This window comes from Seramator thermalis (genome assembly GCF_004138125.1).
In the GTDB taxonomy this organism is placed as follows: domain Bacteria; phylum Bacteroidota; class Bacteroidia; order Bacteroidales; family Dysgonomonadaceae; genus Seramator; species Seramator thermalis.
In genome coordinates this window covers 57,672-173,014 of record NZ_RXHS01000007.1, presented here as the reverse complement: position 1 = coordinate 173,014, position 115,343 = coordinate 57,672, and the positions used below count along the sequence as shown (strand labels likewise).

Here is a 115,343-nt window from a genome sequence, read left to right as displayed (position 1 = left end):
TGGATCGGGATTGTGTGCAATAGCACCGGAAAACACCCAGGGATGGAATCGCAACAGAGAATCTTCTTTTTTGGGTTTTAAAACGATCGTCTGCATATATTATTTAATAAGATGTTGTGAATTGACCAAATGTTTGTAGATTCGAACACAAGCCCAAGCATCAATGGCCGCATACATTTGTTGAGCAGGGGTTAGCTGATCGGCCTCCCAATTGGTCAAACGTTGGCTCTTCGAAATTCTTTTTCCGAAAACGAGGGCATAGATTTTTTGAAGACTATTGTCGTCTATTCCGAATTCGTGCACAAACTGCTGCAAATCGACAAAATTGACAGGCACTTTGTCGCTTCGCTTGCGAATGGCAGCAAAATCATCGCGAAGCGACAATCCAATCTTTTTGATATCAGGATTACAAATGATTTCGTCAAGTGCATCGGGATAGTCAATTTTATTGAGGCGAAACAGATAACATTCGTCTTCGGAGGCAAGCTGCATCAGCGCCACTTTATTAACTTTCCCTTTCATAAAAGAAGGTCGGGTTTCGGTATCGAAGCCCAGTAGCGAAAAGTTTCTTAGTCTTTGCACCGCTTTCATGGCGGCAGCTTCGTTATCTATAACGAATATTTTCCCCTTAAATGTCTCTGCGGGGAGTTGGTTGAGCTGTTCCTTAGTGATACTTAATCCCACGAGTCATATAAATTGATATCCTCTTCTTCATCGTCCAATTGTTCGGAATTGGTGTATAACAACGAATGAAGTGGTCGTAATACATTCACTAATTTTTGGCCCCAATACGTTCTGAAATTATCTCGACAAACACACAATGCATCGTTCATCTGCTCGGTAAGTTCATATTGATAGACCGAAACAAAATTTCTTACATCCTGATAAATATCGGCTATATTCTCCGAAATAAATGCCGAGATGGGAGTATCGCTGTATTTCATATCTTCCACAAATACATCGAGATAAGTATCGTCCTCGCCCAAAAGCAAAGTAATTTTTTCGGCAACACGCGCATAATCTTCTTCACGTACGAAGGGCTGCAAACTTTCCTCATTTATCGAAACAACTTCAGGAAGCAATGTCGCTTTTAAGTAGATAAGCGGGAGGAGACGAACGATTGTCTCTAACCATTCTTGACGAGGTCGTTCCTCTTCATTTTCGAGAAAAGCACAAAACTCTACAGCTACCGTAACAAAGTCAATTACGGGAGGAGAATAAATTATTTCATTGGTTTTTTTTCGAGCCATTTTGTATATCTTAAATTGCACACGCAAAAATACTTAATATTTTGCTATCAGCGCACACTTGTGCGGTTGTATCCGATAAAAAAACATGAGATTGAGTGCATATATTACTCAAAAATCGTCCCACATTTCAATCGAAAAGCAGATCACTTAACAATAAGAATAGAAGTATCCGTGCATAAAACATGACAAGCAAAAAACAATATTCCACACCCGGAATGCGGAAAAGATTAGAAAAAAGTTGTATTTTTACGCACTTTAACAATCTCGCCCTACAATGCAACGACATAAAATGCCATTACTTGCTCGCGTAGCCATAGCTATTGTTTGTGGAATTCTTTTCGGGCAATTTATGCCAATCCGGGCAACTCGAATTTTCATAACTTTCAATGGGCTTTTCGGCAATTTTTTGACCTTCATTATTCCTCTTATCATCATAGGGCTAGTTGCCCCGGCTATAGGAGAGCTGGGGAAAGGAGCAGGAAAACTACTCCTCGTCAGTACACTAATTGCTTATGGATCGACTCTCTTCTCGGGCTTTTTCACCTATTTTTCATGTCAGGCAATATACCCATCCATCATTGGTTTTGAAGCTATACCTCAAACACATAACGAAAGTTTGAGCGTCGTCCTCGAGCCTTATTTCACGATCAACATGCCGGCGATCGTCGATGTGATGTCAGCACTCATTCTTTCTTTTTGTATCGGTATCGGATTATCTCTTATCAAAGGACAAACCCTTCAAAACACCTTTAATGATTTTCGCCAAATCATTATGCTCATCATTTCATCGGTTATAATACCCTTACTGCCTGTTTATATTTTCGGTATGTTTCTCAGCATGTCCGTAAGCGGTCAGGTTTATTCAGTAATTTTGCTTTTCTTGAAAGTGATTGTCGTGGTAGTTGCATTACACATCATTATCCCACTTATACTATTTTCGATAGCCGGAGCAATTGCAAAGAGAAATCCGCTAAAACTACTCAAAAACATGCTCCCCGCTTATGCAACGGCCTTGGGAACATCCTCTTCTGCCGCAACCATTCCGGTTACACTTCAATGCACAATATCCAATAAAGTCAGGGAATCCATAGCATCCTTTTCTGTGCCACTGTTTGCCACCATTCACCTACCCGGTAGCACGATGAAAATCGTTGCATTCTCTCTCGCATTTATGTACTTTGGTCATTTGCCGATTGAATTTGGAATCTTCATCCAATTCATCTTCATTCTGGGCATTACGATGATTGCGGCTCCCGGAGTCCCCGGAGGTGCAATAATGGCTGCAGTAGGAGTAATACAAAGCATATTGGGATTCGACGAAGAGCTTATCGGGTTAATGATCACGATATATCTGGCCGTAGATAGCTTTGGAACTGCTTGCAACGTGACTTGCGACGGAGCACTTGCTGTGATTATAGACAAAATCGCGAAAAAGGGGAAGAAAACAATTTATCAGTCGAACATACAAGAAGATTTTCCCATTGTATAAAGTAAACACAATCGTTCTTTCTTCATTCGTTCGATCGTAATTGAAAAGACAAAATCCTTTTAGACAAAAAAAGTTGCAAATATTTGGTCAATTCGATTGAAAATTATATCTTTGCAGCGTAATTAGGAGGGAAGCAGAAACACGGCTTCCTTTTTTATTCATATAGGTAGGCCAAAAATGATTAATAGGGACGTGATAAGGGAATTGGTTGAAGCATTTTTGAAAGAAAGCAACAACTATTTGGTTGACATAATCGTCAATCCGGGAAACTCTATCATGGTAGAAATAGACAATGACGAGGGTGTTGCTATCAACGATTGTGAAGCTCTGAGTCGTTATATCGAATCAAATCTGGACCGAGAGATTGAAGATTTCGATTTGACGATTTCCTCTGCAGGATTAACGTCACCCTTTAAAACCACTCGACAATACAAAAAATATATCGGAAAAGAAATAGAAACTCTCACCAAGAAAGGCGAAAAACTAAAAGGCACACTCAAAGAGGCTGATGATACAGGATTCATACTCACGACAACGAAAAGAATAAGAAATGAAGGTGAAAAGCGCAAAATTGAAGTTAGTGAAAATATCCGCCTTTCGTATGAGGAAACAAAATACACAAAATACTTAATCAGTTTTAAATAAACAATGGGCAAGAAAAAAGAATCCATAAGCCTGACAGACACCTTTTCAGAATTCAACGAACTGAAAAATATAGACAAAGCTACGATGATCAGTGTGCTCGAAGAGTCTTTTCGCAGCGTGATTGCAAAAATGAACGGAACCGACGAAAACTTCGACATCATCATCAATCCCGACAAAGGCGACCTTGAAATTTGGCGTAATCGCACTGTAGTTGAAGACGACCAACTAGAAGATCCCAACATGGAAATCACCTTGTCGGAGGCTCGCAAAATTGACGAAGACTTTGAAGTTGGCGAAGAAGTTACAGACGAGATGCATCTCGAGGATTTTGGTCGTCGCACGATATTGAATCTGCGTCAAACCCTCGCTTCCAAAATTCTTGAACTCGAAAAAGATAATCTTTACAACAAATACAAAGAAAAAGTTGGACAAATCGTTTCCGGCGAAGTTTATCAAATTTGGAAAAAAGAATTATTGCTGCTCGATGACGAGCACAATGAACTGATTTTGCCCAAGACAGAACAAATCCCCAGCGACTTTTTCCGCAAGGGCGAACAGGTTCGTGCGGTAGTGGCCCGCGTAGAAAACAAAAACAACAATCCCCGCATTATTCTTTCCCGCACTTCTACGGTTTTCCTCGAAAGACTTTTCGAACAGGAAATCCCCGAAATTGCAGACGGGCTCATCACCATCAAAGGCATTGCCCGCATACCGGGTGAGCGCGCCAAAGTTGCAGTGGAAGCCTACGATGACCGTATCGATCCGGTGGGAGCATGCGTTGGAATGAAAGGTTTTCGAATACATGGTATCGTGCGCGAATTGCGAAACGAAAATATTGATGTGATCAATTATACCAACAATATCAGTCTGTATATACAGCGTGCGCTCAGTCCCGCCAAAATCAACTCAATCGTAGTTAAGGAAGAAGAACATCGTGCAGAGGTTTTTCTTAATCCGGAAGAAGTATCACTTGCCATCGGCAAAGGGGGCGCCAACATCAAACTGGCCTCCATGCTCACCGGGTACAACATAGAAGTGTTCCGCGACATTGAGGGAGTTGACGAAGAAGACATATATTTGGATGAATTCCGTGACGAAATCGACGGATGGGTGATTGACCAGCTCAAACGAATTGGCTGTTCAACTGCCAAAAATGTGCTTTCTATGGATCGCGAACGGCTGATCAAAGAGGCCGATCTGGAAGAGAATACCGTTGATGAAGTATTGAAAATACTGGCAGCCGAATTCGAATAAAAAAATCGCCCGCTCATTTCAAAAACGGAATAATACTGTTCATAATAAATAATAAAAGAAAGGACTCGTAAAATTATATGGCAATAAGGTTAAGTAAAGTAGCTACAACGTTAAACGTAGGGATCAGCAGCCTGGTCGACTTTCTCGAAAAGAAAGGCATCAAGGTGGAAAATAACCCAAATACAAAAATTGATGATGAACAGTATGATTTATTGATTGCCGAATTTGTTAAAGACAAAAAAACCAAGGAGGAAATCGAGCGTTCACGCGAAAAACTGCATCACCACGAAAACAAGGAAACCATTGCTATCGAAGGCTATGATCTTCCGAAGGAGGAGACTGCAGCAAAGAAAAAATCTGAAAAGGAATCCATCAAGATAGAAATTCCGGAAGAGTTAAAGCCACATTTGAACGTGATTGGCAACATCGACCTGAACAAAAATAACAAAAAAGTCCAAGAACCCTCGGAAGAACAAATCGAAACCAAACAGGAAATAATCGACGAAAAAGAACCTGCTCTGGAAGTATTGGACACAGAACAACCAAACATAGAACTTCCATTGGAGAAGACAGAAACAGAAATCGAAAATATTCCTCAAGGAAAAGATTATAATGAAACGGGGAAAGATGAAATCGAGATCGAGACAAGTGAAGACGCGCCCGGCCAAAATGAAGAAAAAATAGAAATAGAGTCAGAGTCAGAGCCAGAGCCAGAGATTGAAATCGATTCTTCGGAGAAGGGGAAAACCGAAGATGGCGTGTTTCGTATTCACAAAAATCTCATCGAACCCAATATAGTTGTCAAAGGTACAATTGATTTAGACTCGATAAACGATAAAACACGTCCCCCTCGCAAATCAAAAGCACAGCGAAAAAAAGAAAGAATAGAACGCGAACAACAAAAAGCACTTGACAGCAAAAAACTAAAAGAAGAACAGCTGAAACAGACTAAAAAAGAAGCGGTTGAAGAAAAAAAGCCTGCCATCAGAAAAGAGGAAGACGATGATAAAAAGAAGAAACGTAAACGCATCCGTCAAGGTAAAGTGAACATAGACCGGGCAACCACGCCTGAAACAGTAAGAGATCACTCTGCTAAGCGTCGTCCACTTCTCAAAAAGCCCAACAAAGCTGAAGTAAATGAGGAAGATGTACAGAAACAGATCAAGGAGACCCTCGCACGTTTAACAGAAAAAAGAAGCGGAAAAAGTGGAGCTAAGTATCGTCGCGAAAAGCGAGAAGCTTTTTCACAGCGTCACGAAGAAGAAACCCTTTTACAGGAACGCGAAAGCCGCATTCTCAAACTTACCGAATTCGTAACGGCTAACGATTTAGCCAACATGATGAATGTTCCCGTAACCGACGTCATATCAACCTGTATGAATCTCGGCGTTATGGTTGCCATCAACCAACGGCTCGATGCCGAAACCATCAACATCGTTGCGGACGAATATGGTTTCAAAACCCAATTCGTAAGCGCAGATGTAATAGAGGCCATAAACGAAGAGCAGGATAATCCTGAAGATTTAGTCCCACGTCCTCCAATAGTTACCGTAATGGGTCATGTTGATCACGGAAAAACGTCGCTTCTCGATAACATCCGAAACACCAACGTAATAGCAGGTGAGGCCGGAGGAATTACCCAGCACATCGGAGCCTATAATGTTCAATTGGAAGACGGGCGAAAAATCACTTTTCTCGATACACCGGGTCACGAAGCATTTACGGCAATGCGCGCTCGTGGGGCAAAAGTTACCGACATAGCTATCATTATCGTGGCAGCCGACGACAACGTTATGCCCCAAACTATCGAAGCAATCAATCACGCAAGTGCTGCCGGAGTTCCCATCGTATTCGCCATTAACAAGATAGACAAGCCCGGAGCAAATCCCGATAAAATCAAGGAGCGACTGGCCGAAATGAACTATCTCGTAGAAGAATGGGGAGGCAAATATCAATCGCAAGACATTTCCGCAAAAAAAGGCATCGGTGTAAAAGAACTCTTGGAAAAAGTATTACTTGAGGCCGATTTACTCGACCTCAAGGCCAATCCGAAACGCAGAGCTACCGGATCTATCATCGAATCGTCGCTCGACAAAGGTCGCGGATACGTTGCCACAGTACTTGTTGCAAACGGAACACTCAAGCAAGGAGACATCGTCCTCGCTGGTTCTTATTATGGCCGCGTGAAAGCCATGTTTAACGAACGCAACCAACGAATAGAACAGGCTGGTCCTTCGGAACCTGCACTCATTCTGGGGCTGAATGGCGCGCCACAGGCCGGAGACACGTTCAACGTGATGGAAAACGAACAGGAAGCTCGTTCGATTGCCAATCGGCGTGAACAATTGCAGCGCGAACAATCGCTTCGCACACAAAAAATGCTAACGCTCGACGATATTGGCCGCAGAATTGCAATCGGCAATTTCCAAGAATTGAATATAATCGTCAAAGGAGATGTGGACGGTTCGGTAGAAGCGCTCTCCGATTCGCTTATCCGTTTATCGACACCTGAAATTCAAGTGAATGTCATCCATAAAGCCGTAGGTCAAATTTCCGAATCGGACGTTACGCTTGCTGCCGCATCCAATGCCGTAATCATCGGATTTCAGGTAAGGCCGTCACTTGCCGCCCGCAAAATTGCCGAACGCGAAGGAGTTGAAATTCGTCTTTATTCCATTATTTATGACGCAATCGAAGAAGTAAAAGCCGCTATGGAAGGAATGCTTTCACCGGATATAAAGGAAGAAATTACAGCAAACCTCGAAGTCCTGGATGTATTTAAAATCACAAAAGTTGGCACTGTTGCGGGTTGTATGGTGAAAGACGGGAAAATTAAGCGCAGCAATAAAATCCGACTCATACGAGATGGTATTGTAATTTATACCGGTGAACTCGATTCTTTGAAACGTTTCAAGGAAGATGTCAGAGAAGTAACCGCCGGATACGAGTGTGGATTGAATATTAAAAACTTTAACGATATAAAAGTTGGCGACATCATCGAAGCATATGAAGAAGTGCAAGTAAAGAAAACGTTGTAAAATCAACGAAGTTTTATTATCTTTGAAAACCAGTTGACATTGTAAATTTAAAATTCTCTACCTTGATTGCCGGCAGCATCTGCCAATCCTCGACAGATGCTGCCGCAACACACAGAGAATAAAAAATTACAAACAGTCTCATACACTTTTTTAATCGGATAGTGATTTTTTATACTCGAACCATAAAACCGCAAGAATGATGACTAAGAAATTTTTTTATAGCTTAAGCGCACTCTTTCTTCTGTTTTGTACTGCCGTTGCAGCTCAAAATACTCCCGTAATTGCTTACGTAAACACGGCCGAATTAATAGATGCCGTTCCGGAAAAAGCTCAAGCTACCGAAAAACTCACTTCGCTGAGCGAAAGTTACAAGGCGGAATTGCAACTTCTTCAGAACGAATATAATAAAAAATATTCTGACTTCATAACCTATCAAACCTCACTTGCCGAAAACATCAAACTCCGGCGAATGCAAGAACTCACTAATCTCGAGAACCAGATGCAGGAATTCATAAAAATAGCGCAAAAAGACATCGAGGAACAAGAGAAGATACTGCTCGAACCTATTCGGCAAAGGATAAAAGAGGCAATCAATGCTGTCGGGATCGAACAAAATTTCACCGTTATATACGACATTTCCGACCCATCTATTGCTTTTATTACACCTTCTGCCGTTGATGCCAATCCGCTGGTGAAAGCCAAACTCAGAATCAGATAAAACAACGGTAGCAACAAACCACACAAACGTGAAGAATGACCTTAACCACCAATTGGGGCCCATCGGAATTTTCGATTCAGGTTACGGAGGATTGACAGTCCTATCCGAAATTCGAGCACTTTTGCCACAATACGATTATCTTTATTTGGGTGATAATGCGCGTGCGCCCTATGGCAATCGCTCTTTTGAGGTCGTATATCAATTTACTTGGCAAGCAGTTCGATGGTTCTTTGAACGTGGATGCCAACTTGTCATTCTCGCGTGCAATACGGCTTCAGCAAAGGCGTTGCGGTCCATCCAACAAATAAATCTACCGGAAGCTTACCCCGATCGACGCGTGTTGGGAATCATCCGACCCACGGCCGAAATTGCAGCGGAGATGACAAAAACAGGCCATTTGGGCGTACTTGGAACGGAAGGAACCATTCAGTCGGAATCGTACGATATCGAATTAAAAAAACTTCATCCTCAACTCATAATCACCGGCGAAGCCTGTCCGATGTGGGTTCCATTGATAGAAAATCGGGAATACGATAAACCCGGTGCCGATTATTTTGTCAAGCAACATATCTTCAATTTGCTCAATAAAGATCCCGAAATAGATACCATTATTCTTGGGTGCACACACTATCCTCTTCTCTTGGATAAAATAAAGCAATTTTTGCCTAAAAGTGCCGAAATAATCGCTCAAGGGAAATATGTAGCCGAAAGTTTGAAAAACTATCTATCAAGGCATCCCGAAATAGCAATGAAATGCACTCTGGGAGGAACGGTCAAATATTTCACAACCGAATCACCCGAAAAATTTTCACAACAAGCATCACTATTTCTGCAAGAAACAGTGTATGCGGAAAAAGCGATCATCGATTGAAGAAGATGAACACATTCGACCTGATAGTTTTGATTATTCTTTCTATAGCTTTTGTTGCGGGGTTTCGCAAAGGAATGATAATGCAGTTAGTCAGCCTGGTTGGATTGATGGTTGCACTCGTTTTTGCGGGATATGTCGCTAAAAACATTTTACCCCTGATAGTCGAAAATGTTCACGACATATCGCCCAATGTCGCATCGGCGCTGTCGTATATATTAGCATTCGTCGCGATTATGGCGGCAGCTCATTTTTTGGGAAGAGCAATCGAAAAACTCATCGAAATTGTTCATCTGAGTTTTTTCAACAAGACATTAGGGGGAGTCATTTCAATCGGGATATCGATGACTTTTTTGAGTTTGCTGTTAAACCTCGTTTTGATGCTCGATACGAACGAAAAAATAGTTCGACCGGAAACAAAAACAAATTCTTTTTTTTTCGAAAGAGTACGCGTCGTTGTTCCGGCAATAGTACCGTATCTCAACCAAGAAGTATGGATGCAGTACGTTCCCGACACTTATCGAAAACAACTGAAAAAATCTGTCCCGAAAGGGAAAAGCGATGTTCTCGATTCAACGGCCACAACTATAACCACATAAAACAAGAAAAACTCGATGCTGATACATAAAGAAGGGAAAAAAATACTGATGCAGTGGTTGCTGATTTTGCTTGCCATCAATGTCGCGAGTCATTTTATATTTCGGCACACAGTCATTCCCTATCTGATATTTGCGATTTCGGCTTTTTATTATGGAATGATGCTCAATTTTTTTAAGAAACCGAAACGGATATACAACGGAATGCTGCTCGGAGAGGTAAATGCTCCGACCGATGGGCGAATCGTTGTCATAGAAAAAGTCTTTGAAAAAGATTTTCTAAATAAAGAATGCATCCAGATCTCCATCTTTATGTCCTTTTTTAATGCCCATTCAAATTGGATGCCCGTGACCGGCAAAATAATTCATCTTTCGCATGAGATGGGACATTTCCATGCTGCATATCTACCCAAATCGAGTAGTGAAAACGAACGTACCAATATCGTTATCGAAACTCCCGACGGGTATCGCATCCTTACACGTCAAATAGCCGGAGCAATGGCAAAACGTATTGTTACTTACGTGAAAGAAGGAAATTGCTACACAATAGGCGATCCTCTCGGATTTATAAAACTCGGATCGCGTATGGATATTTTTCTCCCGATCGAAAGTGAGATTTTAGTTAAAATGAAACAGGAAGTTCATGCCAACAAAACATTTCTGGCTCACTTGCCTTCGGCAAAAAAATTGGAGCAGATGAAGAAATAACCGCATCTCCGTTCAATTGATCATCAAATTGATATTTGACAGATTGTCAATATTATTCAGGTTCGATCAGGTTTTTACTCAAAATTTATTACCATAGACATTTTTTCGAAAATTATCTGTCTCAACACATTGAAAATAGAATAATGCGCCTCAAACGCATCTCAATCGAAAAAAAGTATGCTTTCGGGCATACTTTTTTTTCTTCAAACATCTTTTATTTTCATTGTCCCTAAAACCCTTATTTTCAACAAAGTTATTAAACCTCAACCTTAATGTACATTCTTACATTATGATATCATATAAACAGTATAAAAATATTTTTTGATTATAAATTTGGATTATATCTATCATTTTATTTATATTTGCACCGATATTATTTCATTATGTAATTTCAATTGTTTATAGGTTATGAAAAAGAAAATTTCATTGATTGTAGCATTGGCCGTTTTAACGGTAGGCTCTTATGCTCAGGAAACGACCTCGAATTGGTCGGCGAGTGCCGATATCGTAAGTTCCTATGTGTGGCGAGGACTTTACTTGTCAAATTCTTCCATCCAGCCGACAGTAACCTTTTCGACGAATGGATTTTCGATCGGTGGCTGGGGTTCAGCAGGAGTGGACGGCTACCTCGAAGCCGATTTATTCGCCAAATATCAATTTAATTTCGGTCTTTGGCTGGGCTTGACCGATTACTACTTTCCAAGTATAGAAAACGGGAACGACTATTTTGACGCGAGTGAGGAAACAGGATCTCACGCCTTTGAAATAAACGGAGGTTACGGGATTTCAGGGTTTAACATTGCGGCTAACTACGTTATAAACAAAGCCGGCGGGGCAGGTTCACAGGGAAGTGATGTATATTTCGAGGCAGACTATACGTACAAAAACTTCCGAATTTTCGTGGGTGGTGGCGATGGTTGGCATTCCGTCAGCGGCAATTTCAACATAAGCAATATCGGAGTTGGCATAACAAAAAACATTCCCGTATCAACCACATTTTCTTTCCCGCTTAAGGGAAGCGTCATTTTAAATCCCAACACCCGGAAATTTCATGTGGTAGCAGGCATTACTCTTTAAAGAAGACAAATTAATTTCAAAATAAAAATATGAAAAGAATTGAAGCAATCGTACGCAGATCGTGTTATGACGAAGTAATTGAAGAACTTCATAACATAGGAATAGACTTCTTGACATATTGGGAAGTTACCGGCGTAGGCAACGAAAAATCGAGTTCGATTTACCGTGCTACCGTTTACGAAACGAGGATGATTGAACGAATTGTCATTTCTTTCGTTTGCCGCGAACAATTCGTTGAGCCTGCTTGCAATGCAATAATAAAAGCAGCGCGGACAGGGGACTTGGGTGATGGAAAAATATTCATTTCACCCATCGAGGAATCCATTCGAATCAGGACCGGCGAAATGGGTCCCGAATCATTATACATCAAAGAATAAAAATAAATAATACTTACACTTATGGACACATCAACATTATCTGCATTAAATACAGTCTGGGTATTGATAACGGCCGTTTTAGTATTTTTTATGCAAACAGGCTTTGCTCTGGTAGAAACGGGATTCACTCGTACAAAAAATACGACCAACATTTTGTTCAAAAACCTAATAGATTTTTGCATCGGAAGCGTCGTTTTCTGGATTATAGGATATGGACTCATGTATGGAAACGGAAGCGGATTTATCGGAAAGTTCGAGTGGTTTTCAAAAATTGATCATGGGGCTTCTGTTGGTCTCCCGAATATGGCCTTTTTCTTTTTCCAACTTGTTTTTGCAGCTACGGCTTCAACCATCGTCTCGGGCGCTATGGCCGAACGAACAAAATTTAAAGCTTATTTAATTTATAGTTTGGTAATTTCGGCAATCATTTATCCCGTTTCCGGACACTGGGTATGGGGAGGAGGATGGCTTTCGGCGATGGAAACTCCGTTTCACGATTTTGCAGGTTCTACTGTTGTTCATTCTGTCGGGGGATGGATCGCGTTAATTGGCGCTGCATTTCTGGGACCTCGAAGAGGTAAATACAAAAACGGAAAAGCAATGGCCATTCCAGGTCATAGCCTCACTTTAGCGGCCTTAGGAGTTTTTATTCTTTGGGTGGGATGGTTTGGATTCAATCCGGGATCGACCCTCGGTTTATCCAATCCCGATTTGGTCGCCAATATTTTTGTAACTACCAATGGTGCAGCTGCCGCAGGGGGTATAGCCACTCTTGCTACAACATGGTTGAGGTATGGAAAACCCACATTCAGTATGACATTGAACGGAGTTCTTGCCGGACTTGTAGCGATCACGGCAGGATGCGACGTGGTTACGCCCGGAGGAGCAATCATTATCGGATTGATAGCAGGCGTGCTGGTTGTTTTTGCGGTAGAGTTCTTCGATAAGACCGTAAAAATAGACGATCCTGTAGGGGCTATTTCCGTTCATGGGGTCTGCGGCGCTTTTGGAACATTAATGGTAGGATTCTTTTCAAATAATCCTGATTCGTTAGGCATTCTGTATGGCGGCAACGCCCAGGTATTGCTTAGTCAGTTAATCGGAGTTGTAACAGTAGGAGGATGGGCAATTCTGTGTGCTGTTATTTTATTCTCTCTATTAAAATACACGATCGGAATCAGAGTAACTGCTAAAGAAGAAGAAATTGGGCTTGATTTCTTCGAACACGGCGAAAAAGCATACAATTAAAAATCATTACCCAATTATTGTTTTGCAAAAAACAGCAACAAAAAAGTAGGGTTGAACAGAATTTCTTATTCTTTTAGCGCTTTTTGGGTAAACCTTGCGTCATTTTGGAGGAAGAAGTATTGCGGTTTACAAATAAGAAGAGCTGGCGGTAGTGAGTGAAAAACGAAACACTCGTTCCTTGATGAAAACAGACACGACAAAACGAGATTTTCCCGTTATGTCGTGTCTGTTTTTGCATGAAAGAATAGGCTGAGTATATTCAGACAAATTCTTCTCCAAAACGGAATTTCACATCCATCACGAAATGTTTGATCCGCTGTTCTTCACTTTTTTTGCAAATCAGGAGCACTTTATCCGATTCGGCCACGATAAAATCTTCGAGCCCCTGAACAACCACAAGTTTTCCATCACTCATCGTAACAATATTATTGTAGCTTTCGATGAATAATGACTTGCAATTGAGATTTGCATTGTCAAACTCGTCTTTTTGGGCAATTTCGTGCAACGACCCCCACGTTCCCAAGTCGCTCCATCCAAAATCAGATACATTGACATAAACATTGTCTGCCTTTTCAAGAATGCCGTAATCTATCGATATATTCGGACAAAAAGGGAACGAATCGTCTATAAACTTCTTTTCGTGAGGCGTATTAAATAACTCCAATCCTTCATTAAATTTAAGAACAATGTCGGGTAAGTACTTGTTGAAAGCATCCAGAATACTGTTTACGTTCCAAAGAAAAATACCGGAATTCCAAACAAATTCGCCACTGCTCAAAAATTTCATGGCCAGCTCGATATTTGGCTTCTCGGTAAACGTTTTCACTTTTCTGACCCCATCGAGTTTTTCCCCACTAATTTGAATGTAGCCATATCCGGTTTCGGGACGATTGGGCTTGATGCCTAAAGTAAATAATACAGGATGTTTTGCAACAAAATCGAGACCTTTGTTGATATCGGATATAAATTGCTCTTCTCTGAGAATGAGATGATCCGATGGTGCCACAATAATATTTGCCCGGGGGTTCACCGCACGTATGCGATATGTGGCGTAAGCGATAGCCGGCGCTGTATTGCGACGCATTGGCTCAAGTAGAATTTGATTGTCGGCCAATTCCGGAAGTTGTTTTTTTGTCATTGAGGCATAGGCATCGTTGGTGACGATAAAGATATTTTCAGCCGGCACTATTTTCCTGAAACGATCATATGTGCTTTGTAAAAGAGATCTTCCGATGCCAAAGAAATCAAGAAACTGCTTGGGCTTTTCCTCGGTACTGAAAGGCCAAAAACGGCTTCCTACGCCGCCGCTCATAATAACGCAATAATTGTCATTCCTCATTATGAATTTCTTATTTTGTCAGTTAATAAATGTATGTTTATAATAGCATTGCAAATATGTTTCATCTAATTATAACAGTCATTCGCTACCGATTGTTTTAACATTGTGTTTCGGAAATAAAAATACGAAAAAAAACCGCCATCTGTGGTTTTTTGCTTCGAGAAAATAAAAAAACAAGTCAACTTTTTTCTATTTTCAAAAATATGCGTACTTTTGCACACACTTTGTGAAGCAATGTTGCCCAGATGGCGGAATTGGTAGACGCGCTGGTCTCAAACACCAGTGGATTCACTTCCATGCCGGTTCGATCCCGGCTCTGGGTACATTCAATATTTTTCCGGACAGCCTGTAATTAAATAATTACAGGCTGTCCTTTTGCAGATTTTGAGCATTAAAACAATATCAACGATATCGTTAATCGATTTTCAAGGAGAAGTTTACCCCTTTTCCCCACCATTTTTCGAATACCATCTTAGCTTCGTACTTCCGTCGTATTTAGATCGAACTAAGTTGTCCGTGTACGCTATTCACTACTATTCGATCAATTTTCAGTACACGACTATCATCAAAATTCCTATCACTCGTATAAAATAACAAAACGTATTTTCCATGCAAGATAATACCCAAAGTAAGAAGAACTTGTAAAGAAAAAACATCAACTCATAGAACCGAACGAGCATCTTGAATTCTTCTTTCATTCTAATTCTTCACCCATATCCCCAAAAACACATCAATATGATTTATCACTTTCTCCAAACCATACATATTGACACAATATTTCAATTTTCCCTATCATAATGTTAAATATTATCTTTTTCAACAAACAAATGGATATTTATTTTGTCGAAAAAAAAATATTGTATTACTTTTGTAGCATAAAAGATTTCGAACCGATATTTTTAGTCAAAAGATTTGAATCAAAAATAAAGCAATGAAATTTGGCAAAGCAAACAAAAAACGATAATATTTTATCACATTTATTCATATCACAACCTATGTCAAGATTAAGATTTAAAGCTGTGGAGGAAGCGAGCAAGCACACTCCCGTAGAAATTGCAGCACCTGATGGGCTTCCATCGGAGTATTACGGAAAATACGTTTTCAACCGTAAACGAATGGCTAAATATCTCTCGAAAGAGACGATGAAAACAGTATTGGAGGCTATTGACAAAGGAGCAACCCTTCAACGCGAAATAGCCGATCACGTGGCTGCAGGAATGAAAATGTGGGCAATGGAAATGGGCGCTACTCATTATACACACTGGTTTCAACCACTGACAGAGGGAACAGCCGAAAAACACGATTCGTTTATCGATTACGAGGATGTTGCGGGTGGAGATATCATCGAACGTTTTTCGGGAAAACTGCTGGCGCAACAAGAACCTGATGCCTCGAGTTTTCCGAGTGGAGGTATTCGCAATACTTTCGAAGCTCGTGGTTACACAGCTTGGGACCCATCATCTCCGGCATTTATCGTTGACGACACGTTATGCATTCCTACGGTTTTTATTTCATATACCGGCGAAGCGCTCGATTACAAAGCTCCGCTGCTCAAGAGTCTTTCGGCTGTCGACAAAGCGGCTACCGAAGTCTGCAAATTATTCGACCCTTCGGTCAAAAAAGTATTTTCGTATCTTGGGTGGGAACAGGAATACTTCCTGGTAGATCAGGCGTTATACGATGCCCGTCCTGATTTAAGCCTAACCGGCCGCACTTTGATGGGTCACGAAAGTGCAAAAAACCAACAATTGGAAGATCACTATTTTGGATCTATCCCTCCTCGTGTGGCTGCATTTATGCGCGAAGTTGAATTTGAAGCCTACAAATACGGCATTCCGTTGAAAACTCGACATAACGAAGTGGCTCCAAACCAGTTCGAGTTAGCCCCCATTTTTGGAGAAACTAATCTCGCAGTCGATCAAAACCTGCTCGTAATGTCGTTGATGGAAAAAATAGCCTCGAAACACAACTTCAAACTTTTGTTGCACGAAAAGCCTTTTGCGGGTATTAATGGATCGGGGAAACACAATAACTGGTCATTAGGAACAGACACGGGTGTCGGACTTTTCACACCGGGAAAAACCGCCAACGAAAATCTGCAATTTGTCACCTTTCTCGTAAACACGCTTATGGCGGTTTATAAGCACAATGCATTAATCAAGGCGTCTATCATGTCAGCAAATAATGCACACCGATTGGGGGCCAATGAAGCACCTCCGGCCATTATTTCGGTTTTCTTGGGAACTCAAATCTCTGCTGTTCTCGACAAAATTGAATACAGTTCGGAAGACGACGATATTACGGTGGACGAATTAAAAAAAATGAAGTTGGGAATTACTCACATTCCCGAAGTTTTGATTGACAATACAGACAGAAACCGGACCTCTCCTTTCGCTTTTACCGGGAATCGGTTCGAGTTTCGTGCCGTAGGATCTTCGGCCAATTGTGCATCGGCAATGATAGCACTCAATTCCGCCGTTGCAGCGCAACTCATCGATTTCAAAAAAATAATCGATGCAAAGATGAAGCAAGGAATGAAAAAAGAACAGGCGATTTTCGATACACTGCGCATCTACATCAAGGAATGCAAACCCATACGCTTTGACGGGAATGGTTATAGCGACGAATGGAAAGAAGAAGCCAAGCAACGTGGCCTCGATTGTGAAACAAGTGTTCCGCTTATCTACGATGCATATACCTCCGAACAGTCGGTACACATGTTCGAAAGCATCAATGTCATGTCCAAAAAAGAACTTCATGCTCGCAACGAAGTGAAATGGGAAACCTATACTAAGAAAATCCAGATTGAGGCGCGTGTTCTTGGAGACCTGTCGATCAATCATATCATTCCTGTTGCCACTCAATATCAATCGGTATTGCTCGACAATCTTTATAAAATGAGGGCGGTTTTCGATGCAAAAAAAGCGGAAGAACTGTCTAAGGAAGATGCCTCTCTCATCGAACAGATTGCTTCGCATATTTCGGTGATCAAAAACAGCGTAGATGCCATGGTGGAAGCGCGCAAGGTTGCAAACAAAATAGAAGATGCCCGCGAAAAAGCTATAGCATATCATGATACCGTAGAACCGTTTTTCAACACGATTCGGTATCATGTGGACAAGCTCGAACTTATAGTTGACAACGAAATGTGGCCACTGCCGAAATATCGCGAACTGCTCTTTATAAGTTGAGAAAACCTCAATTTTTTTATTTTTTTCAGTTTAATAATGAGGAATAGTGGATAAGTGATTTATCCACTATTTTAATAAAATCTACAAATTCCACTATGAACGAAGATAATCCCTTCCAACAAATTTTTCAATTTGAACAAAATACGCTTTATTCCTCCCAAAACGAACATGATGCGTGCGGTGTAGGTTTGGTTATTACACTTGATGGCGAAAAATCGCATGACATCGTCGAAAAAGGATTATGCGTACTTGAAAACATGGTACATCGCGGCGCAGAAAGTGCCGATAACAAAACCGGCGACGGAGCCGGGATTTTAGTTCAAATCCCGCACGAATTTATTCTTCTGCAGGGTATTGCAGTTCCTGCGGAAGGTCGTTACGGAACGGGACTTGTATTTTTACCCAAAAAGGCCGAAGATCAAGATCTCTGTCTCAACATCATTTCCGAAAAGCTTGAGGAAGAAGGTCTAAAACTGCTTCATCTGCGCGATGTTCCTGTCAACAGCAACTGTTTGGGCGAAATTTCTGCTTCCAATGAACCAGATATCAAACAGTTATTCGTTACCGGATTTTTTTCACTCGAAGAGCTCGAAAGAAAACTATATATTGTTCGTAAAAAAATAGAAAACGCCATTGCACATACCGCAATCGGCAAACAACGTTCGTTTTACATCGTAAGTCTGTCTGCACGGCAAATGGTTTACAAAGGGATGCTCACTTCTCTACAACTGCGAGAATATTTTCCCGATTTGACGAACCCGAATTTCACTTCGCGATTGGCGCTCGTACACTCACGATTCAGCACCAATACATTCCCAACTTGGGATTTGGCACAACCGTTCCGTATGTTGGCACACAATGGCGAGATCAATACCATTCGAGGCAACCGCCAATGGATGGAAAGCCGCGAAAGCGTTCTCAAATCAGACGTTTTGGGCGATCTCAACGAGCTATATCCCATTGTTCAACCAGGCATGAGCGACAGTGCTTCGCTCGACAATGTCCTCGAATTTCTCGTAATGTCCGGCAAAACTTTGCCTCACGCCATGGCCATGCTCGTTCCTGAAAGCTTCAACGACAAAAATCCCATTTCGGACAGCGTCAAGGCATTCTTCGAATATCACAGCATGTTGATGGAGCCTTGGGATGGTCCGGCAACTTTACTTTTCAGCGACGGAAGATATGCAGGCGGAATGCTCGACCGCAATGGATTGCGACCTGCCCGCTATACCATAACCAACGATCACACAATTATCATTGCTTCCGAAACAGGAACTATCGACATAGAACCGGAAAACATCAAAGCTCGTGGACGGTTGAAGCCCGGCAAGATGCTTCTGGTAGATACTCTCACAGGACAGATTCATTCGGATAAAGAATTGAAGGACGAACTGGCGAATGCTTTCCCTTATCGAGAATGGCTCAACAAAAATTGCGTCAATCTGGATGACCTTTCTTCCGGACGTATGGTAAACAACGATATGAAAGATCTCGACCGACAATTGGTAGCATTCGGTTACACGGTGGAAGATGTGGATAAACTGATATTGCCAATGGCTCAGGAAGGCAAGGAACCTACCTCGTCGATGGGCAATGATGTGGAATTGGCCGCTTTTTCGGATAAGCCACAACGACTATTCAACTATTTTCGACAACAATTCGCACAGGTAACCAATCCGCCAATCGATCCTATCCGAGAAGAGCTTGTCATGTCGCTTACCGGTTATATCGGAGCCATCCATCAAAATCTATTGGGGAATATACCCGAACTCTCTAAAATAGTCAAGATAAAAAGCCCAATTCTGACCAATACCCATTTCGACATTCTTTCGAACCTGCGATACAAAGGTTTTCAAACGGCCATACTGCCCATGCTTTTCGATCCCAAAAAAGGAGAAGAAGGACTTCGCAAGGCCATTGATGAACTTTGCGTTGCCGTTGAAAAAGCTGTAGATGAAGGCAAAAACTACATTGTTCTTAGCGATCGAGGCGTTGATGCCAATCATGCGCCGATCCCGTCGCTCCTGGCCACATCGGCCGTTCACCTTTATCTGGTAGAAAAGCGCAAGCGCATGCAAATCGATATTGTTGTCGAGAGTGCCGAACCACGTGAGGTAATGCACTTTGCCCTTTTATTCGGATTTGGAGCAAATGCCATTAATCCTTATCTGGTATTTGCCCTTTTGAGCGACAAAGTAAAATCGGGTGAACTTCCTATGGATTTCAAATCGGCAAAGCAGAACTATATTCATGCAGTCAACAAGGGATTGCTAAAGGTCCTTTCCAAAATGGGTAATTCCACTTTGCGAAGTTATCGTGGGGCTCACATTTTTGAAGCTCTCGGCATTTCTTCGGAAGTCCTGAACAAATACTTTAGAGATATTTCTTCCAAAATAGAAGGAATCGATCTTTCGGATATTGCTCGGGAAGTGCTGGAACCTTATAATAGAGCTTTTGCACTTAACAACGAACCTCTCGTTCTCAAAAATTTGGGGTTTTATGCCTATCGCATTGACGGCGTTTATCACGCTTGGAATCCCGAAACCATAGCTTTACTACAAATATCGACCCGAACAAACGATTATGGCAAATTCAAAGAATTTACGCGCCTGTCGGACGAAAAATCTTCCCCTGCTTTCATACGCGATTTGCTCGGCTATAAACGCAACCCTATCGACATCTCGGAAGTGGAGCCAATAGAAAACATCATGAAGAGATTTTGCACAGGCGCCATGTCCTATGGATCGATCAGCATCGAAGCTCACGAAGCAATGGCGAAGGCCATGAACATCATCGGCGGACGCAGTAATACGGGGGAAGGGGGAGAAGACCCTGAACGTTTCAAACCACGTGCCGACGGATTAAGTACCCGAAGCGCCATCAAACAAATTGCGTCTGGCAGATTCGGCGTCACAACAGAATATCTCGTCAATGCCGACGAATTGCAAATTAAAATTGCACAAGGCGCGAAACCGGGTGAAGGAGGACAATTACCGGGCTATAAAGTGGACAAAATCATTGCAAAAACACGGCACTCCATTCCGGGCATCTCGCTCATTTCTCCTCCACCTCATCACGATATCTATTCAATCGAAGATTTGGCACAACTCATTTTCGATTTAAAGAATGTAAATCCGCGAGCCGTAATCAGTGTAAAACTCGTTTCGGAAAGTGGCGTCGGAACTATTGCTGCCGGTGTGGCAAAAGCAAAAGCCGATTTGATTGTAATCAGTGGTTCGGAAGGCGGAACCGGTGCCAGCCCTGCCAGTTCCATCAAACATGCCGGACTTCCTCTCGAAATAGGCCTTGCCGAAACACAACAGACATTGGTCATCAACAATCTGCGCAGTGTTGTGAAATTGCAAACCGACGGTCAACTGAAAACGGGCCGCGACATAGTTATCGCCGCCATGTTGGGAGCCGAAGAATACGGTTTTGCGACAAGTGCGCTCATTGTGCTCGGATGTGTGATGATGCGCAAATGCCACATGAATACCTGTCCGGTAGGTGTTGCCACACAAGATGAAGAACTTCGTAAGAAATTTGTAGGACGCTATGAATATCTGGTTAATTTCTTCCGTTTTATGGCACAAAATGTACGCGAACATTTGGCCGAATTAGGCTTTCGTTCGTTGGACGAAATTATTGGACGTTCGGACCTGCTCGTGCGCCGTCATTATCCTGAATCGGAGAAATCCGAAAAAATCGATTTGTCGCGCATTATGTTTTTCCCGGAGGAAGCGACCAAAGTTTCCATTCGGAAAACGACCCCGCAACAGCACAAAATAGATGACGTTCTTGATCGCAATCTCATCCGTCAATCGATATCAGCCATCGAATTCAAGCAACCGGTCAGCATTGTTTCACCAATCAGAAACACCGATCGTGCCACAGGAGCCATGTTATCAGGCGAAATCGCCCTTCGGTATGGCAACGACGGATTGCCCGACGACACCATCACCGCCATCTTCAACGGGTCGGCCGGACAAAGTTTTGGCGCTTTTTTAGCAAAAGGCGTTACCTTCCGACTTTACGGCGACTCCAACGATTATTTGGGAAAAGGTCTTTCCGGTGGACGCATCATTGTCGCACCCCCTATGGGCAGCCGATTTAAGCCCGAAGAAAACATTATTTGCGGCAACACCCTGCTTTACGGGGCAACAAGTGGAGAAGTATTTATCAACGGCGTTGTAGGCGAACGTTTTTGCGTACGCAATTCGGGAGCCATAGCCGTTGTGGAAGGAGCCGGTGATCATTGCTGCGAATATATGACCGGCGGCCGGACGGTTGTGCTTGGCCGTACCGGACGAAACTTTGCTGCGGGCATGAGTGGAGGCATTGCCTATGTGCTTGACGAAGAGGGCGATTTCGACTACTATTGCAACATGCAGATGGTGGAACTTTCGCTCATCGAAGAAATGGCCGACAACAAAGAATTGAAATCGCTCATCCAAAAGCATCACCGCTACACCGGTAGTCCATTGGCCAAAAAAATTCTCGACAATTGGGACGAATACGTAGAAAAATTCATCAAAGTAATTCCTATCGAATACAAGAAAGTGTTGCAGGAAGAGCGAATGATGGAACTCAACAAAAAAATAGCAACAGTTGAAAGAGATTATTAAGAAATCGATTGACATCCAACGATTCTCGTGATTGCAGCATTCACTATTATAAAATAGAAATCATGCTTTCGAGAATAGTAGAAAGAAATCTCATCGATAATTATCCGATAGAAAATAAAAATAAACAATTCTCGATAAGGCCGATAGACTGGTTAAAACTACAGCCATTGGCGCAATCAAGATATAAATTCAACAAAAAATGGGAAATCCTAAGGCATTCAAGACGATTCCTCGCAAAGAAGCGGGCTATCGTCCCGTCTATGAAAGAATATACGACTTCGGCGAAGTAGAACAAACACTCAATCGCGAAGACCGAAAGTTGCAGGCATCGCGCTGTATGGACTGCGGCATACCTTTTTGTCACTGGGGCTGTCCGCTGGGGAATATTATGCCCGAATGGCAAGACCTGATCTACAAAAACGAGTGGAAAAAAGCCATCGATGTGCTCCACCAAACAAACAATTTCCCCGATTTCACCGGAAGAGTTTGTCCTGCACCTTGCGAAAAAGCTTGCGTACTCAATCTGCATGATGCACCGGTAACCATTCGCGAAAACGAAGCAGCCGTTACCGAAGTAGCTTTCAACGAAGGAATGATTAAGGCAAATCCGCCTAAATACAGAACAGGACGAAAGGTAGCCGTAATTGGATCGGGGCCGGCAGGCTTGGCCGCCGCCGATCAACTCAATAAGAAAGGCCATTGGGTAACCGTTTTCGAAAAAGATCACCGAATCGGGGGATTGATGCGTTATGGTATCCCCAATTTCAAACTGAATAAAAACATTATCGATCGACGTCTGTCATTGTTGGAAGAAGAAGGTATCATCTTTAAGCCTGATGTAGAAATCGGAAAAACCATATCGGGAAATGAAATAATCGACCAATTTGAGGCAGTGTGCATTGCCATTGGCGCAGGACATCCACGCGACATTAATCCGAAGGGGCGGGAACTGAAAGGGATTTACTTCGCCATGGATTTCCTTTCGCAACAAAACCGGAAAATCATGGGCGATGAGATAACGAATCCGGAAACAATTACTGCAAAAGACAAGTATGTATTGGTGATTGGAGGTGGCGATACGGGATCGGACTGTGTGGGAACCTCCATACGTCAGGGAGCAAAAAAAGTTACTCAGATCGAAATCATGCCCCAACCTCCGGTCGGCAAAAATCCGGACACGCCGTGGCCCTTCTATCCAAATGTTTTGAAGACATCGAGCTCTCATGAAGAAGGCTGCGAAAGATACTGGTCGCTCAATACGCTCGAATTTAGAGGAGAAGAAGGCATGGTAAAAGAGGTTGTGGTGGAAGAAGTTGAATGGAAAAAGGACGAAAATGGACGGATGCAAATGTTGTCAACCGGCAAAACTCGTACAATAAGGGCAGATATCGTGTTTCTGGCTTTAGGATTCGTTCATCCCGTGCACGAAGGCTTGCTTGAAGAGCTGGGTGTAAAATATGACGGAAGAGGAAACGTTGCCATCGACTCGAAAAATCGCAGCAGCGTCGATAAAGTTTTTGCTGCCGGTGACGCCGCCTCCGGCGCAAGTTTGGTGGTACGAGCCATTGCCTCGGGGCGGAAAGTTGCCGAAGGCATTCATCAATTTCTGATGAAAGAATGATTTTCTTCAATCTCGGTTTATAAAATATTCAAACAAAAACTACTTTCTTATGTGTGGAATAGTCTGTACCTTCAATATAAAACGGCCGGAAGAATCATTGCGTCCGCAAATCCTCAAAATGTCGAAAACCATCCGTCATCGCGGGCCGGACTGGTCGGGAATTTTTTCGAACGATAAAGCCATTATGGCTCACGAACGCCTCTCAATCGTAGATCCAGAATCGGGAGGACAACCACTCTATAGCAAGGATAGAAAATTGGTGCTGGCAGTAAATGGCGAAATATACAATCATCGCGAAATACGCAAACATTTCGAAGGGAAGTACGAATTCCTCACCCAATCGGACTGCGAAGTCATCCTCGCACTCTATCGCGAAAAGGGACCGAACTTTCTTGAGGATCTCAATGGAATTTTTGCCTTTGCTCTCTATGACATCGAAAACAATCGCTTTCTGATCGGACGCGACCACATCGGCATTATTCCCCTCTATCAGGGATGGGACAAAGATGGAGCCTACTACGTGGCTTCGGAGTTGAAAGCGCTTGAGGGCTATTGCAACAAAATCGAAGAATTTTTACCCGGACAGTATTTCTACAGTTGTGACAGTCAACCCACACAATGGTATCATCGGGACTGGATGGAATATGACAATGTGAAGGACAATACCTCCAACGTTGAAACGCTTCGTAAAGCTCTCGAAGATGCCGTAGAACGTCAGCTGATGTCCGACGTACCCTACGGAGTCCTCCTTTCCGGAGGATTGGACAGCTCTATCATTTCCGCTGTTGCAAAAAAATTTGCTGCACGACGCATCGAAAGTGGCAACAAAGAAGAAGCTTGGTGGCCTCGCCTTCATTCGTTTGCTATTGGACTTGAAGGATCACCCGACTTGGCTGCTGCGCGCAAGGTGGCCGAACACATCGGTTCCATTCATCACGAAATTCATTACACCGTACAGGAAGGGCTCGACGCTATTCGCGATGTCATTTACCACATCGAAACCTACGATGTTACCACCGTACGGGCCAGCACTCCCATGTATCTGTTGGCACGTTATATCAAATCGATGGGCGTAAAAATGGTACTTTCAGGCGAAGGCGCCGACGAAATTTTTGGAGGCTATCTCTACTTTCACAAAGCGCCAAATGCACGAGAGTTTCACGAAGAAACAGTGCGTAAACTCGGCAAGCTGCATCTCTACGATTGTCTGCGTGCCAACAAGTCGCTTGCAGCATGGGGTGTGGAAGGACGCGTACCTTTTCTCGACAAGGAATTTCTGGATGTTGCCATGCGCCTCAACCCTCGCGATAAGATGGCATGCAACGGCAAAATAGAGAAACATATTCTACGTGAAGCTTTTCAGGATTATCTGCCCAAAGAAATTGCCTGGCGACAAAAAGAACAATTTTCCGATGGAGTCGGCTATAGCTGGATCGATTCTCTCAAAGCTATAGCCAACGAGAAAGTTTCGGACGAACAAATGGAAAACGTACAATATCGTTTTCCCATCAATCCGCCAATGACCAAAGAGGAATACGTGTATCGTTCCATCTATAGCGAACTCTTCCCCTCGGACAGTGCGGCACGATGCGTCCCTTCAGAAGCCTCCGTTGCATGCAGCACATCTGTTGCCCTCGAATGGGATGCTGCTTTCAAAAATAATGCTGACCCCTCGGGCCGTTCCGTAAAAGATGTACATATCGACGGTTTTTAGTAACTTTGCAGCAAAATCTGCACATTTATGAAACAAAATCCCGACAACACAAAATATATCTTTATCACAGGAGGAGTCGTTTCTTCCCTCGGTAAAGGCATTATCGCCGCTTCACTCGGCAAATTACTTCAGGCGAGAGGCTTCAGAGTAACTAATCAGAAACTCGATCCATACATCAATGTCGATCCGGGCACACTCAATCCCTACGAACACGGCGAATGCTATGTAACGGTTGACGGACAGGAAACTGACCTCGACTTGGGACACTACGAAAGATTTTTAGGGGTTGAGACACATCGAGCCAATAATATTACGACAGGGCGCATCTATCAAAACGTAATTAATAAGGAACGTCATGGCGATTATTTGGGCAAAACCGTACAGATCATCCCCCACATCACCGACGAAATCAAATGCAACATCAATTTGCTGGGCAATACCGGCAATTTTGATTTTGTGATTACCGAAATCGGAGGTACGGTAGGCGACATCGAATCGTTGCCCTATATCGAAAGTGTGCGTCAGCTTAAATGGGAAAAAGGAAAAAATTGCCTGATCATCCATTTAACCTATGTCCCATTCATTGCCGCCGCAAAGGAGTTGAAGACGAAACCTACACAACACTCCGTAAAAGCACTTCAGGAGCAAGGAGTACAACCCGATATTCTGGTGCTTCGCACCGAATACAACATTTCTGCCGAAATGCGCAAAAAAGTAGCCTTGTTTTGTAACATCGAACCCGAAGCGGTTCTGCAATCCATTGATGCTTCTACGATCTATCGTGTCCCGCTGAACATGCAGGCCGAAAAACTCGATGAGGTCGTATTGTCGAAAATGGGATTCGATTTGCGACAAGTTCCGCAAGCCGATATGAACGACTGGACTTCCTTTGTCGAAAAGCTGGAAAATGCCACCGACGAAGTTACAATCGGGCTTGTGGGCAAATACGTTCAGCTGCAGGATGCCTATCTCTCGATAACGGAATCGCTTACACACGCGGGAGCTTACAACAACCGCAAGGTAAAAATAGTGAAGGTTCTTTCGGATAACATTACGAACGAAAATGTGGAGAAGAAACTGCAAAAAATGGATGGCATCGTCATTGCTCCCGGCTTTGGCTCACGGGGAATCGAAGGCAAGCTGGTAGCTCTGAAATATGCTCGCGAACGCGATATTCCCTGCTTTGGCATCTGCATGGGCATGCAAGCCATGTCCATCGAGTTTGCACGCAATGTATTAGGCTACGCTAACGCCAACACCACCGAAATCGATCCCAACACGCCTCATAAAGTGGTAGATATGATGGAAGATCAGAAACATGTGCTCAACCTGGGTGGCAGCATGCGGCTTGGCGCCTATCCCTGCAAGCTAAAAAAGGAAAGCAAAGCTTTTCAAATCTATCAAAAAGAAGAAATCCGAGAACGCCATCGTCATCGCTTCGAATTTAACAATGCCTACAGAGCAGACTTCGAAAAGGCAGGAATGCTTTGTAGTGGCATTAACGAGGAATCCGATCTGGTAGAAATCATCGAACTTTCGGACCACAAATGGTACATTGGCGTGCAATTTCACCCCGAATATAGCAGTACGGTCATTCATCCTCACCCTTTATTTGTGAGTTTTGTGCGTGCAGCCATCGAAAACAGAATGAGCAAAGGAGAACACCCGAAATAAATCAAAACAATAGGATGCCATGATCGCATGGACTTGATTCGAACCAAGTACGACGCAAATACGGCGCAAATACGACCATAGTCTTTCTTGTGAATTCATATGCAAAAATCTACGAGCGTTTGAATTTTTCAATTTATTTCAAAAACACATTCTCACGATTGCACGTATGTTTTTGATGCGATTCAGATTCAATAAATTGTCAACCTTTGCATCCGGATCCGCATTACTTTTCAAGTAACCTATCGAAGGGAAAACATCAGCACATTTAAATGAAAAAATATTTAATCTTTCACGAAAAACTATAATATTTCCAACTAAATATATCGTGAACGATATATTTACATTATATTTGTATCGCGAACGATACATTAAAAACGTAAAAAACAAAATTTATATGGAATCGAAATTTTATGATATGAAAGCAATCTCATTGCAAGGCAAAGAGATTGGAATGGACAGCTACAAAGGGAAAGTTGTGCTGATAGTAAACACAGCCAGCAAATGCGGCCTAACGCCACAGTATGAGGGTCTCGAAAAACTTTATAGAGAATACAAGGACAGAGGATTGGTAATACTGGGCTTTCCGTGCAACCAGTTCGGCCATCAAGAACCCGGAACAGAAAAAGAAATTAGCGAAGGATGTTTAGTCAACTATGGCGTCACTTTTCCTATGTTCTCGAAAATAGAAGTAAACGGCAACAATGCGCATCCCATTTTCAAATATCTGAAAAAAGAACTAAAAGGATTCCCTAACAGCAACATAAAATGGAATTTCACAAAATTCTTAATAGACAGAAACGGGAAACCCGTCAAACGATTTGCACCTTTCGTGAAACCTGAAGAAATCAGGAAACATATCGAGAAACTGTTATAATTATCCATAACGGAATAGAATATTCTTATATTTGCAAAATGTATGAACAACTAAAACTTGAAAATCAGATCTGCTTCCCTTTTTATGCGGCTTCGAGACTCATCATCAGGGCCTATCAGAAGGATTTGGACACTTTGGGAATCACCTATCCGCAATATTTGGTGTTGATGGTATTATGGGAAGAAGAAAATTTATCGGTAATTAAAATTGGCGAAAAACTTATCCTCAACACCAATACCATAACCCCGCTGTTGAAGAGAATGGAACAACAAGGGTTGATCATACGCTCACCATCCTCGAAAGACCAACGAAAAATGATGATCGGATTATCGGAAAAGGGAAAAGCTATGCAAAAGGAAGCTGCGCAAATACCGTACAATTTACTAAAAAGATTACACATCGATCAAGACGAAGAGAAAATAGAGGAGTTAAAACGATTGAAATATCAAATAAAGGATCTGATGGAATTATTGAAAACTGAAGGCCAAGTTCAGCCATAAATTTTTGAAAGTAATTAAAGCAGAATAAAACTCGACAATGGAAGAGAAAATTAAACGATTAGCGATCGAGGCCCAACGTACCGAAATAACCGAGCACTACATTTATTACAAACTTGCTCAAAATTGTAAAGATACCGATAATGCGAAAATATTACGCAAAATAGGCGATCAGGAGAAGGGTCACTACAATTTCTGGAAGGCCAAAACCGGAATAGACGTCGGTCCCGACAAAAAACGAATCTGGATGACGACATTTCTGGTAAAAATATTGGGTTTGTCGTTCGTGCTGAAACAAATGGAAAAACGAGAAGGAACCGGTTCGAAGCTTTATGACACTTTGTCGGAATTTTATCCGGAAACTAAACTTTTTTCGGAAGAAGAAAAAAGCCACGAACAACAAGTCTTGAGTATGCTCAACGAGGAACGGCTGCAGTATGTCGGTTCGATGGTATTGGGACTAAACGATGCGCTGGTTGAACTTACCGGCTCGCTTGCAGGATTTACGCTAGCCCTCGGAAGTACAAAAATCATCTCGTTGGCAGGACTTGTAACCGGAATTTCAGCGGCACTCTCTATGGCTGCCTCCGATTATCTTTCGTCAAAAGCAAAAGGAGATGTTACTGCACGTAAATCGGCTGTTTATACCGGAGTAGCATATCTCATTACCGTAATACTGCTGATCTTACCCTTTTTACTGTTGACTAATAAACTACAGGCTTTGGCAATAACAATTGCGACGGTGGTACTCATCATTTATCTGTTCAATTACTACATCGCCACAGCGAAAGATTTAGATTTTAAATCTCGCTTTTGGGAAATGACATCAATCAGTCTGGGTGTTGCCGCCTTTTCTTTCGTAATCGGATTTCTACTCAAAAATGCACTCGGAATAGATGTATAATAGATGCATAATCGAAATATACCCCTTCCTGTTTTGTTGTCGGGAAAGTCTAACATTTTCCCTTTTGAAGTGGGAACATACTATTGAAAAAAGAAATGACTACTTCCGTCTTCGCTCTCGCAATTTCTGTCTTTTTCTCAAGACAAAAAACAAGAGCACACATACCATCAACGAAGTTACGATGACAAAATAAAACTCCTCCATTTTCCCCGACTGACTGTAACGAGGATAGCTGATGATAGCCATAGTGGCGATATAAATAAAAATAATTAGAGGTACAACCAGAAATAATTTGCTGCGAACACTCTGCTTCATAAGTTTTTAAGATAAAAAACGAAGGCTTTTGTTGTGACATTTCCGGTGATTAAAAAATCACCGGAAATGAAAAGAAATTTTATTTGCGATAAACCGATAAAAATCTACCCTATTTCCTCGAGAACAGAAATCAAATAATCATACGTGTTTGAAACACTTTCTATCTCCACATATTCGTCGGGAGAATGAGCTCCGATGATAGTCGGTCCAAAGGAAACGATATCGAGCGGATGATCTACATTCGATTGAATGATTCCACACTCCAATCCTGCATGAACGACAACAACCGATGGCCGTTTCCCGAATTTGTCCATATACACCTTTTCCATTGTAAGCAGCAACTCCGATGAAGCATTAGGCTGCCAGCCCGGATATGCACCATCGAATTCCACTTTGGCTCCGGCCAACAGGAAAACGCTCTCGACGGACGAGCAAACCCATTCCTTGCGACTTTCGGAAGAACTGCGAACAAGCAGTTTGACTTCGATTTTACCTTTCGACGATTCAACAATGGCCAGATTAAGCGAACTTTCCACCACACCCGGAAAATCAGCCAACATGCTGATTACGCCGTTGGGGCAACCTTCGACAGCATTGATGAGATCATCCTGAATTTCGGAAGGAATTAATGATTTTGGCAATTCGGTTTTTTCGGCTTCAAACGTAATTCCTTGTTCGATACCGGCAAACTCTTCGTTGAACAAATCTTCGTATTCCTGCACCAAATCCATCAAATCGTCGGATAATTGTTCGGGAATAGTGATAATAGCAAATGATTCGCGTGGAATAGCGTTTCGGAGCGTTCCGCCTTGAATGCCGGCCAAACGAGCTTCGTAGTTGCGAACAATATCTTTCAAGAAACGATTCATCAGCTTGTTGGCATTAGCTCGGCCCAAGTGAATTTGCGTACCGGAATGTCCGCCTTTCAACCCGCGAAGACTAATCTTAAAAGCTACGTCACCTTTATCTATTTCGACATCTTCCTTGTAGCGGAATGTTACGTTGACATCGGTTCCTCCGGCGCATCCAACGCACAATTCTCCTTCTTCTTCCGTGTCGAGATTGAGCATAAGCGTACCTTTCAACACCCCCTTTTGCAAACCGAAAGCACCATTCATTCCCACTTCTTCGTCAACCGTAAAAAGAGCTTCAATAGCAGGATGGTTCAACGTATTATCTTCAAGAACAGCCATCATCATTGCCACACCGATGCCGTTATCGGCTCCCAAAGTTGTGGAACGCGCTTTTACTTTATCACCATCTACATACGTTTCGATCGGATCTTTGGTAAAGTCATGCTTGATATCCGAATTTTTTTGTGGAACCATATCGAGATGCGACTGCAAAATCACGGTTTGTTTCGATTCGAAACCTTTGGCTGCAGGTTTGCGGATAAGCACATTGCCAACTTTATCCTGTTCAGTTTCCAGATCGAGAGATTTGCCAAAATCGGCAATGAATTGGGTAACCTCTTTCATATGACCGGTAGGTCGGGGAATTTGGGTGAGTTCATAAAAATGAGCCCAAACACGTTGCGGTTTCAGATTTAAAATTTCTGCATTAGCCATAATTGTATTATTTTGATAAATTTATAGATTCATAATTTTCTGAAGATTCAGGAACTTGTCGAACATCGCGTTTGACATACGGCAATGCCAAAATTGCCAGCGCGCCAAACACGATAATCCATATCGATTGAATGGTGAAAACCGCTCCGGCAAAAGCACTTGCCTGATTATACGCTACACCCAATATCACGAGCGACGAAATTGCCATGAAATGCCAAGGGCCCATTCCGCCTTGGGTAGGGATTAAAATCCCCACATTACACATCGAAAATACAACCAGTCCCGCAATCGGACCAAGATTTTTGGTGAAATCGAAAGCATAGAAGCACACATAGAAGAACAGATAAAAACATATCCATCCAAGTATGGTGTAGAGTAGGATTTGCTTTTTCTCTTTCATGCGAACAATAATTTTCATATCCTGCAAAATTTCGTTCAGAAATTTGTAAATTTTCCGAACCGGACGCGTATTTTTAAAAACCGTGAACATAAGCACCAATCCAATTATAATAACAACAATTGCCACATACAACCACGGGGAATTCAGTAACCGAATAATTTGATTGCCATAATCGGGATTTTCGTGAAAATAGGAAATAAAAAAATCGATATACAAAATGACACTCAAAAGCACCAAAAAGGCCGATGTCACAAAATCGACCATTTTATCCACCAAAAACGTTTCGAGCGTTTTGGAGAATGGTATTTTTTCGTATCTGGAGACGGCAGCACACCGCCAGATATCGCCTCCACGAGGAATCAAAAAATTGACCGCATAATTACCCAACATTGCCAATACCAACCTCACTTTATTAGGCTGATATCCGAGAGAATTTAGAAAAACGCCCCAGCGTAGCGAGCGAAAAATATGCCCGAAAAGGCCAAAAACAAGCGAAAAGAGAATGACCGACAAGTTCGATTCTCTTACAATCGACATTAATTCATTAAAATCTGTTTTGCGATAAAGCAACCAGATAATAGCCATTCCTAATGCCAACGATATGGCTATCTTCAAAAAGTTCTGAAGCGATTTCGTCATAAAATTATTTAGATATTCCTGTTCCCAATATCAAGAAACAAAATAATATTGAGCAGACATTCTTTTTTCAACATTAGCTTGCATAGGAATGAAAACAAACTATCTGCTTTTTTAAATGAGGTTTAGGCAGTTTTTTTAATAAAATCGCTACCTTTGCGGCCATAAAGATACGGATTATTCATCAAATAACGAATGGATTGGGTAAAACCGAAAAAAAATCTCGGGCAGCACTTTCTGAAAGATGCTGAAGTTGCACGCCGAATAGCTGCAACACTCGACGAATTTCCCCTGCTTCCGGTGATGGAAGTGGGACCGGGAACAGGTATGCTTACCCAATTTCTGATCGAGAAAGGACGTGATCTGACGGTCGTTGAAATCGATCGCGAATCCATAGCCTATCTGCACCAACATTTCCCTTCGTTAAAGGAACGAATCGTCGAAGCCGATTTTCTTAAACTCGATTTTACGAAATTTTACGGCGATCGTTCGTTCTGCATCATCGGAAACTATCCTTACAACATTTCTTCTCAAATATTTTTCAAGGTTTTGGACAACAAAAATAGGATTCCTTGTTGTTCAGGAATGATACAGAAAGAAGTGGCCGAACGCATGACAGCTTCGCCGGGCAACAAAACTTACGGCATTTTAAGCGTTTTGCTTCAGGCGTGGTACGACATCGAATATCTTTTTACGGTTGACGAAAATGCCTTTATTCCTCCACCTAAAGTCAAATCGGCTGTAGTCAGGCTCACTCGAAACAAGCGACGAAAACTCGACTGCGACGAAAAGCTGTTCAAATTGGTAGTAAAGACGAGTTTCAATCAGCGGCGCAAAATGCTGCGCAACTCCATCAAATCATTGCTGCCCGAAGAAACACCTTTACCCGACCACCCGATGCTCGACATGCGTCCCGAACAACTTTCGATAACTCAATTCGAAACGCTCACCAACCTCTTGACACCTTTGGTAAAGGATGTTTTCTCCACAGAGAAAAAGAACTGATTTATTCACCGATTAAAAACTGATTGACATGGCCGAAATCAAACTCTTTTATCAGAAGGACGGCATTATCAGGTTAAGTCGAAGCCTTGATTTTTTAAAATCCAATCCAATCCAAAACTTCCTCTGGATCGATCTTATGGACGTGGATGAAGAAATTGAAAACGAACTCGAAGATTTCCTCAAGATTTATATTCAGGAAGAAGAAGAAATGATTGAAATAGAGATGTCGTCTCGGTATATTGAAACCGCTGATACACTGGTCGTCAATTCCAATTTTTTGCTGTCGAATTTTGAAGTAGATCCGGTATCTTTCATCCTCAAAAATAATATTCTGGTTACCGTACGCAGTCAGGAACTTATTTCGTTCCACGAAACGGTAAAAAAAATATCGGCCAACCCCAAAAACTACAAAACCGGAGCCGATGTTCTTGTCGCATTATTCGAAACTCGCGTGGAATTCGACGCCGATATGATTGAGGACATGACTCAAAAAATTACTCAGCTCAGTAACAGTCTCAGTCTGCAAGAAGCTGATGAAGATTTGCTGTCGGAAATCAAAAACCTGCAGGAAAAAACGATGATGTTGCGCGAAAACATTATCGATAAACAGCGCACCGTTTCGAGCATGCTACGCAGCGACTTCATTTCACAGGAACTGCAACCCAAACTGTCGATGATTATCAAGGATATAAATTCGCTGGTAGAACACATCAAATTCAGTTTTGACCGACTGGACTACTTACAGGATACCTTTTTGGGTTATGTAAATATCGATCAAAACAAAATCATCAAAATTTTCACTATCGTATCGGTTATTTTTATGCCTCCAACGCTCATTGCAAGCATTTATGGAATGAATTTTCGCTTTATGCCTGAATTGGACGAAAAATGGGGATATCCGGCTGCAATCGGATTAATGGTATTATCCGTAGCCATCATCTTATATTACTTCCGAAAAAGGAAATGGCTGTAATCGGATCTACTCCAGCATAAAGTTGATTTGAGGAGCCTTTTCGGGAAACAATGAACGAAAAGGTTCTTCCGTTTGTGAAGTGTGGTATCCAAGCAGCAACTGCGACAGTTGACGGATATCCAATGAATGCTCTGTGGTTTGATTATTATGATCAGATTCAACCAATCCGTTTCGGAAACTGAAGTTTGATCGGTTTTTAGGTATTTCTGCGTCTGACAAGAAAAAAGAAAACGTTTTTTCGGGATAACGTCGGGCAAAAACGGTCAAAAGTTTTTCGACATCGATGATTCTCGACATTCCTGTCAGATTCGTTTTCGGAGGGAAATCGAAAAGTTTGGCTTCGTCCATAATTGCCCGAAAATCGTCGAACGTTTTCTGCACAGTCATGTCCTGCACGCGAAAATAGTTGTCGAACTCACGATAAGCAGCAGGCAAATTATCCGGATATTTCTCCCATAGTTGTCTGAGCGAAAAGATTTCTTTGTTCCCCGCATCAAAAGTTTGAGCAAAACCAAATTTCTCGTAAAATTCCAACAACCACTTCTCTTGAGGAACAAGCACGGCAAGCGGAATCTGTCGTTGCTGAAGCACCTCGAATGCTTTTCGGATGAGAGCTGCCATAAATCCCTTTTTTCGTGCTTCGGGCAACGTGCACAATCCCGAAAAATAAGCAATCGGAATTTCAGTCTGATGGAATGTGAAAATATACGGAAGCATTTGCAACGAAGCCACAGCCTGATTGTCATCAAAATAGACGAGTGTGTTTTCGTTGCGGTATTTTTCGCGGAAATAAATTTCCAAATACTCGTCGCTGTCGCCAAAGCAGGTTTTCCACATTTTCCTAACGAGCGATCTCGTATGTTCCGTTGCAAACGTTATCATAAGCTACTGCTCTTTTTCGCGAGCCACAAATTTTTCGAGCAAAATATCGGGTTGGTATGACAATTTGGCTTTTCGAAGCGACTCTATGCCCATATCTTCTTCACGGTTGATGTAGGTAAATTCTGCCGCTTCGTGAAGGACAAATTGCTGATTGATGATGGCGTAAGCACCATGAACATTCTCAGTCATGGCTTTTTCTACATGTACGATGAAAGTATCCTGCGTCAAAGGTTCGCCCAGCGAAAACGCAACCATCCGCCCTTCAACACAAATCACTCCGCCGCGAAGTCCGAAATATTCGAAATTTTCGAGCATCAGTTTAGTGGCAATGTTATCGTAAACCAGTGAAGGATCTTTGTCCTCTGCATTGTCAATCATCCATTGCTGCAACATACGGTGACATTCTTTCACAAGATCGGGATTGTTCGTCAGCGACTTGTACGACCAATTGTTTTCTTTCGTGAATCGGTTGATATGATTGCGTTTGCTCTGCAACTTTTTCCCTTTCAGATGGATCAATTTTTCAGACGTGTAAATATAATCCGAAACGCTTCGATTGAGATTGAAGGTGAATCTGTCCGGCTCGACGGCCTGCAATTCGCTGCACATTTGCTGCGTGAGTCCTCTTATTTGAAACCTTGTACCCAATTTCTCCGAATCTTGTTTCAGCAGATTGACAACCTCTTTCAAATCGCCTTTGCCGATGGGCAACAGATACGAATTGCCATCGACATTGTCTCGAAACCTGATCAGAAGCCATTCGGGGGTGGTTGTAAACTCGGTTTTAAATTTCTCCTGCCAGCAATATAAATTACAAAAGCACAAATCGGATGAACGGTAATTATTTCCCTTCAGATAGGAATCGATAAGTTGTTTATCGGAAAGCTCAATCTTTCGAAATGCTAACATGTATTCGTTTTGATGATTGTTTACTAAAAACAACAACCATGTCATGAAATTGTTTACTAGGAATAGATTTGAAATGTATAGTTATTATGTATCACCATTTCATTTACCTTTTAATTTAAAGAAAACTTATTCCTTGGTATTAAACAAAGAGTCATAGCTATCTAATTTTTGGGTGACCTACAAGTCAAATTGATAAATCCAAACGGATTCGGTTAAATCCTTACCACAATATCGCAGCACTTCACCACCTCCACATGATGCGTAACAAAAATCACGATTCTGTCCCCGATACCCTGCTTCAGGTGATGCAGGAAATTCTTTTCTGTTTCGATATCCAAAGCCGAAGTTGCTTCATCCAACAAAAGAATTTTTCCCGGCCTAAGTAACGAACGGGCGATAGCTATGCGTTGTGCTTGACCTTCGGATAAACTTGATCCATTTTCGCTCAAATAGGCATCCAACTCATCGGGAAAATCGAAAACAAATGATGCGGAAGCAGCCATCAATGCCTCTCGCAGCATTCCGTCATCGGCCTTTTCATTCCCAATCAATAAATTATCGCGAATTGTCCCACTGAAAAGCAAATTGCGTTGCGGAACATAAACGAAATTGGGGCGTGTAACTTCAGAAACTTCAAGCAGTTGGGTTTCGTTTCCAACAAGAATCGACCCTTTGTCCGGTTTCAATAAGCCGAGCAGCAAACGCAAAAGAGTTGTTTTTCCTGCCCCGGTTTTACCTACCACAGCAACCATTGTTCCCGGAGCAACATCTAAAGAGAAATTTTGCAGAACAGCAGGATAATCAGATGAATATGCATAGGAAAGATTTTCTATCGTTAGCCTCAAAGCACCCGGCGAAAAAATCTTGTCCTCATGATTTTCCAATTCAAACTTCATCAATTCGTGTAACCGATCGTAAGCTGCTTTTGCCGCAATTATTCCGGGCAGCAGGCGTATCAAATCGTAGACAGGACGCTGTATGCGCGAAACCAATTGCAAGTATGCAGTAACCGTACCAAAAGTAATTGTTTTTTTCGCCAGTCCGTATGCACTCCACAGAAATGCCGCAATATACCCTCCGTTAAATGCCACACTCATTAATGTGTTGGCCAATACAGATACGTTTGTTTTTTTGCTTACGCTCTGTTCCAGATCATTTTGCAGCGTTTTCAATTTGGCAAGACGGTCATCCTGCTTTTCAAAAGTACGTATCACCAATTGATTCAGCAAACTTTCCTCGATCCATTCCGTAATACGGCTTTCTCCTTTTTTTACTTCATGCGAATACTTCCGCATCTTATGGTAGTAAACCCTTCCGAACAAGGCAATCAGCGGCATTGCAACTCCCAGAATTATGGCCAGTACAGGATCTAAAACAAACAATAAAACCACTGCACCGATAAATTGGACCAATGCGGAAATTGTCAACGGAAAAGCCGTAACAAGCACATTTACCACGTCGTCCGTATCCCGAATAATACGGGTAAGCATATCTCCACTATGCAATGTGGGTAATTCTTTCCACCTTGTATAAAGAATATGCGAAAAAACAGTATGTCTGATGGTATTTCCCAACCGGACTTCGGTGATGTTCCGCAAACGAACATCCAACATCCGTAACATAATCTGTGTTGCGATCAATAAAATAAGAAAAACGGCATATTGTAGCAATACGCCTGTTCGTGCACCTGTGGCTATGTCGATGATGATTTTCGAAAACCACACAAAGAGCAATGACAATCCCACTTCGGCAATGCCTATCAACACAATTGCCGTTAAATGCCAACGAAAACCTTTGACAATATGCCGCAAAAACTTCAGCATCGAAAATCCTTTAATGTCAATTTCAATCGCGTAGAAAATTTGTAAATGGGCATGGTAAAAATATAGGACGGCGCTATGGAAGCATATACCCAACTTCTTTGTACGGCATGTCTGAAAGAAAACCACCTACCACTCCATTTTCCTGCAGGACGTTTTTTGCCGGAATGATAAAATCCGAAATGACCCCCATCCAAAATATCGTTCATCACCAAATCGGAATAAGGCGTATATTCTCCCAACTCGAAAGGAAAAATTTCGGGTGGCATTTCCAAATATTTCACGGTGGCATGTGCAAAAACACGCATCGGACGAAGCAGATGAAATTCCAGAGCTGTTTCCGTAAACTTTTTTTTGTCGATTTCGGCATGGCGGGCAGAAAGATACAACACCCAGTCGCATATCTGGCGCATGCCTACTCCAAAATAAACAAAATGATGAAAAAGATGTATAAAAAGGTATAAAGCATTGAATTCTATAGGTAGAACACGTATAGGCGTTTCGTTTATACGGATGATTTCAAAATTTTCCTTATCCGTTATCTCCTTTACTTTCCGTTGCAGCTTTTTGTCGATTTTTTTAAGGTGAACCACCTCAACAGTCTTGTGATTTTCAATATGAACTGCACCCCGGTTGTATCCTTGATGCTTTATGCTTTCCTCTTCCAAAGGATATCTTTTTTCGATAACCTGTTTTTTTGCCCGCTCATAATCGCCTTGCCGGTAAAAATACAGGTCCAGATCACCCGGAGTGCGATGCAGAGGGTTGGGATAATAAAGCGCATTCCCTTGTCCTTTCAACAATACGAAAGGCAAATCGGCCGCTTCGTGCTCATGAACAATTTCCGTTAAAACCCGGTTCAACTCCCTGTTTGCTGCTTCTATTTTTTCGGCATGCAACAAAAGCAAAACAGCTAATGAACGGGGCGGAGCATATACCTCCGGAAGTTTGGCCACGCCGTCGGCAATCAGGGCATTCACTCGTTGAATGCCCGCATAACGCACCAATAAACTCCAGGTTTCCTCGCTTACATTCTCAAATAGGGATTCCTTTACCGGTCGGTTCCGAATAGCCGAAACCAACAGTTCCAGAAAAAGTGGATAAATGTCCGACCTGTTCATGCAACTACGCCTGCCCGGCACAATTTTTCAGCTAATGCTTCGGCATCGACGGATGCCTGTCCGTAATCGATTTCGTATTTTTCCACAAGCAGTGCAGCCCATTGGTCAACGGTAAATTCTTCGTTTGCCGTTTGCTGCAACAGAAAGGCAGCAGACCCGTTCATGCTCACTACTCGCGTATAATCCGCATTTTTGCCGTCATTAAGGATTAATAAATATTCATCCCCTATCTTTCTTATGCTGATATTTTTCTTTATTTTCATCGTTTTTCTGCGGTTAATGTCTCAAGTTCTATTCCCGTTTTTCGACTCCAACGCCTGTCCAATCCCAACAATAGCCGGCGTAAAAAAACGCCGGAAGGCCATAACCAACCTTGCCATTTCCATCGAATACTCCCTTTAGTAATCATTTTACCGTTGTGGACAACTGCCGTTGCCTGAGCTACAACATCTTGGAATCGACAAACTTCAAGGGTAGCAAGGTTTCCGTCACCACGTAAAACAAGACCCTCTTTTTCGACCTTTTCGATGCGGTGAACAACAAAACGACCGTCACTCAACCGTACCAAAACGATATTTCCTTTTTTTAAATCCTCACTCTCGAGTTTTTCCAGTATAATTTTGTCACACCCGTTTCGGATGAAAGGTCTCATGCTCTCACCTTTAGCTTTGATGATTACCTTTTCTCCTGCAGCAACTCGATCGGCAATTTCATCAAAAAAAATGTCGTTGCGTACGATTTTCGTTTTTTCCTTCATCTTTCACAAAAAGAGCAACGATTCTGTCAAACTTACTGCTTCACGGTCGGGACGACAATCGAGTCTGTAAACCGGTACATGTTCAAGTATTGCGGCAAGGGTAGCGAAAACGGCATTTTTATGATGAACATCCGAGCGCATCATACTGCTTGAGGCAAACAACGTGAAAAAGGCTTCCTTCGCGCTCAATTTCGTGAGGCGGTTTTCCGGAGATTGATGAAGCAAAACAAAAGCGGCCACGCGGGCTTTTTCGTTCCGATAGCACGGCGTTTTGCCGCTCCACGGTGTGCCGTAAACTGTCACCTCGTCTCTTTCGTTTACACGCACCACCGGCTCATCGTCGTTCAGCAGCGAACAACCGGGTACATATTGTTGCCAAAGACGGCTGTGCGTACTTTTCCCTGTACCGCTTTTCCCCAAAAAAAGCAACGCTCTCCCCTCTTTTTCGATTACCGAAGCATGCAGCTTCAACGTGGAAAACAGTGCCGAAGCCATTCCGAAACTCACAATGAGAAAATTGTTCAAAAATTCGTTTTCGGTCTCCCCCTTCAACGTCACATCCGTCACCGGCAATTTCCAACCTTTGTCGGCATGAAGTAAACGGCAGTTATCGTTCTTACGCATTCGGATAAGCTGTTCACCCTCAACGTTGCGATATACCTCATAGCGAATGCCGTTCCATCGGAAATCGTCTGCAATCGTCATGTCTTTCATAACGTAAACCGATTCGTTGCACGATAAGCAGAACAGCAGATTCTCCCCGCCTTTGCACGTCGCCTCTTCGTTTTTTACCCGGAAGGGAGCAAAATTGGGCAACAAACGTTCCGTTTTTTTCGCATCGTCCGATTCAACGGCAATCAAAAAACCCGCAATACGATAATAAACCCGCTGTTTCACCGATATGGATACGCTTTTTTTTCGAAATTCATTTATGTATATTTCTTCCTTCAGAATGCGAAATCAGGCGGATGTTTTCACCCTCACAATTTTCACACTCCCGGCATTGTCGGTGTATACTACATAAAAAATTCCGTAAACATTAGCTACTGCCGGCTTCGTTCCCGATTTTATGGTTATTTCGGAATACGTATTTTCATACGTATCGTATTTTGTAAAAAGAGTTGAACCGACATAGCCGCTCACTACCGTATGAGAAGCATTGACCGACAACGAAGTGGGGGTAACACCCGTAGTAGCAATATCCGAAGAGTTGGTAAAGTTGATGGTCGTTCCGCTTGTCTGCAAAACAGCGGTCTTGTTCACATTATTATCTTTAAAAAGAGCCACCACATCGGTGCCATTAAAGGCTATATCATATACATCATGAGTGTCCCCTGATGTTCCGGCTGTTCCGCCACTTGCGCTAGTTGATGATTTTATGACAACGGAATAAGAATGATCTGTAAACCCTATTCCTCCATAAAATGAGTGCGCCCAAGTGATTATACTAAATTGATCGTCTCCATCTAATGCAATGTAGGAATGTTTATCATAATAAGCAGCCGATTTTGATCCACTCGAATAGTAATAATATCCATTAAAGAATAAAGTTTTCACAAATGTTCCCGAGCTGTTTTCTGCATACATAATATCTCTGTATCCATCTCCATCTCCGTTACTATCTGTATAACTGATGTCGGCATACCCTTCTGCATCGACGGAAATATCGGGCCTGGAACAAGTTCCTCCATAGTTGGAAGTAATATTTTCTGTATTCCAGTTTGTGCCATCGGAAGTTGTACGGTAAATAATTTGCCCGCCGGAGGTATAGACCACATGAGGATGATTGCCGCCATCGATGGCTATTCGAGCTTCTGTTCCTTCACCCAACAAAGTTTCGCCGGTCCATGTGCCGTCAAATTTTGCGGCATTATAGTAAACAGATCCCGATTTGGAATAAACGATTCCAATGAAATCGGTCCCTTCTGCAGCATGCATGATATCTCCTGTAAGGGACAAATCTTCCATCATCGAACGGGGTGAAAAAGCATCGTCTGCAAACTTCAGCAATGTACCATCCCATACTGCATAGAAGTAGTAACTCTTTCCGGAGGAAGCATCTCGAGAGGGTCTGCTATTGGAGCTTTGGGCAAGGATTGCATCACTACTGTTCAATACTTCCAACCTCAATGAAGGAACATCAGAAACGGGCGGGTACCAGCCCCAAAATTGTTTTTCTTCCCCTGCCGGCAAATTAATGGGTGAAGACAAATTGAAGGCCATATAATTGTTAGATACAGGTCCCGAAACAAACGTTCCCGATACAAGATTATATTGAACTCCGCCATTCTCGTCTCCATACAACCATTGCCCTGTGTCAGCTATAATTTTTATTTTGGAGATGCCATCCCAGGATGAAGCTGATGTGTTTTTTAAACGTACCGAAAAAAGAGAACCGAGGTGCGAAAATGTAACGGATATTGAAGGATTATTGACATCGATACCTGTTTGGCTAAACTTGAGCATTACGTGTTTTTGGTTTTGCACACCCGTCAAGTCTCCGGCCAATGATAGTCCCGTAGGAAGAATGGCAATCGTCGGGTCAGTGTCGGATAAACCTCCTCCACCATACATTCCGTATAAATCGAATGTTCCGGTTGTTATTTCTGTCGGAATAGTAATATCGAACGTAGCCCGTTTCCCATCGACAGAAATATCACTTACCGCAACCGTTTGTTTCACCTTTGTGCTGCCCTGTACAAAGCAGAGTTGAAGTTGATCACTGGCTTGCCAGGTAAGTTTGATGTTTTTCCCATCGGGCGTAAGAGCAATTCGGGTTTCTGCGCCCGTAGCCGGTGCAGTTTCCGATCCCTCATCGGGCATGGATGCCGTAAGAGTGATGGTGCGCCCCTTCCCCGTCTGTTGCTCTTCGACGATTTCTTTATTGTCAGCGCAACCTGCGATTAAAGCGGTCAGCACTACGGATAAAATTAGTATTTTCTTCATAATTATTCTGTTATTAAAATGATAAAACTCACTATTTAAATCGAAATTTACCAATCACCTCCATCAAAATCAGGTGGTGTTCCACTTCCTCCGAGGATGTTTTGCTCGGTTTCGATATCCGTTACTTCAATGGCGGGAGCTTCATAGAGCTCAACCGTTTTGGGAAATTCTTGACTGTTCTCCATAACCGTTTAATTTTTAATGGGTTTAAAATAGAATTTGTATTTGTCTTCTGTAATTGTTTTAAGTTTTAATGAAGAATAAATTATCGTACGAACAAACAATGATGAATACTTGGCAATCGGAAAAAAATTCTCACAATAAAATATATATATCAGCATCTTTCTGCGTTCCAAATACGTTCAATCAATTCAATTTTGGATGTAAAAGTATGAAATCAGAAAATGGAGAATGTCTCAAATCGTAAATTCATTTTCTCAAATCGTAAATTCTTACTTAAAGATGATGAAATTTCAGAGTATCTAACAAGTTTCGAAAACTGTTAGATACTCGTTTCCTTACATCGGCTTTTATCTTCAAAATAAATTATTAATTTATGAAATTTAATATCAATATTTATTTAATATTACATTTATTTTGATTCGTAAATATGTTTACGTTCATTTACATTTAGATATAGTCGTTAAGTTGAAACGGCAGTTTTATATCACTTTTTACACTTTCTAACGCGACGAGTGGGTTTTGTGTCATAACATTGGTCCCTTTCCATTTTGACGAGTGACCTTTGTGTTCACACAAAACGTACTTTCCAAAATGCGGAATGGCATTTGTGAACCCAAAATGGTCGCTTTTCACTTTGACGACCGACCTTTTACGATTTACATGACCCACTCCGTTAACAAATTATGGGATGTTGTGCCGTTTTCGATAACTATTTTTAAGGGGGAGTGGCTTTTGTGCAGACACAAAAGCCGTTCCTCGCGACGACGAGTGAGTTTTGTCTGCGAACAAAGGTCGTTGCTTTTAACGCCGAACAACCTTTTTCGGGTGAAAAAGGTCGTTCCTCATTTTGCGGAGTGAACAATTCAAACAGACATTGGTCGTTCCGCGTGATGAAGAGCGGGCAATTCGGCAAAAACAGGGTGCTCCGCATCCTGCGGAAGGGGTGATTTACCGATAAAAACCTGTTCCGCAAAATGGAAAGTAGGTTTTGTGTCTGCACAAAAGTCGTTCCGCGTGATAACAAACGGTAATTTCACACATCAAATTATCGTTCCTTTAACAGTCCGGTAACCTTTTCGATTAGTGATTGGTCGTTCCGCAAAAGGGGAAATACATCATGTGACGGTGAAATGGTTGTTCGGCAAAATGACGAGTGGGGTTTTGCCGGGAAAAAATTGGCAAGTGCAAAAAAAATATTGGAGAATATATTTTGGAAATGGTATCATTTCGGATTGAAAAAAACTATATCCTTTTATATAGTGAACAATCACCAGCTAAGATACACACTTGAATGGAAGCAAAAAAAAAGCTGATTCTGCATGCACAACAATTCAAGGATACATGAATCGTCGTGCATGTTTAGTGAATAAATAGTCAGAACGGTTTGAATCCCATGATTTCACGCACCTGCCGGATAGTTTTCGAAGCGCTTTCGCGAGCTTTTTCGGCACCTTCGGTAGTAACTTTCCTCAAATAGGATTCGTCGTTTTCTATTTCGATAATTCGCTCCCTGATAGGTGCAGTAACCTTAATAATATCTTCTGCCAATTGCTTTTTCAGATCGCCATATTTAATTTCACATCTGTTCCACAAATCTTCAAAATGTTGCACTACCTCGGGAGCAGAAACAACGCGAAGAATAGTGAAAAGATTTTCGATATATTCGGGTTTGGGAGAATTAAATTCAGTGGGTCCGGAATCGGTAAGTGCTTTTTTCACTTTTTTCTCAATTTCTTTGGGACTGTCTGCCAAATAAATGGCATTGCCTTCAGACTTGCCCATTTTTCCGCTTCCATCCAATCCGGGTATTTTGATAAGTTCTTGCCCAAAGTTATACGCTACAGGTTCTTTGAAAAACTCCACCCCATAAAAATTATTGAATCGGCGGGCAAAACGTCGTGTCATTTCGAGATGCTGTTCCTGATCTTTCCCGACAGGCACCTTGTCGGCATTGTGAACCAGAATATCGGCAGCCATCAGCGTGGGATAGGTCAAAAGTCCGGCATTCACGTTTTCGGGCTGTTTCCGCGCTTTTTCCTTGAAGGACGTAGTCTTTGCAAGTTCACCCATATAGGCATGCATATTCAAAAACAAATATAACTCAAACGTTTCGCGGACATCACTCTGCACATAAATTACCGATTTTTCGGGATCGATGCCGGCAGCAAGATAATTGACTAAAACGTTTTTCACATTTTCATGCAAATATCGCGGATCAGGGTGTGTCGTAAGCGAATGCACATCGGCAACAAAGAAATAACATTGATTCTCATCCTGCATGCGGATGAAGTTGCGCAATGCCCCATAATAATTTCCCAAATGCAAATTGCCGGTAGAACGAATACCACTTAAAACTATGTCCATGATTTCTGATGCAAAAAGAAACAATATTTTTTTGAGAGTGCAAAGATAACAAAAGAAAACGAAGGCAGATCTTTTTTGTATAATCAATAACTTTTCATTATGTTTGTGTAAACAATGATTCTGAGGTTAAATTATATTCATTCTAAAAAAACAGCATTACGGAAAAATTTCCGTAAATAATTCTTTTTAATGGTCAAAAGTAGTATTTTTGCAATCCGTTTTAGTGCTATTCGGAGAAAATTTCTTTTTACTTATAAATAAATTCATTTTCAAATATTTGCGCTGTATCACAACAAACAATTAAATCACTGAAAATAAAAGAATGTTATGAGTTGGTTAATAAAATCCTCTATCGGGCGGAAATTTGTACAAAGCATTTCCGGACTTTTTTTGGTATTGTTCTTACTGTTTCACATGTCGATGAATCTCGTGCTCATCTTCAGCTATGATGCCTATAATTTCATTGCAAACGAAATATTAGGAGCCAATTGGTGGGCAATCATCGGAACGGGGGTAATAGCACTCGGTTTCGTAGTTCATATTATTTACGCCATCATTCTGACGCTGCAAAACCGGAAAGCACGGGGTTCGGACAGATACGCTTCGGCAAGCAAAACACCGGTTGCATGGTCGTCGAAAAACATGTTTGTTCTCGGGGTTTTCATTCTGTTATTCCTTATCGTTCATTTATACCAATTTTGGTATAATATGCAATTCAAGGAATTGCTACAATTACCCGGAGCACGTGAAGATAGTGCTCAGCTCGTAACCGAAGTTCTCTCGAACGGATGGGTGCTTGCTATATATATCGTAGCATTTGCAGCGTTGTGGCTGCATTTGACTCACGGATTTTGGAGTGCACTTCAAACCGTTGGCTGGAACAACACTAAATGGATGAAACGTATAAAAGTTATTGGAAATATTTTTGCTACCATCATTTGTCTCGGATTTATGATCGTGGCAATTGCCGTTCACTTCGGTTTCTCAAATTTGTTAGGATAACAAAAGAAATTAGATGTTATGAATAAAATAAATTCAAAAATTCCTCAAGGGCCACTTGCCAAAAAATGGACGAACTACAAAGACCATCAAAAACTGGTCAATCCTGCCAATAAACGACGACTCGATATCATCGTAGTCGGCACAGGTCTTGCAGGAGCTTCAGCCGCTGCAACACTTGGCGAACAAGGTTTTAACGTCCTAAATTTCTGCATTCAGGACTCGCCGCGCCGCGCCCATTCTATTGCGGCTCAAGGTGGAATAAATGCCGCAAAAAATTATCCCAACGATGGCGATTCGGTATATCGTCTTTTCTACGATACCATAAAAGGTGGCGACTACCGTGCCCGCGAAGCGAATGTTTATCGTCTTGCAGAAGTTTCCAACAATATCATCGACCAATGTGTGGCACAGGGTGTTCCTTTCGCTCGCGAATATGGCGGATTGCTTGATAATCGCTCCTTTGGAGGCGCACAAGTTTCGCGCACATTCTATGCTCGCGGTCAGACGGGGCAGCAATTGCTATTGGGTGCTTATTCTGCTTTGAGCCGTGCCATTCAGAAAAAACAAGTAAAGCTTTACACTCGTCACGAAATGCTTGATCTTGTGATTATCGATGGTCGCGCCAGGGGAATCATCACCAGGAATCTTGTTACAGGAAAACTCGAACGCTTCGCAGCCCATGCGGTAGTGATAGCCACCGGCGGATATGGCAACACGTTTTTCCTTTCTACAAATGCAATGAACTCGAACGCTTCGGCAGCATGGCAATGCTACAAAAAAGGCGCCTATTTTGCCAATCCGTGTATGACACAGATTCACCCGACCTGCATTCCGGTTCACGGCGAATTTCAATCGAAACTGACGCTCATGTCCGAATCACTTCGCAACGACGGTCGTATATGGGTACCCAAAAAGAAAGAAGATGCTCAAGCCATACGGGAAGGAAAATTGAAAGCTAACGACATCAAAGAAGAGGATCGCGATTATTACCTCGAGCGTCGTTATCCTGCTTTTGGCAACTTGGTTCCGAGAGACGTTGCTTCGCGCGCAGCAAAAGAACGGTGCGATGCAGGTTATGGCGTAGGGCCAACCGGGCTCGCCGTTTATCTCGATTTCAAAGAAGCAATCGAGCGATTGGGAAAAGATGTAGTGGAACAAAAATACGGCAATCTCTTCCAAATGTACGAGAAGATTGTGGACGAAAATCCCTATGAAACGCCAATGATGATATATCCGGCCATCCACTACACGATGGGAGGCATTTGGGTGGATTATGAACTGATGACTTCCATTCCCGGCCTTTTCGCTATTGGCGAAGCCAATTTCTCCGATCATGGCGCAAATCGACTTGGGGCATCGGCTTTAATGCAGGGATTAGCCGACGGGTATTTTATTCTGCCCTATACCATCCAAAATTATTTGGCCGACCAGATTCAGGTACCGAGATTCAAAACCGATCGTCCGGAATTCGACGAAGCGGAAAAAGGAATCAACGAACGCATCGACCGATTGATGAGTATCAAGGGTAAACATTCTGTTGACCACATTCATAAGGAATTGGGTCATATTATGTGGGAATATGTCGGAATGGCTCGCGATGCCGAAGGCTTAAAAGTTGCGATCGAAAAATTACAGCAATTGAAAAAGGATTTTCTCACCAACTTACGTATCCCGGGCGACAAAGATTCGCTGAACGTGGAATTGGAAAAAGCCCTTCGATTGCAGGATTTCATCGAGTTGGGAGAACTGATGGCTCACGATGCACTGGATCGTAACGAATCGTGCGGAGGTCACTTCCGAACCGAATTTCAAACACCGGATGGTGAGGCACTGCGCAATGATGACGAATATGCTTACGTTTCGTGCTGGGAATATCAGGGTGAAGACAAAGCCCCTGTAATGTATAAAGAACCACTCGATTACGAATTCGTAGTTCGTCAACAACGTAATTACAAGTCTTAACTCAAAAAAAAACGATCATCTCATGGATAAAAATATAAATATCAAACTGAGAATTTGGCGTCAGAAAGGGCCGAAAGAAAAAGGAGGATTTGAGAATTACGAGCTACAAAACGTATCACAAGGAAGTTCGTTTCTCGAAATGCTCGACATTCTCAACGAAAAGCTCATCAACGAAGGAAAAGATCCGGTAGTGTTTGATCACGACTGTCGAGAGGGAATTTGCGGAATGTGCAGTCTTTATATCAACGGGCATCCACATGGGCCCGATGAAGACGTTACAACCTGCCAGCTCCATATGCGCAAATTCAACGATGGCGATACGATCACCGTTGAACCTTGGCGATCGGCAGGATTTCCCGTAATCAAAGACTTGATGGTTGATCGTTCAGCTTTCGATAAAATCATTCAGGCCGGAGGTTACATTTCGGTGAACACCGGTGGTGTACCGGATGCAAACGCTATCCCCATTCCTAAAGAGCAAGCCGATATGGCAATGGATGCTGCGGCCTGCATTGGTTGCGGTGCTTGCGTTGCTGCCTGCAAAAATGGATCGGCAATGTTGTTTGTATCCGCGAAAGTCAGCCAATTTGCACTCCTACCCCAAGGTCGCGTTGAAGCAGCACGCCGGGCTAAAAACATGGTAGCAAAAATGGATGAGCTCGGCTTCGGCAACTGTACCAATACCGGCGCATGCGAAGTAGAATGCCCTAAAAACATATCCATTTCAAACATTGCCCGACTGAATCGCGAATTTCTGAAAGCTAAATTCAAAGATTAACAAACACCTATATTTATATAAAGCGTTTTGTTCATGAATGATGTACAAAACGCTTTTTTATTCAAAATGAGCTGCATTCCTCAACTATTTGGCTTCACATTTGTTTTATCGACGTAGGTGTTACACAGTCAGAAACTATTAAAAACATATCTGCTATGAACATCAAAAATACACTCATCAAGGGAATCGTTTTTTCTTTAGTGATCATCTTTAGTTTGCCTGCAACATCTCAGGTTCGTTTCGGTGTCAATGCGAGAGTAGGATTGAACAATCCTTCGTTCAACAGCGATGCACTTAACGTTGATAATCTGACCGACTATGCTATTGGGCCATCATTGCAAATAATGCTTCCAGTGCCAATTATCGACTTGGGTATCGAGGCTTCGCTTTTATATCAAAACAGCAGGATGAATATCCAAAATTTGGAAGGGACAAGCACGACTTCGGAAGAAATCTCGAATCAGTATTTGATGCTTCCTATCAATGCCAAGATTTTTTTTGGCAAAATTCCTTTGGTTCCCATCCATTTTTATGCCGCTGCCGGTCCCTATTTCGGATACCTGATCAATGGAGACAAAATCAATCCGGGAAATGCGGCAGAAGATATTGAGGCAAAGAAATTTGAAGCCGGGGCAAATATTGGCGCCGGGATAGAAGTATTTAAACTCGTCCAAGTTGGTGTAAACTATGGGGTAAAACTCACGGACAATTACGGGACAGATAAGCCCAATTGGAATGATCCATTAAACGGTAAATCATCGTCGTGGACGCTAAATGCATCCATCTATTTCTAACCAATGCTGGCAGACGTAATTTTACCCACTCCGCTTTCCGATATCTTCACCTATATTGTTCCGATGGAAATGGAACAGGCAATCGGTTGTGGATTCAGGGTAATTGTTCCTTTCGGTACAAGAAAATATTATACGGGAATTGTTGTTGCTTTGCACGACAAGCCATCTTCTGCCGATCTACGTCTCAAAGAAGTTTATGCCCTGATCGATTCCTATCCTATGGTCAACGAAAAACAACTTGACTTGTGGAAATGGATCGCTTTTTACTATCTTTCGCCGATAGGCGATGTTTATAAAGCTGCTTTCCCCTCAAAACTGAGAATGGAAAGCGAAACTTTTGTTTCGCTCTCGTCTTCGATGATGCAAGAAAGCCTGAATTTGACTCCGACGGAAAGAAAAATTGTCGAGTACCTTGAAGCCGTCGAGCGCGAGAAAATTTCAAAACTCGAAAAAATTCTCGATATCAAAAACATCTATATCCATATCTATTCATTGTCGAGAAAAGAAGTGATCGAAACGAATCAGCAGATTGAACAAAAATTCGTTCCGAAAATCGAATCGTTTATCCGATTAAACTCCGAAATTGATTCAAATTCGATTGGCTCTATTATAGGAAAATCAAAAAAACAACTTGCTCTTTTCGAAGAAATTTCGACAATCCTGTCGAAATCAAAAACCGACATGATAAATCGTCGAGACGTATTAAAACTACCCGATGCATCACCGAGCATTCTGAAAGGATTGCTTCAAAAAAATGTCTTGAACGAAATCGGCGTTGAAGTGGGACGACTCAAGCCCAAATCGGAAATAAAGACACACCGACCATTTCCCCTGAACGAATATCAACAGCAGGCACTTGAGGAAATCGAAAGCGTATTCGATTCGAAGGATACTTGTCTGCTTCATGGCGTTACCTCGAGCGGCAAAACCGAAATTTACATTCACCTCATCGATAAATTGATTGCCAAGAACCAACAAATTCTTTATCTGCTTCCCGAGATAGCACTGACAACGCAGCTCATGCAACGATTGTCGGCCGTATTTGGAGATAAACTCGGAATTTATCACTCCAAACTCAACGACAACGAACGTGCAGAAATTTGGCAAAAAATGTTATCCGACAAGCCATACGATATAATTCTTGGCGTGCGTTCGTCTTTGTTTCTGCCGTTTCGGAATCTCGGCCTCATCATCATCGACGAAGAACACGAACAAAGCTACAAACAACAAGAGCCCGCACCGCGTTATCATGCACGCGACACCGGCATTATGCTTGCGCACATGTTCGGTGCCAAAACATTACTCGGTTCGGCCACTCCTTCCATCGAATCGTATTATAATGCCAAAATAGGGAAATACGGGATAGTTGCGCTAAGCAAGAGATTTGAAGAAATCGAGATGCCCGAAATCATCATCGAAAATACGAAAGAACTGAGACGAAAAAAGAAAATGAAATCGCTCCTCAGTCCTGCTCTGATTGAAAGCATTCATCATGCACTATCGAATAATGAACAAGTGATTCTTTTCAGAAACCGTCGCGGCTTTGCTCCAATCGTGGAATGCAAACTATGCGCATGGACTCCAAAATGCAGGCATTGCGACGTTCCGCTCACCTATCATAAATTTAGGAATGTACTCGTATGCCATTACTGCAATGCAACTTATGCCATGCCAAGCGAATGTCCATCTTGCCACGAAAAAAGCATCGACCTATTGGGACAAGGTACAGAACAATTGGAAGAAGAAGTCTCCCGTCTGTTTCCTGAAGCAAAGGTTGCACGAATGGATACCGATACGACACGGGGAAAAAATTCCTATGAAAAAATAATCGACGATTTTGAAAAAAACCGAGTTCAAATCCTGGTCGGTACGCAAATGCTATCCAAAGGCCTCGACTTTGGGAACGTGAGCGTGGTTGGCATTATCTCTGCCGATTCGCTCCTCAACTATCCCGATTTTCGTTCCTACGAACGGGGTTTTCAACTCATGACGCAAGCAGCAGGTCGTTCAGGGCGAAAAAGCAAACAGGGGAAAGTCATTATTCAAAGCAATGATCCCGATCAACCCATTTATCGTTATATAGTGGAAAATGACTACGAAAGTTTTTTTGCATCTCAATTGTCAGAACGAAAAATATTCAAATATCCACCTTATTATCGGCTAATTTCGATCGTTATCAAAGACAAAAGCGAGTCAAAAGCAGATGAAGCATCGCGCTATTTGGCAGATTCGCTCAAATCTTCATTAGGTGATCGCGTTTCGGGTCCGAATAAACCCGTAATAGGCAAGATTCAAACCTATTATATCCGAAATATCCTGCTAAAAACAGAAATCGGGTTGTCCCCACAGAAAATTCGTACCCTTGTAAAACATGCTGAAACAATCTTGCGTAAGAACCAAAAATTTAAATACATCACCCTCTTTTATGACGTCGATCCTGCTTGAAATGCAGCGCCCAATCTATTAAAAGCAGACGCATAAAACGAAAAAAACCGGTATTGCCTATCGCAATCCGGTTTTTAAATTTTCGCAACTTCGTGTTCGAAGTCTTATTTCATTTCTATTTCTTCTTTCAGGTCTATCTCGTTTTTATCTTTATCATAGAAAACATATTGCAGAAATCCGAGACTCTGATCCGGAATTATTTTCATTCCTACTCCGTATTTCTTTTTCCACTTATATTTCAACGAGAACATTCCCTGTTCTACATAAGCTGCGACATAAGGATGAATATGCAAAAAGAATTTCTTCACTTGTAACTTATTGGATAAATAATCGATTTTGTGTTCCAACGTATCGGTAAAAAGGATAGAGGATTTGATTTTCCCTTTTCCAAAACAAGTCGGACACACTTCACTGGTAGCAACATCCATCTCGGGACGAACCCGTTGACGAGTAATCTGCATGAGACCGAATTTGCTCAACGGCAGAATATTGTGTTTGGCTCTATCCTTAGCCATAAACTCCTGCATCATAGCATGAAGCTTGTTGCGATGCTCGCCTTTCATCATATCGATGAAATCGATGACGATAATACCACCCATGTCTCTTAATCGCAGCTGACGTGCTATTTCTTCTGCAGCAGCCACATTCACTTCAAAAGCACTGTCTTCCTGACCCATCTTCGATTTGTTTCGGTTACCGCTATTCACGTCAATTACGTGAAGAGCCTCGGTATGCTCGATAATGAGATATGCTCCGTTTTTAAATGTGACTGTCTTGCCAAAGAGCGATTTTATCTGTTTGGTTACACCGAAATTATCGAAAATGGGCAATGCGCCGGTGTAAAGTTTAACAATATTTTTACGCTCCGGGGCAATTACGCTGACATATTCGGTGATTTGTTTGTACACGTCCTTATCGTTGACGTATATTTGTTCGAATGAGGGGTTGAAAATATCTCTCAATAAAGCTACTGTACGTCCGGTCTCTTCATAAATAAGCGATGGTGCTTTTGCCTTCGTCAATTTTTCGCACATATCATCCCAGCGCTGAACAAGTATCTTGAGTTCGGCATCGAGTTCTGCAACCTTCTTACCTTCGGCATTCGTGCGAATGATCACTCCGAAATTTTTTGGTTTAATGCTTTGAACCAGCTGTCGAAGACGAGCGCGCTCTTCGCGCGACTTGATTTTTTGCGATACGGATACTTTGTCGATAAACGGAATGAGTACCATGAAACGTCCTGCAAACGATATTTCGGCAGTCAGTCGTGGGCCTTTGGTTGAGATGGGTTCTTTGGCTATTTGCACCAGAATCTCCTGTCCAACTTTAAGCACATCGCTAATGGTTCCCTCCTTGTCGATATCGGGTTGCAGTTTCAGTTTCGATATTTGCGGTATCTTTTTTTTGTCTTCAATCTGTTTCTGAAAATAAGAAACCGAATTGAATTCTACCCCTAAATCCAAATAGTGAAGAAAAGCGTCCTTTTTATGCCCTACATCTACAAATGCTGCATTAAGGGCCGGCATCAGTTTTTTGACCCGTCCCAAATAGATATTCCCCACTGCAAATGAAGCATCTTGTGCCTCTTGTTGCAATTCCACCAGCTTTTTGTCTTCCAATACAGCGATGGAAATGTCTTTTGGCTGAACATCTACAATTAGTTCGCTTACCACATTTTTTGTTTTTTAATGTTTATAAATAGGCTTCTGTCACAGAAGACTTCAGGATTCCCGCCGGAATTGCCTGCTTGATATGCACAAAGAACAAACTTAAAGAAATAAAGTTTTAAGTTTGCTCCCGTGATATCGAAAGAAATTTTAGTTGAGCTTACTTTTTCTTTTTATGTCTGTTCTTTCTCAGCCTTTTCTTTCTTTTGTGAACAGCCATTTTATGCCTTTTTCTTTTTTTTCCGCTTGGCATATTATTGTCTCCTTTCTTTTTTATCTTTCGTTATGAAAGATGATGATTATTTTTTCTCTTTTTGACTTCCATCTTTAACCTGAACAACAAATGTTTTGGCGGGTTTGAATGCCGGAATGTTGTGTTCGGGAATGATGATGGTCGTATTTTTAGAGATATTACGTGCCGTTTTTTGGGCTCTTTTTTTCACGATAAAGCTACCAAATCCTCTAAGGTAAACATTTTCGTTTTTAGCCAACGAATCCTTTACTATTTCCATGAAAGATTCGACAGATGCTAATACGGACGCTTTGTCAACACCCGTATTTTTAGCAATTTCGTTTACGATGTCTGCTTTTGTCATAATATAATTTTTTTATTATTAAGATAGTAGAGAGTAATTTTTTGGACTGCAAATATATAGCATTTTTTTCAAGGTTAAAAATAAATTACGGGCAAAAAAAAAAAATTTGCTTATTTTGTTTCGATCGAAGACTTTTGACGTAGATTTGTGCAACAAAAATCACTTTGATCACAAATGTCTGACACAAATAACAACATTCACACCATCAGTATCCTGCTTCAATCGTGGTATCCACAGCATAAACGAGATTTGCCCTGGCGACACACCTCCGACCCATATTTGATATGGGTTTCCGAAGTAATTCTGCAGCAAACACGTGTAGAACAGGGATATGATTATTTTGTTCGTTTCGTTAGAAAATTTCCCGATATTTGGGCACTCGCTTCGGCATCGGAGGAGGATGTGCTGAAGATATGGCAGGGACTCGGATATTATTCACGTGCACGAAACATGCTTCAAGCCGCAAAACAATTGGTTAACCAATTCGAAGGCGTATTTCCGAGCGATTTCGAGAAGATACTCTCTTTGAAAGGGGTAGGCAATTACACTGCTGCGGCCATCGCTTCCTTTGCCTTTGGCAAACCACACGCTACTGTTGACGGCAATGTCAGTCGGGTAATATCGAGACTGTTCGAAGTGCAACATCCTATCAATTCCACCGAAGGAAAAAAACAGCTTCAGTCCGTTGCCGATCAGATCATTGATCCTGTTCATCCCGGCATCCACAACCAGGCTATGATGGAGTTGGGTGCAACAATATGTCTTCCCCGGCGCCCAAAATGCGAGGAATGTCCATTACAAACAGTTTGCATGGCACACCATCACCATTCGGTTGCGAGTTTTCCGTCGAAAATTGTCAAGACAAAAGTGCGAGATCGTTTTTTCAATTATTTCCACATCATGCATGAACATGAAACTTTCCTGCGTAAGCGAATCGAAGACGATGTTTGGAAAAACTTATATGAATTTCCTCTTATCGAAACCTCCGGACAAGTTTCGCTCATCGAAATCTCGGACGAAGAAAAATTCGGAAAATGGTTTTCGAAAAGCCATTCGTTGCAGTTCGAACATGTCGTATCAATGAAACATATACTCTCACATCAGCGTATTTTTGCAGAATTTTATCGTGTGAAAACAGAAGAATCAATAGATCATTTGCCCGACCTTTCGTTCATTAAAATCGATATGGCGGATATAGAAAAATACCCGGTTTCGAGATTAATACACAAATATCTGGAAAGATTTTTTGTTGAATGATCTGTTTTTATAAAACTTTTACTACTTTTGCTACTATTGGAAAGATTTATCAACCAACCAAAAAATTTATTATACTATGTCGGTAAACAAAGTTATTTTAGTAGGAAATGTAGGGAAAGATCCCGAAATTAAGTATTTCGACAATGACAATGTGAAAGCTAATTTTCCGCTTGCAACCAGCGAAAGAGGATACACCGCTGCTAACGGGACCCAAGTACCCGAAAGAACAGAATGGCACAACATTGTTTGTTGGAGAGGACTTGCACAAATCGTAGAAAAATTTGTAAAAAAAGGGACACAAGTGTACATCGAAGGGAAAATACGTTCACGCTCTTACGAAGATCAAAACGGAATGAAACGTTATATCACCGAAATTTATGCCGATTCACTCGAAATATTGAGTCGTCGCAGCACGTCAAGCGATAACAGCCATTCGGACAAACAGGATTCATCTTATTCTCCGACGCCTTCCATTGATGCGGAAGACAATGCTCAAATAGATGATTTGCCGTTTTAAATAAAACGCATTAACTTTGTAAGGAATGTTTTAATCTTTTTTCCACTAGAGGAAGTTTAAAACATTCTTTTTGTTTCACTAATAACAACTCACTTGGAATCAGACCCTTCATCGTTTTTGGTTTCGAATATGTTGGCAATCGCAACTCCAACTTTATCCGATTATCTTCTTTTTGCCATTCTTATTCTTTTTGTTTTTTTTGATTTCGTTGCCTGCGGGGCACAGATCGCATTCTTTGCACTTTCGCAAAGCGATATTGAAGAATTGAGCAATAGTGAAAGGGCTCGTGATAAAACAATTGCTCATCTGATGAGAAATTCTGATCGACTTATTGCATCGATCAATATTCTCGATATTTTCTCAAAGGTTTTTATTTTTACCCTTTCTTTTATTTTGTTTCAACATCTGCTTTCACCGGAATGGCTGAATAAGCCTATATGGATAGTTGTTTTATCGATTTTGATAGTTATTTTGATCGACATCACACCCAAACTATACGCAGCAAGTAATCCGAAAAAATTTTCATATCGATCGGCAAATTTCATCAATATCATAGACAAAATCAATTCTCCCTTATCCTCCTTATTAGTGAATATTTCGAACAGAGGAGATAGAACATTGCATCATCAACGACACGAATTATCGATGGATGAACTCTCGAGGGCATTACAGATGACTTCGAAAGACAAAGAATATGAGGATGAAAAAGATATGCTCGAAGAAATCATTCGGTTTAAAGATACAATTGTGGACGACATAAAAGTAAGCCGCTCGGATATGATTGCCGTTGATATCACGCTGCCTTTCGACAAAGTAGTCGATTTTATTGTGGAAGCAGGATTTTCGCGCATTCCTGTTTATGAAAAAGATACCGATAACATCAAAGGAATTCTATACGTAAAAGATTTGCTTCCTTATCTCAACCGAAAAGAGAATTTCAAGTGGCAATCACTCATCAGACCGGCTTATTTTGTTCCGGGAACAAAACACATCGAGGACTTGCTCGAAGAATTTAGAACCAACAAAAATCACATGGCTATCGTTGTTGACGAATATGGCGCGACAACAGGGATTGTCACAATGGAAGATATTTTGGAAGAAATCGTTGGAGACATCAGCGACGAATATGACGTAGAGACTTCTTTCTACACCATAGCTCCTGATGGGTCATATCTTTTTGACGGCAAAACTCCCCTTGAAGATTTCTTTCGTATCACCGGACTTTCGGAAGAAGAATTCGAACACTATACAAACGAATCCGACACCCTGGCCGGATTTATCCTGGAGTTGCACGGTAATTTTCCGAAAAGGAAAGAAATCATTAATTTCAACGATTACCAATTTCAAGTCGAAGAGCTAACCAAGCGCAAGATCGTAAAAATCCGTTTTATTCCTCCAAAAGTCCAAAAATCGTAATTACTCGTTTCCTATGTTAGTCCGAAAAGAAAATCTCTCGAATGACTGCCTTCTCGGCGTTTGGAAAATGACCGAAAGTGTAGAGGAGCTTTTGTCGCTTTTTCCTGAAACATTAAGGGATAAAGCCCAAAAACACGTCAAAGAAATTAAATCGGTGAAAAGAGCAACAGAATGGCTCTCCGTGAGATTAATGCTTTATTTGCTTCTCAACGAAGAAAAAATCGTTCATCACCATCGCGATGGACGTCCTTACCTCACCGACAGATCATTCAACGTTAGCATTTCTCACACGCGCAACCATGCGGCTATTCTGATTCATCCTTCGAAAAGCGTAGGTATCGACATCGAAGAGATTTCAGATCGTGTGTACAGGGTGGCATCGAAATTTGTGTCGCAAGACGAATATATCGATCCGCATCACGAAAAAATTCATCTTCTGCTGCATTGGTCAGCCAAGGAAACTATATTTAAACTATTAGAAGAGAGCGAAATCGATTTCAAGCATCATCTCCATCTATCGAAATTTATACCTGAAGCCAAAGGAACATTCCAAGCAACCGAGTCCAAAACGCCCCTGCAGAGAAGGTTCGAAATCGCATACGAAGTGCATCCCGAATATGTACTAACCTGGTCGTGCTGCTAAAACAACCGATTCGAACTCATTAACCTCCTCATAGCTCAACATAACAGAGCCTGATGTCAATGAATCCGAATCGTTGCAATTTCAGGATAGATAATTGCTAATCAATAGTTTTTTTGCTAACCGAAATCGTAAAAAACCAAGTTTTATTCACAAAAGAATTTGTACACAACTCGGTTCGGATTTTACGTTTAACGATTGGGGGTTTCCCAGATTTTCGTTTTCATGCATCGGATTTGCTGCGTTTGATTAGCAACTTGCAGTCTGAAATCACCTTCTTCGATAATCCATTTGCCTTTTTCGTTCACAAATGCAAGATCGTTGGCAGGAAGTTTGAGCACTACTTTTTTCGTTTCTCCGGGTTGCAATTCGATTTTCTCGAAAGCACGCAAACGACGCACATCGGGAGTAATAGATGCAACCAAATCGCTGCTGAAAAGCATCACGGTTTCTTTTCCTGCCACTTTTCCGGTATTTTTTACATCTACCGAAACCGTCAAAATATCGCCCGGGAGAAATTCATTTTTGTCAACCGTAAGGTTTGAATATTCGAAAGTAGTATAACTCAATCCGAATCCAAACGGATATTGCACATCGGTACGTGCTCCGTAATCGTAAGCACCACTCATTTTTTCGGCCAAATTCTGACTCGGTTTGTGATCGTAGGTGATGAGGCTTTGTTCAAATTTAGGATAGGTGTAGGGAAGTTTTCCACTCGGATTGACATCTCCTGCCAAAATATCGGCAAGTGCATCGCCGCCATAATTTCCGGGAAGATAAACCTGAACGACCGCTTTTGCATCGGGTTCGATGGTGCGAATCAAACGAGGACGACCTTCGTTGAGCACAAGAATGACCGGTTTACCGGTTTTGTAGAGTGCTTTTGCCAATGCAATCTGATTTTCCGAGAGTGTCAACTCATCAAGATTTCCGGGCGTTTCGCAATACGAATTTTCGCCCACGCAAAGCACCACATAATCCACATTGGAAGCAGCAGCAACGGCTTTTTCGATTTCCGGGGGATTTTCTTCGAAATATTGTCCGTCCATTTTATACGTCACGCCCGGCTCGTATTTCACATTTGTTTCTCCGAATTTATTTTGCAACGCTTCAAATATCGTATTGTATTGTTGCGCAAATTCTTCCGTTTTTTCGCCCTGCCACGAGTAACTCCATCCTCCATTCAGTGGGCGCATCGAATTGGCATTGGGTCCTGTAACCAAGAGACGAGCTCCTTTTTTCAGCGGTAAGATATTGCCCTCATTCTTCAGCAACGTAATTGATTCGTCGGCCGCAGCTTTGGCCGCAGCTTCATGCGCCTTACTTCCGAAATCGGGATATTCGTTGCGTGACCAATAAGGACGGTCGAACAATCCGAGACGATACTTCATCCTCAAAATGCGACGAACGGCATCATCAATTCTCGTCTGTTTTACCTCACCCGACTTGACAAGGGCAACCAACTCATCGCAAAATTTCAAATTATACGGTTCCATCACCATATCGATGCCGGCATTTATTGCGATGCGAATAGCGTCTTTATAATCTTTGGCAATATGATCACGAGAAAGCAGATTTTGCACATCAGCCCAATCGGTAACGATGACACCGTCGAAATTCAAATCCTCTTTCAACCATTCGGTAATCAACCGATAGTCTGAATGAGTGGAAACACCGTTGATGATACCCGAATTGACCATCAGCGACAAAGCACCGCCATCGACAATGGAAGCACGGAACGGCTCGAAAAACTTCTCGCGCAAGTCGCTCTCGGATATTACCGCCGGAGTACGGTCCTTCCCTGAAACGGGAACACCGTAACCCATGTAATGCTTGATGCAGGCTGCAATCCGATCTTTACCGACACTGTTTCTGTCTTTTCCCTGAAATCCACGCACTGAAGCAACTGCCATCGTGGCATTCAGATAAGCGTCTTCGCCATAACTTTCCCATTGACGCGACCATCGCGCATCGCGACCCAAGTCCATTGTGGGGTTAAATGTCCAGGGAATATTGCTGGCACGCGTTTCGTAAGCCGAAATCTGAGAACCTTTTTCAACCAACTGAGGATTGAATGTGGCAGCCATTCCTATTTCCTGTGGAAAAAGCGTTCCTCCGGCCGTATAAGTTGTTCCATGATTGGAATCGATGCCGTAAAGCACCGGAATACCGGTTTCCTTAATTGCTTTCTGCTGTATATTAGTGATAATGTTTTCCCAAACTTCCGTTGTGCGAGCCCGATTGTTACTCGTGTTCAAAATAGATCCGACTTTGTATTTGCCAAATACGACATCCATCATCGTCGGATCGAGTTCAAAAGGTTCGTCACTTGCATATAAACCTCCGCCCTTTCCCAGTACATCGAGCGTAAATTGAGCCATCTGACCAACCTTTTCTTCGAGAGACATACGAGACAAAACGCTATCAACTTTCTGCTCCAAAGCAAAATCTTTGCCCGAATCATTAAAATTTTGAGCAAATCCCGTAATAGGAAATGCAGATAAAATCAGGATAATTACATTTAAGAATTTTTTCGATTTCATATCATTGATATTTACAAGAATGTTCGGTCAAAGATACAAACTTTGCCGAACATTCTTTCCAATTTCATTTTCTTACTTTCCAACTATTGATATAGACGCTTGTGTTGGGCCATTGGTACAATCCAATGTGATTACGTAAGTTTTCCCTGCTTCTAAGGATTTTCCTTCGGCCAGGCCATAATCGCCACTATTACTGATTGTAATAATCGAGGGTATAATCCCGGAAATTTCGGCATAATTACTCAATGTAAATTCTTCACCCCAATCGTCTTGATAGAAAAATTTGAATCCAATCCAATCGGTGCGAATTTGGCCCCATCCGTTCTCCTCGCTGGCTACCACAGTCATTCTGTATTTTTTAGGCTCTACGGGCGCCATGCATAACATATTCCCGGGTGTCCATCCGGGCTGTCCTGTCTTCATTCCCGGTTTAGCGATGCCATAGCCGGCAATCCATACGGCACCCGATCCATCTGCTTTCAGTGTTGCCTTATTTCCACTCGCATCAAGTGTCTGTACTCGAAAATAAGGAAGCTCTCCTTCGGTAGCGATAATCCGGTATTTACCATCAATTGCATTGAATGTTATATCTTCATTTTCAGAAACAGCAAAGAAATCCGGATCAATCCAGTAGGAAACAATATTTTCAATGTTTTGAGTGGTTATGACATCGCCTTTTTTCAGGTCTATGTCAATTTGGAAATTTCCATCTACAAAGTTCATCTCTTTACCATTAAGAATGTAAACAACGAATGGACTACGTTCATAAGTGAGAGAGTTGAAACTTACCTCATATGGACTGTTTGCAACGCTGATGAAAGTTATAGTGCTTTCACTCTGCTCTTTTACTGAACCGTTGTCCCAACCGAATTTCAATTCGTTTCCATTAGCTCCGTATTTGGGAGCGACAATGATACCTTTCAAAAGCTTCGGGGTATCTTCCATTGTCAATCCCTTATACATATTCGGACCGGAATGATTCAACTTGATGCTATCACCCGAATCAGTTATTAACGTAATATATTCGAATTGGGGCCGTTGCAATGATATAGTAAATGTTTGCTCAACCGAAGTGAAATGAATATCCTGCAAAACCAATTTGAGGGTTGCATTTCCATCCGGTACATTTTTCAGAAATGGCGCATAAATTTTGCCTTGATAAGTGCCATCTGTTTTCGTACGAATAGTTGTTTCAGAAACCTTGTCTTCGCCATAATAGAGTTGTGCCTTAAGTGTGGACAAAGGCACTTTTGTATCACTTACGGTTGCCGAAAACGGAATGCTGTCGGCAAAATATGCACTTGCGGGCACTTGAGGAGAAACAATCTCCGGATTGCCGGGAGACCCCGGAAATTCAGCTTCATCGTCGCAGGCAGCAAAAGCGAAAATCGCAAGCATACATGCAGGTAAATATTTGAGTAAATTTTTCATATGCTGATTTTTTAGATATTAATAATTAATTGATTTGCAAATTATTTCCATGAAAATGAGGCTACAGTTTGTGCCGGCAGTTTATAACTAAAGGTATGAGTTCCATCGTTTATCGTAATGTTTTGCTCCTTTGTTTGCGTATTCAGCACAACCATACCAAATGTTGAGTCGACATTTTTTGCTGCAACATAGTATAAACCGGGAATACCTAAATCCGATGATTGGATTCTGTACGCTCCGGGCTTTATCACTTTGGACAAATGAGCAATATCGTAGAAATGGCTATTCTTGGTATAAGTCGAATAGTTACTCGAATTGATGTCTATTGCACCAAGACATATATCACACCCTCCGGGACGATAAGGGCCGTGTTTATCGTCGAGCATAAAATTCCAAACAATAACGGCTTTTGACCAATTATTCAACGTTCCTATTCCCACTTCTTTAAGGTTCCACATCAAATCTTCACCAAACTGATAGCCGCTTCCCCATAATCCGATGGAAATCTCCGTGAAATAGAGGTTTTTATCGGGGCGTGCATTGTGAATATTCAACAATTCGCTTTTATCGCCGCCATAAGCGTGGTATGCAGCTCCATCGATATATTGTGCTGCTTCGGGATCAGCATAAATTTTTAATGGATAACTTCCCTGGTCTTGTGTATCGGGCTTTTCAGAATCGTAGTTGTAGTTGTGATCGTAGACTACAATCTTCGTTTTGATATTGTTTTCCCGAAATTTTGGTCCGAGTGCCGTTTTGATGAAATCGCGCTGTTCTTGCCAAGTCATAAACATGGAAGCCGAATTCCCTCTATTCAAAGGTTCGTTTTGTATTGTGATGGACTCTATTCTGAAACCTTCTTTCTGCATTGCCTGTATGTATTTTACGAAATACTCGGCGTAATCCTGATAATACTTAGGGTTCAATTGACCATCGTTCCAGGAGTTGAAAGGCTTTAATTCGGTTAAATTGTTCACTTTCATCCATCGAGGAGCGGTCCATGGCGATGCCATTATTTTTACCGAAGGATTTATCGCAAGAATTTCCCTAAGGACAGGGAATATGTATTTGATTTCTTCTTCTTGAAGCGCAAAATTTTCGATGCCTGGCGTATCGCAATACGTGTACTCCGAAAGCGAAAAATCGGAACAACCGATAGAAATACGAATATAGCTGTAACCCATTCCGTTTACAGGATCGAATGTTTCTCTCAACAATTCGTTCCTCTTATCGGCCGGCATTTTCATCAGATTGTAGCATGTTGATCCGGTAAAAGCCGCTCCAAAACCGTCGATCTGTTGAAACTTATGCTCCGGATCCAGCGTAACGGTATAAGGAGACATGTTGTCTTTGTTACTAAATGGAATAGGTACACTTTTAAAAAGCATCGATTGTGAGGCAGAAGTAACATAAGCCACAACATCACTTTCATTGTTTGGTGGCGGTGGTTCTTGAGTACCATTATTGTCCGAGCTGCCGCAAGAAGCGGTCAGCACGGAAACAACGGTTATAAAGACAACGCCGAAAAATAATCGCATCTTACTCATGATCAATAACCTTCATTTTGTGTTAAAGACGGATTTTTATCTATTGCCTCCTGCGGTATTGGCAGAAGAATAGTTTGTTCGGTAACCGGGAGCATGGGTATTCGTCCCGGATCTCTACTATTGAGAGTATTAAGCACCGGAATAGCTTGGTCGTTTCTTACCAAATCAAACCAACGCTGACCTTCGAAGGCAAGTTCCAAACGACGTTCGTTGAGTACAGCTGCTTTCATGTTTTCTTTCGATGCCGTAGCCGAAGCGGGCAAATTTCCAAGTTTTGCACGCGAACGAATTTGATCGACAAGTGCTTTTGCATCACCAAGTTTCTCCAAATTGGCATAAGCCTCCGCTTTTAACAACAAAATATCTGCAAGTCGAATTTTTATCACACTCGATAAATTCGATCGTGTTTTATACATGAAAGGATAGTTGTTCGAAGGATAATGTATGCTCCAACTTGGGTTTCCCCAAACGATAGACGCATTCATGCGCTCAGTATCGTTTTCTTTCTCGAAAGCAGCAATAAGATCCCTCGAAGGAGTGATCCATTTAGCCCAATCATACACGCTGTTGGGGTCGGCTTCGTTGAGACCGAACATCATCCACACCCAATTGGTACTTCCGGCAGGATACGTAATTTCGAAAATGGACTCTTTACTGTTGCGCAATTTCACATCTTTGGTATTTTGGTCGAAGGCAAATAAATCGCCGTAATTTTCAACCAACTCAAAACCGGCACTTTGAACATCGTTGCAATATTCAATCACTTTCTCGTAATCTCGAACCGGTTTTTCGGCATATACACGAGCAAGTAAGGCATTGGCAACTGCTTTCGACAGCAAAAATTTGTTGTCTGCACTTACGTCCGGAGCATCTATAACTGCGGCTTGCAGATCGGATATAATTTTTGTATAAACCTCTTCGACCGAATTACGAGCAGGGAATAGTAACGGATAAACTTCTTCAATATTTTCAGCCGTTACATTTGGAGTCTTCTGAGTTACCAATGGAATTCCGCCCCACAATCTTACCATATCAAACCAAATCCAGGCACGGAAAATAAGAGCTTCGGCTTTCCATTGCTTGCGTTCTGCCGTAGTAAGCGATTGATCCGGAACATCATCTATATTCAAAATGATACGATTAGCCGTGACGATATAATTTAAGAATGCATTCCAATCGCGAGCGATATTTTTGTTGATGCCATCCTGCGACTGGGCTTCGAGCGATGAAAGTTCACTGCCGGAAGTACCCCGATATGCATTATCGGCATGGGTTTCAGTATAAACCAAATAATCAAGATACCAATTTTCCTGAGAATCTCTAATCGTTGAATAGAGGCCATTTCTGAGTGCTACAACTTGTTCTTTGGTTGTAATTTCGTTTTCATTGTTTGCAGAATCCCTCGGATTGGTAAGTTCGCTAAAATCTGAAATAGGGTCTTTTTGTAAATCGCATGAATATTGAGTGATCAATAATCCTACGAACAACAGGGTCAGATATATCTTATTTTTCATTGCAATAATTTTTTAAAAGTCAATATTTAAACCGAAAATAAATGTCTTCACTTGCGGATATGTTCCCCAATCGATTCCCTGCACGGTTGAGCTACCACCATACTGATTCACTTCGGGATCGAAACCTTTGTAATTGGTGATAGTGAAGAGGTTTTGAGCTGTAAAATAAGGTTGCAAACGCGCGATTTTCCATTTCTTCAAAATCGGAGCTTCAACGTTATAAGAGAGAGTTAAATTCTTCAGACGCAGGTAACTGCCATCTTCAACAAATCGGGTAGAAGCTCTTAAATTGTCTGTACTTTTTGAAGCTCTTGGCATGTCCGTAATTTGGCCCGGAATTCTCCACCTTCGGATTACTTCGGTTGACTGATTTTGACCATTATACATTCCTTCGGTTTCATATCTGGACGCATTGTAAATATCGTTACCTTGCGATCCCTGGAAAAATATGCTTAAATTAAAATTCTTAAACGAAACATTGTTTGTCATACCCCAAGTGAAATCAGGATTCGGATCGCCGATATAGGTTTTATCACTGGTGGTAATTCTTCCGTTATTATCCAAATCTTTGAATTTCAGATCTCCGGTTTCGGGATCAACGCCTTCCGAAATATATCCCCAAAACATACCAAGAGGTTTCCCCTCCGTCATTCTTACCACATTTTCACTGGTTGCTTCCGACGTATTTGCAAAATAGTATATTTTTTGCAACGATAATTTGGTTACTTTGTTGCGATTAAAGGATATATTGAAATCCGTGTCCCATGTCCATTGTGAGTTTTGAATATTCTTAGAATTAAGTGAGAATTCGAACCCTCTATTTTCCATTTCGCCTTCATTGCGATAAATATTCGAAAAATCCAATCCACCGGGAAGCGGAACATTCATCAACAAATTGGTAGTGTATTTGTAATAAGCATCGGCAGCGAAAGTGAGTCTATTTTTCAAAACAGTGAAATCTACTCCTAAATTAGTCTGTGCAGTAGTTTCCCAAGTAAGGTCTCGATTACGCATGTTGGCCGGCGTGATGTTAACAACAGCCCGATCATTACCTGTTTCCCACCATGGGATTCGTTGAATGTTATAGAGTTGCAAATATGCATAATCACTGATGCCGGATTGATTGCCGGTTTTACCCCAACCACCTCTGAGTTTCAAATCGTCAACCCAATCGACATCACTCATAAAATCTTCGGATGAAATCCTCCATGCGGCCGATACCGAAGGAAAATAACCGAATCTGTTTTCAGGAGACAATTTCGAAGAACCGTCGGCTCGGAAATTAACAGTGAGCAAATACTTACTGGCGTAGTTGTATGACACTCTTCCAAGATATGACATCAAGGCCCAGTCTGAGGCCGATGTTCCCGTACCCCAAGGATCTATCTTATTGGCTGCATTAAGTGTTTTGGGAGAATAATCAGTCCTGAAAAAACTTCCGGACATATACGAATTGTTCCACTGTGAAGTGGTGTAGGATGTACCTGCCATGAGGCTTAGCGAATGTTCATCCTTCGTAAAATCATAAGTAAGGATATTATCAAAAGTAAGTACGGTGCTCAAGGAACGATTGTCCGACGCTGTACCTCCCTGATTTCTTCCGTATGAAGTTTTAACCGGATCAAGATAAGTTGTCGCGTGATAGTAAACCCGATCGATTGAGTTAGTGCTCTTAAATTTCAAATTTGGCAATAATGTGAATTCCGCATTAAATGAACCCAATAAACGATTGTTACGCGTTTTGTTATCTTCGGTGCGAGAGAGATTTTCGATCGGATGCGTAATGTTCGCCCCATAAAAATCATTATAGTATTGACGAGGATTCTCCGGATCCCATATAGGAGCATATGTAGGAGTATTGATTACCGATAAAACAACTCCGGCACGATTGGCACCGGTTCCTGAAATTATTCCGTTATTCGAATAATCGGAATAAGCGATATTGGCGCCGATATTAAGCCAGTCTCGTACCTGATTTTCGATATTTGCACGGAAATTATATCGTTTGAAATAAGATACATTCAGAACACCTTTCTCGTTGGTATATCCCCCCGAAATCAAGTAGCGAAGTTTATCGTTTCCACTCGAAATTGATAATTGATAGTTCTGGTTCAATCCGGTACGATAAGTTTCGTTAAACCAATCCGTCTGATCCGTAAGCCCCTCGGGCAAAACTACCGCACCCAGCTCATCCATCAATTCTTTATACTGAGCTACGTTCAAAGATTTTAACTGCTTGATCACATGAGATGCTCCTACGTAGGAGTTAAAACTAATTTTAGACTGTCCGGCTTTACCCGCTTTGGTAGTTATTAATACAACGCCATTTGAAGCTCGAGATCCATAAATAGCTGCAGAGGATGCATCTTTTAGGATCTGCATGGATTCAATATCAGCAGGAGCCAAAAAATCTATATTATCGGTAGGCACTCCATCCACAACGTATAACGGATCATTGCTCGCAGTGATAGAGGTATTTCCCCTGACACGCACAACCATTCCTCCTCCCGGCTGCCCGTTGGGTTGCACTACTTGCACACCGGCCGCTTTCCCCTGTATAGCTTGGGCTGCAGATATTACGGGACGTTCCAGCAAATCTTGTGTCGATACGGTGGACACAGCAGTAGTTACGTCGCGTCTTTTCACGGCACCGTAGCCGATCACTACCAACTCGTCCAACATTTCGGTATCTTCCTCCATCTGAACGTCGAGCGTATTTTGGTCGGTGATGGTAAGTTCCCGATCCCTGTAGCCGATATACGAGAAACGCAACACAGAACCACGAGGTACGGTCAAAGAATAATTGCCGTCGTAATCGCTAACTGTGCCGGTGGCTGTTCCTACCACGAAAATATTCACCCCGATGATTGGCTCGCCGTTAACATCCGTAACCTTTCCCTTCACCGTTATGTTTGCTTGCCGGGGTGCATTAGGTTGCTGATCGGCATTGGTGTTTGTTTTTTCTACTAAAACAATGATATTGTTGTTTTTTTCGTAGGTAACATCGGTGTTGGCAAGTAGTTTTTGCATAACCTCATCGATGTTGGAATTGGAGACTTGAATCGTGCTGTTTTTGTCTAAAATAGGCAACGATTCGTTGTAAAAAAATCGATAATTACTCACTTTTTCTATTTCCTTCAATGCTTGACGAAAAGGTTGATTCCTTACATTTAAGGAAATTTGTGAAAAAGACGGCATCGCCATAGCAGCTAATAGCAGAATTATGGCAAGCTTTGGCCGGAAGTGGCATTTTCTGATAAATGATTTTTTTTTCATTGATAACAATTTAAACATGATACAATTGCTGAATTGGAATAGATTGATTATTATTCCCTCTATTTTATACAATACAGATTTAGGATGGGGAAACCACTAATGTATTAGATTTAATTAACGGCATTTAACTTGGTGTTCCCCGTTTCGGTTAAGCCGATGAAAAAGCCATGTGTGCTGAAATCGCTTGGAGATTATTTTCGATGGTATAATTCTATCGTTGTTCCATCCATTTTGTAACGCATGGGCGAAGTAAGCGACAAAATGTCCAATGCATTTTGAATGCCGCTCATACCCAAAGTTCCTGAAAAGCGCATGGAGCGGAGAGTATCGGAGGCAAAACGAATATCGACATTAAAAATACGCGATAACGTACGGGCGATATCTTCGAACGTCTGATTATCGAAATACAGATTTCCATTTCTCCATTGCGCGAAATCAACCGAACGAACGATATCGGTCGTAAGCACGTGTGTGTTTTTGTTGAATGTAGCACGCTGATTTTCGGTCAGAATTCGCTCCTGACCCGAAGCGCTTACTTTTATTTTCCCTTCGAGCAAAACGGCATAGGCCTGTTCGTCATCATCGTAAGATCGAACATTGAAGGTTGTCCCGAGGGCTTGAATGTTCATTGCTTTGGTTTTTACAACAAATGGTCGATCCTTATCCGTTGCCACTTCAAAACAGGCTTCGCCTTCCAAAAAAACCGGGCGTTGCTTTCGATTAAATGCATCATCATAAATAATTTTGGAACCGGAATTAATCCATACTCTGCTTCCATCGGGAAGAACGACTTCGGCTTTCTCACCGTATCGGGCAATGATTTCGGTGGGATGGTTAACGATCTGCTGCTTTTGAGTAAAATAATAATATACGGAAAATGCCGAGATAACGGGTAAAATGAAAATAGCAGCCCAGTATAACGCTTTTTCCCAACTCTTTTGAAGGAAACGGGGTTCTTTTTCGTTGTAAACCTGCCGGCGGATATTTTGAAATAATTTATGTCGGGTATTTTCATCCATCGATGAATCGGAGTAGCGTAACTCATCTTCAAAAATAGCTTGTATTTTCGCATTGTGATGCATGATGGCCTGCAATTGTGCCACTTCGTCGGCCGATGCCTCGTTACGAAGATATTTTTCAAACAAGATTGTGTAGTTTTTATCCTTCATTTTTTCATCTCTTATTTATGATACAATTACTCATCTCGTTTTCACTAACCGGAAATATATCTTTATACTAAATTAACAGACAAATCAAAAGTACGAATAGTTTATCGCGATTCTTTTGAAATTCTTTTCGCATGAATTTCATCGCTAACGAAAGTTGCGTCTCCACCGTGCTTACAGAGATATTCAGCATTTCGGCGATTTGCTTGTTTGAATAACCTTCTTTGCGGCTTAAAATAAATATTTTCTGTCGCGAGGGCGGAAGTTGTCGGATAAGTTCGTCCGCAAAATTTTCCAACCACTTGCGATCGATTTCCTCCTCTGTAGTAGTATCATAATCGACTTGTTGTTCCGAAAGTAATTTTCGATACACAAATTCTATAGTTTGCCGCTGATAGGTATTCATGAGCATATTTTTCCCAATGGTAGAAAGATAAAAGATAACGGATTTCTCGGGATGGATTTGCTCGCGCACCTCCCAGAGTTTGATAAAGACAGACTGAACTATCTCCTCGGCCAGGTATCGATCGCCATGAGAAAGGGTCATGATGAAGTTGTACAGCTTTCCGCCATAACGATGGTAAATTCTCTCGAAAGCTTTCGGGGAACCATTGCGGAGAGCTATAAGATCATCAGTTTCTTCCTTGAGAGGGAACATCGTATGTATTCTTCTAATTCTACGTAGCGAAAATACAACAAAATCTGTTACGAAGTAAAAAAATAAACATCGAACATCCCTCGCGAATGCCGATGTTTTATGAAAAAAATGACATGAACGAAACAGTCTCCGCTTCTCAAACAGGAATTTCTTTTTCGACTTAATTCGTCACTTGTTTGGGGAATCCCATATTTTCGTCTGCGTACAAGTTACCTTATCAGTTAGATTTCCGATCTGAAACCTAAAGTCGCCTTCTTCGATTATCCATTTGCCTTTTTCGTTCACAAATGCAAGATCGTTGGCAGGAAGTTTGAGCACTACTTTTTTCGTTTCTCCGGGTTGCAATTCGATTTTCTCGAAAGCACGCAAACGACGCACATCGGGAGTAATAGATGCAACCAAATCGCTGCTGAAAAGCATCACGGTTTCTTTTCCTGCCACTTTTCCGGTATTTTTTACATCTACCGAAACCGTCAAAATATCGCCCGGGAGAAATTCATTTTTGTCAACCGTAAGGTTTGAATATTCGAAAGTAGTATAACTCAATCCGAATCCAAACGGATATTGCACATCGGTACGTGCTCCGTAATCGTAAGCACCACTCATTTTTTCGGCCAAATTCTGACTCGGTTTGTGATCGTAGGTGATGAGGCTTTGTTCAAATTTAGGATAGGTGTAGGGAAGTTTTCCACTCGGATTGACATCTCCTGCCAAAATATCGGCAAGTGCATCGCCGCCATAATTTCCGGGAAGATAAACCTGAACGACCGCTTTTGCATCGGGTTCGATGGTACGAATCAAGCGTGGACGACCTTCGTTGAGCACAAGAATGACCGGTTTACCCGTTTTGTAGAGTGCTTTTGCCAATGCAATCTGATTTTCCGAGAGTGTCAACTCATCAAGATTTCCGGGCGTTTCGCAATACGAATTTTCTCCCAAGCAAAGCACCACATAATCCACATCGGAAGCAGCAGCAACGGCTTTTTCGATTTCCGGGGGATTCTCTTCGAAATATTGTCCGTCCATTTTATACGTCACGCCCGGCTCGTATTTCACATTTGTTCCCCCGAATTTATTTTGCAACGCTTCAAATATCGTATTGTATTGCTGAGCAAATTCTTCCGTTTTTTCGCCCTGCCACGAGTAACTCCATCCTCCATTCAGCGTGCGCATCGAATTGGCATTGGGTCCTGTAACCAAGAGACGCGCTCCTTTTTGCAGCGGTAAGATATTGCCCTCATTTTTCAGCAACGTAATCGATTCGTCGGCCGCAGCTTTGGCAGCGGCTTCATGCGCCTTACTTCCAAAATCGGGATATTCGTTGCGTGACCAATAAGGACGGTCGAACAATCCGAGACGATACTTCATCCTCAAAATGCGACGAACGGCATCATCAATTCTTTCCTGTTTTACTTCTCCCGATTTGACAAGAGCAACCAATTCGTCGCAAAATTTCAGATTATAAGGCTCCATCACCATATCGATTCCGGCATTTATTGCGATGCGAATAGCATCTCTATAATCTTTGGCAATATGATCACGAGAAAGCAGATTTTGCACATCAGCCCAATCGGTAACGATGACACCGTCGAAATTCAAATCCTCTTTCAACCATTCGGTAAGCAACCGATAGTCTGAATGAGTGGAAACACCGTTGATAATACCCGAATTGACCATCAGCGACAAAGCACCGCCATCGACAGCAGCGCGAAACGGTTCGAAATGCTTTTCTCGAAGATCACTTTCCGTAATGATGGAAGGTGTACGATCTTTTCCCGAATAAGGGACGCCATACCCCATGTAGTGCTTCAAAGTAGCCGCAACATGATTTTGGTCTATATGATTGCGATCCTTCCCTTGATATCCTTGAACCGACGCCATTCCCAGTACTTTAGCTAGATAAGGATCTTCTCCGAAAGTCTCCCATTGACGTGGCCAACGCGGATCACGCCCCAAATCGAGGATAGGAGAAAAATTCCACGGAATATTGCTGGCTCTGGTTTCATAAGCCGCTATACGTGAACCCTCCTCCATCAATTTCGGATTAAACGTAGCTGCCAACCCTATTTGTTGAGGGAAAAAAGTTGCCCCTGCTGTATAGGTAACCCCATGAATGGCATCAATCCCGTAAATCACAGGAATACCGATTTCTTTAAGCGCTTTTTCCTGAATCGCTCTAACGGTATTTTCCCATACTTCGGTAGTTCTTGCCCTATTGTTGCTAGTATTCAAAATAGATCCTACCTTATATTTACCGAAAACCGTGTCCATCATGGCCGGATCAAGTTCAAAAGGCTCATCGCTGGCGTAAACACCTCCACCTTTACCCAAGACATCGATGGTGAATTGCGCCATCTGACCAACCTTTTCTTCAATGGACATTTTAGAGATCAACTCGTTGATTTTTTGCTCAACTTGCTGATCATCGGTTTTTCCATGCCCGCATCCCACTGAAGAAAGCAAAAGCAGCAAGAGAAATACAAATTTTTTCTGTTTCATTGATTTATCCGTTTTGATAAAATTTTAATTGTCTTTTACGGTTACATGCCTAATGTTTTTATGTAACCGTCATTTTTTGCACACTCAACAAATTTACAATTATCAAGCAATTCACTCAATGCATTTCGCACTTTATTTAGGTCAGGTCTGTTTTCGCGAATTTTGGCAAAGCTGCTTCGATCCTTTTGGGTATATTCCACAACAAGATCCCAATTCTTGGGCTCTTTTATTGAAACCATGCAACTGGTTTTAAGCATTTTTTTATACGGCCAGAAATGCCACCCCATATGATTTCTTTCAAGCAAACGTCGAAATCCGCCAATCCATTCGTCCGTATTTTCTCCTGTTTCGCCCATATATATCGGCAAATTCGTGTTCTCCCTAAAATCGAGAAAGTGCTGAATTGCTGCTTGAGTAGTATCTGACCAATACGTATGACATTCGTACATCATTTTATCGTCGAAATGCGGATTTTGGAAAACCGAAAAATTGGTATTCCATTGCGCTCCTCCCCAGATTACAATATGATTTTTGTCAACTTCTCTAATCGCTTCTGTAGCCTTCATGTAAAGGGGTTCGAGATAATTATTTAGCTCATCTTTGTTATCGAAAAAATGGGCAATGGGTTCATTCAGCAAATCATACCCAAGAACGGTAGGCTCATCGGCATAATGTTCGGCAATCCGCTTCCAGATGGAACAAAAAAGCTCTTGACTTTTAGGACTCTCGAATAACCACGGGTAACCGTAACTGTCATCAATGTTGTCACCGGTTTGACCTCCCGGCGCAGCATGCATATCGAGTACGACATACAGCCCTTCCTCTTTGCACCATCGAATAACATTATCGAGCAGTTCGAATCCGCGATTGGGATTGTTACTTCCCATAAAATCTTCACAGGTAAACAATTTGTAATGAAAAGGAATACGAATGGAATTCATGCCGGTTTGACGGATGTAACGAATATCATCTTGGGTAATGTAGTTTTCCTGAAACTTCCTCCAGAATTGATTGACGAAATCCGGCCCTACCATTTCTTTCAAAGCCTGATCGATAAGTCGGTAAGAATTTACATCCTGAAACAGAAACATGTACCCTTCAGGATTTAACCAATTCCCAAGATTGATGCCTTTCATCAAAAACACTTCCCCGTCGGGAGTAACTAAATTTTGTTCCACTACGGAGATGAAACGATTTTTCTCGCGTCTTTCGTTTTGTGAAAACAAGGGAAAAATAATTGTTCCCGAAAACAAAACGATAAGGAGTACTTTACTTGCTCTCTGCATATTCCGTGAATTTTATTTTTGATAAACCCGGACATAATCAATTTCATACGTTGCAGGAAGTTTGCTTTCGTCCACGCCTTGGGCTCCACCCCAATTACCGCCCCATGCCAAATTGAGTTTCAAATAAAACGGCTTATTGAATGGCCATGTATTTACATTGCCCTTACCATCATTTGCAAATGAAAAATATTGTTGTCCATCAATAAAAGCAGTAATTCGATCGGCAGTCCATTCCAAAGCATAAATATGAAATTCCGTTTCAGCATTTTCCACTCGTTTTGTTGCCGTTTTTTGCGTTCCAATGGCATGATTGTAGGCCATAGTATGTACCGAAGCATGTACCATATTGGGATCGTATCCCACATATTCCATGATATCTATTTCTCCATCAAGAGGCCAACTCCTAAAATCCTTTGGCAGCATCCAGAAGGCAGGCCATGTGCCTTTTCCACTCGGCATGCGCAGTCGGGCTTCAAAATAACCGTATTGCCAACTTTTAATTGTGTTCATCCGAATAGATATCACCTCCGAACCCTTTTTTTTGGCAATGATTTTCAACGTCCCGTCGGTTACTACAGCACAAGTATCCGTGCCAATAAAACGATCGATATAATTTTGAAGCTCGTTATTCCCCCAACCACTTGCACCGGTTTCAAACCACCATTTTTCTGTACCGGGCATGGACGGCTTTCCATCGTTTTCTCGCATATCGTTAAATTCATCGCTCCACACCAAATTATACCCTTCAGGGACATAATTCTCCGGTTGCCCTTTTCGTTGGGTTATGGTAACCTTTTTAGTAAAATCATCGCCTGCAATAAAAGTAAGTTCTGCAGTCCGTGGTGTTTCAAACGGATTTTTTAAAACCGTGATCTTTAAACTTGTCTGCCCGGAATACCCTTTTGCTACAGAAAGCGTACACCAAGGCTGGCTGGAAGTAACCGCCCAATCGGCATTTGCCGCAACAATTACACTTTTTGTTTCTCCGTCACCGGAAAATTCCCCGGGTTCAGGATTAACCGTAATTTCAATCTGTTTTCCAGGCTCAGGTGGTTCGGTATTTGGATCATCTCCTTCTGAACAAGCACCCAAAATAAAAAAAGCAATAAGAAATATATTGATCATTTTCTTCATTATCTCAAACTAGTAAAACTAGGGCTGCCGTGAAAAGCGGCAGCCCTATCAAATTATTATTTTATTCACTGAAAGTAAAATCATCAAAGAAGAACAAACCTTGTCCGGCATGACCTTCTCCTCCAAATTGAATCACAATTTTATCGTAGTCCTGACCATCAGCAACATTACTAAAATCGAATTCAAGTTCAATCCATCTATCAGTTACCAAATTTGTCTTTACTATTTCAGTTTGTGTTTGCCAAGCATTATCCCCCATATCGCTGTTTTGCAATTTAACGGCCAACTGAGGGCGCAACCTTTTTTCGGCAATCCAATCCCCCGCCACATCATTTTCCGTTTCATAATCGTTATAAGAAGGAACATACACTTTCAAACGGATTTTATTCTGCGTAGTCAAATCAAATTTATAATCAGGAGCGGTAAAGGATAAATTTGAATAAAACGCAGTCGTTTTTTGATAACGATACACTTTATTTGAGGTATTGATGGATATAGGCGCCGGATTATCTACAATGCCGCTCAATGGGCCCATGTCTTGAGTTACGAAATCAACCGTAAGTGAGCCTGATTCGAAAGTTTCGGACAATGGAATTGCCTTAGGTAATTTCTCGACTGGAGGTTCAGCCACATTCAACTCTTCAGGAATTAAACGGAACCACCATGAATTTGAAGGTTCAACAGTGCTCACGCATTTTACATACAATTCGGTTTCGGTAAGCGAGTATATTTTAAAAATGCTTGTTCCGGTATAAAAGCCAAAAAATGCTCCTCCGCTTAATTCGAGTGTCATATCCTCTTCATTCAATTTGAAACTATAGCCATCTGCATTAGGAACAAATGGCACATCGAAATCACCTACCCCACCAGGATTCGCTATTACACCTGCCGGATTTCCCAATCCTTGCACCCCGGCTGCATTGGTATAGATATATCCATTGTTCTCCCATTTCATTTTCGTTCCTTGTTGAAAAAAAGTGAACTTCTGCGTGTAAAGCGAAGAGCCTTCTTTTCCTTGAGCCGGACACGACCACCATTCAGGGGAATCTCCATCGGCCGGACCTACCCCAAAATGACCATCATGGTATTGATCAAACACCCATGTTTTGCCGTTGAGATTATCGGCTCCTCCTGTCAAATTGGTGTATGCCGGGGTATTGATAAGGCCGAAGTCATCTTCTTCAATGTGGACAACAACGCTTTTTGACGCCATAGAACCATCGGCTGCATACAAAGTAAGTGTTACTGTATAATCCCCTTTTTCGGGATAAGAAGCAGTAACTTTACTACCTCTTGCAGAAGACCCGTTTCCCAAGTCCCAGACGGCCGTGACAGGGAAGTTTAAATTGGAAGTATTTTCATAAGTAATCACATTATTGCTTGAAGCAGAAGGCGTCTGAGAAAAAGATATAATTTCCGAGGTAACTGTCCCCAATTCCCCTAAAGAATATCTATCATCTTCTTGTGGACTACATGCTGCCAAAATAAATAATAACAACAGCGCCCAAATTCCTTGTTTTCGTATATTTTTCATATTGACAAATCTTTTAAATAATTAGAAACAAAATTAATTCCAATTTCCGTTTTGCGTCAATTCAAATTCGGTTCCTTTCGTTTTCTCCATCTCACCTTGTGGAATAGGTATATATTTCATCCACTCGGAGAAAGTACGTACAGAATTATGTTCAGGCAGATCCTCAGTCAAAACACTTGTGGCATCTCCCCATCTTACCAAATCCCAAAAACGCATCCCTTCACCTAAAAATTCACGACGGCGTTCGAGTTTAATATTTTCTATGTTTGCCGTAATTGAAGGAACTCCTGCGCGATTACGTATTTGATCTAAACATCCTTGGGCGGTAATGCCTTGAACCTCGAACTGCCCATGTAACACTATAAGTTCGGCGTAATTCAATAATGTTTCTGCATAGCGGAAAATACGTAAATTGTTGCAATAATTTAAATCGACATCACCGGGAGGCGGATTATATCCAACGCGAGCAGCGTACTTGCGTTGAAACAAACCGGTATTTTGAAAACGAGCGGTATAAGATCCATCTTCCCATTTGTTAATTGAAGCATCACGACGTACATCTCCTTCTTCATACATATCATAAGCACTCTGACGCACAGGGCCAAAGCCCCAACCTCCTTTGAATACAGAATTAGGATCTTTGAGATCGGCTGGCGAAATAAACGCAGGCAGGTTCGTGCCATAACCGCTCCATGAATTTCCCCATGTTTTTCCTTCAGGAAGCTGGTTGCTTTCGAAAATGGATTCTTTACAAAATTCGTTCTCGTCTCTCCACATGGCATCAAAATCTTCGAAGAGTTCATATTCTCCGCTATTGATAATTGTGGCCATATCATTGGTAACTTGAGCATAACGCGAAGCATCCTTTTGATACATCACCACCCTTGCCCGCAACATAAGTGCCGCAGCCCGCGAAACACGACCAAGATCATTTCCAACGGTTTTCATGGGGATCCTTCCTTCAACGCAAGCGAAATCAACATCCTTCAAAATTTTATTGTAAATTGAGTCAGCCGGTAATTGCTTGGCCATATACGGAGGATTGGAAAGTGGTTCTTCGAAATATGGAATATTACCCCAAAATTTCCAAAGCAAATGCACATAATATGCTCTCAGAAAATGAGCCTCAGCTTTATATTGTTCCAGTTTTTCCTCTTTAACACCAGAAGCATTTTCACAGGATATGATAACATTGTTAGCTCGAGCTAAACCCGTAAAATAGATACTCCAGAGTCCATCCAGTGTCGAAGCAGCGGTGGATGTAAATTGCGACAGTTTATACAATTGTTCCTGATCACCGGCACTACCTCCACCTTTATAAATATCATCTGACCGCAGATCCGACATTAATAAAACCGCATTGTAATTGCCATTTGCATAACTGTCGAACAAAAGAATTTGATATGCAGACGCAAGATTTGACAGGATCGATCCTTCCGTAGCCGCACCTCCGTACTCGGGTTTTTCGGTCGACGATGCACTTAAAAAATCGTCACTACAAGAAATCATAGAAAAAACTCCTATCACGAGAGTAGCTATGATTGCAATAAATTTATATTTTTTCATTTTTTCTATATATTTAGAATTAATAGGTTAGAATGACACATTCGCTCCAAGATAAATTGTTCTTGATTGAGGATAAACACCTCTATCGACTCCGATACGGGTATACTCGCCCGTTGCAACCTCAGGATCAAATCCATTATAACCGGTGAATGTGAATAGGTTCTCAGCAGACACATATAATCTTAGCTGCTGAATGGATATTTTCTTTGTCAAAACCTGAGGTAAGGTATAGCCTAATTGTGCCGTTTTTAATCGCAAGTAGCTGCCGTTCTTGATATAAAGATCCGATGATCTCCAGTTGCTGTTAGGATCGGCACTCGTCATACGAGGTATCTTATCAGAGGTCCCCTCTCCATGCCAGCGTTCCAATATCCACGATGGACGATTCATTGCAGGAATATCCCCTCGCATAGAAAAATCGAATACATCATTTCCTTGAGCGCCTTGGAAAAACAAGTTCATATCAAAATTCTTCCATTCAGCCCCAAACGAAAATCCAAATGTCCAATCCGGCATTCCTTTCCCTATCTTTGTCTTATCGTTATCATCTATTACTCCATCTCCATTATAATCAACAAAACGGACATCGCCCGGCTGAGCTTTAGGCTGATATGTCACTCCGTCTGAATTCACGTAAGCATTAACCTCCTCAATATTTTGGAATATTCCGTCAGTTTTGTAACCATAAAAGAATGGCCATACTTCTCCATTTTTACCTTTGATGAAACTACCCAACCCTGAAGCGCCGGCGGTCTCATAAATAGCTTCTCCGGAAGCATTCCCAAGTTTTATTAATTTGTTTTTGAGATATGAAGCATTTGCCAAAATATTGTACTTAAATTCGCCGAGAGTTTGTTTCCATCCAATTTCAAATTCGAGCCCCCGGTTTTGCATATCGCCTACATTTCCAATCGGTGCACTTTGACCAACGTAACTCGGAATTGGTTGATCCATCAGCATTCCGTTTGTATTTTTCACGAAATAGTCGAAACTAAACGTAAGGGCATTACGCAAAAAACGAGCATCAAAACCCAAGTCCGTTTGTTCAGATTCCTCCCATCTAACATTCGGATTTGGCAGAGCCGATGGAGATGTTCCATATTGCATCACTCCGTTTTTTGAGTCAGAAGAAACTACATATCCACCTCCGAAATAATAATTTTGCCCACCATCCATCAATGATGTATAGCGGAAATTGCCAATATTTTCATTACCATTTTTTCCCCAACTGAAACGAAGTTTGAAAGCATCCATCCATTCCGGGCGAATTTCTTCTAAATAAGGTTCGTTCAACACATTCCATCCCAACGAAAGAGCAGGAAATACAGCCCATTTGTTATTAGGCCCAAATCTTGACGATCCATCCCTTCGAATAGTTGCCTGCAACATATATCTTTCCGCATAATTGTAATCGAGACGACCAAAATATGAAGCCAGCGCCGTAAAATTATATCCTCCAGTGCCACCATAAATTCTTTCTTTGTCTCGATCTGCAGTGGCAGCATTAATAGTCGCTAATACAGGATCGTTACCCAATAAATCATAATCACTTCCTCCTACCTGACGATAAGTGTATTTTTGAGCTGATTGGCCCAACACAAATGTCAGATTATGTACATCCCTAAATAATTTGTTGTAGGTAAATACATTCTCAACTTGCCATTTGAAACCTCGATTCATTTGACTCCAAACGGAACTCTGGCTCACATCCTTGCCCTGCGTAGCCAAAAAATATGGATATTCATAGCCATCATCGCCCCAAAATGCCAGATCAAAACCATAACTACTCTTAAATTTCAGACCAGGCACCACATCCAATTCGCCCCAAAATGTGCCGACAAACTTATCAGAATTCCACTTATCTGAACGTGGTTGGTTAAGCATCGCCACGGGATTGGCTATTTCCTGAAATCCTGAGGGTGGAATCGAAAATACATTTCCGTTTTTATCGGTCACGGCATAAGGATGAGACGCTAATATTGAAGCGACTGATTGAATATCTGGATCGGAAGAGGTTTCGGGAGCATATACAGGAACTCTAGGGTTAAAAGCCAATGCACTTCCAAGTACCGAACCATATTCAGAGTTAGTTTCAATACCGGTGGAATTGTCACGAGAATAGCCGACATTCACACCAACTTTGAGACTATTAACAAAATCTCGATCTTTTTCTTCGAAAACCTTATAGGTAGAATTGGTACGCAAACTCCACCTTTCGTAATTTGATTTCCCATAATTACCACCAACAATTCCATCCTGACCAAAGAAACCCATTGATAAGAAATACGATATTTTTTCGGAATTTCCGCTTATACTAAGTTGATGTGATTGAACAGGTGCATCATAATTAGGGTTCACTGAATAATTCCGTTTAAATTCATATATATCAGGCCACAGTTTTTAGGGAGAAGAGAAGTTCCCGATTTATGGCAGAAAATTTTTTCTTAACCTCCAACATCATCTTTTCGAATAAGACAAAAAGAAGCCCTTTGAGGAACTTCATAACATTCTTCACAAAGAAACATGCTGCCGTCCACACGTCGGCAGTATCGGGAAGTTTGGCCCGCACATTGTTTACCCGATAGACTCTTTTGTCCGTTCCAAAGGTAGATTCAACTTCATTCCTTTTCCCCTCGTCTTTGGCTGCTTCCCTCCGGCAGGCTTCTGTCTGCATCTCTTTGGAAGGCCTGCCCAACGGCTTGCCGGCTGCTCTTATGTGGTAACGCTTCAAAAGCGCCCGATTTTCCCTGTTCATGTAAATCTTGTCGGCATAACAGGTGGTCGGAAGATATCCGAAACGTTCATAATAGGCCTTGATGTGCCGCTCCATATCCTCTGACTCGTTATAGGCATCCCAACTGAAGTGATCGATGAAAGTGTAACCGCCAACCACGCTGACTCCTATCTTTGAACCGAACTCTACTTTTGATTTGGATTTCCCTCTGACAATAGGGCGAACATGGGGTTGAAACACACTGATAATTCTGTCGGGGCACTGATGGGTGTGAGTATCATACATCCCTTTCTGTTGATGATAAACCTTGATGATCGTTCCTATCCATTGCTTCTCTTTTTTCGTCAGCGAATCGAACATGGAGGTGGAGCCTTTCGATACGATATCGGTTATGCTTCGAAGGTTACGACACAGATAACCCAATTGCTGTCTGATTCCCTTTCGGATGAGTTGTTTCGACTTCCTCTTTTTCTTGATTACCTGAAGATAGTGGTGTCTTGCTCTTTTGCGATGTGTTCGTGGTTTTGGACTGCCACTTAAGCGGCACAGCTTGTCTATCAAACGTTCACTGACTTCTCGGGCATCGTTGAGCAGGTCAAGATCCGTGGGATACCTGACTTCCACATCGCAACACGTGGCATCTATCTTTATGCTCCCTTTGTGAAGCATGCCTTCTTCATCGACAAAACTGTCATCTTCATTCTTCCGTTCGTCTTTCTTCTTATCCGCATTATCGCTTTCATTTCCTCCGCCTCCTTCCGATTCTACGCTTTTTCCCCGTTCTGCTTCCATCACGGCTAACGACATTTCGTTGATTGATTCGACATTCATGCGTTTGCGAACGTAAACGAATAAACTCGAATCGAATACCGGTTTACTCGTAAACTCTTCCAATCCGATAAAATACTGCATGTAAGGATTCTCGGCAATGAGCCGGATGGTTTCTTCGTCCGAAAGATTCATCTTGTGCTTGATGATCAATGCTCCAATTACCATGCGGGCAGGTTTGTTGCCTCCTCCGCTATGTTGGTTGCGCAGACTCTTATTGTAGATGCGTTCAATCTTGTCCCAAGGCATCAGGTTCGCCAATTTATACCACCGGTTGGATGGATCGAGCGATTTCTCGAGTGTGCCCGAAAAAATATCAAGTCGTAGTTGTTTTGCTTGCGAGTTGTATTTCATAATGTAGCCGTTTTGCCCATAAATGTACGACTTTTTCCCGAAAATAACAAGAAAATACGAACTTATTTTATTAAATATCAATTGATTGACCGAATTCAGGAGACCCTAATTAAATGTTTCATCTTGCCAATCAGTACCTTTGATTTGATTTGAAATTTGATCGAATGAATATCTTGGTAAGTTTCCATCATTAATCTGAGCTTCATTCATAATTATCATGTATTCCTGGGCATTCAATACAGATTTTTTCTTCCAGGGATTTTGCCACCCGTAATTGAAATCATAATTGATAAGTGGTCTCCCTGCTGCGGCCCCAATAGCACCTTCTCCGGATTTGGTTGTTATCAAAATTACGCCATTTGCAGCGCGTGCCCCATAAATAGCAGCAGAAGCTGCGTCTTTAAGCACTTCTACAGATTGTATATCAACCGGATTAAGGTAATTTATTCCACCGTCTACGGGCATTCCATCTACGATATACAGAGGATCACTGTTATTTACAGTGCCGATACCGCGAATGCGAACTTTAGATTCAGCTCCCGGATGCCCCGAGCTTTGTGTGATTTGAACTCCCGACACTTTTCCCTTTAATGCGTCTTCTACCCGCGATGGCCGCGCAGTATTCAGTTCCTCTGACGTCACTCGACTAATAGCTGCAGTTACAACGCTCTTTTTCTGAACACCATAACCTATAACAACCAGTTCATCCAATAACTCGGCATTTTCTTGTAATATGACGTTTAAAGTAGTCTGATTTGTAATCGTAAACTCCTGATCGACGTAGCCAATGTACGAGAAACGCAAAACCGAGCCACGTGGTACATTGATCGAATATTTTCCATCTACATCAGTAATTGTACCCATAGTAGTACCAACTACCGAAATATTGGCCCCGATGATTGGCTCTCCATTCTGATCAGTTACTATTCCACTTACACTCTGCACATTGTTTTGTTGAGGCGATGGGACGTCCATCGATGTCAACTGTTTTTCTCGACTTTTGTAAAGGATGTAAATTTTCCCATCCTTAATTTCATAACCCAAATTACGGGGCGAAAGCAATGTCTCAAGGACATCGGAAAGCTCTCCATCAGTAACATGGATGGTTACTTCATCGCTTAGGTTTACAACCTCTTTGCTGTAAGCCAGAGTGTAACCCGTTTGTTTTGAAATACTTTCCAGCACGGTTTTCAGATTTGTTTTCGTATAATTTGCACTCACTTTTTGCGCCGAACTAACGCTCAAACTAAACAAAAAGATTCCAAGCAGCAACATTACACGCTTCCCAGATAGAATTTTTCCCATGGTCTTTTGTATTAATAAATTAAACGTAAAAAAATGTTATTAAATTCTCATAAATAAAACATCTCGAAGATTTTTTAAACTTATTGTATTGACACGAATGGCAGCAAAAAGTATTAGGAAATAAATAAAAAAATAAAACATTAAATAAAAATACAGCAACCCCAATAAAAAATTAGGGTTTACCGAATTTGCCTCAGGAAAGCGAAACCTCTATTTCTGTCCCTTTCTTCATGAATTTCACAGGCGCAATTTTCTGAAGTTCAGACAAGATTTCTTCGAGTGATGTTTGTCGGGTAGTGAGAGTATAGGTATATTTTAAGGCCTCACGGTCTTTGATGCGGAAAGATACGTCATATTTGCGTTCGAGCGTACGAATAACTTCTGAAAGGGGTGTATCGTTAAGGTAAGTGATTTGATATTTCCACAATGATATATTGGAAGATTGAGGCAAGTTTTGTATCGTACAGGCACCGGCAGTTTTGTCGTAAACAATTTGTTGTCCCGGAGCAACTTTGTAACGATTGGTTGGTGTATCAAAGGTAATCTTTCCCTCATCGAGAACCACCTTTATTTGCTCATCATCGTTATAGGCCTTTACGTTGAACGACGTTCCTAAAACGCGAACGTCCGCACTTCCCGTATTGACGATGAAAGGACGATGTTTGTTTGGCGAAACTATAAAATAAGCTTCCCCCGAAAGGAAAACCTTCCGCTTAAAAAGTCCGAATTTTTTGGGATAACGAATTTTGGTGTCAGCATTCAGATATGCTTGAGTCCCGTCCTGAAAAAAAATTCGAGCGTTGTCGCCTCTCGGGACATAAATTTCGGCGTAAGTTGGATTTCCAAAAATTTGCGCATCAGGATTCGATAAAACAACCCATCCGAGCAGCAATACAAGAGGAATTACTACCGCCGCAACGCCATACGTCACTTTGCGAATATGCTTACGTCTGATATCTCGGAGAATGTTCGATAAAATTTTATCGGATTGAACAGATGATATTTTAACATTAAGAAACTCATCTTCCATGAGATATGCATCTCTGTCGATCATTTCCGAAAGAGCCTGCTGTCCCTCGATAGACGATGAGATCCAATCTACAGTTTGTCGCGCTTGTTCCTTCGACGACTTTTCCTCGATTACCTTCTTTAGTGTTGCTTTTTCGGATGATTGCATATAAAAATACCTGTTCTATTTAATAAATAGACACACGAAAACGAAAAAAAATGAGTGTAAAATGCACTTTTTTAAAATATCATCAATTTTATTTTCCGGAAGTACGTTCTAATCATTTTGACAGACTCCTGATAGTGCGATTTTACGGTGTGTACAGAAATTCCCATTCGATCGGCAATTTCCTGATTACTTATATCCTCTTCGATTTTCAATTTGCACACTTCTTTTTTTTGAGCAGGCAACGAATCGATAGCCCGATAGAGCGTTTCTAAAACTTGTGTCTCTTCCATGCGTTGCAGAAAATGATTGTCGTCCGCAATTTCGTTTTGCGCATTTGCGTAATACACCGAGATTGTGTCCTTATGATCGCGTATCTGATTGAGAATATAGTTTTTGGTCATGGTATAGAGATAATTCTTCAGATTGATGCCTATCTCTATATCTTTTGTATTTTCCCAAAATTTCACAAACACATGCTGCACCGCTTCTTCTGCCAAGTCCGTATTTTTCAGATAGCGAAGTGCCAATGCGTAAAGATAGGCGTGATATTTCCGATAAATCACAGTAAAAGCCTCCTTATCTCGGCTTTTGATGAGCAGAAACAAGGCATTATCTTCGTTGTGTGTGTATTTGAAATCAGCATCCATGGAATTACAAAAAAATAACACCCGACAAATATACGCTTTCTTTTTTTCCGGTAATAAAAATCAGAACATCTTAACTATTCGCTCTATCGCATTCGCGAGAAGATCAATTTCCCCACGAGTATTGTAGAAAGCGAAAGAAGCCCTCACAGTGCCCGGAACACCGAAAAAGTTCATGAGCGGCTCGGCACAATGATGACCGGTGCGCACCGCGATCCCCATTTTATCGAGCAACGTGCCCACATCATAAGGGTGAATATCTTTGACAAGAAATGATAAAACACTGCTTTTGTTTTGGGCCTCTCCGAAAATACGCATTCCATCCATCGAGCTCAAGCGCTCCGTCGCATAATCGAGCAATTCTTTTTCGTATGCGGCAATGTTGTCGATGCCCAGGCCGGCAACATAATCGAGTGCCGAAGCAAGGCCGGTTGTGCCAACAAAATCAGGTGTGCCGGCTTCGAATTTGAAAGGAATTTCGTTATAAGTGGTTTTTTCGAACGAAACATTCGCAATCATTTCGCCTCCGCCTTGATAGGGCGGCATCGCGTTAAGCCATTTTTCTTTTCCGTAAAGAACACCAACACCTGTTGGTCCATATATCTTGTGCGAAGAAAATACCAAAAAATCGCAATCGAGTTGCTGCACATTCACACCGATATGTTGAACCGATTGTGCGGCATCGATTAAAACAGGGATATCATGTTCGTGAGCAATGCGAATGATTTCGTCAATTGGGTTTATTGTCCCGAGTACGTTCGAAATATGAGTAACGGATATAAGTTTGGTTCGCGGCGAAATTTTTTTTTCGAATTCGTCAAGCAAAAGTTCGCCTCGGCTGTTGATAGGAGCTACCCGTAATTTCACACCGCGAATATCGGCCTGCAATTGCCAGGGAACAATGTTGGAATGATGTTCCATGGCCGTGATCAAAATCTCGTCGTCCTCTTTGCAGAAGGCTCTGCAAAAAGATGAAGCCACAAGGTTGATCGACTCGGTTGTTCCACGCGTAAACACAATTTCCGACTCAGAGGCAGCGCCTATGAATTTTTGCACGGTTTTTCGGGCATTTTCATGAGCTTGGGTAGCTTCCTGACTCAGGAAATGAACACCGCGATGGACATTCGAATTGAGCGTGAAGTACATCTCGTCGATCTTTTCCACCACGCAGCGCGGTTTTTGTGTAGTAGCTGCATTGTCAAGATAGACCAGGGGCTTACCATACACCTCCCGCTGAAGAATGGGAAAATCGTGTCTGAGTTCAATTATATCCATTTTTTATCTGCGACATTGCAGTTTCCGCAACGAAGTAATTCGCCCCGAAAACGTTTATTGACCAAATATTCGAGTCGCTCGCGAAGAGTGTCGATACGAACCAAATCGATCACATCTTTGGTGAAAGCCACCATCAGCAACATGCGTGCTTCGGCTTCGGGTATTCCTCTGGCTTGCAAGTAGAACAACGCCTCCTCATCAAGCTGTCCGGTAGTAAGTCCGTGCGAACATTTCACGTCGTCGGCATAGATTTCGAGCTGAGGTTTCGAATACATATGGGCATCGGACGAGGTAGACAAATTACGATTGTTTTGGTAAGCCTGCGTTTTTTGTGCACCCTTCTCCACCAGAATTTTCCCACAGAAAACGCCCGTCGATTTTTCTTGCAATGCATACTTAAACAATTCGTTGCTGGTACAATGCGGTACGGCATGATCAATAAAAGCAAAATTATCGACATGCTGCTCTTTGTCGCAAATAGCCAATCCTCCAATATGTGCTTCGGCATACCGACCCAGCAGTCTGAAATGATAATTGTTGCGCGTATATCCATTGTGGAGAGTAATGCTGCTGGTTACCAGACAAGAATTCTCCTTCTGTTCGGCGTAAAGCGAAGAAAGGCGGGTAACTTTTTCCGAATTCTCTTCCAACTCATAAAAGTCGACTTGCGCCCCTTCCTGCGCTACGATTTCGGTAACCTGCGTAACAACAAATTGAACTTCGTCAACCGTATGGTCGCAAATGAGGAGTTTGACTTGTGCATTTTTTTCGGCGATCACCAAGAGCCGTCGATTTACATTCAGGTCAACGCCTCCGCGCAAGATATTGATAAGTTGAAGTGGTTTTTCGACCACGACATTTTCGGGAACATACAGTACAAAACCATCCTGAGCGAACATGGTGTTGTAAGCCGTAACGCCGTTTTGCGAATAATCAGCTATGCGCGCATAGTATTTATTAAAAATATCGGGGCGCTGTTGCGAAAAATCGATCATACTACCCGCAAACACACCGTCAGGCAAACTATTCGGATTTTGGGCTTTGCGATAATAACGTTCGTTGATCAAGAAATATACGAATGTTGACAGGTTGGGAACATCACACTTGAAAGCGTCATAGGGATTCACGGGAATCGGGATATTACGCAGATTAAGTCCCAATTCGGTATCGAATGCTCTCGCAATATTGGAGTGTTTATAATCTTCGAGTTTCGAGGTTGGGAAACCTATTTTGCCGAAAGTTTCGAAAGCAGCCTGACGTTCTTTGTTGAATCCGTCGGAAGAATTCCGATCGATTTCTTCACGATAGGTTTCAAACAGATCGATATATTGTTGTTCGGTCATTTGTTACTTGTTACGGTGTATAATAAAAACTATCCCGTCCGAGACGGAATAAAACAAAAAAATAACATATCCCGTTTAAGGATTGATGAGCCAGTCGTAGCCCTTCTTTTCGAGTTCGAGCGCCAGTTCGGGCCCATCCGTTTTAATGATTTTGCCTTTGTAGAGCACATGAACCACATCCGGCTGAATATAATCCAACAATCGTTGGTAGTGGGTGATGACGATAGTAGCATTGTCGGGGGTATGCAACTTATTGACACCGGCAGCAACTATGCGCAAAGCATCGATGTCGAGACCGGAATCGGTTTCGTCGAGTATTGAAAGCAAGGGGTTGAGCATGGCCATCTGAAAAATTTCGTTGCGTTTTTTTTCGCCGCCCGAAAATCCTTCGTTCACCGAACGACTCACCAATTGACTATCCATCCCGAGCAACTCACGCTTTTCGCGCATGAGCTTGAGGAAATCATTGGCCGAGATGGGCTCTTCTCCTCTATATTTTCTTTGTTCGTTGACTGCGGCACGCATAAAATTAACCATGCTCACGCCGGGAATCTCCACCGGATACTGAAAGCTCAAAAAAAGGCCCTCTCTGGCTCTATCCTCAGGAGACATATCGAGCATATCCTTTCCGTTGAAAATAATTGATCCACGAGTAACCTCAAATTTCGGATTTCCCACCAATACCGATGCGAGGGTACTTTTCCCCGAACCGTTAGGACCCATTATGGCATGAATTTCGCCTTTATTTACTTCCAGATCAATTCCTTTCAGGATTTCCTTGCCTTCTACTACGGCATGTAAATTTTTTATTTGTAGTAAATTCGACATATTTAGTCTGTTGAAAAAGCGGATTTGAAACATCCACTCAAATTTTATATTTATGTGGTTTTATTATAATAAGCAGTGAAAGCAACTGCAAAACCTTAAACAACTTTCTCCTCCGAATTGTTTGATCATTCGCTTCCGGCAAATAAAAATAATGATGGTCGATTTGCGGCCGAAACGCTATTCAACGCTCAGAATTTCGTGTTTCTTGACCGGTTTCTTCCGCTTCCTTTATTTTTTTAAACAAATCGGATGCAAATACAAACTCATTCAGCTCCTTATTATCCGAATTTATCACATGATCTTTCGTTCCCTCCCACTCCTTCACGCCTTCGTTGATAAATATGATATGATCGCCAATGTTCATAACGGAGTTCATATCGTGCGACACCACGATGGTCGTAATCTCGAAATCTTTGGTGATGCCTTGAATCAATTCGTCTATTAGTTGCGACGTTTTGGGATCGAGACCCGAATTGGGTTCGTCGCAAAACAAATATTTTGGATTGAGCGCAATGGCGCGAGCAATGGCGGCACGCTTCATCATACCGCCACTAATTTCGGACGGATAAAGATTTGCGGCATCAAGCAAATCGACACGCTCCAGACAAAACTCGGCTCTCTTCTTTCGCTCCCGATAATTTTTACGTGAAAACATATCAAGGGGAAACATCACATTCTCGAGCACCGTTTTGGAATCGAAGAGGGCTGCGTTCTGAAAAAGCATTCCCATATTTCGGCGCAACTTCTTTACATCTTTCTGCTTCATTTTCAGAAAATCTTTTCCATCATACAAAACTTTCCCCCCTTCGGGACGAAGTAATCCGACGAGACATTTCAGAAACACACTCTTTCCCGATCCACTCTTCCCGATAATCATGTTCACTGCACCCTCCTTGAATTTAGTCGAGATATTATTTATAACGACTTTCCCTTCAAATTGCTTGATTAAATTTTGTACTTCTATCATCGGTTCGAAAGTGTTAACCCATCATCAATTGAGTGAAAGCCAAGTCGATCATCAAAATCAAAATGCTATTTGCCACCACCGAATCGGTGCTTGCCTTCCCCACATCCAGTGCTCCGCCTCGAGCGTTGTACCCGTAATATGCGGCCACCGAAGAAATAATGAACCCAAACAACATCGATTTGAGGAGCGAGTACCAAACAAGCGATTCCCTGAAAAAGAATTGAATGCCGTAAATATAAGTATCTGGGCTCGGGTCACCTGAAATAGCGCAAAATACATATCCTCCATACAGCCCCATGAATGTGCTGAAAATAACAAGCACGGGCATAAAAAGCACAAAAGCGGCAATTTTCGGCAAAATAAGAAAATTAGCAGAATTTACACCCATAATATCAAGGGCGTCAATTTGTTGCGTGATTCGCATCGTGCCAATTTCGGATGCAATATTCGATCCGACTTTTCCTGCAAGTATAAGACAGATAACGGTGGAAGAAAATTCGAGAATAATGATTTCGCGCGACACCGATCCTACTGTCGAACGCGGGAGCAGCGGAGAGTTGATATTATAGGCTATTTGCATGACGATGACGGCCCCGATGAAAAGAGAGATAATCGTTACAATCCATATCGAATTGACGCCTAATTTATAGGTTTCTTTCGAAAATTCCTTTGCAAACTCTCTTGCCCGATCAGGAGGCATCAGCACGCGCCTGAGCAGCAACGCATATTCACCGATACTTTCTAATGTTGATCTTATGGACATATTGCCGAATTTTTAAACACGCAAAGATAGCCTATTGTTTTCAAACTATAGAAAACAAGTCGCAATTGCGTTCGTATTTTTAAAAATAATTATCTTTGCGGCATGTACAGAATAAAACATTCCGAACTTGGTGAAATCGTTGTAAAGCCCAATGTACGAGCAAAAAAAGTAATTGCCCGGCCCATGTCGGGGCACATTGAGCTTACCATACCGCAAGGCCTTTCGCACGATAAAATTCTCGAATCCTTAGACCGTCTGAAGCCCCAGCTTCTAAAACTACCACGCCGGGCAGAACATTTTATCTCGGAAACCACTTCATTTCGAACATTCACATTCGAGGCCTGCATCAAAAAATATGAAATCTCGAATCAATTTCGGATGACGCTGCGCAATGGTATGCTTACCGTTTTCGTTCCTGAAAATGCGGATATTCTCTCCGTACGATCGCAAAACATTATCAAAAATCTGATAGAAGAAGCATTACGCCACGAAGCGAAACGCATTTTGCCCGTTAAAACCGAGCAGCTGGCGCAAAAATTCAAACTCAACTATCGCAGGGTCTTTATCAAGAAACTGAAATCGAAATGGGGAAGCTGCTCATCCGACAAAAATATCAACCTCTCGCTTTATCTCATGCTTCTCGACGAAAAAATGATCGAATACGTTATTCTTCACGAACTTACACATACTGTGGAGTTGAATCACAGCACCAAGTTTTGGGAAAAACTTAGCGTTTTCTGTGGCGAAGATGCCAAGATGCTCGACAAAAAACTGCGATACAATTTACCCAACAGTTACGCATATTTTTTCGAGCACTAAAGACGATTACAAATCTTTGAGTAAAACCGTTCGATTGTTTTCGTAGAAACCCTTGCGGGTTTCCATCAAGGCATTCCACTCATTATAAAACGCGACTTTATTATCCACGCGGAAATCCTCCGATCCGAACTGATCGATTTTCTTCATCAAATAATTTACCGTAATCAGGTTGATATCGAGAGCCGGCACGTATGCCATCACTTTAGGTTCTTTTTCGGAAGGTGTCGGACAAATCATTTTCATATCCTGCAAATCGTCTATAATCCTGTTCGTTAATCCGATGGGAACGCTGCAGGCTTCCGAAATCTCATCGTTGGTGAGCGCCGGTTTGTCATCCATGAAACTTTTCACGATTTCGGTCATGATCAGTAAAGTGAAGAAATCGCGATATCGACGACTGATATTGCGCGTTTCCTTATCGAAATTAAATTTCCCCACATTTTGAGCCGCAAACGACAATTCCACGCCGATAAGAATGATAAACCACGAAAGTTGTATCCACAAAAGCAACAACGGTATTGCCGCAAATGTACCGTAAATGGCATTGTATTTTGTAATCCAGATTTGTCCGCTCAAATACAGAAACTGGAAAACCTGCAAAGCAGTGCCTGCCACGAGAGCCGCAATTAACGCATTGAAGAATTTAACACGCGTATTGGGCATAAACAAATAAAGCAGCGTAAGCACCAGAACAATAATAAAATAAGGAAGAATATTGATAATTCGAGCAAAGAGAGGGCTCAAAAAATCCGCAAAATAATCGAAATAGTCGCCCGGAGAATTCAGAATCAATGAAATACCATAATTAAGAATAATCATCACCGGAATAAACAGGATAAGAGCAAAGTAATCTGTCGCACGACGCTGGATAGAACGACCTTTTTTAACTTGCCAAATCCGGTTGAAATTCTTCTCGATATCCTGAAACAAAGTAAATACCGTATAGAGCAGTAAGACCACACCGACTCCGGCGAAAACACCACTCCCCTTGGCAAATTCGAGCGAATTGTTGATAGATTCCAGAATTTGGGTCATCAAAGTGTCTTGACCAACCGACGAAGAATCAGAAGAATTTGATAATCCGAAATAGCTGAAAATTTCACTCTGAACGATGTTCTCGAATCCAAAACCTCGAGCAATAGCAAAGAGCACGGCCAAAAAAGGCACAATCGAAAGCACCGTACGATACGTAAGAGAAGCTGCCCGCGAACCCAAATCGAGTTCGGAAACATTTCGGACAGTCATGATCACTGTTTTGACCGTATTATAATAAATGCTGGTTTTTTTGGAAAGCGTTTTGGAATCTACACGCCAAATGTCATGCGTGAGAAATTCGGCAAATTCCTCCAACTGAACCCTCCATCTGGTCAGCCGAGATGGTTTGTAATTCTTGTGATCCTTATTATCAGTCTTTTTCTTAGCCATCAGACAAAAAAAGCAGTCGGTCTATAAGCCGGGTTCTGTCTCCCGACAAGTCGGGATGTCTGTCATTTATCTACGAGACGATGTCGCCATCGCTCTTTAGCGGCCTACCCCTCGGCATCGGGCGGGCAACCCTACATCTATCCGATATACACGGCCTTGCAACCCATAATGCGTACGGCATACCGCATTGCTGCGATATCCGGTGAGCTCTTACCTCACCTTTTCACCCTTATTCCGGCAAGCCGGAACGGTTGTTTTCTGTTACGCTAATCTGCTCTCGCGAACAGCTTCCCGTTAGGAAGTATGGTGCCCTGTGTTGCCCGGACTTTCCTCCCCGAACAATATTTCGGAGCGACAAACCGACCGACTGCAAATACAAATGTAATACGAAATCCACAATGTTTGTGCTAATTAACCGTTTTTTTGAAGATTGAATTACAAAGATGCATAAAATCGGGGAAAAACGACAATTCGCGTAAAACGATAATTAATATCCCGAAACAATTTATAACATTATTGAATAGAAAACAGATACGGTGCAAGTACGAGGAAAGTATGGAGCAAATACGACGGAAACCCCAGTGAAATCAGGGCCGGTATTTCAATATAAATTCACATTATCAAACATTCGATAACTTATTCGTACACGATTCAAAACGGTATCGAAAAAAACTTCCGCATTTTTCCAACACCATTTTCATTTTTCGCAACAATATTTGCTACTTTTGGAAAATCAAAAATTCCACAAAATGGCTTACGAAATAGAGCGAAAGTTTTTGGTGAAAGGAGACTTCAAATCCCATTCGTTCCGGCAGATAAAAATCAAACAGGGATATCTTTCCGTTACGGGAACCATTGTCAGGGTTCGGACGAAAGACCGGGAAGCATTCATTACCATCAAAAATGCTCCGAAAGAGGGAAGCATCACACGGCATGAGTGGGAATACGAAATTCCCGTGGACGATGCGGAAGAAATGCTCCGCTTATGCTGCGATTGCATTATCGACAAAACCCGCTATCTGGTGGGCGCGGGCAATCACATTTTTGAAGTAGATGAATTTTTTGGTTCAAATGAAGGGCTGGTCATTGCCGAAGTTGAGCTTCGGCAGGAAGACGAACCTTTCGAACGTCCCGAATGGCTTGGGGAAGAAGTTACCGGCGATGTTCGCTACTACAACTCCTACCTTTCGATACATCCCTATAAAGAATGGCAATAAATAAACATAATGAAAACAATTCTATTAACATTCATCGCAGCGACAACCCTATCGGGATGCTACCTTTTTGGTCAGAACAGCCTCATTCCTTTAGATAAAGACCTCTCCACTGTAGAATATCCTTATCCGGTGAGTTTTTTCGGCTTTCACTCTCAGAATCAACCCATGCGCATGGCATACATGGACGTAAAGCCTGAAAACTATAACGGAAAGAATATTGTTCTTTTGCACGGCAAGAATTTCAATGGAGCATACTGGCAAGAAACCATCTCTGCGCTCGCTCAAAAGGGATACCGTGTTGTGGTTCCCGATCAGGTGGGTTTTGGTAAATCCACCAAACCCGAACACTATCAATACAGTTTTCACCAGTTAGCCACCAACACGAAAAACCTTCTCGATAAGCTCGGGTTAAAAAAAGTTTCCGTGCTGGGACATTCCATGGGAGGGATGCTCGCAACGCGTTTTGCGTTGATATTCCCGGAAACTACGGAAAAACTGGTTCTGGTGAACCCTATCGGGTTGGAAGATTACCAAGCACAGGCCGCATATCAACCCATCGACGAAGGTTATCAAAACGAATTAAAAAACACGGCCGAGAGTTACAAAAAATATCAACTCACGTTTTACTACGATAACCGTTGGAAACCCGAGTACGACCGCTGGCTCAATCTGCTTGCCGGCTGGACATTGCACCCCGATTATCCCCTTGTCGCATGGAATGCAGCTCTTACGAGCGACATGATCTTCACGCAACCTGTTGTGCATGAATTCAAAAACGTGAAAGCCCCCACTCTGCTGATTATCGGGACACGAGACCGAACGGCTATCGGCAAAGACCGCGCGCCGAAAGAAATTCAGCCCACGATGGGGTTGTACAACGAATTGGGTAGGAAAACGCAACAACAGATTCCCAACGCACAATTAGTGGAACTCGACGATGTCGGACACCTCCCTCACATTGAAGCGTTTGATCGGTTCGTGACTCCCTTATTGAAATTTTTAGGCGAATAACCGACTGTCAAGCGATTTCTTTTCGTTTTATTCCACCACGGTTACCCATCCATGCACGTCGGGTTCGTCGCCATATTGGATGGCGCGAAGTTTGTGATACAGTTTTTCCGAAATCGGGCCTGCCTTGCCATCTTTGCAGTAATAATAGCTTTTATTTTCGCTGATATCGTCGATCCGTAAAATCGGACTGATGACAGCAGCCGTTCCGCAAGCCCCGGCTTCTTCAAAAGTAGCCAACTCTTCTTCGGGCACTCTGCGACGCTCCACTTTCATACCCATATCTTCGGCAAGCTGCATCAAACTTTTATTGGTAATCGAAGGCAAAATAGAGGTTGATTCGGGTGTGATGTACGTATTGTTTTTGACTCCGAAGAAATTGGCAGGGCCGCATTCATCGATATATTTTTTCTCTTTGGCATCGAGGTAAATCACTGCAGAATAGCCCATCTCATGTGCTTTTTCGCCCGAAACCAGACTGGCTGCATAATTTCCGCCCACCTTGTAAGTCCCTGTTCCGAGTGGTGCAGCACGATCATATTCACGCATAATGACCATCGGCGTCGGCTGAAATCCTTCCTTGAAGTAAGGACCAACGGGCGTCACGAAGATAAGGAACATGTATTCTTTGGAAGGCTTCACACCCACCTGAGCACTTGTCCCGATCAGAAGCGGACGAATGTAAAGCGATGCGCCACTTTCGTAAGGAGGAACAAATCGCATATTCTTTTTCACGGCAGTCAGCACCATCTCTTCGAAAAGCTCCACGGGCACTTCGGCCATCATGATTCCCCGAGACGACGATTGCAATCGCAGCGCATTGTCGCGCATACGGAAAATACGCACTTTCCCATCTTTTCCCCTGAAGGCTTTTAGACCTTCAAACGCTTCCTGTCCGTAGTGCAAACACGTAGCCGCCATGTGCAGGCTGATCATTTCGGACGATTCGATTTCAGGGTCACTCCATTTGCCGTCGCGATAATAACTCCGGACGTTGTAATCGGTTTTCATGTAGCCGAATGATAATTCCGACCAATTTATAGTATCCATTTTTTGCAAAATTTTATAGTAGCTTTAGATAGTTAGTTGCCTTAGAATTGCTTCTCGCAAAAGTACAATTTATTTTATGGAAAATGCAAAATTAACAACATAAATCCGTAATTTCGCAAGGCGAAAAAAATGATAGACCAGATAACCATAGCCCGCATACAGGATGCCGCACAAATAGTGGACGTAGTATCCGATTTCGTTACGCTTCGCAAGCGGGGCGTCAACTTCGTAGGATTGTGTCCCTTTCACGACGATCGCACGCCGTCGTTCTACGTTTCGCCGTCCAAAAACATTTGCAAATGTTTTGCCTGCGGCGAAGGCGGATCGCCCGTTCACTTCATCATGAAGTACGAACAACTCTCGTATTACGAAGCACTGAAGTATCTCGCCCGGAAATACAACATCGAAGTAGTAGAAAAAGAACTTACCGACGAGGAAAAAGCGGCACAAAACGATCGCGACAGCATGTTTATCCTCAACGAATATGCGCGCGACTATTTCGTGAAAACGCTTCACGAGCATCCCGAAGGGAAAGCCATCGGGCTGACCTATTTTCGCGAACGCGGCTTCAGGGACGACATTATCCAAAAATTTCAACTCGGATACAGCCTCGAGCAGCGCGACGCTTTTTCGACCGAAGCCCAAAAAGCCGGTTACAAGCGCGATTATCTGCTGAAAACAGGCCTTTCGGCAGGTGGCGAAAATGGGAGTCCCCTCATCGATCGTTTTCGGGGCAGAGTGATTTTCCCCGTACATACCCTTTCCGGAAAAGTTGTCGCCTTTGGCGGAAGAATCCTGAAAAAAGTTGAAAACACCGGCAAATATGTCAACTCGCCCGAAAGCGAAATATACTCCAAAAGCAACGAACTTTACGGAATATATTTCGCCAAAAACGCCATTGTCAAACAGGATAAATGTTTTTTGGTGGAAGGCTATACCGATGTGATTTCGATGCACCAGGCAGGCATCGAAAACGTGGTAGCCTCCTCGGGCACGGCGCTCACACACGGGCAGATACGAATGATTCATCGCTTTACCGAAAACATCACCGTGCTCTACGATGGCGATGCAGCCGGCATCAAAGCCGCCTTGCGCGGCATCGACCTGCTGCTCGAAGACGGCATGAACGTAAAAGTGCTGCTCCTGCCCGATGGCGAAGACCCCGACTCGTTTGCACGCAAACAGAATGCCGAGAGTTTTCAGACATACATTTCGGAGCACGAAACCGATTTCATCCGCTTCAAAACGCAACTGCTGCTCCGGGAAGTTGGCGACGACCCCATCAAGCGTGCCGGGCTGATATCGAACATCGTCCAAAGCATTTCGGTAATTCCCGATGCCATCAAGCGTTCGGTATATATTCAGGAGTGTGCGCATCAACTGGAAGTTTCGGAAAAAGTATTGATCGGTGCGGTCAACAAAATCAGGATTGCCAATTACGACAAGCGCAAGGAAGCGTCCGAAAAAAATCGTCAAACAGACATTTCGGAGGCCATTGCGCCGGCAATTGAAGAGAACACAATCGCGACTTCGCCAGCCAAAAATCCTTACGACCGTTTCGAACGTGAAATCATTCGATATATAATCAGGTACGCTACAACTCCGTTGTTCGTTCGATATAAGCTCGAAAAACGCAAAATCGGTCGAGAAATCGCCGAGGAAAAAGTTCCGATAGAAATTGGCCCGTCCGTCATCGATTTTGTGAAGTATGACTTCGAACGCGATCACATCGCATTCACCCATCCTCTTTACAGACAAATATTCGAAGAAGTGTGCGAACATTCAGCCGACGAAGATTTCGACAGTACACGCTATTTTTCCGTACATCCCAATCCGCAAATCGGCCGCTTAGCTGCCGATTTACTCAGCGACAAATACCACCTGAGCAAGATTCATGCAAAATCGATTGGCGAAGAAATAGATAGTGAAGATTCGCGTCTTGCCGAAAAAAACGATCTCGAAAATCTGGTTCCTCGTGCTACCACCGAATTGAAATATGCCTATGTCCTCGAAAAAATTAAAGACTTAAAAAAAACGATGCAATCGGCCGACTCCGACGAACTCGTTATGCTGATCACTCAATTGCAGGAACTTCAAACCATCAAAAAAGAACTGTCGAAACTACTTGGTGAAAGAATTGTTTTAAAATACTAGCCCCATCAACCGTCAAACAATCCACTCAACAACATAATAAGTCAACTCATGTTTTATTTAGAAACCCACGACATCGTCAAGCAATATGCCGAACACCTTGCACTCGACAAAGTGAGCATCGAAGTGCCACGAGGAACCATCTTCGGCCTGCTTGGGCCAAACGGCGCAGGCAAAACTACCCTCATTCGCATCATCACCCGGATTACGGCGCCCGACAGCGGCGAAGTGCTCATTGAAGGACGGCCTTCGAAAGAAGAAGACATTTACAAAATCGGCTACCTGCCCGAAGAGCGAGGCCTGTACAAAAAGATGAAAGTGGGCGAACAAGCCTTGTATCTGGCTCAACTTCGCGGCATGACAAAAGAAGAAGCCCATCGCGAATTGACAGCATGGTTTCGCCGGTTCGATATCATGGACTGGTACAACCGAAAAGTGGAAGAACTTTCGAAAGGAATGCAACAAAAAGTGCAATTCATATCGACAGTCATTCACAATCCCGATTTGCTCATCTTCGACGAGCCGTTCAGCGGATTTGACCCATTGAATGCCGAAATTGTGAAAAACGAAATGCTCCGATTGAAAGACGAAGGGAAAACCATTATTCTTTCGACGCACAATATGGAATCGGTGGAAGAGTTATGCGACAATATCGCTCTGATCAACAAATCCCGAGTCGTTTTGCATGGCAATGTATATGCCATTCGCAATGCCTACAAACAACATATCTTCAGATTCAGACTGGTAGCAGACGATTTTGATCCGGTTGATACCCGATTTGTCGTCCTGTCGAAACAAAAATATCACGAATATCTCGATGTTCGGCTACAGGCACTATCAAACACCGAAATGTCGGAAATCGTAAAAATGGTCATGAACCACTACGAAGTAGTTTCATTCGAAGAAGAGCTGCCCACGATGAACGAGGTATTTATCCAAACCGTGAAAGAAACAGAACCCGAAAAAACAATATCCTATGAATACGCTTAAATTAATCGTCGAAAAAGAATATGCCAACAGAGTACGAAAAAAAACGTTCATCCTGATGACTATCTTGATGCCGTTTCTCTTTGTGGCATTAGCCCTTTTGCCCTTGTGGCTTGCTAATCTGAAGGATTCGGGAACGAAAAAAATCGCCGTGGCGGATTATACCGGAATATATGCTTCGGAATTCCAATCAAACGAGGAATACAATTTCGAGCTCATTCATCAAAATGACACATCGGGCCTCATGCAACAACTTGGAGACGAGCTTTTCGCCATACTCACCATTACGGACGACTTAAGCAAAAACCCCAAAGCCGTTTCGCTTATTTCGGAGAAACAGGCGCCCATGGACTTGCAATCGTATATCGAAAAAACACTTTCAGCAAAAGTTACCGAGCAGCGTCTCGAAGGACTTTCGGCTTCGGCCAATGTAGATCAGGCAACGATCAGCCAAGTAAGAAAAATCGTCGAATCGAAAGACGATATTTCGCTATCCACACTCAAATGGAGCAAGAGCGGCAGCATATCCGAAACCTCCACGGCAGTAGCCTCCATCGTGGGAATGATCTTCACCTTTCTCATCTACATGTTTATCATGACCTATGGCAGTATGGTGATGCAGGCAGTGATGGAAGAAAAAAGAAGTCGAATCGTAGAGGTCATGATTTCATCCGTAAAACCGGTCAATCTGCTTGTTGGGAAAATCATCGCCATCGGGCTGGTAGGACTCACCCAACTTTTTATTTGGGGAATCATGATAGGTATTCTGATGACTTTTGGAAGTATAGCTATGGGATACTCAAACGGAAGTATGGAAATTCAGGCCGCACAGGCAGCAGCAATGAGTGGCGATTTCGATCCCACAACCATCATGACGATGCTGGCAAGTATCAATTGGTTGGAAATCTTTGTAAATTTCATCGTATATTTCATCGGAGGATACGTGCTCTATGCATCCATCTTTGCAGCGATCGGTTCGTCGGTTGACAACGAGCAAGACACGCAGCAATTCATGGTGCCTATCACGCTCCTACTGTTATTCGCCTTTTATGCCGGATTCTACAGTGTAAACAATCCGGACGGGCCGTTGGCATTTTGGTGCTCATTTATCCCTTTCACATCGCCTATCGTAATGATGGTACGCATTCCGTTCGGCATCCCATTATGGCAGAATCTGCTTGCCATCGTCATTTTGTATGGCTCTTTCCTGCTTATTTCGATGTTGGCTGCAAAAATCTATCGCGTAGGCATCCTGATGTATGGTAAAAAACCAACAATCAAGGAGATCATGAAGTGGATTCGTTACAAATAACGCAAACAAAAACCGTAATTTGAAGTAATTACTGCAACTTTTTGAGGAAGAAAAAGGAGTAACAACGTGCCTGAAATTAATCCTGTTCGATTAGATATCAACAAAATAGAACAAACACGTTTGTTTACATTTTAGAATTGAGTACTTTTGCGGTATAAATGCTGAAGGAATGAGCGTGAAATCACCGAAAAAACAGCAGGATTATTTCGTCCCTTGTCGGGTAATTTTATCGAAATGAACTACGAATTGGTTTGTTGGCTAACATGATAGGCCGGAATTATTTTGAGAAAGAGTCGGAAATTTACTATTCGGATATGGAACTTAAAAATCACAACTTCGGAAGAAGCCAAAGCAGGCGATTGGGCTTTATCAAACGCAGCAGGAGCAGAAAAACAGACGTCAGAAAAAAGATTTCCGACACCCCAAATTTTATAAACTATCCGCTTTATAACGGATTTTTTAAGGATTGACTAAAAAGGCACTGACAATGGAACAAACGTTCTCCCCTGAGATCGATTTCGTGATAACTTGGGTCGATATGAACGATCCGCAGTGGAAAGCCGATTTTGCAAAGTATTCCGGCAAGATTGACAACACGAAAAACGAGGTGTCGGAAGCCCGTTTTCGCGATTACGGTTTTCTGAAGTATTGGTTCAGAGGTGTGGAAAAATTTGCGCCTTGGGTCAGGAAGGTGCATTTCGTCACCTGTGGACAGAAGCCCGCATGGTTAAACAGGGATCATCCCAAACTCTCACTAGTGAATCATTCCGATTATATTCCCTCTCAGTATCTACCCGTGTTCAACTCTTCACTCATCGAGATCTGGCTGCATCAAATACCCGGACTGGCCGATCGTTTCGTCTATTTCAACGATGACTTCTTCATCATCAAACCCATCACGGAAGAACGTTTCTTCACCGGCGGACTGCCCAACGACATAGCTGCATTCCGTTATAACTCCGGCATTGGCCTATGGTCGAAATGTCTGAAGAACAATATCCGGATTATCAATGAACGATTTGACAAGCGTGAAGTGATGCAGCGTGATCAGGACAAATGGTTTCATCCTTCCTACGGCAAGAAAGCCAATCTGACACGGCTGCTGAAACCGTACCACAAATTTGTGACGCTCATCACACCGCACAATGCCCAACCTTACCTGAAATCGACCTTCAAAGAGGTCTGGGATTATGCCGGCGATAAACTCACAGCCGTTTCGGAGAACCGCTTTCGCAGCCCCGAAGATTACACACAGGAGTTATTCCGTACCTGGCAAATATGTAAGGGAAATTTTGAGCCATATAATACCTATCAGGACACAAAAATGTTCCCGCTTGTGTTAAAATCGAAAAAGGCCATCGATGCGATTTACAATCAGCGTTACAAGCTGATCTGTCTCAACGACAATGCCCATATCAGAAATTATGAGCAAGTGATGAAGGAACTGGAGAAAGCGTTTGATACGATTTTACCTGAAAAGTCGGGCTTTGAGTTGTAAATCCACCCATCTTCCTATTTCTCAAAGGAGGATTTATCGGGATACAGTTCTTCCAGGAAAGGCTTTATTTTCAAACGATCTTCTTCTTTCACCCGCTGATTGTCATTCAAACAAAACAAATCCGGCTGATAGGTATCTAAGTACTTCATAAAATTGCGTTTATACACATTGATGCGAATGGATTCTTTTCTTCCTACATATTTGATGTGTCCTTTCCCGACAGCCAACGCGTAATAGGAAAACGCAGAACGATGTAAATCGCCGTATGTCCTGATATGACTCTGTAACGAATTTTTTACCTGTTTTTCAAAAACATGTTCAACAGCATACCTGTAATCATTTTTTACATAAGCATCCACATTGTGATGAGGTATACCTGAGTAGAAAACGCCAAACTGTTTTTCTACTAATGCAGCTCCTTCCAACACCATAGTGATATACTGACCTAATCTTTTTCTGAACAGACGCTTTAAAGGATAATGCCATTTACCCAAAAATTTCTTTTTTAACCGTATGTAAGGTATGCCCTCTTTATCAAAAAAATAATCGGGTAACAACTTCTTGTGAAAGAACATGTCATCATTTGCAAACAGAAAGTGATCAGCGAGATCAGGAATCCGGTAGAGATAATACTCAATGACACTTGAATTAAAGCATGGAAGCGCTTCTTCGGGCAAGATCTCTTTATGGTCAACAATCTGAACTTTAGGATGATCCAGTTTCAGCCATTCAGGGTGTTGATCGTCGGTAACAATAAATATTTTCCGGACCCAGGGTACATACTTCTCTACAGATCTTAATGAATACCTTAGCTCATCGTTATTTATATAGCGACCTTTGTTATTCACCTCGGAATTGTCTGTTTTGTCAGATGTAAACCGGTCTTTTTTCTCTCTCCATTTCGGATCACTGCCATCTACCCAAAGATACACCAAATCGATATCAAATGTTTGCATATATGTACGAATAGAATAAAATGTTGAGTCCGCTCTGAAAACCTCATTTTTCAAATTGTTGAAAAATGCAGGTTCACCGGGTATCCCCTGACCTTGTTGCCGTCCTTGTTGCGGTAACGGCAATCGGCGTCGTGGGGCGACTGTTCCGACTTTTCGGAGTGGATTCAAACAAAAAATTATGCAACAAGTTTATCATTCGAACGCTATTACAAAAGTACGCATTCGCCGCCAAATTAAAGAAAGTTCTTTGACAAATTTTCAATTAGCCCAAACCTTTCGTCCTTCCCCTACGACCATCAACAAGTGGAAAAAAAGGGAAACTGCGACGATAAAAGCTCATGCTCTCAGAAGATCGTATATGCTTTAAATGAGTTGGAAGAAAGTTTGGTCGTCTCCATCAGGAAAACTATGGGATAGCCTTTCATTTTTAAACCTGAAATTTTTAAGCAAAATTCTCTTGAATTTAAAAATAAAATCATATCTTTGAAGTCTATTGAAAGTCCAAGTTCTCATAAACAACCTTGTGAAATTTGATACATACTTTTGGTCTTAATTTATTATAGGCCATGATTTACAAATTGACCGACCAATATATGACGTTTTATAATCAATATATTAGAAAAAAAAATCGTAATCAACTATCTTTCAAATTCTTTTAAATGGACAGAGGTGATTCTCTCTCAAAAAGTTGCACTATTGCTTAAGCTGATGTAATTTCATTAACCATACGAATTTTAGTTAATGTGAAAATATATCAAGTGTGATCATTTTTTAATCAGATAACGACATGAAAAAATCCACTCTTTATTTAACGTTGATTTTTTTTCTTCTTGTGGCTTCATGCTCCGATAAAGAAGATGAGGAATCGATTCCACAGAAAACGATCGTCGAAATTAAAGGAAAAGTGGAGAAAGGCCCTTTCGTTAAAGGATCGGAAGTCAAACTCTATGAACTCGATAACTCGCTCAAGCAAGCGGGTGTAAATTACACGACACGAATAATAAGCGATGAAGGCGATTTCGATTTTGGCGATTTGGAGGTATCTTCTCCTTATGTTTTGTTGACTGCTGATGGATACTATTTTAACGAAGTTGGAGGTGACCTTTCTGAAGGACGACTCTCGCTCGATGCACTTGTGGATGTGTCGAAACAGCAAGATATCAATGTAAATATTTTGACACACCTTAAAAAAGAGCGTATTCTTACCTTGATCAAGGCAGGCAAATCTTTTGAGGATGCAAACAAACAGGCTCAGCGGGAATTGCTTACCTGTTTTGCGTTACAAGAGTATGCCGATAAAGATGCGAGTACTTATTCGATAACAGCCGGCACCAATGAGGCTGCAGCCTTAATCGTTATTTCCTCTATTGTATTGACGGGCAAATCGGATGCTGAGGTTACGGAATATCTTATGAGGTTGAGTGGAGAATTTAAGAACACCGGGACTTTTTCCGATGATGTGAAGGATGAAATACGGAAAAAGAGCAGGCAATTATCTTTTGAATCGATTGAAGATCATATCATCGAACGATATCACGATCTTGGTAAAACCATAGAAGTAAAAGACTTGAGTTACTATGTGGACTGGGATGGCGATGGCATTGCCGGCAATGAATTGGGCGATCCGGATAAGGAAAGAATACTGCGTTTCGAAACCGATACGCTGCATGTGGCTGCCGCCGGAGGAAGGTATGAAGTGAAGATAGAGGCCAATATTCCTTTTTCAGACCACCCTGCTATGGTAATTTCTGAAGATAATTATTTCTCTGAATCTTTGATTAAAACCGGAAATATGAGTTATACACCATCTCTCGAGAGCGATAAGGTTGTGTTGGAAGTTGAGCCGGCAGAATCAAGAATAATGAATAATACGACCTTCACTATTTATAGTTTCGATGGCAAAAACAAAGCCGACTTGGTACTTGTGCAGGAAGGGGATCCCAATAAACCGTTGGAACTGACTCAGACCGGAAACAACATCTTGGCAGATTTTTGCACCAAAGGCAGGGATGCAATGAACAATTTTCATATTCTCGATGCTTTATACACTCAAAGTTTTTCGTATGGTTCGAAAACCGATTGGAAACCGATATATGAACATCAAGTAAACGGAAATACTTTTCTAGTTTCCGATGCTTGGACAAAAAGCTATCAAGCCATTCATTCTTTAAATCTAATAATGAAGCACATTGAAGAAGTCGAACCTTCCATGTATACTTCTTTTGCCGTACTGGAATCGATGTTTTATTACGAAATGGCCGTTTGGTGGGGTAATGTGGTATATGTAAGTCCTGGGGGTGATATAAATAGTTCCCTTCCTCAGACGAAGATAGATGAACTTTTTGTCCTTTTGGAAAGTGATCTTCAAAACGGAATTCGATTGTTACCTGCCGACAATATATCTTTTGACACAATGCAGGCTTCCTCTTACTTATTTTATTCGAACGTTGTACCCAAGGTAATTTTAGCAAAAATGTACATGTATCTTGGAGAATACGACAAGGCATATCCTTTGTTGAGGCAAATTATTCAAAGCGGCAATTATACCCTCAGCAATTCGAGGACGAATGCCTTATCTTCCGGTAGTAAAGAAATTATTTATGCATTCAGGCAAGACCCGCAAAGCGAATACAGCCAGTATATCGAATCGACGGATATTGTTCCCGCTCTTTTATATTCCGAGGTCGTCATGTCGGCCGCAGAATGTGCTTATCGCCTTGGCAATAACAGCGAAGCAGTAAATTATTACAATAAGGTGGCTGAAAGCAGAGGAGCTGCCACCATCTCCTCTACAACGGATTTCATGTCTGCCATGTTATCGTTGTGGGAAAACGAATTAAAAGGAACGGGCACCTATTTTGCTTTCCTCAAACGCAATAATTTGGCCGAAGAAGTATTGAATATTCCTGCTTATAAACAGTTGTTGCCGATTCCATGGCAAGAACTCGCCAAAAATCCCAATATTATGCAAAATCCGGGATATTAAAAGGTTTTTCGTTAGTCTGCTTCACGGGATGGTTTTGGAAGCCATCCCGTGAAGCAATGTAAAAGCGTTGACCATTGCATTCTTCCCATCTTCGTGATTTTGAAATTAAATCATACATTTGAAGTTATATATACGCTAAAGATGAGTTTCTTATATAATCTTATGAGACTTAATCATTTAAATTTGCAATTCATTATATTTTTCACTTGTAACTTTGTAAGAAAAGCTATTGAAAAAGAGAAAGTTATATAATATATGAAAGATTTATTATACAAATTGCTTCAAAACCCCACTGAAACAGAAATTTTGGAATTTAAAAAAGCTGAAAATCAGTTTGACTCGGATAAGCTGGGTAAATATTTTTCGGCATTAAGTAACGAAGCCAACCTTGCTGGAAAACCGGAAGCATGGTTGTTATTGGGAATAAATAATGAAAAAACGATTGTCGGGACAAAAATTACTCAAAAACAAATCAATACATACAAGAAAGATATTGCCGAAAACACTTCTCCTACGTTGAATTTTATTGGCGTTCATTCTGTGGAAACACCTCAAGGGAAAGTGTTAATGTTTCAAATTCCTGCTGCTCCAAACGGAATACCTATCGCATGGAAAAATATGTATTATGCAAGAGATGGCGAAAGTCTTACAGGGCTAAATATCAATAAAATTGATCGTATCAGAGCTCAACGAAATTTTTCTGATTGGAGCGCGTCCATAGTGCAGGGAGCCACAATAAGCGATTTATCTCCAGAAGCTATTCAAAAAGCACGTCAGCAATTTATCGAAAAGAATCCGAAGCTACGAGAAGAAATTATGAACTGGGACGAGTTGACTTTTCTAAACAAAGCCAAACTTACAATTAACAATAAAATAACCAGAACCGCAATTTTACTACTCGGAAAACCGGAATCCGACCATTTTTTAAATCCTGCATCATCAAAAATTACATGGATCTTAAAGGATAAGAATAATATTGAGAAAGATTATGAGCATTTCTTTTGTCCACTATTAATTGAAGTGGAACATGTTTATGCTAAAATACGAAATCTCAAGTATCGTTATATGAAAGCCGATACGCTGTTCCCTGACGAGGTTGATCAGTTTCATCCTTACATTATTCGCGAAGCATTGAATAATTGCATTGCACATCAAGATTACACATTAGGCGGAAAAATCAATGTCGTCGAAAATGAAGATGGTTTTCTGACTTTCAGCAATGTGGGACATTTTATTCCTGACTCTATAGAATCTGTTATTAAGGCAAATGCTCCTGAGGTAAGGTACCGTAATCCTTTTTTAGCCAATGCAATGGTAAATCTAAATATGATAGACACTATCGGCAGCGGAATAAAAAAGATGTTTCTCATTCAAAAAAATAAATTCTTTCCACTTCCTGATTATGCTCTTGAAAATGAAAAAGTAACCGTTACCATAACCGGTAAAGTGTTGGATATAAAGTATGCTCAAAAGCTGGCGCAGATGCCAGATTTATCTCTTGAAGACATCATGCTGATAGATAAAGTACAAAAGAAAAAGCCTTTAACCCCTGATGAAATTAAATATTTAAAGAGTAAATCACTGATTGAAGGACGAAAACCTAATTTTTTTATTTCATCCAAAGTGGCAGGTATAACGGAAGAAAAAGCAAAATATATTCAACAACGAGGATTCAAAGACAACCACTACAAATCTATGATACTTGAATTTATTTCAAAATATGGTAAAGCATCCAAAAAGGATATTAATAACCTGATAATTGACATATTACCATCCGTACTGAGTCAGAAACAAAAAGAAAATAAGGTAAGAAACATCGTATATTCTATGTCGAAGAAAGATAAGAGTATTTTCAATAAGGGAACCAGTCGAAATCCGATATGGGTGTCGAGTTTATCTAAAAATGAGAATAAATAATGAGATAGATATACAATTAGATAAACATCTATCGTAAACTATATATTATCAGATAGTTATATAAAAAATCAGATAAATAATTAGATGTTGTATTTCTACAAATTACTAGTTGGAATTCATAAAAAATCACTAATTTTGCGCTGTGAAAAGAATACAGAGGTTTAGAAGAATAAGTTTCAATTACATTCTCTATGAATTTCATGCGGAGATAAAGTATAAGATTTTTCGGCGATCTCTTTCCATTGAATGAAGAAAGCAACGGCAAGCATCAAGCATTTGTATTTCATTTTGGTGTACCCGACGACATGGAACAAACCCTCGATGGGTTCGTGGAAGTTAGTAGTTGAAATTCCGTAAGGGTTTAGGGGAATTGAAATTTGAAAATAAAGAAACAATCAAAATAAAAATCAAAAAGACGACTTTGGTGAAAATTCGAAATGCAACTACACAGTATAAATTTTTTTTAAACAAAACAATGTATGAATAACTTTGCCATCCATCTTTATAACATATTCGTTCCTAAGCATTTCAAAAAAAAAATCCAAAAAAATAAATTGCGACGTTCAATTTTTGAATACTATGATAATCATCCCGAAGTGTTGTCTCCTGAAATTGAAAAGATCTTAGATTATTTGAAAACTCATTCTCCTGTATTTATTCCTTATCCTTTTCAAGATCAATATCATGACAGAAATATTAAAGTTTTTAAAAACAGTGAAAATGGGTTGAAATATGTTTTACAAGATGGCAAGAAATTATACTTCAAAAGAAAATGGGGGAAAAAAAGAATTCAACGGGCTTACAAATCATTATTGAAAGAACAAGACCTACAAAGCCCCCATAGGTATTCAAATGAACAATTTCAATTTGACGAAGGATTTATACTTATTGACGCCGGAACAGCGGAAGGCAATTTTGCATTAAGTCAAATCGAAAAAGCCTCAAAAGTTATTCTATTCGAACCAGATGCCGAATGGATAGAACCTTTAAACGCCACATTTGCTCCATGGAAACAAAAAATTACCATTATAAATAAGTTTGTTGGAGACAGTGAAGATTCAAACCAAACCACAATCGACAAAACTATTTCTTCCGGAGATACAGGTATATTTCTGAAGGCGGACGTCGAGGGATGGGAACTCAAAATGCTTAGTGGAGCTACAAAACTTCTGTCTGAGCAAAGACCTTTAAAAATAGCCCTCTGTACTTATCATAAAGAACAGGATGAGAAGGAATTATCCGAATTTTTAGCAAAATATGATTTCAAAATTTCTTTTTCGGATGGATATCTGCTATTCTTTCATGATAAAAATTTGAAACCACCTTATTTTCGACGAGGTCTGATTCGGGCAAACAAACAATAAGCTTCTCCATAAAAATACTAAAGGAAAATCTGTGATCTTGCGAACAAACGAAGCAAAACGCAAGATGGATGCCGCGCAATAAAAAATTTCTCCTTCAGACCGAAAGCGGGTAGGTCCTGCGATATCGTCCGACTTGGCAGACTGCGGATCGAGATACGGTTTCATTTTAGCCTGATGTTTGGGGTCATTGCCATCCACCCGGGCTATTACAACATCGATGTCGGCCGGCGTTTTTATTGGCGATTGAGGGCAGGAACAATGATTCATTGATTTGATGATTTAATGATGAGGTGATTATATGAGTTTGAACGTTTATAAAGTGATCGCAGAGAATCAGCGTAAATCAGCGAGAAAAAATTCAGAAAAGGAGTTCTCGCAAATCATCGCAGATGTTCGACGCAGATGATCGCAGAAAAAACACGAAGATCGGTGAGCGCAGACTGTTTTGGTGCGACCAGGCCTTTTGCTGCAAAGATTTCGGGGCTCTGCACGTGCGAGAGCGCTATCAGCTGTTTCCATCAACGAATCGTCAAATCTCTAAATCGTTAAAACATCAAATCTCCTACCACCAACCTCTACCCTCCAACCACCACCTCTCACTTTTAACTTTCTACTTTCTACTTTCTACTTTCCAACCAAAAAGCATTACTTTTGCATCGGAAAAAGAAAAAAGTTATCAATTCAGGATGAAATTCACCAAAATGCAAGGGACAGGCAACGATTACATCTATTTCAACCTGTTCGAAGAACAAATAAGCGATCCCTCATCGCTCGCCATACAGTTGAGCGACAGACATTTCGGCATTGGTGGGGACGGAATTGTGCTCATCGGCCCATCCGACACGGGCGATTTCTCGATGCGCATGTTCAATGCCGACGGCAGCGAAGCCCAAATGTGCGGAAACGCTTCGCGATGCGTAGGCAAATATCTGTACGACAAACATATGACACGTAAAAAAGAAATCGCACTGAGCACAAAATCCGGAATCAAGCATTTGCAGTTGCACATCGATCCCGAAACCGACACGGTGAAAACCGTCCGCGTAAATATGGGATCGGCAACTACCGAGTCCGCCCGCATTCCGGTAGTTTCGGCATTGCCGGAAGTAATCGATCAGCCGCTGACCATCGATGGAGATACCTATCGGATAACGTGTGTATCCATGGGAAATCCCCATACCGTAATTTTCACGACAGGCATCGATGGCATGAAAATAGAGGAAATCGGCCCGAAAATCGAAAATCATCCCATCTTCCCCGAACGCACCAATGTGGAATTTATCGAGATCATCGATCGTGATACACTAAAAATGCGCGTCTGGGAGCGCGGAAGCGGCGAGACGCTTGCCTGTGGCACAGGAGCTTGCGCGGCAACCGTAGCCGGCGTCATCAACAATCGTTGTAACAGCAACGTTACGGTCAGGTTGAAAGGAGGCGACCTCCAAATTGAATGGGATCAAAGCAACAATCAGGTCTATTTGACGGGCGATGCACATTTCGTATTCGAAGGAGAAATTTAACAAAAAGAATCAACTCAGAATTTATGTTTTCCGTCAACGAGAATTTTTTACTGCTGAACGAAAGCTATCTTTTCAGTACCATATCCAAAAAAGTTGCACAATTTACGGCAACGCATCCCGATGCCAACATCATTCGTCTTGGCATCGGCGACGTAACCCAACCCCTCACCCCATCGGTAATTTCGGCCATACACAAGGCAGTGGACGAAATGGCCGTAAAAGAAACCTTCCGCGGTTACGGGCCGGAACAGGGCTACGATTTTTTGCTGGAAGCCATTGCCGAGAACGATTTTAAGGCATTCGGAATCGACATCTCTCCTTCCGAAATTTTTGTGAGCGACGGTGCGAAAAGCGATGTGGGAAACATTGTCGATATTTTGGGACGAAACAATAAGGTGGCGGTTACCGATCCGGTATATCCCGTGTATGTGGATACTAATCTGATGAATCTGGCTGATCGTGATCAACTTATCATGCTTCCCTGCACAGCCGAAAATGATTTTTTACCCCAATTGCCTTCCGAAAAAGTGGACGTGATTTACCTTTGCTATCCCAACAATCCGACCGGAACGGTAATGAAAAAAGAAGAGCTGAAACGATGGGTTGATTATGCTTTGGAAAATCAAAGCCTTATTCTTTTCGATGCCGCATACGAAGCCTATATTACCGAAAAGGACATTCCGCACAGCATCTACGAAATAGAAGGTGCCCAAATGTGCGCCATCGAGTTTCGATCCTATTCAAAAAACGCAGGGTTTACCGGCGTGCGGTGCAGCTACACGGTTGTTCCGGAAGCGCTGAAAGTCAAGTCGTCCAACGGCATCGAGATAAAACTTAACCGGTTATGGTTTCGCCGTCAATCGACCAAATTCAATGGCACGGCCTACATCGTTCAGCGAGCAGCCGAAGCTATCTATTCATCGGAAGGGAAAAAAGAAATTCGCGGACTTGTAGATTATTACATGGAAAATGCGAAAACCATTCGCGAAGCGCTCACGCAAAAAGGCTGGACTGTTTTCGGAGGCACAAATTCGCCCTATATCTGGCTGAAATGCCCAAATACGGACGATTCGTGGCAATTTTTCGATCAGCTGCTTACGGAATGCCATATCGTGGGCACTCCGGGACAGGGATTCGGTGCCTGCGGTGAAGGATTTTTCCGCCTGACAGCATTCAACACTCACGAAAAGACGCGCGAAGCAATGGAACGCATTCTCGCATGGAATATCGGTTAAATGCCGATACTCCGCGCGAGTAAATTCTTGTGCAGCAGAATGTTTTATTCTATATTTTTTCTTACCTGCGTAAGAAAAGCTTTCATTTTTTCGCTATCCTTCGCTTCGATAATGCCGAGCAATTCTTTCAGTTTTTCGCGAATTTGCATCAATTGTGCAGGGGTGTAGGGATTGAACAGAATTTCGGTTAACAGAAAATCGTCCTCCGACAACAATCCGCGAGCAATATTCATGTGTTTTTTGAAAGTAGTTCCGGGAGCTTCCTGATGCTTCATTACCGAAGCAAACACCAACGTAGAGGCAAACGGAATTGAAAGCGAATAGGCAATGGTTTTGTCGTGTTCATCAAACGAATATTCGCAAATATTGAGTTTCAGTTTCGAATATAAATCTCTGAAAAACACCTTTCCCAAATGCGACGACTCCTTGATAATAATTGCATTTTCGGAACTTAAATCGCCCAAGCTGGCGAAGGTGGGGCCAAACATGGGATGCGAAGAAACAAAAGGATGTTTCGAATCGCGATAAAACGCATCCAGCCCGGTTTTCACGGAGGCGATATCGCTCAGGATGCATGCCTCGGATATATACGGCAGAATATTATGAAACGCATCGAGTGTATATTTCAGCGTTACGGCATTAATCACCATTTCAGGGGCGAAATCCCGAACTTCTTCCGGATTAGACATTCGGACGGTGTTATACGTAAAGCGCAATTTCTGCGGATCGGTATCGAGGATCGCGACTTCGTGATCGAAACTGAGCACATCGGCAAAAAACGATCCCATTTTGCCGGCTCCAAGAATCAATATCTTCATTTCAAACTATTTAAAAAAATAAGGAAACTCTGTCTCAACGATTGTTTTTCCCTGCCTTTTCCATGATTTCGAGCTGTTGACGCACCGATTCCTCGTGCGTAGCTTCCAGAATTTTGACAACAAACTCCTCCGACATTCCAAGACGGGAAGCCTGACGGGCACGATCGGTCAGAATATCGTCATAACGGCGTGTCTGCAAAACCGCCATATCGTGTTCGAGTTTATACTGCCCGATTTCGCGCGAAACACGCATACGTTTCGATAACAACTCAAGCATCTGATTATCGATCTCATCTATTTGCTGGCGCAAAGCCGAAAGATCTTCCGTCGTTTGTCCTTTTTCACGAATTACCAACGAACTCAGAATTTCCGCGAGCGTTTTTGGCGTAATTTGCTGATCCTTATCGCTCCAGGCCTCATCAGGAGTGCAATGCGACTCGATGATCAGTCCGTAAAAATTCAAATCCATTGCCTGTTGACTCAGTTTGAAAATCATATCGCGACGTCCGCCCATGTGGCTTGGATCGCAAATGACAGGCAATTCGGGAAAACGTCGCTGCAACTCGATGGGAATATGCCATTGAGGCATATTTCGATATATGCTTTTATCCGAGGAGCTGAACCCACGATGAATAGCGCCCAACCGAGTAATACCGACGTTATACAGTCGTTCCAGCGCACCAATCCAAAGCTCCAAATCGGGATTTACGGGATTCTTAATCAGAACCGGGATGTCGGTTCCACGCAACGTATCGGCAATTTCCTGCACCGCAAACGGATTGGCAGTTGTTCGAGCTCCGATCCAAAGCATATCAACGCCATATTTCAATGCCTCGTACACATGTTTTTCGGTAGCCACTTCAACGGCAGTGTACATTCCGGTTTCGCGTTTCACACGCTGAAGCCATTTCAGAGCAGGACTCCCAACGCCCTCGAAGCCACCCGGTTTGGTGCGTGGTTTCCAAACACCTGCCCGAAAAACCTTTATGCCCCGATTTGCTAAATCGATGGCCGTTGCCATCACTTGCTCCTCCGTTTCGGCGCTACATGGCCCCGATATCACAAACGGACGTTTGTCCTCGATACCGGGCAATAAAATTGATGAAAATTCCATATCTTTTTCCGTTTTATTTGTCTTTTTTGTTGAGATAAGTTTCGATTCGACGATAAGCCTCTTCCATTCTTTCTTTGGAAACTCCAAGTGAAATGCGGATATATCGACTGCCATTGCTTCCGAAAATAAATCCCGGCGTAATAAAAACGTGAGCATTACGCAAAATATCGTTAATCAATTGCTCGCTGCTCGCCTCATCATCCTTCATTTTTGCCCAAAGAAAAAGACCAACCTGATTTTTATCGTATGTGCAGCCGAGCAAATCCATAATGCGTTCGGCCACTACACGCCGTTCGGCATAAAGCTTGTTCATCCGCACATACCATTCGGGGGGATTTCCGAGAGCGGCAATAGTAGCCACCTGCATGGGTTTGAACTGTCCATTGTCTATATTGCTTTTTTCGCGCAAAATCCATTTCACGAATTGCGGATTCGATGCAAGCATTCCCATACGCCAACCGGGCATATTGTGTGACTTACTCATCGAATTGAGTTCGATACAAATATCTTTTGCGCCGTCGGCAGATAAAATACTCTCGGGATGTTCGTTGAGGATAAAACTGTAAGGATTGTCGTGGCAAATGATGATTTGATGTTTTTTACCAAAAGCGACAAGTCTTTCGAAAAGCTGTGGCGAAGCGCTTGCACCGGTAGGCATGTTGGGATAATTGACCCACATGAGTTTTACATTCGAAAGATCCAACCGTTCGAGCGCATCGAAATCGGGCTGCCAATGATTGTTTTCCATCAAATCATAATGAATGACATTCGCACCTACAAGTTCAGATACCGAAGTGTAAGTAGGATAACCGGGATTTGGCACCAACACACCATCACCCGGATTGAGAAACGTGAGCGATATATGCAGAATGCCTTCTTTGGAACCGATCAGCGGCAGTATTTCGTCCGTTGTAAGATCGACATGAAAATAGCG

At 42.0% G+C, this 115,343-nt stretch carries 88 protein-coding genes, 1 tRNA gene, 1 other RNA gene and 1 pseudogene (2 of these 91 cut by a window edge); 43 read left to right on the top strand and 48 right to left on the bottom strand.

Going from position 1 to position 115,343, the window contains the following annotated elements; genetic code table 11:
- The 3 genes in view from EJN84_RS06995 to EJN84_RS06985 are tightly spaced (at most 3 nt apart) and all read right to left on the bottom strand, a layout consistent with a single transcriptional unit that may run on beyond the window.
- Positions 1–96, bottom strand: the start of a protein-coding gene (locus EJN84_RS06995; protein ID WP_129594746.1) for a class I SAM-dependent rRNA methyltransferase. It extends 1,089 nt beyond the left edge of the window; only the first 96 of its 1,185 coding nucleotides appear in the window; its start codon is at positions 94–96; the stop codon falls past the left edge of the window.
- 3 nt (positions 97–99) lie between these two features.
- On the bottom strand, positions 100–684 hold the full coding sequence (locus EJN84_RS06990) for a 3'-5' exonuclease (RefSeq protein WP_129594745.1): 585 nt from the start codon (positions 682–684) through the stop codon (positions 100–102).
- Positions 675–1,250 (bottom strand): DUF5063 domain-containing protein, encoded by a 576-nt coding sequence (locus tag EJN84_RS06985; protein ID WP_129594744.1) that lies wholly within the window; start codon positions 1,248–1,250, stop codon positions 675–677. The genes EJN84_RS06990 and EJN84_RS06985 overlap by 10 nt, the downstream gene beginning before the upstream one ends.
- A gap of 274 nt (positions 1,251–1,524) precedes the next feature.
- Here EJN84_RS06985 and EJN84_RS06980 point away from each other — a divergent pair, with 274 nt between their 5' ends.
- The 11 genes from EJN84_RS06980 to EJN84_RS06930 all read left to right on the top strand — a co-directional run bounded on the left by EJN84_RS06980 (position 1,525) and on the right by EJN84_RS06930 (position 13,268).
- The gene (locus EJN84_RS06980) at positions 1,525–2,739 is read left to right on the top strand and encodes a dicarboxylate/amino acid:cation symporter (RefSeq protein WP_129594743.1); all 1,215 of its coding nucleotides are present in this window, start codon (positions 1,525–1,527) and stop codon (positions 2,737–2,739) included.
- Positions 2,740–2,916: 177 nt separating this feature from the next.
- Positions 2,917–3,384, top strand: a complete 468-nt coding sequence (gene rimP / locus EJN84_RS06975; protein ID WP_129594742.1) for a ribosome assembly cofactor RimP — start codon at positions 2,917–2,919, stop codon at positions 3,382–3,384.
- A gap of 3 nt (positions 3,385–3,387) precedes the next feature.
- Entirely contained in the window at positions 3,388–4,638 is a 1,251-nt protein-coding gene (gene nusA / locus EJN84_RS06970) for a transcription termination factor NusA (protein WP_101486653.1), read from the top strand.
- Between the two features lie 77 nt (positions 4,639–4,715).
- Entirely contained in the window at positions 4,716–7,676 is a 2,961-nt protein-coding gene (gene infB / locus EJN84_RS06965) for a translation initiation factor IF-2 (RefSeq protein ID WP_129594741.1), read from the top strand.
- A 196-nt stretch (positions 7,677–7,872) separates the two neighbouring features.
- Positions 7,873–8,394, top strand: coding sequence for an OmpH family outer membrane protein (locus EJN84_RS06960; protein WP_238943956.1), 522 nt, complete (start codon positions 7,873–7,875; stop codon positions 8,392–8,394).
- A gap of 28 nt (positions 8,395–8,422) precedes the next feature.
- Entirely contained in the window at positions 8,423–9,265 is an 843-nt protein-coding gene (gene murI / locus EJN84_RS06955; protein ID WP_129594740.1) for a glutamate racemase, read from the top strand.
- 5 nt (positions 9,266–9,270) lie between these two features.
- Positions 9,271–9,861, top strand: a complete 591-nt coding sequence (locus EJN84_RS06950) for a CvpA family protein (RefSeq protein WP_165004135.1) — start codon at positions 9,271–9,273, stop codon at positions 9,859–9,861.
- Positions 9,862–9,876: 15 nt separating this feature from the next.
- Positions 9,877–10,566 carry a phosphatidylserine decarboxylase family protein gene (locus tag EJN84_RS06945; protein WP_129594738.1) on the top strand — a complete coding sequence of 230 codons (690 nt, stop codon included), beginning with the start codon at positions 9,877–9,879 and terminating at the stop codon, positions 10,564–10,566.
- Between the two features lie 408 nt (positions 10,567–10,974).
- Positions 10,975–11,643, top strand: coding sequence for a TorF family putative porin (locus tag EJN84_RS06940; RefSeq protein WP_129594737.1), 669 nt, complete (start codon positions 10,975–10,977; stop codon positions 11,641–11,643).
- 29 nt (positions 11,644–11,672) lie between these two features.
- Positions 11,673–12,020 (top strand): P-II family nitrogen regulator, encoded by a 348-nt coding sequence (locus EJN84_RS06935; protein ID WP_129594736.1) that lies wholly within the window; start codon positions 11,673–11,675, stop codon positions 12,018–12,020.
- A gap of 21 nt (positions 12,021–12,041) precedes the next feature.
- Entirely contained in the window at positions 12,042–13,268 is a 1,227-nt protein-coding gene (locus EJN84_RS06930) for an ammonium transporter (protein ID WP_129594735.1), read from the top strand.
- 259 nt (positions 13,269–13,527) lie between these two features.
- On the opposite strand, the gene EJN84_RS06925 is transcribed toward EJN84_RS06930, so the two are convergent.
- Positions 13,528–14,607: a mannose-1-phosphate guanylyltransferase gene (locus EJN84_RS06925; protein WP_238943955.1), complete on the bottom strand. Its 1,080-nt coding sequence runs from the start codon at positions 14,605–14,607 to the stop codon at positions 13,528–13,530.
- A 239-nt stretch (positions 14,608–14,846) separates the two neighbouring features.
- Here EJN84_RS06925 and EJN84_RS06920 point away from each other — a divergent pair.
- The 9 genes from EJN84_RS06920 to EJN84_RS06880 all read left to right on the top strand — a co-directional run bounded on the left by EJN84_RS06920 (position 14,847) and on the right by EJN84_RS06880 (position 29,707).
- A tRNA-Leu gene (locus EJN84_RS06920) sits at positions 14,847–14,930 on the top strand.
- Between the two features lie 672 nt (positions 14,931–15,602).
- Positions 15,603–17,798, top strand: a complete 2,196-nt coding sequence (locus EJN84_RS06915) for a glutamine synthetase III family protein (RefSeq protein WP_129594734.1) — start codon at positions 15,603–15,605, stop codon at positions 17,796–17,798.
- Between the two features lie 95 nt (positions 17,799–17,893).
- The gene (gene gltB, locus EJN84_RS06910; protein WP_129594733.1) at positions 17,894–22,423 is read left to right on the top strand and encodes a glutamate synthase large subunit; all 4,530 of its coding nucleotides are present in this window, start codon (positions 17,894–17,896) and stop codon (positions 22,421–22,423) included.
- 199 nt (positions 22,424–22,622) lie between these two features.
- Positions 22,623–24,044 (top strand): glutamate synthase subunit beta, encoded by a 1,422-nt coding sequence (locus EJN84_RS06905; protein ID WP_129594732.1) that lies wholly within the window; start codon positions 22,623–22,625, stop codon positions 24,042–24,044.
- A gap of 49 nt (positions 24,045–24,093) precedes the next feature.
- Positions 24,094–25,758, top strand: a complete 1,665-nt coding sequence (gene asnB / locus EJN84_RS06900) for an asparagine synthase B (protein ID WP_129594731.1) — start codon at positions 24,094–24,096, stop codon at positions 25,756–25,758.
- A 27-nt stretch (positions 25,759–25,785) separates the two neighbouring features.
- Entirely contained in the window at positions 25,786–27,432 is a 1,647-nt protein-coding gene (locus EJN84_RS06895; protein ID WP_129594730.1) for a CTP synthase, read from the top strand.
- Between the two features lie 394 nt (positions 27,433–27,826).
- On the top strand, positions 27,827–28,306 hold the full coding sequence (locus EJN84_RS06890) for a glutathione peroxidase (protein WP_129594729.1): 480 nt from the start codon (positions 27,827–27,829) through the stop codon (positions 28,304–28,306).
- Between the two features lie 38 nt (positions 28,307–28,344).
- On the top strand, positions 28,345–28,806 hold the full coding sequence (locus EJN84_RS06885; protein ID WP_129594728.1) for a MarR family winged helix-turn-helix transcriptional regulator: 462 nt from the start codon (positions 28,345–28,347) through the stop codon (positions 28,804–28,806).
- Between the two features lie 37 nt (positions 28,807–28,843).
- A complete protein-coding gene (locus EJN84_RS06880; protein ID WP_129594727.1) occupies positions 28,844–29,707 on the top strand; it encodes a VIT1/CCC1 transporter family protein in 864 nt (287 codons plus the stop codon).
- A 99-nt stretch (positions 29,708–29,806) separates the two neighbouring features.
- Here the strand turns inward: EJN84_RS06880 and EJN84_RS06875 are convergent, their stop codons facing one another.
- From EJN84_RS06875 to EJN84_RS06865, 3 genes are all read right to left on the bottom strand, one after another.
- The gene (locus EJN84_RS06875) at positions 29,807–30,022 is read right to left on the bottom strand and encodes a hypothetical protein (protein ID WP_129594726.1); all 216 of its coding nucleotides are present in this window, start codon (positions 30,020–30,022) and stop codon (positions 29,807–29,809) included.
- A gap of 104 nt (positions 30,023–30,126) precedes the next feature.
- Positions 30,127–31,590 (bottom strand): aminoacyl-histidine dipeptidase, encoded by a 1,464-nt coding sequence (locus EJN84_RS06870; RefSeq protein ID WP_129594725.1) that lies wholly within the window; start codon positions 31,588–31,590, stop codon positions 30,127–30,129.
- A gap of 7 nt (positions 31,591–31,597) precedes the next feature.
- A complete protein-coding gene (locus EJN84_RS06865) occupies positions 31,598–32,629 on the bottom strand; it encodes a lysylphosphatidylglycerol synthase transmembrane domain-containing protein (RefSeq protein WP_129594724.1) in 1,032 nt (343 codons plus the stop codon).
- Between the two features lie 192 nt (positions 32,630–32,821).
- Between EJN84_RS06865 and rsmA the strand changes: the two genes are divergently transcribed.
- Both rsmA and corA read left to right on the top strand, forming a co-directional pair.
- Positions 32,822–33,631, top strand: coding sequence for a 16S rRNA (adenine(1518)-N(6)/adenine(1519)-N(6))-dimethyltransferase RsmA (rsmA, locus tag EJN84_RS06860; protein WP_129594723.1), 810 nt, complete (start codon positions 32,822–32,824; stop codon positions 33,629–33,631).
- Positions 33,632–33,659: 28 nt separating this feature from the next.
- Entirely contained in the window at positions 33,660–34,604 is a 945-nt protein-coding gene (gene corA / locus EJN84_RS06855; RefSeq protein WP_101486634.1) for a magnesium/cobalt transporter CorA, read from the top strand.
- A gap of 6 nt (positions 34,605–34,610) precedes the next feature.
- On the opposite strand, the gene EJN84_RS06850 is transcribed toward corA, so the two are convergent.
- From EJN84_RS06850 to trpS, 10 genes are all read right to left on the bottom strand, one after another.
- Complete coding sequence (locus EJN84_RS06850) at positions 34,611–35,486, bottom strand: GNAT family N-acetyltransferase (protein ID WP_129594722.1); 876 nt, start codon at positions 35,484–35,486, stop codon at positions 34,611–34,613.
- Between the two features lie 3 nt (positions 35,487–35,489).
- A complete protein-coding gene (locus EJN84_RS06845) occupies positions 35,490–36,440 on the bottom strand; it encodes a DUF2156 domain-containing protein (RefSeq protein WP_238943954.1) in 951 nt (316 codons plus the stop codon).
- 167 nt (positions 36,441–36,607) lie between these two features.
- On the bottom strand, positions 36,608–38,218 hold the full coding sequence (locus EJN84_RS06840; protein WP_129594721.1) for an ABC transporter ATP-binding protein: 1,611 nt from the start codon (positions 38,216–38,218) through the stop codon (positions 36,608–36,610).
- Positions 38,212–39,336: a nucleotidyltransferase domain-containing protein gene (locus tag EJN84_RS06835; protein ID WP_129594720.1), complete on the bottom strand. Its 1,125-nt coding sequence runs from the start codon at positions 39,334–39,336 to the stop codon at positions 38,212–38,214. The genes EJN84_RS06840 and EJN84_RS06835 overlap by 7 nt, the downstream gene beginning before the upstream one ends.
- Complete coding sequence (locus EJN84_RS06830) at positions 39,333–39,599, bottom strand: PqqD family protein (protein ID WP_129594719.1); 267 nt, start codon at positions 39,597–39,599, stop codon at positions 39,333–39,335. Before EJN84_RS06830 ends, EJN84_RS06835 begins: the two co-directional genes overlap by 4 nt.
- On the bottom strand, positions 39,596–40,093 hold the full coding sequence (locus EJN84_RS06825; RefSeq protein WP_129594718.1) for a S24/S26 family peptidase: 498 nt from the start codon (positions 40,091–40,093) through the stop codon (positions 39,596–39,598). Before EJN84_RS06825 ends, EJN84_RS06830 begins: the two co-directional genes overlap by 4 nt.
- Positions 40,094–40,096: 3 nt before the next feature.
- The gene (locus EJN84_RS06820; RefSeq protein ID WP_129594717.1) at positions 40,097–40,990 is read right to left on the bottom strand and encodes a hypothetical protein; all 894 of its coding nucleotides are present in this window, start codon (positions 40,988–40,990) and stop codon (positions 40,097–40,099) included.
- Between the two features lie 63 nt (positions 40,991–41,053).
- A complete protein-coding gene (locus tag EJN84_RS06815) occupies positions 41,054–43,039 on the bottom strand; it encodes a hypothetical protein (protein WP_129594716.1) in 1,986 nt (661 codons plus the stop codon).
- Between the two features lie 47 nt (positions 43,040–43,086).
- Positions 43,087–43,224 (bottom strand): hypothetical protein, encoded by a 138-nt coding sequence (locus EJN84_RS12240; RefSeq protein ID WP_165004129.1) that lies wholly within the window; start codon positions 43,222–43,224, stop codon positions 43,087–43,089.
- A gap of 1,372 nt (positions 43,225–44,596) precedes the next feature.
- Positions 44,597–45,586: a tryptophan--tRNA ligase gene (gene trpS, locus EJN84_RS06810; RefSeq protein ID WP_129594715.1), complete on the bottom strand. Its 990-nt coding sequence runs from the start codon at positions 45,584–45,586 to the stop codon at positions 44,597–44,599.
- 327 nt (positions 45,587–45,913) lie between these two features.
- On the opposite strand from trpS, the gene EJN84_RS06805 reads away from it, so the two are divergent.
- The 5 genes from EJN84_RS06805 (at position 45,914) to priA (ending at position 52,567) form a co-directional block, all read left to right on the top strand.
- Entirely contained in the window at positions 45,914–46,588 is a 675-nt protein-coding gene (locus EJN84_RS06805) for a succinate dehydrogenase cytochrome b subunit (protein WP_129594714.1), read from the top strand.
- A gap of 18 nt (positions 46,589–46,606) precedes the next feature.
- Positions 46,607–48,550, top strand: coding sequence for a fumarate reductase/succinate dehydrogenase flavoprotein subunit (locus tag EJN84_RS06800; protein ID WP_129594713.1), 1,944 nt, complete (start codon positions 46,607–46,609; stop codon positions 48,548–48,550).
- Between the two features lie 22 nt (positions 48,551–48,572).
- Positions 48,573–49,328 (top strand): succinate dehydrogenase/fumarate reductase iron-sulfur subunit, encoded by a 756-nt coding sequence (locus tag EJN84_RS06795; RefSeq protein ID WP_129594712.1) that lies wholly within the window; start codon positions 48,573–48,575, stop codon positions 49,326–49,328.
- 155 nt (positions 49,329–49,483) lie between these two features.
- Complete coding sequence (locus tag EJN84_RS06790) at positions 49,484–50,122, top strand: outer membrane beta-barrel protein (RefSeq protein WP_129594711.1); 639 nt, start codon at positions 49,484–49,486, stop codon at positions 50,120–50,122.
- A gap of 3 nt (positions 50,123–50,125) precedes the next feature.
- Entirely contained in the window at positions 50,126–52,567 is a 2,442-nt protein-coding gene (gene priA, locus EJN84_RS06785; protein ID WP_129594710.1) for a replication restart helicase PriA, read from the top strand.
- A gap of 104 nt (positions 52,568–52,671) precedes the next feature.
- On the opposite strand, the gene EJN84_RS06780 is transcribed toward priA, so the two are convergent.
- Positions 52,672–54,240 (bottom strand): Rne/Rng family ribonuclease, encoded by a 1,569-nt coding sequence (locus tag EJN84_RS06780; RefSeq protein ID WP_101486621.1) that lies wholly within the window; start codon positions 54,238–54,240, stop codon positions 52,672–52,674.
- Positions 54,241–54,533: 293 nt separating this feature from the next.
- Positions 54,534–54,830, bottom strand: coding sequence for an HU family DNA-binding protein (locus EJN84_RS06775; RefSeq protein WP_101486620.1), 297 nt, complete (start codon positions 54,828–54,830; stop codon positions 54,534–54,536).
- A gap of 174 nt (positions 54,831–55,004) precedes the next feature.
- On the opposite strand from EJN84_RS06775, the gene mutY reads away from it, so the two are divergent.
- From mutY to EJN84_RS06755, 4 genes are all read left to right on the top strand, one after another.
- The gene (gene mutY, locus EJN84_RS06770) at positions 55,005–56,087 is read left to right on the top strand and encodes an A/G-specific adenine glycosylase (RefSeq protein ID WP_129594709.1); all 1,083 of its coding nucleotides are present in this window, start codon (positions 55,005–55,007) and stop codon (positions 56,085–56,087) included.
- Between the two features lie 76 nt (positions 56,088–56,163).
- Positions 56,164–56,604 carry a single-stranded DNA-binding protein gene (locus tag EJN84_RS06765; RefSeq protein WP_101486618.1) on the top strand — a complete coding sequence of 147 codons (441 nt, stop codon included), beginning with the start codon at positions 56,164–56,166 and terminating at the stop codon, positions 56,602–56,604.
- Between the two features lie 129 nt (positions 56,605–56,733).
- Complete coding sequence (gene gldE / locus EJN84_RS06760; RefSeq protein WP_129594708.1) at positions 56,734–58,020, top strand: gliding motility-associated protein GldE; 1,287 nt, start codon at positions 56,734–56,736, stop codon at positions 58,018–58,020.
- Positions 58,021–58,087: 67 nt separating this feature from the next.
- Complete coding sequence (locus EJN84_RS06755; protein WP_165004126.1) at positions 58,088–58,663, top strand: 4'-phosphopantetheinyl transferase family protein; 576 nt, start codon at positions 58,088–58,090, stop codon at positions 58,661–58,663.
- A gap of 188 nt (positions 58,664–58,851) precedes the next feature.
- Here EJN84_RS06755 and EJN84_RS06750 read toward each other — a convergent pair whose 3' ends face one another.
- The 22 genes and pseudogenes from EJN84_RS06750 to EJN84_RS06645 all read right to left on the bottom strand — a co-directional run bounded on the left by EJN84_RS06750 (position 58,852) and on the right by EJN84_RS06645 (position 91,032).
- Entirely contained in the window at positions 58,852–61,203 is a 2,352-nt protein-coding gene (locus tag EJN84_RS06750; protein ID WP_129594706.1) for a glycoside hydrolase family 3 N-terminal domain-containing protein, read from the bottom strand.
- A gap of 72 nt (positions 61,204–61,275) precedes the next feature.
- Complete coding sequence (locus EJN84_RS06745; protein ID WP_129594705.1) at positions 61,276–62,634, bottom strand: DUF5125 domain-containing protein; 1,359 nt, start codon at positions 62,632–62,634, stop codon at positions 61,276–61,278.
- A 41-nt stretch (positions 62,635–62,675) separates the two neighbouring features.
- Positions 62,676–64,172, bottom strand: a complete 1,497-nt coding sequence (locus tag EJN84_RS06740; protein WP_129594799.1) for a glycoside hydrolase family 30 protein — start codon at positions 64,170–64,172, stop codon at positions 62,676–62,678.
- A gap of 11 nt (positions 64,173–64,183) precedes the next feature.
- Positions 64,184–65,695, bottom strand: a complete 1,512-nt coding sequence (locus EJN84_RS06735) for a RagB/SusD family nutrient uptake outer membrane protein (RefSeq protein ID WP_129594704.1) — start codon at positions 65,693–65,695, stop codon at positions 64,184–64,186.
- Between the two features lie 12 nt (positions 65,696–65,707).
- Positions 65,708–68,971, bottom strand: coding sequence for a TonB-dependent receptor (locus tag EJN84_RS06730; protein WP_238943953.1), 3,264 nt, complete (start codon positions 68,969–68,971; stop codon positions 65,708–65,710).
- Between the two features lie 191 nt (positions 68,972–69,162).
- Positions 69,163–70,140 carry a FecR family protein gene (locus EJN84_RS06725; protein WP_129594703.1) on the bottom strand — a complete coding sequence of 326 codons (978 nt, stop codon included), beginning with the start codon at positions 70,138–70,140 and terminating at the stop codon, positions 69,163–69,165.
- A gap of 67 nt (positions 70,141–70,207) precedes the next feature.
- Positions 70,208–70,795 (bottom strand): RNA polymerase sigma-70 factor, encoded by a 588-nt coding sequence (locus EJN84_RS06720; protein WP_129594702.1) that lies wholly within the window; start codon positions 70,793–70,795, stop codon positions 70,208–70,210.
- Positions 70,796–70,963: 168 nt separating this feature from the next.
- Positions 70,964–73,294: a glycoside hydrolase family 3 N-terminal domain-containing protein gene (locus tag EJN84_RS06715; RefSeq protein ID WP_129594701.1), complete on the bottom strand. Its 2,331-nt coding sequence runs from the start codon at positions 73,292–73,294 to the stop codon at positions 70,964–70,966.
- A gap of 41 nt (positions 73,295–73,335) precedes the next feature.
- Entirely contained in the window at positions 73,336–74,580 is a 1,245-nt protein-coding gene (locus EJN84_RS06710) for a glycoside hydrolase family 5 protein (RefSeq protein WP_129594700.1), read from the bottom strand.
- A 12-nt stretch (positions 74,581–74,592) separates the two neighbouring features.
- On the bottom strand, positions 74,593–75,705 hold the full coding sequence (locus EJN84_RS06705) for a family 16 glycosylhydrolase (RefSeq protein ID WP_129594699.1): 1,113 nt from the start codon (positions 75,703–75,705) through the stop codon (positions 74,593–74,595).
- A gap of 70 nt (positions 75,706–75,775) precedes the next feature.
- Positions 75,776–77,248, bottom strand: coding sequence for a PKD domain-containing protein (locus EJN84_RS06700; RefSeq protein ID WP_129594698.1), 1,473 nt, complete (start codon positions 77,246–77,248; stop codon positions 75,776–75,778).
- 33 nt (positions 77,249–77,281) lie between these two features.
- Entirely contained in the window at positions 77,282–78,814 is a 1,533-nt protein-coding gene (locus EJN84_RS06695; RefSeq protein ID WP_129594697.1) for a RagB/SusD family nutrient uptake outer membrane protein, read from the bottom strand.
- A gap of 27 nt (positions 78,815–78,841) precedes the next feature.
- Positions 78,842–81,172 (bottom strand): SusC/RagA family TonB-linked outer membrane protein, encoded by a 2,331-nt coding sequence (locus EJN84_RS06690; protein WP_238943952.1) that lies wholly within the window; start codon positions 81,170–81,172, stop codon positions 78,842–78,844.
- Between the two features lie 28 nt (positions 81,173–81,200).
- Complete coding sequence (locus tag EJN84_RS06685; RefSeq protein WP_238943951.1) at positions 81,201–82,730, bottom strand: IS5 family transposase; 1,530 nt, start codon at positions 82,728–82,730, stop codon at positions 81,201–81,203.
- A gap of 108 nt (positions 82,731–82,838) precedes the next feature.
- Positions 82,839–84,005, bottom strand: a pseudogene (locus EJN84_RS06680) (TonB-dependent receptor plug domain-containing protein); the annotation flags it as partial.
- 223 nt (positions 84,006–84,228) lie between these two features.
- Positions 84,229–85,212 carry a FecR family protein gene (locus tag EJN84_RS06675; RefSeq protein ID WP_129594695.1) on the bottom strand — a complete coding sequence of 328 codons (984 nt, stop codon included), beginning with the start codon at positions 85,210–85,212 and terminating at the stop codon, positions 84,229–84,231.
- Positions 85,213–85,283: 71 nt separating this feature from the next.
- Positions 85,284–85,859: an RNA polymerase sigma-70 factor gene (locus EJN84_RS06670; RefSeq protein ID WP_129594694.1), complete on the bottom strand. Its 576-nt coding sequence runs from the start codon at positions 85,857–85,859 to the stop codon at positions 85,284–85,286.
- Between the two features lie 60 nt (positions 85,860–85,919).
- Positions 85,920–87,131 (bottom strand): aminotransferase class V-fold PLP-dependent enzyme, encoded by a 1,212-nt coding sequence (locus tag EJN84_RS06665; protein WP_129594693.1) that lies wholly within the window; start codon positions 87,129–87,131, stop codon positions 85,920–85,922.
- The gene (gene sufD / locus EJN84_RS06660; RefSeq protein WP_129594692.1) at positions 87,122–88,474 is read right to left on the bottom strand and encodes a Fe-S cluster assembly protein SufD; all 1,353 of its coding nucleotides are present in this window, start codon (positions 88,472–88,474) and stop codon (positions 87,122–87,124) included. Before sufD ends, EJN84_RS06665 begins: the two co-directional genes overlap by 10 nt.
- A gap of 75 nt (positions 88,475–88,549) precedes the next feature.
- Entirely contained in the window at positions 88,550–89,302 is a 753-nt protein-coding gene (sufC, locus tag EJN84_RS06655; RefSeq protein WP_129594691.1) for a Fe-S cluster assembly ATPase SufC, read from the bottom strand.
- Between the two features lie 181 nt (positions 89,303–89,483).
- Entirely contained in the window at positions 89,484–90,269 is a 786-nt protein-coding gene (locus tag EJN84_RS06650) for an ABC transporter ATP-binding protein (RefSeq protein ID WP_129594690.1), read from the bottom strand.
- Positions 90,270–90,282: 13 nt separating this feature from the next.
- Complete coding sequence (locus EJN84_RS06645) at positions 90,283–91,032, bottom strand: MlaE family ABC transporter permease (RefSeq protein WP_129594689.1); 750 nt, start codon at positions 91,030–91,032, stop codon at positions 90,283–90,285.
- Between the two features lie 102 nt (positions 91,033–91,134).
- On the opposite strand from EJN84_RS06645, the gene EJN84_RS06640 reads away from it, so the two are divergent.
- Complete coding sequence (locus EJN84_RS06640) at positions 91,135–91,851, top strand: M48 family metallopeptidase (RefSeq protein ID WP_129594688.1); 717 nt, start codon at positions 91,135–91,137, stop codon at positions 91,849–91,851.
- 6 nt (positions 91,852–91,857) lie between these two features.
- Here the strand turns inward: EJN84_RS06640 and EJN84_RS06635 are convergent, their stop codons facing one another.
- Together EJN84_RS06635 and rnpB are read right to left on the bottom strand one after the other, a co-directional pair.
- Positions 91,858–93,276 (bottom strand): YihY/virulence factor BrkB family protein, encoded by a 1,419-nt coding sequence (locus EJN84_RS06635; RefSeq protein WP_129594687.1) that lies wholly within the window; start codon positions 93,274–93,276, stop codon positions 91,858–91,860.
- Between the two features lie 8 nt (positions 93,277–93,284).
- Positions 93,285–93,647, bottom strand: an RNA gene (gene rnpB, locus EJN84_RS06630) — RNase P RNA component class A.
- 378 nt (positions 93,648–94,025) lie between these two features.
- Between rnpB and EJN84_RS06625 the strand changes: the two genes are divergently transcribed.
- Positions 94,026–94,493 (top strand): CYTH domain-containing protein, encoded by a 468-nt coding sequence (locus EJN84_RS06625; protein WP_129594686.1) that lies wholly within the window; start codon positions 94,026–94,028, stop codon positions 94,491–94,493.
- Between the two features lie 9 nt (positions 94,494–94,502).
- Positions 94,503–95,504, top strand: coding sequence for an alpha/beta fold hydrolase (locus EJN84_RS06620; RefSeq protein ID WP_129594685.1), 1,002 nt, complete (start codon positions 94,503–94,505; stop codon positions 95,502–95,504).
- A gap of 27 nt (positions 95,505–95,531) precedes the next feature.
- Here EJN84_RS06620 and EJN84_RS06615 read toward each other — a convergent pair whose 3' ends face one another.
- Positions 95,532–96,551: a branched-chain amino acid aminotransferase gene (locus tag EJN84_RS06615; RefSeq protein WP_129594684.1), complete on the bottom strand. Its 1,020-nt coding sequence runs from the start codon at positions 96,549–96,551 to the stop codon at positions 95,532–95,534.
- Between the two features lie 129 nt (positions 96,552–96,680).
- Between EJN84_RS06615 and dnaG the strand changes: the two genes are divergently transcribed.
- The 4 genes from dnaG (at position 96,681) to EJN84_RS06595 (ending at position 102,499) form a co-directional block, all read left to right on the top strand.
- Positions 96,681–98,705 carry a DNA primase gene (dnaG, locus tag EJN84_RS06610; RefSeq protein WP_129594683.1) on the top strand — a complete coding sequence of 675 codons (2,025 nt, stop codon included), beginning with the start codon at positions 96,681–96,683 and terminating at the stop codon, positions 98,703–98,705.
- Between the two features lie 48 nt (positions 98,706–98,753).
- On the top strand, positions 98,754–99,692 hold the full coding sequence (locus EJN84_RS06605; protein WP_129594682.1) for an ABC transporter ATP-binding protein: 939 nt from the start codon (positions 98,754–98,756) through the stop codon (positions 99,690–99,692).
- Complete coding sequence (locus tag EJN84_RS06600; protein ID WP_129594681.1) at positions 99,679–101,001, top strand: ABC transporter permease; 1,323 nt, start codon at positions 99,679–99,681, stop codon at positions 100,999–101,001. Before EJN84_RS06605 ends, EJN84_RS06600 begins: the two co-directional genes overlap by 14 nt.
- Before the next feature lie 487 nt (positions 101,002–101,488).
- Positions 101,489–102,499 (top strand): Stealth CR1 domain-containing protein, encoded by a 1,011-nt coding sequence (locus EJN84_RS06595; protein ID WP_129594680.1) that lies wholly within the window; start codon positions 101,489–101,491, stop codon positions 102,497–102,499.
- 14 nt (positions 102,500–102,513) lie between these two features.
- Here the strand turns inward: EJN84_RS06595 and EJN84_RS06590 are convergent, their stop codons facing one another.
- Positions 102,514–103,623 carry a Stealth CR1 domain-containing protein gene (locus EJN84_RS06590; protein ID WP_129756377.1) on the bottom strand — a complete coding sequence of 370 codons (1,110 nt, stop codon included), beginning with the start codon at positions 103,621–103,623 and terminating at the stop codon, positions 102,514–102,516.
- A 619-nt stretch (positions 103,624–104,242) separates the two neighbouring features.
- Between EJN84_RS06590 and EJN84_RS06585 the strand changes: the two genes are divergently transcribed.
- The 5 genes from EJN84_RS06585 (at position 104,243) to EJN84_RS06565 (ending at position 112,477) form a co-directional block, all read left to right on the top strand.
- On the top strand, positions 104,243–106,441 hold the full coding sequence (locus EJN84_RS06585) for a RagB/SusD family nutrient uptake outer membrane protein (RefSeq protein WP_129594679.1): 2,199 nt from the start codon (positions 104,243–104,245) through the stop codon (positions 106,439–106,441).
- Between the two features lie 255 nt (positions 106,442–106,696).
- Positions 106,697–108,358, top strand: a complete 1,662-nt coding sequence (locus EJN84_RS06580) for an RNA-binding domain-containing protein (protein WP_129594678.1) — start codon at positions 106,697–106,699, stop codon at positions 108,356–108,358.
- A gap of 479 nt (positions 108,359–108,837) precedes the next feature.
- Positions 108,838–109,722, top strand: a complete 885-nt coding sequence (locus EJN84_RS06575; protein WP_129594677.1) for a class I SAM-dependent methyltransferase — start codon at positions 108,838–108,840, stop codon at positions 109,720–109,722.
- A 686-nt stretch (positions 109,723–110,408) separates the two neighbouring features.
- Positions 110,409–111,242, top strand: a complete 834-nt coding sequence (gene dapF, locus EJN84_RS06570) for a diaminopimelate epimerase (RefSeq protein ID WP_129594676.1) — start codon at positions 110,409–110,411, stop codon at positions 111,240–111,242.
- A gap of 23 nt (positions 111,243–111,265) precedes the next feature.
- A complete protein-coding gene (locus tag EJN84_RS06565; RefSeq protein ID WP_129594675.1) occupies positions 111,266–112,477 on the top strand; it encodes an LL-diaminopimelate aminotransferase in 1,212 nt (403 codons plus the stop codon).
- 44 nt (positions 112,478–112,521) lie between these two features.
- Here the strand turns inward: EJN84_RS06565 and EJN84_RS06560 are convergent, their stop codons facing one another.
- The 3 genes in view from EJN84_RS06560 to EJN84_RS06550 are tightly spaced (at most 34 nt apart) and all read right to left on the bottom strand, a layout consistent with a single transcriptional unit that may run on beyond the window.
- The gene (locus EJN84_RS06560; RefSeq protein ID WP_129594674.1) at positions 112,522–113,295 is read right to left on the bottom strand and encodes a prephenate dehydrogenase/arogenate dehydrogenase family protein; all 774 of its coding nucleotides are present in this window, start codon (positions 113,293–113,295) and stop codon (positions 112,522–112,524) included.
- Positions 113,296–113,329: 34 nt separating this feature from the next.
- A complete protein-coding gene (locus EJN84_RS06555) occupies positions 113,330–114,409 on the bottom strand; it encodes a bifunctional 3-deoxy-7-phosphoheptulonate synthase/chorismate mutase type II (protein ID WP_129594673.1) in 1,080 nt (359 codons plus the stop codon).
- A gap of 13 nt (positions 114,410–114,422) precedes the next feature.
- Positions 114,423–115,343: the 3' portion of a pyridoxal phosphate-dependent aminotransferase gene (locus EJN84_RS06550; RefSeq protein WP_129594672.1), read on the bottom strand. 264 nt of this gene lie beyond the right edge of the window; the window shows 921 of its 1,185 coding nt (coding positions 265–1,185); its start codon lies beyond the right edge, outside the window; the stop codon is at positions 114,423–114,425.

What these genes read in the sequence shown, in the direction of transcription:
- EJN84_RS06795 (WP_129594712.1), top strand. Translation starts at nt 48,573, where the DNA reads ATGGATAAAAATATAAATATCAAACTGAGAATTTGGCGTCAGAAAGGG.
- EJN84_RS06740 (WP_129594799.1), bottom strand. Translation starts at nt 64,172, where the DNA reads ATGCGATTATTTTTCGGCGTTGTCTTTATAACCGTTGTTTCCGTGCTG.
- gltB (WP_129594733.1), top strand. Translation starts at nt 17,894, where the DNA reads ATGAACGAAGATAATCCCTTCCAACAAATTTTTCAATTTGAACAAAAT.
- EJN84_RS06765 (WP_101486618.1), top strand. Translation starts at nt 56,164, where the DNA reads ATGTCGGTAAACAAAGTTATTTTAGTAGGAAATGTAGGGAAAGATCCC.
- EJN84_RS06635 (WP_129594687.1), bottom strand. Translation starts at nt 93,276, where the DNA reads ATGGCTAAGAAAAAGACTGATAATAAGGATCACAAGAATTACAAACCA.
- EJN84_RS06705 (WP_129594699.1), bottom strand. Translation starts at nt 75,705, where the DNA reads ATGATCAATATATTTCTTATTGCTTTTTTTATTTTGGGTGCTTGTTCA.
- EJN84_RS06640 (WP_129594688.1), top strand. Translation starts at nt 91,135, where the DNA reads ATGTACAGAATAAAACATTCCGAACTTGGTGAAATCGTTGTAAAGCCC.
- EJN84_RS06575 (WP_129594677.1), top strand. Translation starts at nt 108,838, where the DNA reads ATGAATAACTTTGCCATCCATCTTTATAACATATTCGTTCCTAAGCAT.
- EJN84_RS06670 (WP_129594694.1), bottom strand. Translation starts at nt 85,859, where the DNA reads ATGGATGCTGATTTCAAATACACACACAACGAAGATAATGCCTTGTTT.
- EJN84_RS06870 (WP_129594725.1), bottom strand. Translation starts at nt 31,590, where the DNA reads ATGGCTAATGCAGAAATTTTAAATCTGAAACCGCAACGTGTTTGGGCT.
- asnB (WP_129594731.1), top strand. Translation starts at nt 24,094, where the DNA reads ATGTGTGGAATAGTCTGTACCTTCAATATAAAACGGCCGGAAGAATCA.
- sufC (WP_129594691.1), bottom strand. Translation starts at nt 89,302, where the DNA reads ATGTCGAATTTACTACAAATAAAAAATTTACATGCCGTAGTAGAAGGC.
- EJN84_RS06985 (WP_129594744.1), bottom strand. Translation starts at nt 1,250, where the DNA reads ATGGCTCGAAAAAAAACCAATGAAATAATTTATTCTCCTCCCGTAATT.
- EJN84_RS06725 (WP_129594703.1), bottom strand. Translation starts at nt 70,140, where the DNA reads ATGAAGGATAAAAACTACACAATCTTGTTTGAAAAATATCTTCGTAAC.
- EJN84_RS06800 (WP_129594713.1), top strand. Translation starts at nt 46,607, where the DNA reads ATGAATAAAATAAATTCAAAAATTCCTCAAGGGCCACTTGCCAAAAAA.
- EJN84_RS06745 (WP_129594705.1), bottom strand. Translation starts at nt 62,634, where the DNA reads ATGAAAAATTTACTCAAATATTTACCTGCATGTATGCTTGCGATTTTC.
- EJN84_RS06720 (WP_129594702.1), bottom strand. Translation starts at nt 70,795, where the DNA reads ATGTTCCCTCTCAAGGAAGAAACTGATGATCTTATAGCTCTCCGCAAT.
- EJN84_RS06625 (WP_129594686.1), top strand. Translation starts at nt 94,026, where the DNA reads ATGGCTTACGAAATAGAGCGAAAGTTTTTGGTGAAAGGAGACTTCAAA.
- nusA (WP_101486653.1), top strand. Translation starts at nt 3,388, where the DNA reads ATGGGCAAGAAAAAAGAATCCATAAGCCTGACAGACACCTTTTCAGAA.
- EJN84_RS06775 (WP_101486620.1), bottom strand. Translation starts at nt 54,830, where the DNA reads ATGACAAAAGCAGACATCGTAAACGAAATTGCTAAAAATACGGGTGTT.
- EJN84_RS06840 (WP_129594721.1), bottom strand. Translation starts at nt 38,218, where the DNA reads ATGCTGAAGTTTTTGCGGCATATTGTCAAAGGTTTTCGTTGGCATTTA.
- EJN84_RS06585 (WP_129594679.1), top strand. Translation starts at nt 104,243, where the DNA reads ATGAAAAAATCCACTCTTTATTTAACGTTGATTTTTTTTCTTCTTGTG.
- EJN84_RS06650 (WP_129594690.1), bottom strand. Translation starts at nt 90,269, where the DNA reads ATGATAGAAGTACAAAATTTAATCAAGCAATTTGAAGGGAAAGTCGTT.
- rsmA (WP_129594723.1), top strand. Translation starts at nt 32,822, where the DNA reads ATGGATTGGGTAAAACCGAAAAAAAATCTCGGGCAGCACTTTCTGAAA.
- priA (WP_129594710.1), top strand. Translation starts at nt 50,126, where the DNA reads ATGCTGGCAGACGTAATTTTACCCACTCCGCTTTCCGATATCTTCACC.
- EJN84_RS06620 (WP_129594685.1), top strand. Translation starts at nt 94,503, where the DNA reads ATGAAAACAATTCTATTAACATTCATCGCAGCGACAACCCTATCGGGA.
- EJN84_RS06605 (WP_129594682.1), top strand. Translation starts at nt 98,754, where the DNA reads ATGTTTTATTTAGAAACCCACGACATCGTCAAGCAATATGCCGAACAC.
- EJN84_RS06565 (WP_129594675.1), top strand. Translation starts at nt 111,266, where the DNA reads ATGTTTTCCGTCAACGAGAATTTTTTACTGCTGAACGAAAGCTATCTT.
- EJN84_RS06645 (WP_129594689.1), bottom strand. Translation starts at nt 91,032, where the DNA reads ATGTCCATAAGATCAACATTAGAAAGTATCGGTGAATATGCGTTGCTG.
- EJN84_RS06600 (WP_129594681.1), top strand. Translation starts at nt 99,679, where the DNA reads ATGAATACGCTTAAATTAATCGTCGAAAAAGAATATGCCAACAGAGTA.
- EJN84_RS06930 (WP_129594735.1), top strand. Translation starts at nt 12,042, where the DNA reads ATGGACACATCAACATTATCTGCATTAAATACAGTCTGGGTATTGATA.
- EJN84_RS06905 (WP_129594732.1), top strand. Translation starts at nt 22,623, where the DNA reads ATGGGAAATCCTAAGGCATTCAAGACGATTCCTCGCAAAGAAGCGGGC.
- rimP (WP_129594742.1), top strand. Translation starts at nt 2,917, where the DNA reads ATGATTAATAGGGACGTGATAAGGGAATTGGTTGAAGCATTTTTGAAA.
- EJN84_RS06685 (WP_238943951.1), bottom strand. Translation starts at nt 82,730, where the DNA reads ATGAAATACAACTCGCAAGCAAAACAACTACGACTTGATATTTTTTCG.
- EJN84_RS06940 (WP_129594737.1), top strand. Translation starts at nt 10,975, where the DNA reads ATGAAAAAGAAAATTTCATTGATTGTAGCATTGGCCGTTTTAACGGTA.
- EJN84_RS06695 (WP_129594697.1), bottom strand. Translation starts at nt 78,814, where the DNA reads ATGAAAAAATATAAATTTATTGCAATCATAGCTACTCTCGTGATAGGA.
- EJN84_RS06560 (WP_129594674.1), bottom strand. Translation starts at nt 113,295, where the DNA reads ATGAAGATATTGATTCTTGGAGCCGGCAAAATGGGATCGTTTTTTGCC.
- EJN84_RS06825 (WP_129594718.1), bottom strand. Translation starts at nt 40,093, where the DNA reads ATGAAGGAAAAAACGAAAATCGTACGCAACGACATTTTTTTTGATGAA.
- EJN84_RS06715 (WP_129594701.1), bottom strand. Translation starts at nt 73,294, where the DNA reads ATGAAACAGAAAAAATTTGTATTTCTCTTGCTGCTTTTGCTTTCTTCA.
- EJN84_RS06790 (WP_129594711.1), top strand. Translation starts at nt 49,484, where the DNA reads ATGAACATCAAAAATACACTCATCAAGGGAATCGTTTTTTCTTTAGTG.
- EJN84_RS06675 (WP_129594695.1), bottom strand. Translation starts at nt 85,212, where the DNA reads ATGCAATCATCCGAAAAAGCAACACTAAAGAAGGTAATCGAGGAAAAG.
- EJN84_RS06850 (WP_129594722.1), bottom strand. Translation starts at nt 35,486, where the DNA reads ATGATAACGTTTGCAACGGAACATACGAGATCGCTCGTTAGGAAAATG.
- EJN84_RS06580 (WP_129594678.1), top strand. Translation starts at nt 106,697, where the DNA reads ATGAAAGATTTATTATACAAATTGCTTCAAAACCCCACTGAAACAGAA.
- EJN84_RS06730 (WP_238943953.1), bottom strand. Translation starts at nt 68,971, where the DNA reads ATGAAAAAAAAATCATTTATCAGAAAATGCCACTTCCGGCCAAAGCTT.
- mutY (WP_129594709.1), top strand. Translation starts at nt 55,005, where the DNA reads ATGTCTGACACAAATAACAACATTCACACCATCAGTATCCTGCTTCAA.
- EJN84_RS06595 (WP_129594680.1), top strand. Translation starts at nt 101,489, where the DNA reads ATGGAACAAACGTTCTCCCCTGAGATCGATTTCGTGATAACTTGGGTC.
- EJN84_RS06890 (WP_129594729.1), top strand. Translation starts at nt 27,827, where the DNA reads ATGGAATCGAAATTTTATGATATGAAAGCAATCTCATTGCAAGGCAAA.
- trpS (WP_129594715.1), bottom strand. Translation starts at nt 45,586, where the DNA reads ATGGACATAGTTTTAAGTGGTATTCGTTCTACCGGCAATTTGCATTTG.
- EJN84_RS06895 (WP_129594730.1), top strand. Translation starts at nt 25,786, where the DNA reads ATGAAACAAAATCCCGACAACACAAAATATATCTTTATCACAGGAGGA.
- EJN84_RS06980 (WP_129594743.1), top strand. Translation starts at nt 1,525, where the DNA reads ATGCAACGACATAAAATGCCATTACTTGCTCGCGTAGCCATAGCTATT.
- EJN84_RS12240 (WP_165004129.1), bottom strand. Translation starts at nt 43,224, where the DNA reads ATGGAGAACAGTCAAGAATTTCCCAAAACGGTTGAGCTCTATGAAGCT.
- EJN84_RS06735 (WP_129594704.1), bottom strand. Translation starts at nt 65,695, where the DNA reads ATGAAAAATAAGATATATCTGACCCTGTTGTTCGTAGGATTATTGATC.
- EJN84_RS06945 (WP_129594738.1), top strand. Translation starts at nt 9,877, where the DNA reads ATGCTGATACATAAAGAAGGGAAAAAAATACTGATGCAGTGGTTGCTG.
- sufD (WP_129594692.1), bottom strand. Translation starts at nt 88,474, where the DNA reads ATGACCGAACAACAATATATCGATCTGTTTGAAACCTATCGTGAAGAA.
- EJN84_RS06875 (WP_129594726.1), bottom strand. Translation starts at nt 30,022, where the DNA reads ATGAAGCAGAGTGTTCGCAGCAAATTATTTCTGGTTGTACCTCTAATT.
- EJN84_RS06555 (WP_129594673.1), bottom strand. Translation starts at nt 114,409, where the DNA reads ATGGAATTTTCATCAATTTTATTGCCCGGTATCGAGGACAAACGTCCG.
- EJN84_RS06830 (WP_129594719.1), bottom strand. Translation starts at nt 39,599, where the DNA reads ATGAAAATAAAGAAAAATATCAGCATAAGAAAGATAGGGGATGAATAT.
- EJN84_RS06845 (WP_238943954.1), bottom strand. Translation starts at nt 36,440, where the DNA reads ATGACATGGTTGTTGTTTTTAGTAAACAATCATCAAAACGAATACATG.
- EJN84_RS06960 (WP_238943956.1), top strand. Translation starts at nt 7,873, where the DNA reads ATGATGACTAAGAAATTTTTTTATAGCTTAAGCGCACTCTTTCTTCTG.
- EJN84_RS06915 (WP_129594734.1), top strand. Translation starts at nt 15,603, where the DNA reads ATGTCAAGATTAAGATTTAAAGCTGTGGAGGAAGCGAGCAAGCACACT.
- EJN84_RS06815 (WP_129594716.1), bottom strand. Translation starts at nt 43,039, where the DNA reads ATGAAGAAAATACTAATTTTATCCGTAGTGCTGACCGCTTTAATCGCA.
- EJN84_RS06880 (WP_129594727.1), top strand. Translation starts at nt 28,844, where the DNA reads ATGGAAGAGAAAATTAAACGATTAGCGATCGAGGCCCAACGTACCGAA.
- gldE (WP_129594708.1), top strand. Translation starts at nt 56,734, where the DNA reads ATGTTGGCAATCGCAACTCCAACTTTATCCGATTATCTTCTTTTTGCC.
- corA (WP_101486634.1), top strand. Translation starts at nt 33,660, where the DNA reads ATGGCCGAAATCAAACTCTTTTATCAGAAGGACGGCATTATCAGGTTA.
- EJN84_RS06950 (WP_165004135.1), top strand. Translation starts at nt 9,271, where the DNA reads ATGAACACATTCGACCTGATAGTTTTGATTATTCTTTCTATAGCTTTT.
- EJN84_RS06750 (WP_129594706.1), bottom strand. Translation starts at nt 61,203, where the DNA reads ATGAAATCGAAAAAATTCTTAAATGTAATTATCCTGATTTTATCTGCA.
- dnaG (WP_129594683.1), top strand. Translation starts at nt 96,681, where the DNA reads ATGATAGACCAGATAACCATAGCCCGCATACAGGATGCCGCACAAATA.
- EJN84_RS06865 (WP_129594724.1), bottom strand. Translation starts at nt 32,629, where the DNA reads ATGACGAAATCGCTTCAGAACTTTTTGAAGATAGCCATATCGTTGGCA.
- EJN84_RS06665 (WP_129594693.1), bottom strand. Translation starts at nt 87,131, where the DNA reads ATGGATATAATTGAACTCAGACACGATTTTCCCATTCTTCAGCGGGAG.
- EJN84_RS06615 (WP_129594684.1), bottom strand. Translation starts at nt 96,551, where the DNA reads ATGGATACTATAAATTGGTCGGAATTATCATTCGGCTACATGAAAACC.
- infB (WP_129594741.1), top strand. Translation starts at nt 4,716, where the DNA reads ATGGCAATAAGGTTAAGTAAAGTAGCTACAACGTTAAACGTAGGGATC.
- EJN84_RS06885 (WP_129594728.1), top strand. Translation starts at nt 28,345, where the DNA reads ATGTATGAACAACTAAAACTTGAAAATCAGATCTGCTTCCCTTTTTAT.
- EJN84_RS06835 (WP_129594720.1), bottom strand. Translation starts at nt 39,336, where the DNA reads ATGAACAGGTCGGACATTTATCCACTTTTTCTGGAACTGTTGGTTTCG.
- dapF (WP_129594676.1), top strand. Translation starts at nt 110,409, where the DNA reads ATGAAATTCACCAAAATGCAAGGGACAGGCAACGATTACATCTATTTC.
- EJN84_RS06935 (WP_129594736.1), top strand. Translation starts at nt 11,673, where the DNA reads ATGAAAAGAATTGAAGCAATCGTACGCAGATCGTGTTATGACGAAGTA.
- EJN84_RS06710 (WP_129594700.1), bottom strand. Translation starts at nt 74,580, where the DNA reads ATGCAGAGAGCAAGTAAAGTACTCCTTATCGTTTTGTTTTCGGGAACA.
- EJN84_RS06755 (WP_165004126.1), top strand. Translation starts at nt 58,088, where the DNA reads ATGACCGAAAGTGTAGAGGAGCTTTTGTCGCTTTTTCCTGAAACATTA.
- EJN84_RS06925 (WP_238943955.1), bottom strand. Translation starts at nt 14,607, where the DNA reads ATGAGGAATGACAATTATTGCGTTATTATGAGCGGCGGCGTAGGAAGC.
- EJN84_RS06805 (WP_129594714.1), top strand. Translation starts at nt 45,914, where the DNA reads ATGAGTTGGTTAATAAAATCCTCTATCGGGCGGAAATTTGTACAAAGC.
- EJN84_RS06700 (WP_129594698.1), bottom strand. Translation starts at nt 77,248, where the DNA reads ATGAAAAATATACGAAAACAAGGAATTTGGGCGCTGTTGTTATTATTT.